At 39.1% G+C, this 88,358-nt stretch carries 87 protein-coding genes and 1 other annotated feature; of the genes, 27 read left to right on the top strand and 60 right to left on the bottom strand.

Annotation, left to right across the window (positions count from 1 at the left end; all coding sequences use genetic code 11):
• Positions 1 to 311 precede the first annotated feature (311 nt).
• The 5 genes from FAR12_RS16005 to FAR12_RS15985 all read right to left on the bottom strand — a co-directional run bounded on the left by FAR12_RS16005 (position 312) and on the right by FAR12_RS15985 (position 4,889).
• A complete protein-coding gene (locus FAR12_RS16005; RefSeq protein ID WP_126409814.1) occupies positions 312 to 1,286 on the bottom strand; it encodes a DMT family transporter in 975 nt (324 codons plus the stop codon).
• A gap of 172 nt (positions 1,287 to 1,458) precedes the next feature.
• Positions 1,459 to 1,968 carry an acyl-CoA thioesterase gene (locus tag FAR12_RS16000; RefSeq protein WP_126409813.1) on the bottom strand — a complete coding sequence of 170 codons (510 nt, stop codon included), beginning with the start codon at positions 1,966 to 1,968 and terminating at the stop codon, positions 1,459 to 1,461.
• Positions 1,969 to 2,024: 56 nt separating this feature from the next.
• Positions 2,025 to 2,540, bottom strand: a complete 516-nt coding sequence (locus FAR12_RS15995; protein ID WP_126409812.1) for an RNA polymerase sigma factor — start codon at positions 2,538 to 2,540, stop codon at positions 2,025 to 2,027.
• Positions 2,541 to 2,787: 247 nt separating this feature from the next.
• Positions 2,788 to 3,300 carry a DoxX family protein gene (locus tag FAR12_RS15990; protein ID WP_126409811.1) on the bottom strand — a complete coding sequence of 171 codons (513 nt, stop codon included), beginning with the start codon at positions 3,298 to 3,300 and terminating at the stop codon, positions 2,788 to 2,790.
• Between the two features lie 257 nt (positions 3,301 to 3,557).
• Positions 3,558 to 4,889 (bottom strand): polysaccharide biosynthesis protein, encoded by a 1,332-nt coding sequence (locus tag FAR12_RS15985; RefSeq protein WP_126409810.1) that lies wholly within the window; start codon positions 4,887 to 4,889, stop codon positions 3,558 to 3,560.
• Between the two features lie 165 nt (positions 4,890 to 5,054).
• On the opposite strand from FAR12_RS15985, the gene FAR12_RS15980 reads away from it, so the two are divergent.
• A complete protein-coding gene (locus tag FAR12_RS15980) occupies positions 5,055 to 5,330 on the top strand; it encodes a hypothetical protein (protein WP_126409809.1) in 276 nt (91 codons plus the stop codon).
• Between the two features lie 45 nt (positions 5,331 to 5,375).
• Here FAR12_RS15980 and FAR12_RS15975 read toward each other — a convergent pair whose 3' ends face one another.
• The 7 genes from FAR12_RS15975 to rraA all read right to left on the bottom strand — a co-directional run bounded on the left by FAR12_RS15975 (position 5,376) and on the right by rraA (position 10,349).
• Complete coding sequence (locus FAR12_RS15975) at positions 5,376 to 6,008, bottom strand: response regulator transcription factor (protein WP_126409808.1); 633 nt, start codon at positions 6,006 to 6,008, stop codon at positions 5,376 to 5,378.
• Entirely contained in the window at positions 6,001 to 7,047 is a 1,047-nt protein-coding gene (locus tag FAR12_RS15970; RefSeq protein WP_126409807.1) for a sensor histidine kinase, read from the bottom strand. The genes FAR12_RS15975 and FAR12_RS15970 overlap by 8 nt, the downstream gene beginning before the upstream one ends.
• Complete coding sequence (liaF, locus tag FAR12_RS15965) at positions 7,044 to 7,772, bottom strand: cell wall-active antibiotics response protein LiaF (protein ID WP_126409806.1); 729 nt, start codon at positions 7,770 to 7,772, stop codon at positions 7,044 to 7,046. The genes FAR12_RS15970 and liaF overlap by 4 nt, the downstream gene beginning before the upstream one ends.
• A gap of 109 nt (positions 7,773 to 7,881) precedes the next feature.
• The gene (locus FAR12_RS15960) at positions 7,882 to 8,529 is read right to left on the bottom strand and encodes a PspA/IM30 family protein (RefSeq protein ID WP_126409805.1); all 648 of its coding nucleotides are present in this window, start codon (positions 8,527 to 8,529) and stop codon (positions 7,882 to 7,884) included.
• A 67-nt stretch (positions 8,530 to 8,596) separates the two neighbouring features.
• Complete coding sequence (locus FAR12_RS15955; RefSeq protein WP_126409804.1) at positions 8,597 to 8,938, bottom strand: lmo0954 family membrane protein; 342 nt, start codon at positions 8,936 to 8,938, stop codon at positions 8,597 to 8,599.
• Between the two features lie 211 nt (positions 8,939 to 9,149).
• A complete protein-coding gene (gene safA / locus FAR12_RS15950; RefSeq protein WP_126409803.1) occupies positions 9,150 to 9,764 on the bottom strand; it encodes a SafA/ExsA family spore coat assembly protein in 615 nt (204 codons plus the stop codon).
• Between the two features lie 102 nt (positions 9,765 to 9,866).
• Entirely contained in the window at positions 9,867 to 10,349 is a 483-nt protein-coding gene (gene rraA / locus FAR12_RS15945) for a ribonuclease E activity regulator RraA (RefSeq protein WP_126409802.1), read from the bottom strand.
• A gap of 108 nt (positions 10,350 to 10,457) precedes the next feature.
• Here rraA and FAR12_RS23505 point away from each other — a divergent pair, with 108 nt between their 5' ends.
• Both FAR12_RS23505 and FAR12_RS15940 read left to right on the top strand, forming a co-directional pair.
• Positions 10,458 to 10,598, top strand: coding sequence for a hypothetical protein (locus FAR12_RS23505; protein ID WP_170209277.1), 141 nt, complete (start codon positions 10,458 to 10,460; stop codon positions 10,596 to 10,598).
• A gap of 90 nt (positions 10,599 to 10,688) precedes the next feature.
• A complete protein-coding gene (locus tag FAR12_RS15940) occupies positions 10,689 to 12,218 on the top strand; it encodes an FAD-dependent oxidoreductase (RefSeq protein ID WP_126409817.1) in 1,530 nt (509 codons plus the stop codon).
• 39 nt (positions 12,219 to 12,257) lie between these two features.
• Here FAR12_RS15940 and FAR12_RS24000 read toward each other — a convergent pair whose 3' ends face one another.
• From FAR12_RS24000 to FAR12_RS15905, 8 genes are all read right to left on the bottom strand, one after another.
• Positions 12,258 to 12,386, bottom strand: coding sequence for a hypothetical protein (locus tag FAR12_RS24000; RefSeq protein ID WP_281275679.1), 129 nt, complete (start codon positions 12,384 to 12,386; stop codon positions 12,258 to 12,260).
• A gap of 59 nt (positions 12,387 to 12,445) precedes the next feature.
• On the bottom strand, positions 12,446 to 13,588 hold the full coding sequence (locus FAR12_RS15935; protein WP_126409801.1) for a DEAD/DEAH box helicase: 1,143 nt from the start codon (positions 13,586 to 13,588) through the stop codon (positions 12,446 to 12,448).
• A 154-nt stretch (positions 13,589 to 13,742) separates the two neighbouring features.
• Positions 13,743 to 14,969 carry a Ger(x)C family spore germination protein gene (locus FAR12_RS15930; RefSeq protein WP_126409800.1) on the bottom strand — a complete coding sequence of 409 codons (1,227 nt, stop codon included), beginning with the start codon at positions 14,967 to 14,969 and terminating at the stop codon, positions 13,743 to 13,745.
• A complete protein-coding gene (locus FAR12_RS15925) occupies positions 14,966 to 16,552 on the bottom strand; it encodes a spore germination protein (protein ID WP_126409799.1) in 1,587 nt (528 codons plus the stop codon). Before FAR12_RS15925 ends, FAR12_RS15930 begins: the two co-directional genes overlap by 4 nt.
• Entirely contained in the window at positions 16,539 to 17,666 is a 1,128-nt protein-coding gene (locus FAR12_RS15920) for a GerAB/ArcD/ProY family transporter (RefSeq protein ID WP_126409798.1), read from the bottom strand. Before FAR12_RS15920 ends, FAR12_RS15925 begins: the two co-directional genes overlap by 14 nt.
• Positions 17,663 to 17,890: a hypothetical protein gene (locus tag FAR12_RS15915; protein WP_126409797.1), complete on the bottom strand. Its 228-nt coding sequence runs from the start codon at positions 17,888 to 17,890 to the stop codon at positions 17,663 to 17,665. The genes FAR12_RS15920 and FAR12_RS15915 overlap by 4 nt, the downstream gene beginning before the upstream one ends.
• 158 nt (positions 17,891 to 18,048) lie before the next feature.
• On the bottom strand, positions 18,049 to 18,507 hold the full coding sequence (locus tag FAR12_RS15910; protein ID WP_126409796.1) for a threonine/serine exporter family protein: 459 nt from the start codon (positions 18,505 to 18,507) through the stop codon (positions 18,049 to 18,051).
• Positions 18,508 to 18,520: 13 nt separating this feature from the next.
• Entirely contained in the window at positions 18,521 to 19,282 is a 762-nt protein-coding gene (locus tag FAR12_RS15905) for a threonine/serine exporter family protein (protein WP_126409795.1), read from the bottom strand.
• A gap of 180 nt (positions 19,283 to 19,462) precedes the next feature.
• On the opposite strand from FAR12_RS15905, the gene FAR12_RS15900 reads away from it, so the two are divergent.
• Complete coding sequence (locus FAR12_RS15900) at positions 19,463 to 20,308, top strand: HAD family hydrolase (protein ID WP_126409794.1); 846 nt, start codon at positions 19,463 to 19,465, stop codon at positions 20,306 to 20,308.
• 31 nt (positions 20,309 to 20,339) lie between these two features.
• On the opposite strand, the gene recQ is transcribed toward FAR12_RS15900, so the two are convergent.
• The gene (gene recQ / locus FAR12_RS15895; protein WP_126409793.1) at positions 20,340 to 22,448 is read right to left on the bottom strand and encodes a DNA helicase RecQ; all 2,109 of its coding nucleotides are present in this window, start codon (positions 22,446 to 22,448) and stop codon (positions 20,340 to 20,342) included.
• A 126-nt stretch (positions 22,449 to 22,574) separates the two neighbouring features.
• Positions 22,575 to 23,375, bottom strand: a complete 801-nt coding sequence (locus FAR12_RS15890; protein ID WP_126409792.1) for an HAD family hydrolase — start codon at positions 23,373 to 23,375, stop codon at positions 22,575 to 22,577.
• 319 nt (positions 23,376 to 23,694) lie between these two features.
• Between FAR12_RS15890 and FAR12_RS15885 the strand changes: the two genes are divergently transcribed.
• The gene (locus FAR12_RS15885) at positions 23,695 to 24,909 is read left to right on the top strand and encodes an MFS transporter (RefSeq protein ID WP_126409791.1); all 1,215 of its coding nucleotides are present in this window, start codon (positions 23,695 to 23,697) and stop codon (positions 24,907 to 24,909) included.
• A 166-nt stretch (positions 24,910 to 25,075) separates the two neighbouring features.
• Here the strand turns inward: FAR12_RS15885 and FAR12_RS15880 are convergent, their stop codons facing one another.
• The 6 genes from FAR12_RS15880 to FAR12_RS15855 all read right to left on the bottom strand — a co-directional run bounded on the left by FAR12_RS15880 (position 25,076) and on the right by FAR12_RS15855 (position 29,822).
• On the bottom strand, positions 25,076 to 25,501 hold the full coding sequence (locus tag FAR12_RS15880; RefSeq protein WP_126409790.1) for a hypothetical protein: 426 nt from the start codon (positions 25,499 to 25,501) through the stop codon (positions 25,076 to 25,078).
• Between the two features lie 124 nt (positions 25,502 to 25,625).
• Entirely contained in the window at positions 25,626 to 26,348 is a 723-nt protein-coding gene (locus FAR12_RS15875) for an amino acid ABC transporter ATP-binding protein (RefSeq protein WP_126409788.1), read from the bottom strand.
• Entirely contained in the window at positions 26,345 to 27,001 is a 657-nt protein-coding gene (locus FAR12_RS15870; RefSeq protein WP_126409786.1) for an amino acid ABC transporter permease, read from the bottom strand. The genes FAR12_RS15875 and FAR12_RS15870 overlap by 4 nt, the downstream gene beginning before the upstream one ends.
• Positions 27,002 to 27,077: 76 nt before the next feature.
• Entirely contained in the window at positions 27,078 to 27,911 is an 834-nt protein-coding gene (locus FAR12_RS15865) for a basic amino acid ABC transporter substrate-binding protein (RefSeq protein ID WP_126409784.1), read from the bottom strand.
• Positions 27,912 to 28,073: 162 nt separating this feature from the next.
• Positions 28,074 to 28,883: a formate/nitrite transporter family protein gene (locus FAR12_RS15860; protein ID WP_126409782.1), complete on the bottom strand. Its 810-nt coding sequence runs from the start codon at positions 28,881 to 28,883 to the stop codon at positions 28,074 to 28,076.
• A 135-nt stretch (positions 28,884 to 29,018) separates the two neighbouring features.
• Complete coding sequence (locus tag FAR12_RS15855; RefSeq protein ID WP_126409780.1) at positions 29,019 to 29,822, bottom strand: basic amino acid ABC transporter substrate-binding protein; 804 nt, start codon at positions 29,820 to 29,822, stop codon at positions 29,019 to 29,021.
• 339 nt (positions 29,823 to 30,161) lie between these two features.
• Between FAR12_RS15855 and FAR12_RS15850 the strand changes: the two genes are divergently transcribed.
• Complete coding sequence (locus FAR12_RS15850; protein WP_126409816.1) at positions 30,162 to 30,398, top strand: helix-turn-helix transcriptional regulator; 237 nt, start codon at positions 30,162 to 30,164, stop codon at positions 30,396 to 30,398.
• The gene (locus FAR12_RS15845; RefSeq protein ID WP_126409778.1) at positions 30,391 to 30,723 is read left to right on the top strand and encodes a 6-aminohexanoate hydrolase; all 333 of its coding nucleotides are present in this window, start codon (positions 30,391 to 30,393) and stop codon (positions 30,721 to 30,723) included. The genes FAR12_RS15850 and FAR12_RS15845 overlap by 8 nt, the downstream gene beginning before the upstream one ends.
• Positions 30,724 to 30,863: 140 nt before the next feature.
• Here the strand turns inward: FAR12_RS15845 and menC are convergent, their stop codons facing one another.
• The 3 genes from menC to FAR12_RS15830 all read right to left on the bottom strand — a co-directional run bounded on the left by menC (position 30,864) and on the right by FAR12_RS15830 (position 33,506).
• On the bottom strand, positions 30,864 to 31,985 hold the full coding sequence (gene menC / locus FAR12_RS15840; RefSeq protein ID WP_126409776.1) for an o-succinylbenzoate synthase: 1,122 nt from the start codon (positions 31,983 to 31,985) through the stop codon (positions 30,864 to 30,866).
• Positions 31,986 to 32,013: 28 nt separating this feature from the next.
• Positions 32,014 to 32,244 carry an excisionase family DNA-binding protein gene (locus FAR12_RS15835; protein WP_126409774.1) on the bottom strand — a complete coding sequence of 77 codons (231 nt, stop codon included), beginning with the start codon at positions 32,242 to 32,244 and terminating at the stop codon, positions 32,014 to 32,016.
• A gap of 92 nt (positions 32,245 to 32,336) precedes the next feature.
• Positions 32,337 to 33,506 (bottom strand): pyridoxal-phosphate-dependent aminotransferase family protein, encoded by a 1,170-nt coding sequence (locus tag FAR12_RS15830; protein ID WP_126409773.1) that lies wholly within the window; start codon positions 33,504 to 33,506, stop codon positions 32,337 to 32,339.
• Between the two features lie 248 nt (positions 33,507 to 33,754).
• Here FAR12_RS15830 and FAR12_RS15825 point away from each other — a divergent pair, with 248 nt between their 5' ends.
• Positions 33,755 to 34,267: a M50 family metallopeptidase gene (locus tag FAR12_RS15825; RefSeq protein WP_126409771.1), complete on the top strand. Its 513-nt coding sequence runs from the start codon at positions 33,755 to 33,757 to the stop codon at positions 34,265 to 34,267.
• A gap of 65 nt (positions 34,268 to 34,332) precedes the next feature.
• On the opposite strand, the gene FAR12_RS15820 is transcribed toward FAR12_RS15825, so the two are convergent.
• From FAR12_RS15820 to FAR12_RS15785, 8 genes are all read right to left on the bottom strand, one after another.
• On the bottom strand, positions 34,333 to 35,292 hold the full coding sequence (locus FAR12_RS15820; RefSeq protein ID WP_126409769.1) for a VanW family protein: 960 nt from the start codon (positions 35,290 to 35,292) through the stop codon (positions 34,333 to 34,335).
• Between the two features lie 251 nt (positions 35,293 to 35,543).
• Positions 35,544 to 36,710, bottom strand: a complete 1,167-nt coding sequence (locus FAR12_RS15815; protein ID WP_212734396.1) for a TraB/GumN family protein — start codon at positions 36,708 to 36,710, stop codon at positions 35,544 to 35,546.
• Positions 36,711 to 36,846: 136 nt separating this feature from the next.
• Positions 36,847 to 37,647, bottom strand: coding sequence for an HAD family hydrolase (locus FAR12_RS15810; protein WP_126409766.1), 801 nt, complete (start codon positions 37,645 to 37,647; stop codon positions 36,847 to 36,849).
• A 50-nt stretch (positions 37,648 to 37,697) separates the two neighbouring features.
• On the bottom strand, positions 37,698 to 38,078 hold the full coding sequence (locus tag FAR12_RS15805) for a VOC family protein (protein WP_126409764.1): 381 nt from the start codon (positions 38,076 to 38,078) through the stop codon (positions 37,698 to 37,700).
• A 41-nt stretch (positions 38,079 to 38,119) separates the two neighbouring features.
• On the bottom strand, positions 38,120 to 39,340 hold the full coding sequence (locus FAR12_RS15800; RefSeq protein ID WP_126409762.1) for an MFS transporter: 1,221 nt from the start codon (positions 39,338 to 39,340) through the stop codon (positions 38,120 to 38,122).
• 24 nt (positions 39,341 to 39,364) lie between these two features.
• A complete protein-coding gene (locus FAR12_RS15795; RefSeq protein WP_170972229.1) occupies positions 39,365 to 40,363 on the bottom strand; it encodes an ROK family transcriptional regulator in 999 nt (332 codons plus the stop codon).
• Positions 40,364 to 40,566: 203 nt separating this feature from the next.
• Complete coding sequence (locus tag FAR12_RS15790) at positions 40,567 to 41,535, bottom strand: cation diffusion facilitator family transporter (RefSeq protein WP_126409758.1); 969 nt, start codon at positions 41,533 to 41,535, stop codon at positions 40,567 to 40,569.
• A 41-nt stretch (positions 41,536 to 41,576) separates the two neighbouring features.
• Positions 41,577 to 41,948, bottom strand: a complete 372-nt coding sequence (locus FAR12_RS15785; RefSeq protein ID WP_126409756.1) for a hypothetical protein — start codon at positions 41,946 to 41,948, stop codon at positions 41,577 to 41,579.
• A gap of 136 nt (positions 41,949 to 42,084) precedes the next feature.
• Here FAR12_RS15785 and FAR12_RS15780 point away from each other — a divergent pair, with 136 nt between their 5' ends.
• Together FAR12_RS15780 and FAR12_RS15775 are read left to right on the top strand one after the other, a co-directional pair.
• The gene (locus tag FAR12_RS15780; protein ID WP_126409755.1) at positions 42,085 to 42,579 is read left to right on the top strand and encodes a L,D-transpeptidase family protein; all 495 of its coding nucleotides are present in this window, start codon (positions 42,085 to 42,087) and stop codon (positions 42,577 to 42,579) included.
• 52 nt (positions 42,580 to 42,631) lie between these two features.
• Complete coding sequence (locus FAR12_RS15775; protein WP_126409753.1) at positions 42,632 to 43,462, top strand: DegV family protein; 831 nt, start codon at positions 42,632 to 42,634, stop codon at positions 43,460 to 43,462.
• Between the two features lie 58 nt (positions 43,463 to 43,520).
• On the opposite strand, the gene FAR12_RS15770 is transcribed toward FAR12_RS15775, so the two are convergent.
• The 4 genes from FAR12_RS15770 to FAR12_RS15755 form a co-directional block, all read right to left on the bottom strand.
• Entirely contained in the window at positions 43,521 to 44,354 is an 834-nt protein-coding gene (locus tag FAR12_RS15770) for an undecaprenyl-diphosphate phosphatase (RefSeq protein ID WP_126409751.1), read from the bottom strand.
• A 208-nt stretch (positions 44,355 to 44,562) separates the two neighbouring features.
• Positions 44,563 to 45,174 carry a pyroglutamyl-peptidase I gene (gene pcp / locus FAR12_RS15765; protein ID WP_126409750.1) on the bottom strand — a complete coding sequence of 204 codons (612 nt, stop codon included), beginning with the start codon at positions 45,172 to 45,174 and terminating at the stop codon, positions 44,563 to 44,565.
• 90 nt (positions 45,175 to 45,264) lie between these two features.
• Positions 45,265 to 45,645 (bottom strand): LysM peptidoglycan-binding domain-containing protein, encoded by a 381-nt coding sequence (locus FAR12_RS15760; RefSeq protein WP_126409748.1) that lies wholly within the window; start codon positions 45,643 to 45,645, stop codon positions 45,265 to 45,267.
• Between the two features lie 529 nt (positions 45,646 to 46,174).
• Positions 46,175 to 46,714, bottom strand: a complete 540-nt coding sequence (locus FAR12_RS15755; protein ID WP_126409746.1) for a TetR/AcrR family transcriptional regulator — start codon at positions 46,712 to 46,714, stop codon at positions 46,175 to 46,177.
• Positions 46,715 to 46,911: 197 nt separating this feature from the next.
• Here FAR12_RS15755 and FAR12_RS15750 point away from each other — a divergent pair, with 197 nt between their 5' ends.
• The gene (locus FAR12_RS15750; protein ID WP_126409744.1) at positions 46,912 to 48,387 is read left to right on the top strand and encodes a DHA2 family efflux MFS transporter permease subunit; all 1,476 of its coding nucleotides are present in this window, start codon (positions 46,912 to 46,914) and stop codon (positions 48,385 to 48,387) included.
• 46 nt (positions 48,388 to 48,433) lie between these two features.
• Here FAR12_RS15750 and nhaC read toward each other — a convergent pair whose 3' ends face one another.
• From nhaC to FAR12_RS15725, 5 genes are all read right to left on the bottom strand, one after another.
• Positions 48,434 to 49,849 (bottom strand): Na+/H+ antiporter NhaC, encoded by a 1,416-nt coding sequence (gene nhaC, locus FAR12_RS15745; protein WP_126409742.1) that lies wholly within the window; start codon positions 49,847 to 49,849, stop codon positions 48,434 to 48,436.
• Between the two features lie 343 nt (positions 49,850 to 50,192).
• Complete coding sequence (locus tag FAR12_RS15740) at positions 50,193 to 51,377, bottom strand: DUF4185 domain-containing protein (RefSeq protein WP_212734395.1); 1,185 nt, start codon at positions 51,375 to 51,377, stop codon at positions 50,193 to 50,195.
• A 37-nt stretch (positions 51,378 to 51,414) separates the two neighbouring features.
• Positions 51,415 to 52,221 (bottom strand): carbohydrate ABC transporter permease, encoded by an 807-nt coding sequence (locus FAR12_RS15735; protein ID WP_126409738.1) that lies wholly within the window; start codon positions 52,219 to 52,221, stop codon positions 51,415 to 51,417.
• A 15-nt stretch (positions 52,222 to 52,236) separates the two neighbouring features.
• Complete coding sequence (locus tag FAR12_RS15730) at positions 52,237 to 53,121, bottom strand: carbohydrate ABC transporter permease (protein WP_126409736.1); 885 nt, start codon at positions 53,119 to 53,121, stop codon at positions 52,237 to 52,239.
• Positions 53,122 to 53,232: 111 nt separating this feature from the next.
• Positions 53,233 to 54,504, bottom strand: coding sequence for an ABC transporter substrate-binding protein (locus tag FAR12_RS15725; protein ID WP_126409734.1), 1,272 nt, complete (start codon positions 54,502 to 54,504; stop codon positions 53,233 to 53,235).
• Positions 54,505 to 54,958: 454 nt separating this feature from the next.
• Here FAR12_RS15725 and FAR12_RS15720 point away from each other — a divergent pair, with 454 nt between their 5' ends.
• The 7 genes from FAR12_RS15720 to FAR12_RS15690 all read left to right on the top strand — a co-directional run bounded on the left by FAR12_RS15720 (position 54,959) and on the right by FAR12_RS15690 (position 64,587).
• Complete coding sequence (locus tag FAR12_RS15720) at positions 54,959 to 56,542, top strand: PucR family transcriptional regulator (protein WP_246010414.1); 1,584 nt, start codon at positions 54,959 to 54,961, stop codon at positions 56,540 to 56,542.
• A gap of 205 nt (positions 56,543 to 56,747) precedes the next feature.
• Positions 56,748 to 59,162 (top strand): FAD-dependent oxidoreductase, encoded by a 2,415-nt coding sequence (locus FAR12_RS15715; protein WP_126409730.1) that lies wholly within the window; start codon positions 56,748 to 56,750, stop codon positions 59,160 to 59,162.
• Entirely contained in the window at positions 59,159 to 60,307 is a 1,149-nt protein-coding gene (solA, locus tag FAR12_RS15710; RefSeq protein ID WP_126409729.1) for an N-methyl-L-tryptophan oxidase, read from the top strand. The genes FAR12_RS15715 and solA overlap by 4 nt, the downstream gene beginning before the upstream one ends.
• 17 nt (positions 60,308 to 60,324) lie before the next feature.
• On the top strand, positions 60,325 to 61,473 hold the full coding sequence (locus FAR12_RS15705; protein WP_126409727.1) for an aromatic ring-hydroxylating oxygenase subunit alpha: 1,149 nt from the start codon (positions 60,325 to 60,327) through the stop codon (positions 61,471 to 61,473).
• A gap of 73 nt (positions 61,474 to 61,546) precedes the next feature.
• Positions 61,547 to 62,797 carry a quaternary amine ABC transporter ATP-binding protein gene (locus tag FAR12_RS15700; RefSeq protein ID WP_246010412.1) on the top strand — a complete coding sequence of 417 codons (1,251 nt, stop codon included), beginning with the start codon at positions 61,547 to 61,549 and terminating at the stop codon, positions 62,795 to 62,797.
• A complete protein-coding gene (locus FAR12_RS15695; protein WP_126409723.1) occupies positions 62,794 to 63,648 on the top strand; it encodes an ABC transporter permease in 855 nt (284 codons plus the stop codon). The genes FAR12_RS15700 and FAR12_RS15695 overlap by 4 nt, the downstream gene beginning before the upstream one ends.
• Before the next feature lie 60 nt (positions 63,649 to 63,708).
• Positions 63,709 to 64,587, top strand: coding sequence for a glycine betaine ABC transporter substrate-binding protein (locus FAR12_RS15690; RefSeq protein ID WP_246010411.1), 879 nt, complete (start codon positions 63,709 to 63,711; stop codon positions 64,585 to 64,587).
• A 490-nt stretch (positions 64,588 to 65,077) separates the two neighbouring features.
• Here FAR12_RS15690 and FAR12_RS15680 read toward each other — a convergent pair whose 3' ends face one another.
• The 3 genes from FAR12_RS15680 to FAR12_RS23995 form a co-directional block, all read right to left on the bottom strand.
• Complete coding sequence (locus FAR12_RS15680; protein WP_126409718.1) at positions 65,078 to 65,665, bottom strand: GNAT family N-acetyltransferase; 588 nt, start codon at positions 65,663 to 65,665, stop codon at positions 65,078 to 65,080.
• A gap of 198 nt (positions 65,666 to 65,863) precedes the next feature.
• Positions 65,864 to 66,409, bottom strand: coding sequence for a GNAT family N-acetyltransferase (locus FAR12_RS15675; RefSeq protein WP_126409717.1), 546 nt, complete (start codon positions 66,407 to 66,409; stop codon positions 65,864 to 65,866).
• 36 nt (positions 66,410 to 66,445) lie between these two features.
• Positions 66,446 to 67,147 (bottom strand): GntR family transcriptional regulator, encoded by a 702-nt coding sequence (locus FAR12_RS23995; protein ID WP_126409716.1) that lies wholly within the window; start codon positions 67,145 to 67,147, stop codon positions 66,446 to 66,448.
• A 251-nt stretch (positions 67,148 to 67,398) separates the two neighbouring features.
• Here FAR12_RS23995 and FAR12_RS15665 point away from each other — a divergent pair, with 251 nt between their 5' ends.
• From FAR12_RS15665 to argH, 3 genes are all read left to right on the top strand, one after another.
• A complete protein-coding gene (locus FAR12_RS15665; RefSeq protein WP_126409715.1) occupies positions 67,399 to 68,508 on the top strand; it encodes a mandelate racemase/muconate lactonizing enzyme family protein in 1,110 nt (369 codons plus the stop codon).
• 43 nt (positions 68,509 to 68,551) lie between these two features.
• Complete coding sequence (locus FAR12_RS15660) at positions 68,552 to 69,979, top strand: sodium:solute symporter family protein (RefSeq protein ID WP_170972225.1); 1,428 nt, start codon at positions 68,552 to 68,554, stop codon at positions 69,977 to 69,979.
• A 109-nt stretch (positions 69,980 to 70,088) separates the two neighbouring features.
• Positions 70,089 to 71,552, top strand: a complete 1,464-nt coding sequence (argH, locus tag FAR12_RS15655) for an argininosuccinate lyase (protein WP_126409713.1) — start codon at positions 70,089 to 70,091, stop codon at positions 71,550 to 71,552.
• A gap of 68 nt (positions 71,553 to 71,620) precedes the next feature.
• On the opposite strand, the gene FAR12_RS15650 is transcribed toward argH, so the two are convergent.
• The gene (locus FAR12_RS15650) at positions 71,621 to 72,436 is read right to left on the bottom strand and encodes a class I SAM-dependent methyltransferase (protein ID WP_126409712.1); all 816 of its coding nucleotides are present in this window, start codon (positions 72,434 to 72,436) and stop codon (positions 71,621 to 71,623) included.
• Positions 72,437 to 72,634: 198 nt separating this feature from the next.
• Here FAR12_RS15650 and FAR12_RS15645 point away from each other — a divergent pair, with 198 nt between their 5' ends.
• Together FAR12_RS15645 and FAR12_RS15640 are read left to right on the top strand one after the other, a co-directional pair.
• Complete coding sequence (locus FAR12_RS15645; RefSeq protein ID WP_126409711.1) at positions 72,635 to 73,027, top strand: GntR family transcriptional regulator; 393 nt, start codon at positions 72,635 to 72,637, stop codon at positions 73,025 to 73,027.
• Positions 73,024 to 74,112, top strand: a complete 1,089-nt coding sequence (locus FAR12_RS15640; protein WP_126409710.1) for a DUF1648 domain-containing protein — start codon at positions 73,024 to 73,026, stop codon at positions 74,110 to 74,112. The genes FAR12_RS15645 and FAR12_RS15640 overlap by 4 nt, the downstream gene beginning before the upstream one ends.
• A 36-nt stretch (positions 74,113 to 74,148) precedes the next feature.
• On the opposite strand, the gene FAR12_RS15635 is transcribed toward FAR12_RS15640, so the two are convergent.
• Positions 74,149 to 74,619 carry a CBO0543 family protein gene (locus tag FAR12_RS15635; RefSeq protein ID WP_126409709.1) on the bottom strand — a complete coding sequence of 157 codons (471 nt, stop codon included), beginning with the start codon at positions 74,617 to 74,619 and terminating at the stop codon, positions 74,149 to 74,151.
• Between the two features lie 468 nt (positions 74,620 to 75,087).
• Between FAR12_RS15635 and FAR12_RS15630 the strand changes: the two genes are divergently transcribed.
• Both FAR12_RS15630 and adhE read left to right on the top strand, forming a co-directional pair.
• Entirely contained in the window at positions 75,088 to 75,315 is a 228-nt protein-coding gene (locus tag FAR12_RS15630) for a hypothetical protein (protein ID WP_126409708.1), read from the top strand.
• A 61-nt stretch (positions 75,316 to 75,376) separates the two neighbouring features.
• Positions 75,377 to 77,971: a bifunctional acetaldehyde-CoA/alcohol dehydrogenase gene (gene adhE / locus FAR12_RS15625; RefSeq protein ID WP_126409707.1), complete on the top strand. Its 2,595-nt coding sequence runs from the start codon at positions 75,377 to 75,379 to the stop codon at positions 77,969 to 77,971.
• A gap of 100 nt (positions 77,972 to 78,071) precedes the next feature.
• On the opposite strand, the gene FAR12_RS15620 is transcribed toward adhE, so the two are convergent.
• Positions 78,072 to 78,710, bottom strand: coding sequence for a YcnI family copper-binding membrane protein (locus FAR12_RS15620; protein WP_126409706.1), 639 nt, complete (start codon positions 78,708 to 78,710; stop codon positions 78,072 to 78,074).
• Positions 78,711 to 78,914: 204 nt separating this feature from the next.
• Between FAR12_RS15620 and FAR12_RS15615 the strand changes: the two genes are divergently transcribed.
• Both FAR12_RS15615 and FAR12_RS15610 read left to right on the top strand, forming a co-directional pair.
• Positions 78,915 to 79,724 carry a sensor histidine kinase gene (locus FAR12_RS15615; protein ID WP_126409705.1) on the top strand — a complete coding sequence of 270 codons (810 nt, stop codon included), beginning with the start codon at positions 78,915 to 78,917 and terminating at the stop codon, positions 79,722 to 79,724.
• Positions 79,708 to 80,352, top strand: coding sequence for a response regulator (locus FAR12_RS15610; RefSeq protein ID WP_126409704.1), 645 nt, complete (start codon positions 79,708 to 79,710; stop codon positions 80,350 to 80,352). Before FAR12_RS15615 ends, FAR12_RS15610 begins: the two co-directional genes overlap by 17 nt.
• A gap of 75 nt (positions 80,353 to 80,427) precedes the next feature.
• On the opposite strand, the gene FAR12_RS15605 is transcribed toward FAR12_RS15610, so the two are convergent.
• From FAR12_RS15605 to FAR12_RS15580, 6 genes are all read right to left on the bottom strand, one after another.
• Complete coding sequence (locus tag FAR12_RS15605) at positions 80,428 to 81,444, bottom strand: oxidoreductase (RefSeq protein ID WP_126409703.1); 1,017 nt, start codon at positions 81,442 to 81,444, stop codon at positions 80,428 to 80,430.
• A 197-nt stretch (positions 81,445 to 81,641) separates the two neighbouring features.
• Positions 81,642 to 82,520, bottom strand: a complete 879-nt coding sequence (locus FAR12_RS15600; RefSeq protein WP_126409702.1) for a MerR family transcriptional regulator — start codon at positions 82,518 to 82,520, stop codon at positions 81,642 to 81,644.
• 177 nt (positions 82,521 to 82,697) lie between these two features.
• Positions 82,698 to 83,144 carry a GyrI-like domain-containing protein gene (locus tag FAR12_RS15595; protein ID WP_126409701.1) on the bottom strand — a complete coding sequence of 149 codons (447 nt, stop codon included), beginning with the start codon at positions 83,142 to 83,144 and terminating at the stop codon, positions 82,698 to 82,700.
• Between the two features lie 331 nt (positions 83,145 to 83,475).
• Positions 83,476 to 83,934, bottom strand: coding sequence for a hypothetical protein (locus FAR12_RS15590; protein ID WP_126409700.1), 459 nt, complete (start codon positions 83,932 to 83,934; stop codon positions 83,476 to 83,478).
• Positions 83,935 to 84,131: 197 nt separating this feature from the next.
• Positions 84,132 to 87,191: an isoleucine--tRNA ligase gene (ileS, locus tag FAR12_RS15585; protein WP_126409699.1), complete on the bottom strand. Its 3,060-nt coding sequence runs from the start codon at positions 87,189 to 87,191 to the stop codon at positions 84,132 to 84,134.
• A 43-nt stretch (positions 87,192 to 87,234) separates the two neighbouring features.
• Positions 87,235 to 87,475 (bottom strand) — a binding site (T-box leader).
• Positions 87,476 to 87,574: 99 nt separating this feature from the next.
• Entirely contained in the window at positions 87,575 to 88,195 is a 621-nt protein-coding gene (locus FAR12_RS15580; RefSeq protein ID WP_126409698.1) for a class I SAM-dependent methyltransferase, read from the bottom strand.
• Positions 88,196 to 88,358 lie beyond the last annotated feature (163 nt).

Here is an 88,358-nt window from a genome sequence, read left to right as displayed (position 1 = left end):
GACAACCTTCATTTCGAAGAAATGGTTCAAACGCTTCTTGAGGGATACTTTCAACTAAATGATGGACATGGAAGGCAATATCATTATTTTGTAATTTTACTTCTAAATCCAAAGGCAAAACGATTTGATTCATGATATAATTTTTAAACATAAGGACCCTTCTTTCGGATGAAATTTGGTGTGGTAACTTTATTTTATCAGATGTGGTCCTTATTTCTATTCTAAAAATAATCAAAGCCGGTGAAATTTTACTTGTCGTAAAATTTCACCGGCTTTTTCATCTTAAAGATGGGGTTTTGTCCCAGCCTCTTTTACATTTGTGTCACCTTTTCTTTACTTATAAGCTTTATGTCTCCATGACTAGCATAGCTGTGCAATACCATCCCCACAATCACGAGCAAAATTCCAGTCCACGAAAGCAATGAAGGAAATGCAATCGATAGGAATATGATTTCTCCCGCCAATGCAAAGAGTACCTCCAACGATTGTGTTGCCTCAACCGACGCTAATTTTTGCATATTGTCCTTCACCATATCCGTTGCCATAAAAAAGAGTGCCGTCGCAATTACACCAGAGCTGATCGCTACAATGATGGATTGTACTGTTTGGTTCATACTTGGAGGTCCCACCGTCATTAATCCATAAATAGATAAAAGGATCCATAAAGGCATACTCGCTAGCGTCATCCCGAGCACACGTTGAAATACATCAAGCCTGCCATTCACAATGCTCATCATTTTCCGATTTCCAAGCGGATAGGCAAACGCTGCAACTACCACAGGGAGGATTCCAAGCCAAAGCTCCCTCAATGACAACTGGTCTGCTTGCTCCCATTGCATAAGCCCGATTCCCACCAATATAATGAGTGAAAACAACAAACCTTTAATTGGGATTTTCCCTCTTATTTGAATCGGTCCCTTTGCTGATTGAACCGTTTCAATAAACAAAGGTGCTAGCAATGAACCTGCGATAATCGTAAACTGCCACGTTCCAGCGACGAGCCAACCTGGAGAATAAACCGTGGCGAAACAAATTGGGGCATAAAATAATCCGAACCCAACAGCACTCCACAAAGCCCACTCTCCTGGATTTTCTTTCATCACTTTGATCAGAGACTTGAGTTTTTTTCTTCTCATCACAATGACCAGCAAAAACGGCATCATAAAAATAAATCGAAGTGAAGCGCTCCAAATCCAGCTGCCCCCTGACATCTCCATTCCTCTATTCAGTACAAAGGTTGTAGCAAAAAAGAATGCTGCACATAACCCAAGTATGATCGGTCGCATATCCTCACCCCTTTATTTAAAATCACGTAAAACCATTATAACAATATATTTAATATTCTAACTACTATTTCGTTCGTTTCGTCAAACTTCACTCAAAATCCCAAATTTCCGAGGAAATAATTGTTCTATTCGACAAAAAAACTGCCCCAAAAGGACAGCTTTCAATTTATTTCTACCATGGAAGACCGGTTCCAAACTTCTTGGACAAATTCTCGGTCTCTTTTCTTCGCTTCTTTCTAACTTCTGCACGTTCTTTCGCAGATTGATAAAGTTCCCTTTCGATTTCTGATTGTGGCACAACCTTTGGAACTTCTGTCGGTTTTCCATTCTCGTCAATCGCCACCATCGTTAAAAAGGATAACGCACAAATATTTCGTTCACCTGTTAACAAATCCTCGGCAATGACACGAACAAAGACTTCCATAGAAGTTCTTCCCGTATACGTCACAAAGGACTCTAAACAGACAGAATTTCCTTCATGTATTGGATGCAAAAAATCAACGGAATCTGTTGAGGCCGTCACGATATTTTTTCGAGAATGTCGCATCGCAGAAATCGCGGCTACATCATCTATGTATTCCATTAGCTTCCCACCAAATAATGTCCCGTAGTTATTTGTATCTGGTGGCAAAACAATGCTTGTCTTCACGACAAATGATTCCTTGCAAAATTTTTCACTCATTGTCTTTCTCCTTTTTCGAATTCATCCTTTCTATATTATATGTATTTAAGTGATTTTTAAAGAGCAACAAGCGCGTCCACTTTCTCTTTTAACTGAAACCGTGCTCTTCTCATTCTAGTTTTTACTGTTGAAATCGGCACATTTTTCGATGAACTTATTTCGATTAATGATTGATCGTAAAAATAATACATTAGCATCGGCTCTCGGTACATGGCTGGTAGCTCGTTGATTGTATCGATCATCTCTTCTTTTGTGCATTTATTAATAACACTTTCCTCAGGAAGTGGAATGGCCGAATCCACATCATAATGATAGACTTTTTCTTCCCAAAACTTTCTAACCGTTTGTTCCTTGCGCCAATAATCTCTACATTTATTGATTGCTATTTTAAAAATCCAGCTTTTTAGCTGTGAGCGTTCTTCAAAAGTCGGGAACGCTAAGTATGCGGAGATTAATACTTCTTGATAGAGATCTTCCGAAAGCTCTTTATTTCGCACCTGTTTATAAATAAATTTTAATAGTATATGTCCGTTTTCACGTATCCAATTTTCAAATAGTTCCTGCTGATTCATGGAATTTCCTCCTAAAAGCTCTTCATTAATAATAGACGCTTTTGGATTCCTAAACCCCTACACTTTACAAAAGTTCTTTTCTCAAACTTTGTTGCATCTGACATTAAAATATGACGAATCAAGCATTTTTTTAATCCACCCACTTAAAATAGCGAGAAAAAACAATCTTTATAAGAAACACCTACATACGCAAAAAAACAAGCAGCAGGATTTTTTACTCCTACTACTTGTTTTTGATTTATATTAGTTAGACTTGAACAGAACTTGCTTCACGATTTTTACCTTTGTTAACAAGTTTGCGAAGGTAAGGTAATACGTAACGGTCTAAACCATATTTACCAGCGTTGTAACCAGCTGCTGCGATGAATACTCCCATGATAATGTCAGTTGGGTTATGAGATACTGTACCAGATAACATGAATGAGAAGTTCATTACCATTGCAAAGAATGCTGCTGCAGTTGTTAAACATCCAAGAATAAGTCCTAAACCGACTAAGAATTCACCAAGTGGAATCATAAAGTTAAATATTCCTGCATTTGGAATAGCGAAGCTTTCTAAGAATGATACCCAACCTGCGTAAACTGGGTGACCATCATGCACTACTGGGTTTGCTACTGCACCTTTTAAGAATCCAGCTGCATCAAATCCACCTGTTAATTTTCCCCAACCAGCAGTCATCCAAGCCCATCCTAGGTAGATACGAACTACTGTTAAAATACCAGCAACGATGTTGTTTTCTCTTAATAATTTTCCAATCATTTTAATCTCTCCCTTTTTATTAGGTATGTTATGATTTCTTATTACACTTAAAGATTAACACGATTAACAGCAAAAAAAAGGTATTTGTGAATCAATTCACAAATCTGCAATAAAGTTATGACGAACTATTGAACGAGACGCTTTTTAGTCACCTTTCACTCTTCATGACATCAAAAAAACCCTTATCACTAAGGGTTTTCATCATTGACAGGATGGTTTGTATAAAGCTTGAACAAAGGTGAGGATTCTCACCCTTTTTAAAAATGATGACTTGCTTCGTTCCTCAACGAGAAATAAGAGACACCAATTTTTTTACAAATCGTCATATAGTGCATCAAAGTTAGGAGTACCGCTCCTGTATTCATACCAATAATCACACCATCCATACGTAAGTCATCCATCGAACCTAGAATATACATTAGCGAGAATGAAATAATTGTTGACCAGATATTGTGTAAAAAGGCATCCTTCAGTAATCCAAGGCCAATTAAATAGGCCTGTAATGGAATGACAAAGAAATGAAGGAGAAAATATGGAATTAAGATTTGTAAATAACCTGTTGCGGTTGGTGAATGCAGAAAGAGATTTGTTAAAGGTTCTGCAAAAAAATAAAAAACTAGCACTATAGGAATGCCATACAAGAACGTAAAGCCCATTACTTGTCTCAAAAGTTCCTGGAGTCGATGCATATCCCGCTCTGCGTAAGCCTTGGACACAGTTGGAATCAATACAATAAGCAAAGAATGCGCGATAAAGGCTGGAAAGAATCCAATTGACATAGCGACACCTGCGATGAGACCAAACTGTTCTGTTGCCACAGTTGCTGACACACCTGAATGAAGGAGAGCCGCTTTTATCAAAAATGGTTGTATCGCATGCGTTAAGGAGTGGAACACTCTGATACTTGTTGTCGGAATCGATACGGAAATAAGATTTTTTCGGACAACTTTTCCACTAATATATTCAGATGGTCGTCTCTTTAATTGTTGGAATTGAATATAGAACATGTGAATCAAGTATAGAAAAATCACAACCTCGCTGCCCACAAAAGTAAAGAAGGCAATCATAATAGACGTCTGTGTATCAAATTCGAAAAGCTGAAACAAGAAAACGAGTAAGCCGAGCTGCACAAACTTCCGCAAAAAATTGGCCAATGCGATTTTCCCCATTTGATTTTTCCCCATAAAAAAACCTCTTGTAATGGAGGAAAAAGAAATAAGCGGAATTAACAACATAACCAGCCACTTAAATAACGGATGATACTCCTGAAACATTGTTAAAAAAGGCATGAGCAATAAAAATAACACCATAAAACCTGCGGTTGTCACAATCGTTAAATGGATTGCCGTTTTTAGCATATGTCTATGATATTTCGAATCTCTTTCAGCAATGAATTTTGAAATTGAGATAGGCAATTCAAAGCTCGCTAGGAGGACAATGAGGAAGACAGTCGGAAGAATTGACATATACAGCCCGAGACCTTGTTCCCCTAACTCTTTTGCGAGAACCATGTTCATGATAAACTCAACACACTCCCCTAAAAAGGAAGCAACTATCAATAATAGTGACCCTTTGACAAAAGTACTCACGCTGCACCTCCTAACCTTCTTACTTACTTCATAAATATATGAGACAAGTTAGGAGAATATTTAAAGTTTTTAGTTTTGCGAACTAGAAATTAGTTTAAGGAACGAGAATAACCATTAATAATAGGAAATTTATGTTAAAATATAAGGTAGAGGAGGAGAGCGTTTATGGAGTTTAGTTTTTGGATGTACATCGTGATTTTTGTATCGCAGTTCATTGGGGGCTCACTAGCACTTGCTACTTTCTCTTCTATTTATATAAAAAATAAAACTAAAGGATATTGGCGCCTCTCCATTATAATATTGGGGATGATTTATACATTAATACTAGGATTTAACGCTTCGCTCATAATCGGAAGTGGTATGATCATAGTTGATTTCATTTTAGCTCTATTAGCCTACTTCATTCTTCAACATAAAGTCCATGAAGCAACATCAAACTAAAGTCAAAGCTCAGATCTTTTGATCTGAGCTTTTTTGTATAGTCTGTCATTCCACCAAAGAATGCTTGAATGCATAAATCACCGCTTGAGTCCTGTCCTGGACATTGAGCTTGCTCAAAATATTGCTGACATGTGTTTTCACGGTTTTTAAAGCAATAAATAATTCGTCAGCAATCTCCTGATTGGTTTTTCCTTCGGCCATTAATAAAAGAATTTCCATCTCACGAGCTGTGAGTTCTTCATGAGGAAGGGCATTATTTCTTTGCCTCATTTTTGTCATCATTTTGCCTGTCACTTCTGGCTCCAGCACTGATTGCCCTTCATATGTAGCTCTTACTGCATTGGCAATTTCACTTGCTTTTGATGTTTTCAGCATATAGCTTGTGGCTCCAGCTTCAAGTGCTGGATACACCTTTTCGTCGTCTAGAAAGCTTGTGACAATGATGATTTTTGCTTCAGGCCATTGCTCGATGATTCTTCTTGTCGCTTCAATTCCGTCCATTTGCTTCATCACTAAATCCATTAAAATAATATCTGGACGCAATTCAAGCGCCATCTCTATTGCGGTTTCTCCATTATCTGCTTCCCCGACTACATCTATGTCAGGTTGAGCCGATAGATAAGAAGAAACTCCAATCCTCACCATTTCATGATCATCTACAAACAATACTCTAATCATTGGCCTCATCCTTTACCTTCAAAATTGGCACTTTCACTTCTAGACGCGTTCCTTTATTTTTAACACTGACAATCTTAAGGGTTCCCCCTATTTCCACAGCCCGTTCATACATATTCTGCATGCCGTATGAACCAGCTTTTGACTCTTCCACATCAAATCCAATCCCATCATCAACGACACGTAAGATAACAAATCCATCTCGATTGATTAACAGTACCTCTAGCTCATTCGCTTTCGAATGCCTTAATGTATTCGAGAGGGATTCCTGAAGGATTCTAAATAGATGGTCCTCCACCCCTTTATCCAACGGAAAGTCTTCCACCTTCCAATTGATCTCCATTGTTACTTTTTGGGACAATTCGATTATTAACTCTTCAATACCTTCTTGTAACGTCTTCCCTTTTAAAGCAACAGGACGTAAATGTAAAAGGAGTGCTCTCATTTCCAGCTGAGATTGGTGAATCATGCTCTCAACCATTTTTAATTGCTTCGTTTCTCGTTCATCTGCAGGAGCCTTTGTTTCATTAATCGCAGACATCAACATGGAGGCGGCAAATAACTGCTGACTCACCGAATCATGGAGCTCTCTTGCAAGTCGGTTCCGTTCCTGCGAAATAATTTCCTGAATTCGATTTTCTTGATCCTCAGCTTTTTCGTTAGCTAATTTTTGTGAAAGCATGGCCTGTTCCGTGATTTGCTTTTGAATTTTTTTAATCCGATCGAAAGCGGACTTAATCTCATCAAATGAGCCTGTTTCATTTATTTGAAAAGTTCTTCCCTCTTCCACATCATGAAGAACCTGATCGATCGATTGGAATTGTTTTTTCCAGTAAAAGCCTGAGAAGACCCCAAATACTAGTCCAACTGCAAGGCTTACACTTGGAACAAACAAAATAAACGGAATATCCATCAAATTTCGTTCCCAAAGGTCTGTTAGTCTAACGGATGGGAATGACATCGTAAAGGATACTACGATTAAAACAAACACAAATAAGGCAACGAGCATTCCCCAGCCGATTTGTCTTTGGATGATATTCATACCCGCTTCACCTCTAAATCGCCTACAAGAAACGAGGTGAAGATTTTGACCTTTTGCTCAGCCTTGTCATAGCCTTCTGTTTCATATTGCACGGATTGATTAAAAATCTTATCTCCACCGTATTGAAACACATTGGCCTTTCCAGCAATCGAAGAGTGATGAACACTTACTTCAATATCATACGGAATTAATACTTGAAGATTTCCGACAAATTTTCGGATAAAGATAACCGTTTCTCCCTTTGGAAGCACTGTATAGCTTAAATCAATAGTAGTATCTCCGATTCCTGACTGAATGTTAATATCCTTCCATTCATATACATGATCAGGCGTTTTTCGGTCCCCAAACAAAGTATTTTCAAAGTTTGGCTTTGTTTCTATGATTTTTTCTTCTAAAATCTCTTCTTTATGAATCGTCGGTTGAATAACTTGTGGTGTTTTTTTCGATTGATAATATTGAATAATAAAGTGTATAAGGATTGCTAATAGCAAAAACTTGAAGGTCATCATTCCAAAAATACATATGACAAAAAAGATAATTCCCAGCCAGAATAGGAGCTTCCCACTTTGTCGAGGCATCTTTTTTCGACCAAAATAAATCATCCCTATAGCCACGAGAAGAGAAAAGATAACACCGTGATTAAAGAACAACACCTCAAGTAGTAGGACAACAATCCCAAATAACACGGCCTTTTTTGTATAATCGCTATTCATTTTAAATTGCATGCTCTTCTCCCCTTCAAGCTTTTCGAGCTATGGATTTATCGCGAAAAAGGCGTAGATTCTACGCCTCTTTATAGGTCAAGTATGCACATACTTGTCTAGCTTTTCAAGACTATTCGTTTAAAAGCTTTTCTTCTTTTTTCATTGATTTTTCAAGTTCAGCAATACGTACATCAATCGTATTTTGATTGTAGGACTGAGTTACCTCTTTTTCTAAACGCTCTAAGTATGAATCGATTTCGACAAACTTAGAGTAGGATTTATCCGAAAAATCATCATTGTTTATTACGCGATTGATACGCTGGTTCGCTCTTGATACATTTTCACGACCCATTAATTCCATTCTACGAAGGTGCATATCTTTTAATTTGTGCTTCATTTCTTCATATCTATTTTCAAGGTTTTGTAGCTCAGCTGTTGCTTCACTTAACATGTTCTTTAAACGAGTTGCACGCTCTTCATAATGACTTGCTTCTTGGAACGCGAACTGGTGTAGTTCCTGCTCTCCAGCTTTTGCAGCGATGTCTGCTTGCGATTTACGTTTTTCCGCTAGGTCTGCTGCTTGCTGATACTCACGTGCAAATTCATCCTTTAAGCGATATTGACGCTCAATCAACTTACGAACCTTTTCTGTTTCCTGTTCACATTCACGTAGATATTGATTAAGTAGCGCAATCGGATTTTTCTTTTCTTTATGATCCAATGCCTCATTTAAGTCTGCTAATACTGTGTTTTTAATACGAGTTAATAGGTTTGTCATGTTCTATCTCTCCTTATTTTTTATTGATGCTGTTTTCCTATTGATTGTTTATTTTCTTGTAAAAATATTATTTATTTAACTCTGACCATTGTTTTTCGAAGTTTTGGAATGGGTCGTTATCATCTCTGATGACTTTTTTTGTTCCGTTCCATTTTTTATAGACGATATACAGGACATACGCAGCTGCAACTCCGATAATGGCAGGTGCATTTGATGCTGCTGTGAGTAATAAGAAGACACCCAAAATACCAAGAGCAATTTTCCCCCCTACAGATTCTGTTTTTAAGAATTGTTTAAAGACAAAGTACAGGATTGTAAGACTTACGATTAACCCCACAATCGGACCAACATTTGCAATTAAAATTGATGCTGCGATAACTCCTAATAAAAGCAACCCGAATTTTTTCATTTTGTTGTTGCCTCCTTTCTTGATTACATCTTACCTAGAATTGAGGCTTTTCATAACGAGCCTGAGCTTTATTTTTAGATCGGTCTTGAGGCTTAGTTGGAGGTCGGACTTGGATTTGTGGGAGAGCAAATGGATAGTAGTTCGGTTTGGTTCACTCAAGCAAAATCTATCCTCAAAAACAGAAAAAATGCCGGAATCATCCGGCATTTCATCATTTTGAAATAAACATTTGTGTCCAATAGTACCGTTTTGAGCCACCTTCTGCATAGCCAACGCCAATTTCGGTGTAGCCAGAGTTTAGAATATTTGCGCGGTGCCCTTCACTATTCATCCAAGCCTGCACCACTTGTGCTGGCGTTGTTTGACCGGCAGCAATATTCTCTCCTGCACTTCGATAGGATAGCCCAAAGCTTTTAATCATCGTAAAAGGAGAGCCATACGTTGGACTCGTATGGGAGAAATAATTCTTATCCCGCATATCTGCTGACTTATAACGTGCGACCCGGGACAGTTCCCAGTTGGCCTTCAAAGGCTTTAAGCCATACTTCGCCCGCTCTTGGTTCGTCAATTGAATTACCTGATTCTCGATTGATTTTGTCGCATCATAATTCGGAATGGTAATCTTTTGACCTGGATAAATTAATGCAGGATTTTTAATTTGCGGGTTCGCTGAGATGATTTCCGATAGGCCAACCTGGTACCACACGGAGATCTTCCACATCGAATCTCCTGAACTAACAGTATGTACCTGTTGAGCATGAGAAATTGTCGGAACTGTCACCAAAGCGAATAGCAATGAAATGCTTAATACAATTTTTTTCAGCATTTATCATTCCTCCTCTGATGATAGAATTCATCAAATAAGGAAAAACATACACTGTTACATAAAAAAAGAGCCAACTCCTGATTGAGCGGCCCTCATCACATTCTATTCGGTTAACTTTTTCGCCGAAATAACCACGCCATCTTCATCCGCATACACGTAATCGCCAGGATTCCATGTCACATCCAGGAAACTTAAAGAGATATTCTTCTCTCCCTTCCCTTCCTTATTGCTTTTCAATGGATTCGTACCTAATGCATAAATGCCTACATCCAATTGGGCTAGTTCAGCTGAATCACGTACACACCCATAAATAATAACACCCGCTAATCCTCGCTCTTGCGCAATCTCTCCTAACCGATCTCCCATTAGTGCACAGCGTTTTGAACCACCGCCATCGACTACTAATACACTGCCTGCTGGGACGGTTTCCAATGCCTTTTTAACCAAGACATTGTCTTCAAATACTTTTACCGTCTCAATCGGTCCAGAAAAACATTTCTTTTTCCCATAGGATTGAAAAGCCGAGCTAACGATCTGTAGCTCATTTGAAAAATCATCACATAAATCTGCCGTTTTCACACTCATCTTCATCCCCCTAACATTCTTTTTCCTACTATTTCTTGAAGACACGCAAGAAATCCTCTTCTTTATCGACAATTCCTTGCATATATGTGTAATGGAAGGAGGGGTTTTATGTTATTATGGGCACTCACCACGATTGGATTTCTCATTAGTCTTTTCATTGTTGGTTGGATTTTTATCCATTTTTTAAGAAAAGCTCTTCCGACAGAAGATTCCACAACCGTGGACAAACTACCGAAGAATCAAGACTAAGACTGCTTTTACAAAGAGCAGTCTTTTTTCATGAATAATTCTCTCCTAATTGGAAAAATTATCTATAATATTATTTTTTCATGGAGGGTTATGATGGCTGGAAATTTCGAAATGCCCACTTTTCCTGAGTCCTATTGGAGAGATTATCAATTACCAATATTTAATAAGCTTACCGAAGATCAAACGTATGACGTCGCCATTGTTGGAGGAGGGATTACGGGAATTACAACCGGCTATCTTTTAGCAAAAGAGGGAGTAAAGGTAGCAATCGTTGAAGCAGGTCGAATTTTAACGGGTACGACCGGTCATACAACTGCGAAAATCACGGCTCAACATAACATCATTTATGATGAGCTCATCAATCATTTTGGCGAGGAAAAGGCTCGACTTTATTATGATGCAAATCATGCCGCTCTTAATTTCATTCGAAAAACCATTCAAACACATAATATTGACTGTGATTATAGTGATCAGGATGCAATTATTTACGCAACGACCGATCAAGGCAAAGATAAGCTTGAAAAGGAAGCAAAAGCGTATCAAAAGCTTGGCATTACAAGCACTACGGTAAACAGCCTCCTTCTTGATATTGATATTCAAAATGGGCTCGTGATGCATAATCAAGGACAGTTTCATCCTTTAAAATACCTACATAAGCTTGTCCAACTATTTGTCGAGGCCGGTGGAACAATTTACGAAAATACAGCAGCCATGGATATTGATGACGGAGAGCATCCACAGGTCATGCTGCGAAATGGGAAAAAGATCAACTGTGACTATATAATCGCTGCCTCTCATTTTCCTTTTTGCGATAAAAAAGGGCTGTACTTTGCTCGTATGTATGTTGAAAGAGCCTATATTCTTGCTGTAAAAACAAAAAAACTATTCCCAGGTGGCATGTATATTAGCGCCGACACACCAACTCGCTCTCTTCGCTTCACCCCTATGAACGGAGAGGAATTGGTGTTAATTAGTGGAGAAGGTCATAAAACTGGTCAAGGAATCGATACACTTAAGCACTACCAAGCGCTCGAGCAGTTTGGTGACCAAGTTCTAGGCATTGAAAAATACTTGTATCGTTGGTCCGCTCAAGATATGTACACATTAGATAAAGTTCCTTATGTCGGCTCCATTCTCGAAAATCAGCCTCGCGTTCTTATTGCGACTGGCTATCGAAAATGGGGAATTACGAATGGCACAGCTGCTGCAATGCTACTGAAGGATACGATTTTAGACAAAGTGAATCCGTATAAAGATCTTTATTCCCCTCATCGATTCCATGCGGATCCAGATATAAAAAAGTTCATCAGTACCAATCTTGATGTTGCGAAAAATTTAATTAAAGGAAAGCTCGAATTTATTCCAAATCATCCTGAGGACTTAGAGGCAGATGAAGGTTCTCCAGTTGTCGTCAATGGCCAGCGTGCTGGAGCTTATCGTGACCAGGACGGAAAGCTTCATATCGTCGATACGACCTGCACTCATTTAGGCTGTGAGGTTGAATGGAATCATGGAGAAAGAACATGGGATTGCCCATGCCACGGTTCACGGTATTCAATTGACGGAGAGGTTATAGATGGTCCTGCGGTTAAACCACTGGCCAAAATTGAATTGGATTGAAAAAACTGACTCAGGCACTTTTGTCCTGAGTCAGTCTTTTTAATCTTCGATTCTTTTTTGATTTCTTTCATCTTTCGGAGTGAATTCCACAAGCTCAGAACTCACCTTTTGTTTTTTCGCATTTTTATTACGTTCTGCATTGGCATTGCCCATTTTCTGACGTCCCAACTACCTCAACTCCTTCTATCGATTTCATTGGTAGTATGAGTTTTCTTTTCGAAAAATATTTATCTTCTCTCCTCAGGACTGACAATATCCCCTTTGAAAAATACTCTACGCTCGACAGGAATATTCAATTCACGGCAGAACTTCTTTAATTCTCGTTCTTCTCGTTCAGTCACAAGAGAAATCACTGTTCCATCTGCTCCAAAACGACCTGTACGACCTGAACGATGTACATATTGCTCAATGTCCTTCGGGAAATCTAAATGGACGACGTGAGTAACTCCTTTAATATCTAAGCCTCTTGCTGCTACATCAGTTGCCAACAGCATATTCACTTTTCCAGTACGGAAATCCTTCAAGGCATTTTTGCGCTTATCTTTGTTTAAATCACTGTGAAGAAGGGCTGTCTCAATCCCATTAAAGGCTAGCTTCTCACCCGCAACCGTTAAATTACCGATATCCTTGATAAAAACAAGAACCTTCGCTTCAGATAATCGGGACACTTTTTCCAACAGCTTGAGCTTTTCTCTTTGCTCAGCAATAAAGTAAATATGCTCGACTTTCCCTGCTTGAATCGTTTCATCCTTCTCAATACGAATGACTTCTGGATCCTTCATCAAGTCCTTCGCTTCTTTTTCAACATACTTGGACAAAGTTGCCGAGAACAGCACAACTTGACGATCAGCTAAAGCCGAACGAATAATATTTTGAACGGTTGGCAGATGCTCATGGGTTAATAGCTGATCCCCTTCATCTAACACGATCGTTTTAACTTCGTGCATTTTAACCTTTTTTTGTTTGATTAATTCAAACAATCTTCCAGGTGTACCAGCGATAATATGAGGGCTCTTCTTTAGCTTCTCGAGCTGTCTTTTCACATTCGCCCCGCCGATAAAAGATGCTGAACGAATGCCACTTCCCTCACTCCATTTTTGTACTTCCTGTAAAATTTGCATGACAAGCTCTTGTGAAGAGGCTAAAATAACCACTTGGATCGCTTTTTTATCAGGATCAATTTTATTCAAAACTGGCAATAAATAAGCAAGTGTTTTCCCCGTTCCTGTAGGTGATTCAGCAAGGACATCCTTCCCATCTAAAATTAATGGAATGGCAGAGGCTTGAACCTGAGTCGGCTGGCCAAATTGTTCTTTTTCCCATACCCCTTGGATAAAGGGCTTCATTTCTGTTTGTACTAATTCACTCATCTTGTACTCCTTTTGCTTTCTATTCTTAAGGCTATATCATAGACTTTTGCACATCTCAATAGTAATTGCTCGTTTCTAAAATCAATCAGAAAGATTAAGAATTGAGCCACTCTTAAAGATACAGAAAAAAGGCGGAAAAAGCTAGGTAATCCTTTTAATCCTCCGCATCCTTTTTTGGAAGATCTGAAATAAAGCTTTTACTCCTCGTTCCAGATCTACGGAGAGCGATCCTTACATCCACTTCAACATCTGCTCGAGCGAATTCCTCATTCCAATAAGGAAGAACCTTTTTTGCCTTTTTATAATGTTGACGATTGAGAGCCTCTCCAAAGCCAAATATATCGACCCCATAATCCTTTTGAACTTTTTCTATCGTTTCCGTAATCATATTCTTGATCTGTTTATCGCTTTTCTTCTCCAATTCCGTAAAAGTTGCTATTTTCGATAAGTCCTTTTGACACTGCATACTATTAATACTTGCTTCGGAAAAAATATTAACTTTTAACTGTGGTTGATTCCCTTTGTACTCCGTTCTCATTTCTGATTTATTGTTGGTAATAACAATGTCAAAATACAAAGGATTCTCATCATCTTGGTCCTCTTCACAAGGAATGCTAATCATTGTCGATTCTAATTTTTGTGTCCATAAATAATTCCGAGTATCATCTAATGATAAATAGCCAATTAATTTATCTTTCTTAAACACGGCTAATCCATCAAGCATAATTTTAGCTGGTGCCTTCACTTCCATATTGCTTTCGGCATTTTGTCCTTTTTTGGGATCTCCCTCAATGACAACCGTACTTGCGACAGGACTACGGCCTTCCGCAATAATAGCATCAATAAAATCCGTCAGACGAACCCTTGGGTCACCACCCCAGCTTTTTAAGAGGGTCTTAATAGACTTTTGAACTTTCAATGATGGTACTCGTTCAACAGGATCATTAATCATTGCAAAGTCGCGAGCCGTATGATTTTTCGTAATTAAGATATTGAAATCATTTCTAAATTGAGGACTCCGTTCCAGAGAATCTAAAAAATGGCTCACCCCATTATCTTTAGCAACTGTTTCATTAATATATAGCGCTCTAGTATGAGAGAATATAAGTCGCCTACTCACGCCCACATTCATTTTTGCAGAGATTTCTGGAAGAGAGTTTCCTTCCAATGTCATAATTGAAACAGGCGCACCTTGGGCAGGATTTTGCTTAGAATATTGGGCAGGATTCACATATCCAACTGTTAATTGATACTTTTTATCCTTCCCTGGATCAATCGCCATTCCAGTTACGATGGCGATATCATTTAGTTCGATACTATCCCAACAGCCAGTAAGAATTACAGTGGCGGCACACAAGAGCAAAAGTAGCCTTTTTTTCACTTTCCTCCCCCCTTAGCTGGTGGTGGAGACGGGATATGTTTTCCTTTCTTTTTCATTGGTGATTCTGGGTATAAATAAGATGGTCGCTTTCGATTCGCCCAAATCGGAAATCTAACAAAAATATCATCCTGTTCTTTAATGTCAAATGGAGCAACTGCCGCCAAATATGGGATACCAATGGAACGTAAGCTCACAAGATGGATCACCATCACTATGAGAAATAATAGAACTCCGTATAGTCCGAAAATAGCTGAAAAAAGAATCAGAATAAACCGAAGCAATCTGGTCGAAATGGAAAAATTATAAATTGGGGACACGAAGCTTGCTATTGCCGTGAACGCGACAATAATGACTAAAACGTTTGAAACTAGCCCGGCCTCAACCGCTGCCTGCCCGATTACTAATGCCCCAACAATAGAAACTGTTTGACCAACGGCTCTCGGCATCCGAACTCCCGCCTCACGCATTATTTCAAATGTTAGCTCCATCACGAAAATCTCAATTACAGCCGGAAAAGGAACCCCTTCTCTCTGCGCTTGAATACTCAGTAATAATTGAGTGGGCATGAGCTCCTGATGGAAAGTAGACAAAGCTACATAAAGGGACGGAAGAACTAATGCGATCATAAAAGAGATATAACGGATTAACCGGATAAAGCTCGACATTAAAAAAGGTTGATAATAATCCTCTGAGGACTCAAAAAAGTCCGTTAGTACACTCGGTACCGTCAGTACAAAAGGGCTTCCATCCAGAATCAAGGCCACTTTTCCTTCCATAATGTGCCCACATATACTATCCGGTCTTTCTGTATTAAAGATAAGTGGAAAAGGTGTAAAAGATTTATCAGAAATAAGCTCTTCAATATTCCCTGAATCAAGTACCCCTCCTATATCGATTTTCTCAATTCTTTTTTTAACTTCTTCCAAAATATCTGCATTCGTAATCGAAGACATATATCCAATCACAAGCTGTGTTTTTGTATCCCTTCCAACATAAAAGCTTTCAAATTTCAAATGAGGATTTCTGATTCTTTTTCGAATTAAGCTAATATTCGTGTTGATATCTTCTGTAAAAGCTTCCTTTGGACCGCGAATAATCGTTTGCGTACTTGGCTCTGTAATGGCCCGCTTCTCAACATTGCCAATTTCTAAAGAAAGTGCCTTCCCCTGACCATCCACCATGATGACCGCATACCCGTTTAAAACATTCCACACCACTTTATGAAAGGTATCCGCATATTCATAGGAAACGGTTGGAAAATAATTATCTCGAATTGAACTAATATCCTTATGTCTTGGATGATCATTATGCGGGTGTAGGCTGTTTAGCACCTTGTTTGTAAGGGTATCCTTGCTTAACATCGTTCCCAAATAGCATACACATGCATCTGTATCACCTAGCTTAATCGGATCGATCGTAAAATCAAAGGAGTGCTGAAAAAGCTCTTGAATTTGCTTCTTGTTCTTCTCTAAGCTTTTGTAATATTTTTTTGAGATATTTTCTTGCTGAAACAACTCTTCCGCAGTAATTTTATTATTGTTTTTATGCTTTCTTCGATTAAATAAAAAATCAGCGAGACCCATTTGCGTCCGATCTCCTTTTTTGTTTTTTTACCTTCCAGATAAGAAGAGGGGCCATGAGAATCGGAAAGATAATCTGAAATGGAATATGCATATACAGAGGGATAAAACGAATTCCTTCTTCAATATGTTCAGCATTATTGGCACTGATTTGAATGGCGATGTAGCCAATAATCATGGAAATCGGGAACACCATATATCGATATGGAACATTCATGATGTGCTCAAGACCTTTTAAACCTCCATATAAAAACACACTCACTTTCGTGATAATCCCAAACATAACGACGAATACAATAATTAAATCAACCCGCTCAATAAATTCAAGTAAGGAAATTTCTCGTGCAGCTGAAAGCAATGGAAAAACAGTTCTTTCCATTTGTCTCGCCCCTAAAGAAGCAATTTCAATCAACGTTCCATAAATGATAATGAACCCACTTACGAGAACCGTGAATACACTCACCTTTGCCGCCTTTGCAAAATGAGAAACATACGGAATAATCACCATGAATGTGACTAACTCGCCGAATGGAAAAGTGAGGAGTCTTGGAAAGACATGTTTCAGAATAGGGCCAAATCCATCTCCCAATATTGGGAGCAAATTCTTCAGTTCAAATTCCCCTGAAAACAAAATAGCTAGGCCAATTAGAATAATGAATGTGAAAACATAAGGAATAAATACTTCTCCTGTTCGTCCAAATACTTCAAGACCTAAATAGAGCATGTATGCACATATTCCCACCATCGTAATCGAAATAACCTCAATAGGTGTGCTTTCGAAAATAACCGATGTGATGAGTTCACAGAAGTCTCTTAAAACCCTGGCTGATATATACAAAAAATAATAAACATATAATAACCCAATGATTTTTCCCAACCATTTTCCAAAGCAAAATGTAATCATTTCAAATAAATTTCTGCCTGGTAGCTGCTGTAGTAAGTACACATAGAACCAAACGAGTCCCGCCCCCAAAACGGTCGCGACACCTACTGCTATCCAAGCATCCTGTTTGGTATCTGTTCCGACGCCTACTACTGCTACGCTGCCAATTTCAAAAGTAAACATTAATACTGCGAGCTGCCATAATGAAATATTTTCTACGAGTTTCTTACTCATGATTGTTGTGACCTTTTATTCTTTCTGATGCGATAATCCATTGCGATGCTATAAATAAAACCGGCAGCTGCTGTTGCGATTACGTATCCTTCGTTCGCCCCTTGATCTAAGGCGAACAGTTTGGAGATGCATTGATAAAAGGATTGTTGCCATATAAACATATCGATAAGTGCTATCATCAGAAGAAGTCCAGCAAATATCACGGAAAATGTAAAAGTAACCACTCTGATCATCCTAATTTTCAGCATTATTGTTCTTACTATTTATTGCTTCTTGTTCCATATTCTTCTCAGAAAATTGGTTATTTATGTAAAGCTCTTCTCATACTTTGTTGTGCATAAAAAAGAGACTTCCCTCCGTCATGGAGAAAAGCCTCTGAAAATCAAAGTCTTGATCTTTTATATACTTTTGGAGGTAGCTTAGCCTTACGAATCAATTGATTAATAACCTCGGAGAAGACAAGACCCAGTGCAATTGCCCCTGAGATTAAACCTGCTTTTACAGCTAAGCTGATGGCAAGGTTATAATCATTCTCAACGAAGTTTCTCATGGCGTCATAAGCTAATCCCCCTGGAACGAGCGGGATGATTCCAGCAACATTGAAAATGATAATGGGCGTTTTGTACAATCTTGCAAAAGTCTGGCTAATTAATGCCACAACAAATGAGCCTGCTAGAGAGGCTGGAACTGCATCAACTCCGAAGTTGGTCATCACGACATAGATGAACCAGCCCGACATGCCGACAATTCCACATTTGATTAGGGAATCCTTTTGCGCATTAAAGATGATACCAAAGGCTGCGGTGGAAATAAAGCTCGTAATGAGCTGTTCTATAATCATATTCATTACTCTCCTACAAAAAAGTTAAGACGACTGCGACACCTGAGCCGATCGCAAAGGCCGTTAATAAGGCTTCTGCTCCCTTTGATAGCCCTGATACAAGATGCCCCGCCATTAAATCACGAACTGCATTCGTCAAGACCAATCCTGGTACGAGCGGCATCACAGAACCAATGATAATTTTATCTAACTCAAAGCCCCAGCCAACTGTTACAAAAAATAGTGAAAGAAGAGCAATAATCAATGAGGCCACAAACTCAGCAAAAAACTTGATCGGAACTAGGCTCTGAGCCAGGATAAAGGCAACCAATCCTGTACCACCAGCTATCACCGCTGGTAAGAAGTCGACCCATGTTCCCTGAAACATAATTAAGAAACAACCACTAGCAATCGCTGCAGCCAGTACCTGTAACTTCACAGAATACTCTACGCCAGATTTCTCAATTTCCTTTAAGGCATGGTAGGCTTCAACCATCGTTAGTTCATTGCTCGTGATTTTTCTCGATATGCTATTCACTAATGTGACCTTATGTAAATCAGTGGTACGATTCGTGATACGAAACAGCTTTGTTTTCGTCGGTTGTTCACTTTCAATGGAAAAAATGATACCTGTCGGCGTGACATAACTATGAGATTCTTTTGCCCCAAACGCTTGGGCCATTCTCATCATCGTGTCCTCGACACGATATGTCTCCGCTCCGCTCTCAAGCATAATCTTCCCCGCCAGTAGACAGACTTCCATCACGTCATACGTGTATTCCTGTTGAATCGTCATTTCTTGTCCCCTTGAAAAAATAATTTTGTATCAATTTCAAAAAAAGTTTCCGAGAAATCGATCTCTAAATATGTATTATCATAATATCAAATTAGACGAATGACAATTTTACAGAAATTTTCCACACTCTATTGTCTTTCACTGCCAAACTTCTTTACACTAGGAGAGAGGTGAACGCAGATGGATTTTACAAAAATTAAAGTAATCGTGTTCGATTTAGACGGAACTCTATACGAAGACACGCATCATTTCGAATTTCAAGCAGCTCGTTTAAAGGAAAAACTTCCGTTAGAAAAGCAGCCATTGTTTGAAAAGGACTTTCTAGCAGTAAAAGAAAATAAGCACCCACTACGTATCGGGCGAATTTATGATGCCCTGCGAGACCTTATCTTAGTTTATTTAGAGAATCATGTACAAGAAGCGTATGATTGGGATGGCAACAAACTCCCTGATGAGAAGGTCAAGGAGCTGTATCCTGAACCGATTGAATTTAATCTGGAGACGATGGTAAATGTCGGGGACCCATGGTGGACTTCTACCTCCATTGCGGTCCACTACGGACTCAATAGCAAACTGAGTTATCAAGCCTTTTTAGAAACAAGAGCTTATATGATGGGACCTGACTTTGAAATGGAACCGATAGAAGGCTTTAAAGAAGCGTTGGAAGGCATACATAGCAAAGTAAAGCTTGTTTTATTAACAAATAGTCCACAGCCAGATAGTGAAGCGATTTTAACAAAAATCGGGCTTGATCAATTACTCGATTTGAAAATTTTTGATGGTGAAAAACCAACTCGTACAATCGCACGCTTTGAATTTGTCAAAAATCATTACAACGTTCAGTATGATGAAATCCTTAGCGTTGGGGACAATTGGATCAACGAAATCCGTCCTGTACAGTCACTTGGCTGTAAGACGATCTTTATCGATCCTCATGGCTTAGGAAACGAGACTTCTGCTGACCTTGTCGTAAAACGAATGGGTGAAGTCATCCCGTTGTTGCGAGCAGAGCAATTTATCGGATAATGAAAACTGCCCCAAATTTTGGGGCAGTTATTTACTTATTCAAAAATACCTTAATCATCAGGTAACTAACTTCTTTCGGCAATTGTTCTTTGATCGGCTTCAGCTTTTCCCGACCAACGGCTTCGACCGCTTGCTCAAGAAGTGGCACGTATTCACTCGGGATAATGTCTGTCCAATCGATATCCATCCCTTGATCCATACATTGCATGATATGATTCTCGATTGTGCTGGTCACCATTTCTCTCTTTTTCGCAATCTCTGAAACAGATAATCCCTCTTTAAAAAGCTCATAGGTCTCGAGATGAGAGTTTTTCTCCGGCTTCTTTTTCTTTGTCGCTGCGTTCATTATTGGAGCTTCACTCTTACGTTCTGGATTCGCTTCGCAAAACTCGAGAATGGCCTGGATAAAGGCATCCCCATACTTCTTAAGCTTCATTTCCCCTACCCCATTGACCTGCAGAAATTCATCTGGGCTCAGTGGCAATTTCACACACATATCCTTGATGGCCGCATCGGAAAAGATGACAAATGGCGGAACCTTTTCTTGGTCGGCAATTGTTTTTCGAACCTCACGAAGTAATTCAAACAGTGGATCCTTTGTAGATATCTGAACGACTTCAATGATTTCTTTTCGATGAACTAATTGTTTTCCAAGTAAAACATTCTTCCCTGCCGGTGTTACAAAGATGGTTGGATAGGCACCTTGCTCAACGCCAATTAAATCCTGCGAAATGAGAAACTCAATGAATTCACTCGCATCCTTCGTACTCATTTCTTTTAAAATCCCATAAGTCGGTAATTTATCAAATCTTAATTCAATGATTTTCTTATTCTTCGATCCTGTTAAAACTTGAGCAACAGCGGTCTTCCCAAAGCGTTGCCCCATCCGGATGATGCACGATAAAACCATTTGGGCTTCCCTCGTGACATCGACTGTTGAACGAGAATCGGTACAATTCCCACAACGACCACAGTCTTCCCCAGCACTATCACCGAAATATTCGAGAATAGAAGACTGCAAGCAGCTTTCCGTATGGCAATAATCGACCATCGATTGAAGCTTTTCAAGCTCACCAGCAATTCTTCTCTCATCTGCAGATTGGTCAATGAGGAATCTTTGAACCTGCACATCCTGCGAAGAGTATAAAAGGATACATTCACTGTCTAGACCATCACGGCCAGCACGCCCCGCTTCTTGGTAATAGCTCTCCATATTTTTCGGCATTTGATAGTGAAGGCAATATCTTATATTGGATTTATCGATCCCCATTCCAAAGGCTGAGGTCGCAACCATGACAGTCGTTTCATCCTGAAGAAATTTCTCCTGCTCGTGGTGACGATCGCTATCGTTCATGCCAGCATGATAGCGTCCAACAGCAATTCCTTCTTTTTGAAGCTTTTCATACAACTGGTCAACTACTTTTCTTGTGGCAGCGTAAATAATGCCGCCTTCCTGCTCATTCTTTTTTACATAGTTTCGTAAAAAAGCATAGCGGTCCTGTCCTTTGATCACCTGAAACGATAAGTTTTCCCTTGCAAATCCTGTAATAATGGTATTTTGTTCAGCAATTTGGAGGGTTTTACAAATATCAGCGCGAACCTGTGGAGTTGCCGTAGCGGTTAAAGCCATCACGATTGGTTTATGCGGGAGACGATCAATTAACTTTTGAATATGAAGATAGCTCGGACGAAAATCATGTCCCCATTGCGAGATACAGTGAGCTTCATCAACGGCAACAAGCGGAATCTCAAGCCCTTCTAAGCGTTCAATAAAGTCATAGGATTCTAGACGCTCGGGAGCAATATATATGAGCTTGTACTTGCCCTCCCTCGCCTCGTTCATGCGCTCGTTCGCCTCTTGAACTGAAATAGAACTATTAATATAGGTTGCTGGAACCCCAACCTGTAGAAGTGTATCGACCTGATCCTTCATTAAGGAAATCAGAGGTGAGATAACGATGGTCGTACCCGGTAAAACAAGAGCGGGAATCTGGTAGCAAATCGACTTCCCGCCTCCTGTTGGCATGACACAGACTGTATCTCTTTCCGCTAAAACGGAACGGATAGCTTCTTCTTGTCCCTTTCGAAACGAAGAATAGCCAAAATAAGATTGCAAAAGCTGTTCAGCTTGTTCAAACATTGGTAATGACCTCACTTTGTGGAACGATATCGGCGATAATTTGATTTTATCGGCGATTTTTCAATTATATCGGCGGAAAAATTTTTTTATCGGCGATTATCGCAATATATCGGCGAAAAACGATTTTTATCGGCGAACACCCGAATTGAGCGTTTCTATTATTTCAAAAAGCTCCTCAAGATGCTTAATTTCATAATCTGGAATGACTTCATTCCGTTCTTTATCATGGCGATTGATCCAGACAGACTTCATCCCGACCCGCGATGCACCAAGAATATCCGTCATTAGGTTGTCCCCTACCATTATAGCCTCATCTTTGGAGACATTCATAATCTGCAAGGCGTGCTCAAAAATAGATGGGTCTGGCTTTCCTCTACCGAATGCCCCAGAAATGACAATTTCATCAAAATAAGGGGCGATCTCTGGAGTAATTGCTAGTTTCGTATTTTGCAAATCTGGAGACCCGTTGGTTAAGAGAAGAAGCTTGTACTTCCCTTTCAGCTTATCCAATACTGCAAAGGTTTCTTCATAAACGAATGGTTTGTTTCGGCGTTCTTGTGGGAAGCGTTCGGCCAGTTCTGCTCCAAAAACGGGATCGTCAATTCCAAGTGCAAGCAGCCCTTGTGTCCAAGCCTCTTTTCGATAGGTAGGGACAATTTCTTTCATTTTACGAAAATCATCGGTATCGTCGAGAAAGTTTCCCCATAATCCTTCGAATGGATTAATCCCAATCATTTTTGTAAAAGGAAAGGTTTCATAGGATGCATAAATTTCACTGGCTTTTTCTCTTACGGATGCTTCTAGTTCTTCATGAGGAATTCCATATTTCTCTTCTGCCACTTTACATGTTGCCACAAAGGCTTCTTTGACACTTTTCTGATCCCAAAGCAATGTATCATCCAAATCAAAAATAACCGCTTTAATCACTCCGAAAACCTCCCACGCAAAATACTTTTAAACTAAGATTACAAGTAAAATTGGGAATAGTAAATAGAGCGAGAAGGCTTATTTCCCAAATCCACGCACAATTTCAAACGAGAAATAACTTCGGATGGAACACTTCAACTAAATAACAAACTCGAATATTTTTCTAACAAGGTTGTAACCCTTATGAGTAAAGGGTTACGAACGAAGCATCTCAATTGTTCGTTTTCAAAAATAATCTTAGAATATTGTGAAATCTATTCCATTCAGGTAAACTAATATTTAGGGAACCGAAATTTCTTCATAGAAAGAAGTGTTAATCATGGACGGTCAACAAATCGCGAAGCACAACCTGCGCATTATGTGGTTTGCGAATTTTTTTATTTCTGGCAGCATGACGATGGTTCTTCCCTTTATTTCACTTTATATTGAAACCTTCGGAAACTTTTCAGAGAAGTATGTTCAGCATTGGTCTGGTTTGACCTTTGGCGTTACCTTTGTAACCGCCTTTTTATTTTCACCGCTTTGGGGAAGAATCGGTGATAAATACGGACGAAAGAGAATACTTATCTTTTCTGCATTCGGGATGGCCTTTTCCATTATGATGATGGGATTTGTTCAATCGGTTTGGCAATTATTTTTACTAAGAACGTTCATGGGGATATTTGCTGGATTCATCTCCATGTCACAGGCATTCATCTCGACGCAAACGCCGAAAAAGATTGCGGGTCGAGTGTTAGGAACCTTACAAACTGGTAGTATCACTGGACAATTAATCGGACCATTACTTGGAGGTGTATTAGCAGACTCCTTCGGATATGCCGATACTTTTAAATGGACCTCGATTGCCATTTTCATTTCCGCTATTCTTGTCATCACGACAAAGGAATATAGGATTGAGGATGCAAAAGGCACGAAAACCTCTTATACAACAAAAGAGGTCTTCAAGCATATTGGACGAAATCCTTTGCTGCTAAATGTCTTATTAATTTCAACCCTTATTCAAATCGCTCATTTTAGCATTCAACCGATTTTATCCCTGTATGTGAGTGAGTTACACGGTCCTGCTAACTTAGCATTCTTTTCAGGAATTGCATTTTCTGTGGCTGGTCTCGGGAATTTGATGATGGCCCGTCAATGGGGGAAAATCGCGGATCGCTATGGATACATTAAAGTACTGATCGCCCTTTTGCTAGTGGCAGGTGTGGTTTATTTACCTGGCGCCTTTGTCACAAATATATGGCAACTTGTTTTTATACGGTTTTTACTAGGTATGGCTATCGGGGGAATTATCCCAGTACGCGTCGCTTATATTCGTCAGGAAGCACCGATCGCCATGCAAGGCGAGGTGCTCGGCTACAATACAAGTTTACGCTTCCTAGGGAATGTCATTGGACCTGTTATGGGCGGATTTATCGCAGGATACTTCGGAATCTCATCCGTCTTCTTTATCACGAGCGCACTGCTTTTACTGAGTGGAGTCTTGCTCATCGCCGTGATTCAAAGAAATCCTACTTTTGCAAAGCAGCATGGGTGATAGGCGCATGATAGTAAACGTATTTCTCATTTAAGGCATTTTGAAGCTATCTGAGTTACTTAGTTTCAGAAAAATCATCCGGACGGGTACGAAATGTCTATTCATTCTTTACGCAACAAAAAAACAGAGGCTGCTCCAAATATTACTTTGGAGCAGCCTCTTCTTTTTAGTGTATTTCAATACCTGTTAAGATATTTTGTTCGCCTTCTTTATGATACTCAATCGTCACATGAGCCTCTTCTTCAATCGCTTCGAAATCAACATCCTGCACACCTGGATCTAGGATTTGGAGCGCAATCGTATCTGTTTCCGTATTTACTTCAATTGTGTGTGGATCTGCCATCCCCACATATGTTGCTTCTTCTACAATCACATCTTCTGATTCGGTAGCTGTATCTTCCTCTACTGCTTTTTCATCTGTAGCTGTATCTTCCTCTACTGTTTCAGTCTCATCGACTGCGTTTTCTTCTGCTTGATTTGTCTCTACTTTTTGGTCATCGCCGGTCGTTTTATCCTCAGTGTCGGCTGTTCCGCAAGCAGTCATGACTAGTAATGCAAGTGCGGTTAATAAGACCCAAATTAGTTTTTTCATTGCAATCACCTCATCCTCTTAGACGTTTTATTTCTAGTAAAGTTACATCTACCATGATTAGCATAACATAATTATTTCATACGTAAAAACCGAGCCTAAAATAGACTCGGTTTCCTACGACTCCTTATAACACCTTGCTTAAAAAGGCTTGCGTACGTTCATGCTGCGGATTGTCGAACAATTCCTGTGGAACATTCTCTTCGACAATATAGCCGCCATCCATGAAGAGAACTCTATCGCCAACCTCGCGTGCGAAGCCCATTTCATGTGTCACAACAACCATCGTCATGCCTTCTTTTGCGAGTTGCTTCATTACCTCTAGCACTTCTCCTACCATTTCCGGGTCAAGTGCTGATGTTGGTTCATCAAAAAGCATAATCTTCGGTTCCATGGCTAAAGCTCTCGCAATTGCTACACGCTGTTTTTGACCACCAGATAAAGAATCTGGATAGGCATTCGCCTTATCCTCGAGGCCAACTTTTTTCAAAAGCGAAAGCGCCGTTTCTCTCGCTTTCTCCTCAGCAATTTTTTTCACCTTAATAGGTGAAAGCATGATATTTTCCAAAACCGTTTTATGAGGAAAAAGATTGAACTGCTGGAATACCATACCGACTTCAGCTCTGATTTTATTAATATCCGTTTGCTTATCAGTAATATCGACGCCTTCAATAGAAACATGTCCAGCTGTAATTGTTTCAAGTAAATTTAAGCAACGAAGGAAGGTCGATTTCCCTGAACCTGATGGCCCAATAACCACAACTACTTCCTGCTGTTTAATGGTGACATTAATATCTTTTAAAACTTCATTAGCACCAAAAGACTTTTTAAGTTTTTCTACTTTGATCATTCTGTTGCTAACCTCTTTTCTAGACGACTTAATAAGAAGCTTAATGTTAAAGTTAGGACAAAGTAAATAACAGCTGCTGTCAAATACGGTTCCCAAACCTTATAATATTGACCATTGAAAGCTCGTGCCCAATAAATTAATTCTGGAACGGCAATTAGAGATATTAAGGAGGATTCTTTTAAAAGGACAATAAATTCGTTTCCTAACGGAGGAATCATTCGTTTAAAAGCCTGTGGTAAAATAACATATCTCATCGCTTGAATATGATTCATTCCAAGCGATCTAGCAGCTTCCATTTGACCTCTGTCAATGGATTGGATACCAGCACGGAAAATCTCCGCGATATAGGCCGCTGAGTTTAATGATAGAGCAAAGATCCCTGCGGCAAGTCCATTTGTTGTTCCTAAAATTGCTGGGATTAAACCAAAATGGATAAGTAGAAGCTGTACAAAAAACGGGGTACCTCTAAAAAACGCTATATAAAGGTTGAACGGAAATGCAAGTATCTTGTTTTTCAACATTTTTCCTAGACCAAATAATAAACCTAAAATGGTACCTAGCAAAATTCCCGCTAACGATATTCCGATCGTGTATAGTGTACCTCTTAGAAAATAGGGCAAATAGTCAATAATTAAGTCAAACCGAAAATCCATCAATCTTTCACCTCTCCTGAAAAAAAATTGCGTAACACTAGGTGATAGAGTTACGCAATTCATTAGTTTGTTACCTCTATTGCTGTGCTTTTAAATTTTCAACATCTGGTTCAACGCCAAACCACTCTTTATAAATCTCTGCATATTTTCCGCTATCAAAAACTTTATTAATCGCTTCATCAAATTCAACTTTTAAATCGCTTCCTTGAGGGAACATGACACCGTAAAATTCTTGAGCGAAAGAGTCATCTGCAATAACAACTAGATTCTGATCTGGGTTATTTTTTGCATATTCTTCGATAACAGTGTTATCTGCGATAACCGCATCAGCACCACCAGCAAGAAGCTCTTGAATCGCTAGATTATTATTTTCAAATTTTTTCACATCAGGACTGTTAGCACCTAAAATGGATTCCGCTGTTTCTTGACCTGTTGTACCATTTTGAACTGCTACTGTCTTGCCTTTCAAATCAGCGCCACTCTTAATATCGCTATCCTTTGGAATCAGGATTTTGTTTGTAGATAGGAAATATGGGACAGAGAAATCATAGGTTTGCTCTCTATCACTATTAATGGTAATCGCGGAAATCGCTAAATCCGCTTCTTCTGATTCAATTTCAATGAATAGTGGGTCCCAACCAACATGTTCAGGTGCTACCACTTCGTAGCCTGCTTCTTCTAAAACAGCACTAACAAAATCGACATCAAAACCAACAACTTTATCTCCCTCTAGTGATTCAAATGGAGCGTAGGCAGCATCCGTCACAATTCTTAATTTCTTCTTTTCATCAGAGCCAGAATCGCCTGAGTTTCCTGAATCGGTAGAGCCTGTCTCACTTGACCCACATGCAGTTAGTAACATCATAAGACCTAGAACCAAGACTAAGCCTAGTTTTGATAATTTTTTCAAAATTCTTCCCCCTCGTTTATTGTAAGTTTAAAATTTTCTATAAATTCCGATATAAAGCTATTATACTGAGTAAAGGTTTCCTACGCAACCTATAATCTACTAATATAGTCCTATTTTAGAATAAAGATAATTTCTACTTACAATCATTTTTCATGAGGGTTCTTAACTTACCTTTAACGTTTTTTCCTCAGGCTTCGTCTCCAGTTCATCCTTATAGAGAGAGTATTTATAAAGCATCGCTACAAAAATAGCTCCTCCTACTAAGTTTCCTAAGAATACCGGAATGAAATTGTCTAGGTATTCGAGCCAATTGAAATATCCTGCAAAAATGGCGGCTGGTATTATAAACATATTCGCCACGACGTGCTGGAATCCAATCGCCACAAAGGTCATCGTCGGAAACCAAATCCCAAGTATCTTTCCAGACGAACTGTTCGAACCATAGCAAAGCCAAACTGCTAACGCGACAAGCCAGTTACAGCCTATTCCTGATACAAAAGCTTGAAAAAATGAACTATCCAATTTATGCTCTGCAATATCTACCATTTTTTCTAAATAAGGACCTACTTCCGTTAACTGTGCAATATGTCCAAAAAAATAGGCGACAAACACCGCTCCGATAAAATTACTGAATGTAATAATTGCGATATTCTGTATCAATGAGCGCGTGTTGATTTTCCGGGCAAACCTAGCCATCGGGACGGCCATCATATTCCCTGTTAGAAGTTCTCCTCCCGCCATCAATGTCAGGATGAGTCCAATTGGAAAAACGGAAGCTCCTAGAATCGTAGAAAATCCTTCAAGTTCTCCTCCGAGCGGAGCTGTTACTCGAATATATAGTAAGTAACCAAGTGCAATAAATGCACCAGCCTGAAAGCCTAAAATGGCTGATTTTAAAAATGGATAATGGGCTTTTTTCATACCATTTTGAATAGTAATGGTTGCAATTTCCTCAGGTTTATAATGAGACATGTAGACTACATTCCTTCCGTATCTCTTGTTTTTGTGAAATAATGCACACACCCAATTTTATAACAAATTGTTCTGGAAACTTGTGAACATTTTGGGTATGTTTTCACAACGAAAGGAATGTATCTTACACTTTTATTATTGTTGAGCTTTTAACCCTTCAACATCTGGCTCAGTACCGAACCATTCTTTATACAGTTCAGTATACTTGCCGTTATCGATAATTGTATTTAGCGCCTTATCGAAATCAGCCTTTAACTCACTGCCCTTAGGGAAAAGAATCGCATAGAATTCTGAATCAAATGCTGTTGCATCTTCAACTACTTGTAACTTTTGATCCGGGTTATTTTTTACATACGTTTCAATAACTGTGTTATCTGCAACGACCGCATCTGCTCCGCCACTTAAAAGCTCTTGAATCGCAATATTGTTGTCCTCGAATTTCTTCAGTTGCTTACTGTTTTCTCCAAGAATAGATTCTGCTGCTTCTTGTCCAGTTGTACCATTCTGAACTGCAACCTTCTTATCCTTCAAATCAGCCGCGCTCTTAATATCGCTGCCTTCTTTTACTAAAATCATATTTGTAGATAAATAGTAAGGTACTGAAAAATCATAGGATTCTTTTCTTTCATCTGTAACCGTAATCGCAGCCACCGCTAAATCGGAAATTTCATCTTCGACTTCGACGAACATTGCGTCCCAACCAGTGTGCTGAATCTCAACTTCATATCCAGCTTCTTTAGCAACGGCATTGATGAAATCTACATCAAATCCTTCAATCTTATCCCCATTCATATATTCCATTGGTGCATAAGCTGCATTTGTTACGACTTTAAGTGTTTTTGAATCACTATCTCCACTTGTTTCACTTTTGCCGCATCCAGTTAAAATAGCAGCAAGTGCAACAATGAATAATAAACTTAACTTCGTTATCTTTTTCATTTTTGTCTACCCCTTTTATATTCTAGTAAATTATTTTATGTCATTTTTAACATGTTTTAATTATACTTACCTATGATTATTTATGCAATATATTTTTATAGAATATTATTTTGGTAGATAATTACTGCATATTAATGAATAAATTTTAGAAAGGAGTGTATAGGTTCATCTCTACATATTAGAAAGGAACCTTTCTTTTGTTTTAAATATGAACGGGACCAATCAACTTTATCTAAGGTACCTTTTTATAAAAAAAATATATCTTTTGTATAAGTTTACTTTACTTTTATAAAACAAAAGTTTATTATGACTGTATAAGCTAAAAGGACGGTGTTGGCATTGAAAGAGGACTTTGGTGATTCAATTCAAAATAAAGTGTATGAACATAGGGTATTAAGGAGAATGTCACAAAAGGAGTTGGCGGATGCTGTTGGAGTTTCTAAGCAAACCATATTTGTAATGGAAAAGAATAATTATTCTCCATCTCTTGTATTGGCGTTTAGAATAGCAAATTATTTTGAAGTAGATATAAATGAAATATTTTCATACGTGAGAAAGGATGATAATAATGATTGATGTACTAAATAATTGGATGTTAGAAAGCTCTCAAAACTTCAATATTGTTGTTGGATTAACAATGGTTTTGTATGTAGGATCGCTACTCGTGCTTTTTTATATAGGAAAAAAATTTGGAAAACCTGATGAAAGAACAAATGGCATTTATCTAAAAATCTCTTCTTGTATGTTTACTACGCAACTCATTGTGTCAGCCATTTTTATTTCATTAGTTGATCGTAATATCGAATACTTCCGTCAATTCTTTATTCTGTTCCAAGCGATTGTATTTATAGTCGGTGCAATCTATGCTTTTAGACTATATCGAAAGGATTTTAAATATTAGATTGTTACTGTTAATAACTAACCCATAAACCCGATGGTTGTTTCCTTGACATATAAAAAACAGGGCTCACAAATAAGTAGCGAGTCCTGTTTTCTTATAACGTTTCTTCACAAGTTTTTTACTCTTTTGACAGCACTTTCTTAGAATATGCTTTTGTATATTTTTTTCTCTACTCGATATTCTTCTAGTGCACCCCAGTTAATGTCGTAACCAATACCCGGTTTATTAAGAACATTGATTACACCATTATCCATTGTCACTTCTGGTTCAATAATGTCCTTTTTCCAGTAACGATTGGAAGCTGACGTGTCACCTGGGAGTACAAACTGATCTAAGGTCGTAATGGCAATATTATGCGCTCTTCCAATCCCTGCATCCAGCATACCGCCACACCAAACAGGAATGTTATGCAGTTTACAGTAATCGTTGATATTCTTGGATTCTGTTAAGCCGCCGACACGACCAACCTTCACGTTAATGACTTTACAGCTTCCTAGCTCGATGGCCATTTTTGCATCGTTCAGAGAATAAATGCTTTCATCCAAGCAAATTGGCGTTTGTAGATGCTGTTGAAGCTTCGCATGCTCGATAATGTCATCCTGCCCTAGGGGCTGCTCAATCATCATTAGGTCGAACTCGTCTAACTTTTTTAAGTGCTCGATGTCCTGCAAGGAATAGGCAGAGTTTGCATCAGCCATAAGCGGAATATGAGGAAACTGCGTTCTGACCGCTTTGATAACATCAATATCCCAGCCTGGCTTGATTTTCATTTTTATGCGTTTATAGCCTTCTGTTGCATATTTTTCGATCGTTGTCAGCAAATCCTTCACTGTTGGTTGAATACCAATACTCACGCCGACATCGATTTGTGTTTTCGTTCCTCCGAGACTTTCGGCTAGAGTTTGATTGTTCCGTTTCGCATGTAAATCCCATACAGCCCCTTCAAGGGCAGCCTTGGCCATTGTATTTCTTTTAATAGAAGAAAATCGTCTTGAAACCTCATCTGGATGTTCGATTGGGGCTTCGAACAACATCGGAATTAAGAAATCCTCCATCATATGCTCGACCGTTTTGACCGTTTCTTCTGTATACCACGGGCTCGTAAAAGCAACAGACTCTCCGAACCCCTGATGCCCGTCTTGATCGATCATTTCAATGACGAAGAATTCTTTTTCCTGCATCGTTCCAAAGCTTGTGGAAAACGGCTCATTCAACGTCATCCGCAGACGGTGGAGAATAATTTCCTTAATGTATATAGTCATAAATTAAGACTCCTTCAATGTCTAAGGATTAATCTTCATCTTTTATATCAATGTCTTCAGGAATGGGCTCATTTAGAATTTCTTCGATAAGTTCTTTATACTTCTCGACTTGCTTTAGATGTGTTGTAAACTGTTCTTTGTTCACTAAGTATTGCTCGCCATCGTGTAAGGCACGGATTTTTTTCGATAAAATAAGTTCATTTACAGCTGATTCAGTAATTGATAAATATTCAGCTGTTTCTTTAACGGTTAAGTACATAAGGTTGGCTCCATTCTAATATCTATTCCACATTCATTAAAACAAAAAAGGAGCGTCATTACCAGCAAAGTAACGACACTCCTGAGGATTCCTTAATTTTTCACAGCTAAAGCATATTCTTGAAATTTCTCTACGGCTTTATTCGTATTTACTGAAAAACCTTGCTCATTTAAGGTTTCTCCGATTAGAACAAGCGCTCGCTCAAGCATTTCTACTGTCGTATTTCCCATATGCCCAATGCGGAATGCCTTTCCTGATAAATGAGCTAATGCTCCAGCGACAATCAGTCCTTTTTCCGCAAGTGCACTTCGGAATGCTGCATCGTTAATACCTTCTGGATAGAGAATGCAACTCAGAGTTGCAGCTGCTACTTCCTCATTTGCGATGGCCTTCATTCCATATTCAGCAAGCCCCGCTCGTACTGCTCTACCATATGCAAAATGACGCTTGTAGCGATTCTCCATTCCTTCTTCTAAAACAAGTCTCATGCCTTCTTCAAAAGCATAGATAAGATTCACTGGTGGTGTCGCAAAGTATTTTGATGGATCATTCATGATTGGAATCCAATTATATATATCACAATAGTAAGCTGGTACTCTTTCGATTTTTTCTCTTGCCTCTAGGGCCGATTGGTTAAATGCAACGATTGCTAGGCCAGGTGGAACGCCGATTGCTTTTTGAGAACCAGTCAGCACAACATCAATTTTCGCATCTACATCTCCGTAGGTTTTGTTCATATCCTCTTCCATTGCTGCTGTTGCACAGACTCCATCAAGGATGACAAGGGCTCCAGCTTCTTTAATAATAGGAACGAGAACATCTAGATTTGTGGCAACGCCTGTAGAAGTATCGGCATGGGTAATCGTAACGGCTTTAAAATTGCCTTCACTAAGCTTTTTCTCAACCTCTACTGGATTGACCTGTTTTCCCCATTCGGCTTGAAGGACATCTACTTCAATTCCAAAAGCTTGCCCAAGGTTAATGAATCGGTCTCCAAAATAGCCGTGGCTAATGACGAGTAGCTTTTCCCCAGCAGCTACTGTATTGACAAGGGCCATTTCCATCGCAATCGTACCGGAACCAGAAATCACGAAAACTTCTCCGTCTGTTTTCAGCATTTGTCTCACTTTTTCTATGGCACTCTTGTAGATGGCAACGAATCTTGGGTCCGTATGACTTCTTGTTTCACTTGCTAATGCATCATAAATAGAATCGACAACTGGTGTAGGTCCTGGTATTAAAAGCATTTCTTCATTACGCATAATCCCATCCTCCTCTAGCATTCTCTCATTTATGTATACAAGCTCATTATACTACTTCCAATCTCTTCCTAACATGCGTTTTTGACTATCTTTTGAGAAAATTCTATTTTGTCTGGCTGTAGAATGTTGATTTGCATGCTATCCGAGGGGCAGGTCGTGAGCTACACAGTATAAATCTATTTATGCAGGATTCTCGTTAATTATGTTGAAAGATACTATGAGGATTATTTTTCAAACTGGAGGAACTCATGGATAGCGTCGAACAAATTGCACTCACACTTTTAATATTGGTTTCTATTATATTCCCACTTACTACTTTCGTGCATGAGCTTGGTCATGCATTACTATCATTATTTCTATTCAAAGAGCCCGTTGAAATCAGATTAGGTAAACCAACCACGAAATCTGGTTTTAAAATTGGAAAATTGACTATTAAAGTTCAACCCATTAGCGGATGGGTTGGGTATACTGATTTTAAAATACCGAAAGATATGAATAATAGTATTCAGCATGCGAGCGTTTTGCTTTCTGGCCCCATTTTTTCGTTTATGCTGAGTTTAGTTTGTTATATTTTAGTTGCATATTTAAATCTCGGATCCATCCCTACCTTTTTAATAAAATTGATTACGCAAGCGGCTTTTGTTCAATTCATAATCACCCTACTCCCAATTAAATATCCTTCCTTTTTTGGAGGTTATAAAGGTATGGCTAGTGATGGATACCAACTTATGCAATTGATAATGAGGAGAGCAAACTCATAAGTTCTCTTACATAGAAAAAAGGCCTAAGCCTCGCTTAAGCCTTCTTTTAATATCTATTAAACTCTTTATAACTGACTTGCATTCGCCTGCGAAGTCCTCACTTCGACGGTAATGGAACCGCCGTTGACATAGGCTTTGATTAGCATCGGTACAGACTTTTTATTCTGGAAACGGAAATCTGGGCCTCCCCATGAGACGGTTGCATCTCTTCCGACTGGGACATAGCCAATGTTAATGGAGTGATGGTGCCATTCAACATATTCAACTCCGACTTGGTCGACAGCGTTAAATAGCGTGGAAGAAGTTTGACAGATGCCTCCACCAATTCCTTCTACTAGTTCCTTATTGACGATTTCCATCGCCTTCTGATACCCTCTCTCCACAGTACGAGGACCTACTACTTCATTGTAGGAAAAAATGTCTCCTACTCCTAAAATGATGTTGTTGATCGCAGCCGCAGAGAGTTCAATATTCTTTGCCCTTCCTATTACACTACTATCAAAATACGTCGTATAAGAAGCAAGAACGACTTCACCTAAACTCTGTACTTCTTCAGGGTTGTATTGACTTTCCTGCACCTCTAAAGGAAGCTCAACTGTACCTCCTTTTTCCACGGCAGCCAGTACTCGTTCCACTAGTTCTGCTTCCTTCAGGATCACCCTTGGCTTCCCTTTAATGATTTGACCATCTGCGCCAATACGGTCCAAAACCATCCGCTGGTCATAACCCTTTGCTTCATCGGTACCAGTCGCTAAATCTTTCGCCCACGCTTCAAGTTCTTCTCGAAACGCTTCCTCATTCACGTCATATTGCATTTCTCTTGGAACAAAGGAGCGAATGATTTCCTTTGTAAAAGGATCGATCACATCGATGCTAACGGGCAGTTCTTTTTCTATTGCCCTTGTTTCTAGGGCTTGAGCCGCCAACACCTTATGTGTCGCCACCACCTTTACTTCTTTCTGACATCCAACAAGTATGACTAAAATCGCCGCAACAGCAAATGACCCCTGAAAAATTTTCCCCATTTTTTCTCCCCATCTTTTTAATTTATATATATGCTCGTTTCTATAAAAGGAATCTATTTCCATTTATCATTTTATTCTTGGATTCGGTCACATATTCCTTGAGACATCCTCCTTAATTCTGAGGAAAAAATGGAAAGTGAATCATGTAGAAAAATAGGGGATTATACGATATATAGGTACAAAGTTTTATTTTTAACGAACAAATAATTAATAAAAAGAGCCTACCTCCACTAGGAAATAGACTCATACACTTATATATGTTTGAAAAATAATCGAATGACATCAGCACCAGCAATGAAAGTACCCACAGAGCTTCCGATGTTCGAAAGAACGACCACCAGTAGGACGCGAGTTACTTTATTATTCCAGAATCCTTTTACGCTAAAAACGTCCTCTGTTAAACGTTCGAAATCTCCTACATTTGGCCTGCTGAAATATGCTTGTACGATTCCAGCGAACCAACCTGATGCCAGCACTGGATTTAGCGTCGTCATCGGCGCGGCGACAAATGACGTCAATATCGCCAACGGATGTCCAAAGGCTACGGCTGTTGCAATGGCGGAAAGAGAACCTGTCCAAAGGATCCAACTTAGAGTCTGATGCAGACCCGCAGATGGGTCGGAGAAGAATGTAAAGGCAATAATCGCCACAATCAGAATCGGAATCGACCAGCCGATAATTTGCGGAACCTTCGATTTTGGAGGCAACTCTATTAATTTCTTCAGATCATGCTCCTTCTTTATTTCTTCTTTTATCCCAGGAACATGAGCTGCACCTAATACGGCAACGACCTTTTTCCCTGGAGCTTTTTTAATTTTTTGTGCTAAATACTGATCGCGCTCATCAATTAATGGCTTCTTAAGACGAGGAAAGGTTTCGGTAAACTCATTCAGTACCGAATTGATCATATCCTGACTCTTCATCTTTTCAAGCTCTTCCTCGGTAATGCTTTCTTTGCTAAAAATACTTGCAATCACTTGACTTAGAAGCTGCATTTTACCCCAAAATCCGACCTGATGCCAAATACGAGAGAATGTCACTTGGATATTGCGGTCTGCTAAAACGAGCTTCGCGCCCACTTCTTTTGCAGACTCAATACCTTGAATCATCTCTTGACCAGGTTGAATATCTAATTGCTTCGCCATCCTTTTTTGAAAAGAAGAAATTGCTAAATTCATCAAAAGTAGGGAAGCTTTCTTTTCCTTGATCACTTTAAAAATATCGGTATCCTTCCACTTGTTCCCTTCCATGATGGACTGGTAACGTGGCTGGTCCAACTCAACACAAACAGAATCTGGTTGTTCTGCTTCAATAACCTCTTTAACTAGCTCCGCGCTTTGTTTAGATACATGAGCCGTACCGATGAGTATGTATTCTTTTTCATCTAAAACAATTCTCGTAATGTTTTCATTTTCCAAAGACATAGATTACCTTCCTTTTGGCACATTTCTCCTGCTTTTCTACATTATACACTAATCTTTTTTGAATCGATATGAGTAGATAAAAAAGCACTCGGAGCCATAACAGCCGAATGCTTCAATTTGAAAAGGAATATTATTTTTGTAGGGCTAATATTTGTAAAATTGTTTTCATCACAGCATCTTCTTCATTTGAACGACTAATAAAATTCGCTGCTTCTTTTAGTTCTTGCACTGCATTTCGGACTGCAAAGCTATAGGTAGCACGAGACATAAGCTCCAAATCATTATATCCATCTCCGAAAGCCATTGTTTCTTCAGGTGTCACATTCAATAATTGCTGCAGGTGTTCCACTGTAGTCCCTTTATGAACATTGGCATTCGCGATATCGATCCACGCAGCTTCTGAAGCAACAATATAGGCTGACTCAAAGAACTGAGATAGTTTTTCCCTAGTCTCAAAACATCTTAACGCCGGATCATGAATCGTATTTTTAACAAAATCATCGGTGATTTCATGAAAATCAGAGACTTGGATAACTTGGGCATAGGACCTTCTGACGATCGCTGCTTCTTCTTGAGGAATGTTCTCCTTTATGACTGCGCCTTTCCTTGTACACGCAATAATAGTATGTTCTAAGCTGATTTCTTCGAGTAAACGGATAATCTCCAGACCTAATTTATTGCTTAATAAAGATTCATAAACAAATTCACCGTTATGTTTGATACGCGTAGCACTATCTCCTAAAATCCATAAACCCTCTGCATCCTCACCAAATAACTCTTCTACACGTTCACATTGCTTACCGGTAACAGGAGCAAAAACAACGCCTTTTTCTTTCATCATCTGTTTTACATCCTTATACAACGCTCTGTTAAAATCACCACTATTATTTAAAAAGGTTCCGTCCATATCTGTTAAAACAAGCTTAATCATCTCATGTCCTCCTAAACTTGTATTCTATTTTTTATGCGATACCTGAAATCTTAAACAGTCAATTCTAAGAGATTACCTTCTGGATCTTCCATCACACTCTCATAATAGCCATCCCCAGTAACACGAGGACCATTAACATGCTTATAACCATCATTTTGCAAGCGAGCTGTCATTTGATTAACGGACTCTCTGCTTCCCAGAGAAATGGCAATATGAGCCCAACCAATCCGATCATCCATGTCTGGCTTATCAATACCTGACTTACGCATAATCTCTAAACGTGCTCCACCGTCAAACGTAAGAAAATAGGATTCAAATTCCTTATCTTTATTATGATACTTTGAGCTCGAAGTCCCATTAAAGTACGAAACATAAAACGTTTTCATTTTTTCTAAGTCTTTAACCCAAATTGCTATATGCTCTATCTTCATTCGATTGTCACTCCTATTTTTATAGTTTAAAAAATCCCCGATTACATGACGGTAGAGTTGTCATTTTGTTCACTTATTCTTCCGTTGTTGTACAATTTGGCATTTAATCTTTCAGAGCCCAAGAGCATGATGGCAATAAAGCCTGCAATGACAAATGGGAAAATTCCGATTGTTGAGCGTGCGGCTACGAAACCAAGAAGAGGTGGCAGGAACGTGCTCCCTGTATAAGCAACAGCCATTTGATACCCCATAATGGTCCCCGAATGTTTCTTTCCAAAGCGTATTGGCGTTTCGTGCAACATACACGGAAATATCGGAGCCAAACCTAACCCAACCAAAATAAAACCTACTAGTGAGAAAGTTGCTGGCAATGGTAGAAATAGAAGAGCAGCGCCCACTAATGCGATTATCTGCCCCATCCGTATGAGCGTACGGTTCCCTATTTTTAAAGTAATAAAGCCTGTGATAAATCTTCCAACGGTGATTCCTCCGTAATAGAAGGAAACCCATTTTGCCGCGACGTCAACAGATAAATCTTTAACATTTACTAGGAAACTACTTCCCCAAAGACCCACTGTTGCTTCTGCGCCACAGTAAAACAAGAAAGCAATCAAAGATAGTTTGACACCTCTTATTTGCAAAGGTTTTTGAATGATTGAATCTTCATTATTTATGTACTCTGGCTCAACAGGCGTGTTAACATGACTGTTTCCACTAACCTTTTTCCATAAAGGCAAAGTAAGGAAAAGAATAACAACTAAGGCAAACTGAAGACCAGCAATCGCAAGATACCCACTTCTCCAGGAATGGTTCCCTGAAATAAACTGAGCCATAATGACGGGACCAAGTGTAGCTCCAACTCCCCAAAAACAATGAAGCCAACTCATGTGGTGTGCTTTGTAATGGGAAGCGACATAGTTGTTTAACCCCGAATCAACAGCACCTGCACCTAATCCAAGTGGGATGGCACAAAGAAACAACCAAATAATCGAAGGAGCGAAATGAAATCCAAGCAATGCTCCAGCTGTCATTAAACAACTAAAAAATGTGACCATCCCTGTTCCAAAGCGCTTAAGCACTGCCCCACTGACAAAACTGGAAATAATCGTTCCCCCAGCAATTGTCATAAATAATAATCCAGCTGTCTCAAGTGGCGCCCCAAATTCTGATTGCATCAAGGACCACGAAACTCCCAACAATGAATCAGGTAAACCCAAACTAATAAAAGCCAAATAGATAATTACCAAAAAGAACGTAGCCATAAATAACCTCGCTTTCATTTTATCTTATCTACTAATTTCATTGATCATGAGATCAAGTCCAAGCCTTTGTAATCCAAATAGATAATCTTGTTTCCAATCACTCATTAGCAGCTCTGGAAGATGTTCCGTCGGAATATACTTTGAGCTCTGTTTTACGATTTTTTCTATAATCATTTGGTCCACTTCATCATCGCAAAAAATAATTTTATGAGGATTAATGATTGCAACAAATGAAGCTATTAACCTACTAATAGCATCAATCTCATATTCATGACTAACAAATACTTTCTTGCCCTCGTTTTCTAAAGCCTGACCGAAATTTCGATCGTCATATTGTGGAACGAATGAAATCTCTCCTGAAAAATTAGTGCTGCCTCGAACAACAACACCATTTACCATGATTCCAGCACCGGGACCATTTTGACCAGAATATAAATAAATAAGAGAGTTATTTTTCTTCCTTCCATTACTATCGTGGTAACCAAGCACCGCGGCATTCATATCATTCTCGATTACAACAGGCACAGAGAAACGCTTTTCCATGTATTCTTTCAAATCAAAGTTTTGCAGATGCTCATATCCTGGTATATAAATGATCCGTCCATTATTAACGGAACCAGGTACCCCGATGGATATAGAACTAATTTTAGGATATTTCTCTTTTATCTCTTCAACACACTCAGTTAATGATTTTAAATCATCGTTTTCCAATACACTTGAGGTTTTTCCTGTATTTTTGATTTCACCTAAACAGTTAAAGACAATATAATTTGTCTCTGTTCTCTCTAAAAAAATCGCCAATCCTAACATATACTCAGGATTATATGTATATCTTTTCGCTCTTCTTCCACCACTAGAATCATCAAGGCCGACTGAAATAAGTTCACCGTCTTTTTCCATCTGGGAAAAAAATTTGCTGATGGTAGGAAAACTAATTCCTAATTTTTCGCTAAGTTCAACTTTTGTTGCATTACCAAGTTCTAAAAGAGTTTTACGAATACCACGAAGGATTTCCGCTCTCATCGATTTTGGAGTTGAGTTCACAAGAGTCACCCCCTATTTAAATAAACTTATTTAACATCTTTAATAAGTTCTGAACAAAAAACTTATTAAACTTCTTTAATAAGTATCATAAATAATATAGCACATTCCAAATAAAAATGAAAAGCAGTGTGATTGTGAAATCGCACTGCTTTGTAGATTATCTTTTTTGGTCCAGTAGCTTCTTATTCTGTTAAGGCTTTGAACTCTCCATTCTGAACCCCATCATCTTCGACAAACTCGATGATGACATCTGTGACACCTTTCATTTCATTGATTTTAGCTTCAATCCGATTCTTAATTTTGCCTGCCTCTCTTACCGTTAGAGAAGGATCGATTTCGAGCTTCATTTCAATATGAAAATCTTCTCCTTCTTTTACCGCATAAAGGGTTTGAATATCCTTTATTTCAGGATCAGTATGGATATAAGCAGCTATTTCCTCTTCAAAAGCATCGTCTGCTTCACCAAGGGCACCTTTAGCATTATCTAGGAAAACTCTTCCCACTACAAAAAACATCATAACTCCGATAATAATTGAAGCAATACCTTCTGCCGCGTGAAAACCAGCAAAATAGGATAATAAAATACCAATAATCGCAATGACTCCACCCAGTGTTGCAACGAAATCTTCCATAAACACAAGCTTTGTCGCTGGCTTCGCTCTGTTTAAATGACCGAAGCTTTGTGTGACAATTCCAAATCCTGTAGCCTCGACATGGGTTTCATGAAGAACTTCTTTCATTGCCTTATAAAGAACGAAAGACTCTAAGATTACGGCCAATCCCAATACAGTCAGGTTGATCGCAACCCCAGTTGATTCTGTCGGATGGAAAATATGGTGATACCCTTCTTTAATGGTTTCATAGCTCATGATTCCAACAATGATTACTGCACCGAGTAAAACTAGATTTACAAGTCTTCCAAACCCATTTGGATAACGGTCCGTCGGCATTTTTTTACTTAATGCACTTCCTATGTATACAAAAAATTGATTAGCTGCATCTCCTAAAGAGTGCATTGTTTCTGCAAACATCGCTACATTTCCGGTAAAAAAGTAGGCGACTCCTTTGACGATTGCTATAATCGTATTAACAATAGCAGCAATCAAGGATGATTTATTCCCTTTTTTTAATAAGCTTTCTTTTTTTGACATATTCTCCTCCACGTACTTTTATAAGCATAGTATTCAACCAGTTATGCTTTTAATATACTTTGTGCCTCTTCGAGAGAATTCACAAACTCTCCCTTGAAGTTGACTTCCTTAACACAACACTCCACTTGCTCTTTTGATGTTTCATAAATCGGATTGACAATGATGATTTTCTTAAAATTAGCAGATGAATACAATTGTAACGCAAATTTAAGATCATGCATAACATGACCTTCAATTGCCTCCTGTCCTCTACCGTCAACGATTAACGTATAGTTTGCAGGGTTGATTATATTCACAGCTGTTTGAAACTCGCTCACGTACAATTTGGAGTCTTCCTCTTGAAAAAATCCACTTACTTTTACAAATAAAATCTTTTTTTCTGCGTCTATATTGATGTCATAAAGTTTTGTCATTTGCTCTCCCAACACTTTTACTCGGACTATAGCACTATCATACAGAAAAAATATGTATTCCGATAGGCTTTATTTGATTGTTACAGTCGATTTTTCGAAGCATACAATATAAGGAATATACGCGGAGGTGTCCACATTGATCCACACTGTGAAAGTAGGAGAAACACTGAACCAAATCGCAAGAGATTATCGAACACCGTTATCTGTTATCTTGAGCGCAAATCCTTCGATTAACCCAAATGTCATTTACCCTGGCCAATCCATCATTATTCCAGGCTTTCCACCAATTCAAACGATTCCGTATACAATTGATGTCTCCATTAATAATCGCAGGCTCATTTTGCTAAAAGATGGCGTCCAACAAAAGCAATATCCGATTGCGGTCGGTAGAATATTGCATGACACTCCATCCGGAAATTTCATCGTCATCAATAAGGCACCGAATCCAGGAGGTCCCTTTGGCACGATGTGGATGAGTTTATCCAAAGAGCATTATGGCATCCACGGCACAAATGATCCAAGCTCGATTGGTCATGCTGTGTCTAGAGGCTGCATTCGTATGCAAAATCATGACGTTGAAGAACTAGCAAGTATTATTCCAATCGGAACTCCTGTCTTGATACATCCTTAACCTCTACTGGTATAATGGAAGTAGTTTTTAGCGAATGGGTTGAGGTGAAAAAATGATTAAGATTATTACGGACAGTTCCTCCGATTTACCTGAAGAGCTTGTTACGAAATATGACATTTCTGTTGTTCCTTTGACTGTCACAATTGATGGACAAGACTATCATGAAAAAATAGACCTGAAGCCAAGGGAGTTTTTCGCAAAAATGTTTGCGACGGACCAGTTGCCGAAAACATCGCAACCATCTCCTGCCGCTTTTGCGAAAGCATTCTCGAGCTTCGATTCAGAAACAGAAGTACTTTGCATCACGATTTCTTCTGGATTAAGTGGTACATATCAGTCCGCTTCTATGGGCAAAGAATTGTCTGGTAATGCGAACGTAACCGTTTTTGATTCTTTGGCCGGCTCCTTAGGGCATGGACTCCAGCTCATTCGGGCCGCTGAGCTTGCGGAGGCTGGGCATTCGATGGATGAAATCGTGGCGAATCTGGTTGAGTTTCGCGAAAATATGAATATCCTTGTTCTATTAGACACTTTGGAGAATATCGTCAAAGGTGGACGATTAAGCAAATTCCAAGGCTCTCTGGCGAAAATCCTTAATATTAAGGTGATTTTGGAAAGAGTTGATGGTGGAAAGGTAGAAATCCTTGAGAAAGTTCGTGGGAAGAAAAAGTTCCAGAAACGTGTTCTTGAAATCATCGCGGAACGAGGTAGCGATTTTTCTAGTACGACTTTTGGCATTACCCACACTGGCAATGAAGATGAGGCAGAAGCACTCAAGCAGGAGCTGATTCGCTTGTTCCAACCAAAAGAGGTCATCGTAAACTACATGGGTGCCACAATGGGAACTTACGCTGGTAGGGATGGGATGATTGTTTCTTTTTAAGAATTTTAAAAAAAGCTGTTCACAAAGGTTGGCCACCTTTTGCGAACAGCTTTTTTTATTAAAAGTATAAGAAGTAAATCACAATAACCAAGACGATTCGGTAAATCGCGAATGGAATCAACTTGACTTTGTCGATTAATTTTAAGAAAAAGCGAATGGAAATCAGCGCGAATACAAATGCACTAAGGAAACCAACAATATAGAATGGTAATGCACTTAACTCAATGTATTCCCAGTTGCTTAATAAAGATAAAAAACTTGCCCCTGCCATAATCGGAACTGCCATAATGAAGGTAAAATCAGCTGCAGCACGGTGGCTCAAACCAGTTAACACCCCACCGGAAATCGTCGCGCCTGAGCGAGAAAATCCTGGCCACAGTGATAAACATTGAATTAATCCAACCGTTAATGCTTGCTTGTAAGTAATTTGATCAACTGTCTCTACTTTAGGGTTTTTAGAGCGCAGAAGGTCAGCTACGATCATGAAGATCGCTCCTAAAAATAAACCAATTAATACGGTTTTTGTCGTAAATAAATAGTCATCAATATAGTCATCCAAAAGAACACCCAGTACTCCTGCAGGTAGTAACCCAACAATAACATGAGTTAATTTCAAATGTTTTCCTGAATGAACTTGTCCTTTTTTAAACACACGATTGAGCCCTAACATTTCAATAAAACGATCTTTAAAGACGATCACTACAGCCAAAATCGATCCAAGCTGAATCACGATTTTAAATGTGTTCGCAGGATATTTCCCCAAAAATTCGGCCGACTTTAACCACATATCATCGACTAGAATCATATGACCTGTTGATGAAACTGGTGCAAATTCTGTTAATCCTTCTACCAATCCAAGTATGATTGCTTTTAAAAGTTCAATAAAATCCATTACATACCTCCAACATTAACATGTTTCAAATTTATTTTTTACAACATCATTTACAATTGTCACTATTGCATTGTAGCATATTCGATACTATATTTGCTCGCCTTTCCTGCAAATTTCAGTCTTTCATCCTAACTCTCCTTTCCATTATTAATAGACGAAAAAACAAGATTAAAACCAGTCACTTTTTTGACTGGTTCTAGAAATTTTTTTATAAAGTTTCCGATAACACCTTGATACACGTGACAATAGCCTTTTTCAAATCGTCGTGGGACCAGCTTGGAATCTTTCCATGTTGTATCGCAAGCTCATGGGATGCAGGAATATGGATAAACCCAGACGGTGTATTCTTATTATACTTTTTTGCATAGTGGAGACCTTGGTACATCACATGGTTACACAAATAAGTTCCGGCTGTGTTCGAGACCTCCGCAGGAAGCCCTTCTTTTAATAGTTGATTGACCATCGCTCGAACTGGCAGTGTCGACATATAAGCTTCAGGACCATCGGATTGAATTGTCTCATCGACTCGAACATTCCCATTATTATCAGGTGCCCCATCATTAATATTAATGGCGATCCGTTCAGGCGTGATTTTGTAGCGACCACCTGCAAGTCCTAGTGAAATAACTGCATCAGGCTGAATCTTGTCAATGTGCTCAATGAGCTTTTTTCCCGCCACTTCAAAATCTACCGGTAAAACCTCACTATGAATCTTGTACTCTCCGATTTCCTGATTATGAAGTTCCTCAACGATGCGCATTGTTGGATTAATGGTGAAATTAAGAAATGGTTCAAATCCAGTTAGTAATAGAGTTTTCATGTAAAATAGTCCCTTCATTAGCAACGTATTTTACTTTTTATTATGCCAGTCCTCTATCACAACGACAATTATTTCGTGAAAATTCCGTCATTAATTCAAACAGACTTCACAGTTTGGAATACAAATCCGCTGGCCAACGCGAAGATTATCTGGCTCAACACTTGGATTCGCAGCTAAAATACTTGTGATCGTCACACCAAAGGTTTGGGCGATTCTCCATAACGTGTCTCCTGCTTGAATAATATAGGCGTTATGATTTGGCGGACAAGCAGGGATACAGATGCTTTGTCCGACCTGAAGATTGGATGGATCGAGTCCTGGATTGGCTCGAAGGATACTAGAAACCGTGGTATCTAACCTGTAAGCAATTATAAACAACGTATCCCCTTGCTGAATGGTGTAAGGGTATTGATTTACAGAAAACTGACGAACAATAAGGTTGGTACTAGGTATTTGTCCAAAATGGTACATCACAAACTCCCCTTTACTGCTTTCCGATACCCTTACAATATGCAAAATATTGGGCTTCTGTGCCAATTTAGGAAGGATTGTTTCTCAAGGACTGTTGAGTGGAGCAAATCCTTTCGTGGTGACGTTTTTGTTAAGTTCACTCAGATTATCGTAACAATGGATGCTTCATGATTACCTTTTTCAGTTGTACACCAGCACTATCGGCACCATGAACGCTTTATGATTACCTTTTTCAAATGAACGCCACAATGATCGGCACTATGAACACTTCATGATTACCTTTTTCAATTGAAACCCAGCACTATCGGCACCATGAACGCTTTATGATTCCCTTTTTCGGGTGAATATCACCATTATCGGCACTATGAACGCTTCATGATTACCTTTTTCATATGAACGCCACCATTATCGGCACTATGAACTCTGCATGATTACCTTTTCTCAATACTCCTGCAAAAAAAGAGCACCATAGCTTCAGCCCCCTCAAAGCCAAAACCACAGCACCCTCCATACTAAAACTGCTCCTCTACTATTTAAACCTCTCCACAATAAAGTTCGTTAAATACGTCGGGCTGTAAGGTGTGCCTTCCTCCAACCACCACGATACGATCCCAAGTACGGAGGCTGCAACAATCTCATTAGGCACATTAAATGAACGTCCCTTCATTTTTCGATAATCAGACCAATAGGTGACGATATCCAACAAAATCGCAAACACTCTTTTACGGAATTCCTTGTTTTCTAACATCACCTTATAAAGCCCAGCATTTCGATAAAAATGCTCAAGAAAGGATACAAGACGACTACTTCCTTTTTGGGAATGAGCATCCTCTGATGAACCTTTCATCGTTTCGTGTAGCTCTTCAAGAATTTCATTGATCGTTTGCTCCATTAGATCATCGATATCACGATAATGTAAGTAGAACGTTGCTCGATTTAATTCAGCCCGCTCTGCGATCGTTTGAACAGTCAATTTGCTCTTATCGTAGTTTTCTTGGATCAAGGAAATGAGCGCATCTTTAAATAATCTCTTTGTTCGTTTAATACGGGGATCTATTTTTCTAGACATTTCATCCATCCTTCGTCTATCATTCTTTGCTTTTTCAACACTTATCCACATAAACGTCAATTAATCCACAGTTTCTTCAAATGTGTAAATGGCTATTACTACTATTCACATGTTAATATGTATTTTATTGACACGGTATCAATTAAACAACTTCGTGTAAAATTATTATACAACAAGAAAGGATTGTGTAACAAAATATGAGTGAACAGAAACAACCTATAAATAGAGGGCTACTGATGTTCGTTTTACTTTTAGGTTCATTTTTATCGATCCTAAATCAGACTATACTCAATGTCGCATTGCCCGATTTAATGAACCAATTTGATGTTTCAGCCACTACCATTCAGTGGTTATCCACAGGCTTTATGCTCGTGAACGGGATTTTGATTCCTGTCACTGCATTTTTAATGAAGCGATTCTCCACTAGACAGCTTTTCATCACATCCATGCTTTTATTATTCATTGGTACATTGATAAATGCTACCGCACCTAGCTTTGGATTTTTATTAACAGGTAGACTCATTCAAGCAGCTGGTGCTGGGATTATCATGCCTTTACTCATGACGGTTGTCCTTGTTGTTTTCCCAGCAGAAGGACGCGGAACGGCGATGGGAATGATTGGACTTGCGATGATTTTCGCTCCGGCTATTGGTCCAACACTCGCTGGAGTTGTGATCGAGCATCTATCATGGCGCTGGTTATTTATCGGAATGCTTCCACTTGTTGCGATCGTCATTGGACTTTCACTAAAATTTCTCATCAATGTGTCTGAGCCTTCAAAGGCAAAACTTGATGTCACAAGTGTAATTCTTTCAACCTTAGGATTTGGACTGCTTCTCTATGGATTTAGTACAGCTGGGGATAAAGGGTGGGGCGATCTATTAGTATTAACCTTTGTTGTAGCTGGCGTCATTTTTCTATATACATTCTGTCGCCGTCAACTATCTTCAGGGGATCCTTTGCTCAATTTAAAGGTATTCAAATACAAGACGTTCACGATGACAGCTATTATTAATAGTTTACTTACAATGGTCATGTATGGGGATATGATTTTACTACCAATTTACCTACAAGCAAGCAGAGGATTCTCAGTCCTTGAAACAGGTTTACTCTTACTTCCAGGCGCATTAATAAATGCATTATTGTCACCCCTTTCTGGTCGCTTATTAGATAAAGTGGGGATAAAACCACTTGCGATCTTCGGTCTTATTTTTACAATACCTGCCCTTTGGGGTGTTACTGATTTAAGTGAATCCACTACTTATACCTATTTAATGGTTCGGACAATCATCCTGCGTATTGGTTTAACATTCTTATCGATGCCAATTACAGCAGGTGGATTGAATGCACTACCGAAAGAACTCAATGCACACGGTTCATCCGTAACAAATACCGTTCGTCAAGTAGCTGGTGCCATTGGTACGGCGCTGATTATTACGGTGATGACAACAAGCTCAACAAATTATGCTGAAGAGTTGATGCAATCTGGGAATGCACTTTCAAAAGCTCAACTTGCCTTAGACTCTGCTATTCATGGGACAAATGTAGCTTACACTTTTACGATGATTGCAGCTATTCTAGCATTGATTGTGACTATAATTATGCCGAGTACGAAGAAAGCTTCGAAAGAAAAAGAAGCCACCGATAAGAAAATCGCTACTGAAGAAAGCTAACACTGCATACAAAAAGAGCGCTCCAACTTGAGCGCTCTTTTGCTTTTTATGCCTCTATTTCTTTTCCAATTACTTTTGGCTTTCTAATTTTTTCCGTCATCGAGAATCCTGTGATGCCATAAACGAGGCTGAAAATTGGCGTCGTCATCGCTAGAAAACAAAATGGAATATAGACGAGAGGTGGCACTCCTAATGTTGCAGCTGTAAAAATGCCGCTTGCTGTCCATGGGATGAGTGAACAGCTTTGTGTCGCACAATCCTCCATAATTCTAGATAGATTTTCAGGCTTCAAATTAAATTTTTCAAACAACGGTTTCATCAGCGTTCCAGTCATGACGGCTGAGAAATAGAAAGCACCGCCAATTCCTAAGGTAAAATAAGAAATTAAAATCGTTACAAAAACAAGCATCCCTTTACTTTTAATACGACTCGTGACCGATAGAAGAATCGTCTCAAGGACACCTGATGCATGCAGCAACCCACCTAATCCAAGAGCAAAAAGGAACAGTGCCAATAATGCCAGCATACTTGTCAGACCGCCTCTTTGTAAAAGGGTGTTCACAATTTCAATCCCTGACTCTACATAGTAGCCCTCATATAATATTGTAAATACTTCAGGCACGCTCAATCCTTGATACAGAATAGCCACCACTGCCCCTGCTATCGACCCGATAAAAACGGATGTAACGGCGGGCTGCTTTGAGATGAGTAGACCAAATAAGACGACGACGGGGATAAGAGGAATAACGCCTAAATGAAAATGATCCGATAAATAGCCTGTTAAGGCAGAAACTTCGGCTGAATTGGCTGCATTTTCACCATACCGGAAACCTAACACGGTAAAAATAATTGCTGTAATGATATAAGAAGGGACCGTTGTCCACATCATATGCTTAATATGGGTCATTAAGTCTGTACCAACAACGGCTGCCGATAAATTCGTACTGTCTGATAACGGGGATATTTTATCACCAAAATAAGCTCCGCTGATAACGGCCCCAGCTGTCATTCCAACTGGAATTCCCAAGCTATGTCCAACACCCATCATCGCGATACCAGCAGTTCCTAACGTTGCCCACGATGATCCAGTAGCAATTGATACAACCGAACAAAAGAGAAGCGTTGTAACTAAAAAGAATTGTGGAGAAATCGATTGGATTCCGTAATAGATGATTGTCGGGACTGTACCAGAGGCCATCCAAGAGCCTATTAATATCCCAACTCCTAAAAGAATCATTGCAGGCTGTAAAGCTTTTTTCATCGAGGAGAATATTTGCTCCTCTACCTCTTCGTAGCTGTAACCAAGCTTAAGTACAAATGGAATCACCGCGATCAACGCAATAAATAGCATGATCTGTATCTCCGCAGCAAAAACAAGCATCCCAACTGTAATAATGCCAATTACCATAACTAACAAAAGGATGGAATAAGTCAATGTAGGTTTTTTTATGTCATTTTGCATCCAAACACTCCTTTTTAATAAACAAACAACTGGAAAAATATTTGAAAAAAGGGAGAACTCCGCGGTTTTCTAACTAGAGATATAAGAGGAAGGTACCAACCTTAATGAGATTTCGAAATATACTGAAATTATAACAAATAAGAGCTTACTACCCAAATCGCTTCTCCTCTCGTATTCTTGAATATCATTTTATATTTCGCGAGGAGATACCCAATTCACCGTAAATGCTTATATTTTGAATGGGTATCCTTCCATATCCTCCGAATAACTCTCGTTGTGTTAGAATCTGACGACATGAAAAGAGCCCAATCTCATATGAGAATAGGCTCTAAATGTACTCTTGTTATTTTGGTTCAACCTGCAGCTTTCGCAATGAGAAATTGTAATTGTTTGCCCCGCCCATAAATGTATTGGACTGAACATACATCGTCTTCCCATCCCCGCTTATGAATTTCGATGGGATGGTCACCCCGTAACCACCGTTATGCGTGTCAGACCATGGATATTGGCCAAAGTCCTCTGATAAAAATAACTTCCATGGACCCCATGGGGTTGGTGCCTCATAAAACTCAAATGTATATTCCGTCCAAGATGTGTAAATATAGCGGTCAAGAGGCTTATTGTAGACGACGCTACCTTGTGAGATAACCGTTAAATTATTCGGTGCAACTTCAGCATCTTTGTATAATACCCGCTCATCGTGAAGTACTGATACTTTTTCTTTAATATCCTTCGTCCATGTTGGTTCTTTCCCCTTCACCCCAGCAAAAAACTCCCATGCAGAGCGATCTTGAATACTTGTTTTCGGCACTCTTGCAAGGTACAAATCTTTCGGGTCTTCCACACGGTCATTGAAGGAATCGCGCCAGTTATAGTCCAACCCATAGGCATAGACATATTCATCAATCGCGTTCTCATAGTCTTTTCCATAATCCAAAAACATGATGGTCGTAAAAAGATATTCGTCAAACATTGGTGCAGATGTATCCCAAGTCCATGTTTTGCCCTTATCTGTTGATTTCACAATCGTTGCAGCTGGAACATCATTAAAATCTTTGCTTAAATCCTGTACAGCCAGGTAAAGGTCGCCGTCGACACACGCCATACCATTTGGCTTCCGATTATAGCCGACTGGGTTATTCCAAATCTGCCCGATCTGATCGCCCTTCGAAATCGTTTCACCTGTAAGATTTTCAGGCATTCCCGTAATTTTACTAACTGCAATATCATTAAAATACGAGCTTCCTCCATTCGGTGGAACATTCACCACATTCCCTGGCCCGACAGTGAATCCATCGCCATCCCCATTTGCAGCATAAAGCTCATCATCGTCTGCCCAGCAGGAAGGCCATAAATCACCTTGCGTTTGCGTGTTATATGTATCCGATTCTTCAATTGTCGCACTGCTGAAAAAAGTACTTTCTTCAGGTACGGTCGCTACTTGTACTTGTTTTTCATTAAATTTCTGCAAAAAAATCACTCCGATTACAAGAATAATAGCTACGTAGACAACCCATCTAATTTTCATCATCATCCACCCTAGAAGAATTTTTTATAGAAGATCTCTACTTAATCCCCGACATTTTAATGCCGTCGACCAAATATTTCTGCATCGAGAAGAAGACGATGAATGTCGGAATCGCACTCAATAGTGCTGCTGCTAGGACAATGCTCCAGGCAGTTTCGTACCCTCCGCCAACAATATTGGCGAGGGCGACCTGAACAACCATCAGCTCTTCTTTTTGATTAATAATGAGCGGCCATAAGTAGTTGTTCCAGTTTGCCGTGAAAAATCCGATAGTCAACGGAATAATCATTGGCTTCGATAGTGGTAGAACGAGTCTGAAGAAAGTTCCCGCTATCGATAGCCCTTCCACATAAGCAGCCTCCTCCAATTCTTTCGGAAAATCCTGATAGAACTGACGGAATAAGAAAATCCCGTAGGCGTTAAAGATCATTGGGATAATTAACCCGCCATAAGAATTGGCTAGTCCTAAATTTTTTGTGACCATATAAAGCGGAATCATAATGACGGTAAAAGGAACCATCATGGTACTAATCATCCAGCCAAACACGAATTTTTTACCAGGAAAATTCAGGCGTGCCAAAGCATAGCCACTCATGGCATGAAAAAGCATCGCAACAACCGTGACCGTCACCGATACCACTAACGAGTTCCATATCGCCCTTAAAATATTCGTTTCGAGGACAGCCTTGAAATTATCTAAAGTTAAGTTACTTAAATTCAGACTAAGCTTGAAAACATCTTCCGGTGTTCTAAAAGAAGAAAATACTAAGAAAAAGATAGGAAGAATAATCAGTAATCCACATGCAAATATAAATATAGTTAGAATCGTTTTATTTTTCCCCATGCTGCATGACACCTCCTAATCCTTTTTCGTATACAATCTAAGCTGAGCAAGTGATAAGACAAAAATAATCAAGAATAAGACAACTGCGAGTGCAGATGCATATCCCATGTTAAGGAATTCAAAACCTTGTTTATATATATAAAGGACACTAACCATCGTCGAGTTAGCTGGTCCTCCCTTTGTCATAACCATGATTTGGTCAAACACCTGGAATGAGCCAATAGTTGTCACGACCAAAATAAAAATACTTGTTGGACGAAGCAATGGGAACGTAATATGCCAAAACGCTTTCCAGCCCGTTGCTCCATCTATCTTAGCTGCTTCATAATAATCGATTGGAATTTCTTTTATCGAAGCCAAGAAAATCATCATATTATAGCCAAGATTAATCCAGAAAATCACGATAATGATCGAGAGCAATGCCTGATCAGTTGAACCTAGAAACTGTTGATTAGGAAGTCCTACCAAATCAAAGAATTGATTGATGAAACCATTACGTGGATCATATAAAAACATCCAAATCACGGCAGAAATAACAGATGTAATTGCAAAAGGCAACAAAAACATCGTTCTCGCCACCCCTACGAATCTTTGCCTCATAGTGTTCAGCATAACAGCAAAGAATAGGGAGCCTGCAAACAAAAGTGGGACATAAATAACAGTGAAAATCAATGTTCGATAAACAGAATTCCACCATTCTTTATCTGAAGCCATCTCTTTGTAATTATCAAAGCCTATAAAAACCTTCGGAGATAAGGCATTCCATTCGTGAAGACTAACGTAAAATGCATATACCATCGGAACAAACACGAATAACGTCAAACCGAGCAAGTTCGGTAACAGAAAGCCGTATGCCGTCAATGTCTCATTTAATTTTCTTTTCATTCCCTTACGCTTCATCTTATATTGTCCTCCTCGTCGATATCGAGGTATCAGATAGATAACCATATTCATAGTGATAGGAAAGTCCGGGAGCCTTTCTTAAAGCCACCGAACTTTCCGAAAAAAAGATTATTTGTTTAATGCTTCTTCAATTTTCTTATGAGCTTCTTCAGCCGCGTCCTCACCAGAAACATCGCCGAACATAACCTGCTGCATCGCTTCTCCTACCGCGTCTACAATTTCTGGACCAAAACGTGGTTCTGGAATAGCAGAATCATAGATTTCTTCCGTGAAGACTTTACGCAATCCTTTATCGTAGATTGCTTGCCCTTCTTCAACAACAGAGATTCTTGGAGAGTAAGCAAATTTAACTTCAGTTGCCCACTTCAATGGACGAGATTTATCTTCAGCAAAGCACCACATAATGAATTTCGCTGCTTCATCTACATGTTCACTATTGGCGTTAACAGCCATTTTCCAACCACCAGCATCTGTTGCTGGCTTTCCACCTTCTGGGACTGGAATTGGTGCAAGACCAAATTCAGTATCCGCATAATCCTTTTCTAAAACTGGAACTAACCATGTACCAACAATGGACATTGCCGCACTACCTGTACCTAAATTGCCAGCGTCCCAAGGACCGTACTGTAATTTGGAAGGTGCTTGCCCGTCTTGGAAAAAGGAACCCCAATAATCCAATGCTTTTGCCACTTCAGGCGAATTAAATGTAGACTTTGTGCCATCCTCATTTAACACATTTCCACCTTGCTGCCATAAGAACGGATACCAAATAAAGTTCAGATAAGCTGCTTTATCTGTTGGTAAAACAAGTCCCGCTACATCTGAAGTTGTTAATTTTTCTGCCGCTGATTTTAATTCATCCCAAGTTTTTGGAACTTCAACTCCTGCATCAGCAAGCATTTTTTTGTTGTAGTATAAACCAAGTAATTCTAATTCATATGGAAGGGCAAGTACTTTATCATCGTAAGTGACAGCTTCAATCGATGCTGGAAGAAAGTCTTCTTTTGCTCCTTCTGGAAAATAGGAATTCAAGTCAGCTAAAATATTGGACTCAGCATATTTTGTGAAATCCCCAGGGCTAACCATGAACACATCTGGTCCTTCATCATTTGCAAAAGCGACTGGTAATTTTGTGTTGGAGTAGTCACTTTGATTAAATGCGGTATATTCGATTTTCACTTTTCCTTCATTTGCCGCATTATACTCCTTCACTAAATCCTCAAAAAATGCCTTTTCTGCATCAGTGTGCATATCCCAAAACTTCAATGTGACAACACCATCTTTTTCTCCTGAAGATGATGACGATGAGTCACTACAGCCTGCTTGAAACAATAGGATTAAAGCAATACTTAAAATCGAAAATAATTTCCAAATCTTCATTTCATTTCCCCCTAGATAAATGTTTTACAAGCGATTTCAAAAGATACCTCTCCAAAAATTCCCCCTTTTTCAGAAAAAGAATTTATAAAATTATGATGATGTAATTCATCTAGATGTTGCTGTTAAGGGACGCTCAATTACATGTGTAAACGTTTACATAATTGCTAATGGTTTGTATTCAAGACAATAAAATAGGAATGTTCGTACCCTAGGTTATCTTGTAGCACTTAATCAGCAATGAAAATGTGTAATCGTTTACATTGATTTTATATAATTCTCCCATTAATTTCAATACCTATTTGTGAATTTTGGAAATAATCGCAATAATAATTCCTTGTCAATATATCTGACAAGAAATCTTCTTCATATAAAAAGATTAAAGTATTATGTATATAAAATATTTTGAAGTAGGACGGCTACATTTCAAAATGAGGGGGGATTTTACTTGATTACGATGAACGAGATTCTCAATTTACCAGAGCTGCAGAGTGCCATCGTGCATACGGGAAGGAATGGCTTAGGTCGTAATGTTCGTTGGGTACATGTGATTGATCATGACGATGTCGGTTATTTTTTAGAAGGCGGCGAGCTCCTTTTAACTTGTGGACAAATCTGGCCCGAGGATTTGAACGAGCAAAGCAGAATCCTGAACATGTTTCTCTCCCATCAAATCGCAGGTATCATTTTTGCAACTGGTCGTTATCTCAATGAATGTCCCCATACCGTTCTTCAATTCGGAGAAAAATATGCCATTCCGATTTTGGAGGTTCCTTTTGAGGTACCTTTTGTAAAGGTTACGCGAAAAATTCACCAAGAAATCTTGAAACGACAATTTCAAAAAGAAGAATCGGTAAGTCAAATTCCATCAGAGTTTCAACAGCTATTTAAAACAGCACCCTCCCTCAAAGAAATAGCCGATGCCCTATCACAAAATTATCGATGTCCGATTCTCATAACAGATTCGGCGAATCAGATCATCATCCAATCCATTTCAGCTAATAGCAAGAGTATTAATCTAGCAAAAATGACGACAACTCTATCATCGAACATTCACCATTTGCTTCCACAGAACAATGCCCCAATCATCCGAATTCCTAATGAACAACAGGAGTTCATAGGTCTTCCCATCCAAGATGAAAGTGAATATCACGGAACAATATGGCTCTATTGTGAAACACAGAAGATCACTCAAAGTAAGATTCGGACAGTTCAACATACGCTTCCTTTGCTAAAAGAACTTATTTTACTAGAAAAAGATAAAGTAGCGAAAACCAGACAATTTCAGGCCGAGCTATTGGAGCTCATCCTTGATAATCCCAAAATTGCCTCGGTACTCATTCATGAAAAAATCAATCAGCTTGGCATTCATGCACAAAGCAATTGGTTCAGCGGATATATTACTTCTGCTAATGAACTCGACTCAACAAAATGCGAAATCCTCTACACCCAATGTAAGAACTGGGTAATCACTAGCACATACATATCTGGTTTTTTTGAAAGATTTGAAGGGAAAATCCTGTTTGTTTTAACGTTTGATGGAGACTTTGCTCTTATAAAAGAAGGACTCATGAAATTACAAAAAGAATTATATGACCATTTCCATGCGTTTTTACTCATTGGAGGTGTCAAAACAAATCCTTTTTTACTAAAGGATAGTTATCAAGAAGCTGTTCAGCTTCATACACTTGTCCATCTTTCCGATCCGAATGAAGAGCTCTTTTACGCGGATCGATACCGTCGCGAAATTATGCTCTATGGCTCCTTCGACCCGCTAAAGGCAAGCACATTACGGAATTTGATATTGCCAAAAGAGTTTTTTACAGAGCAAGGGAAGACTTTTTATGAAACATTGCGGTGTCTCAATCGAAATCAGTATAATCGAGAGCTTTCAGCAAAGCAGCTTCATATTCACCGGAATACGCTACGCTATCGAATTGATCGGATTGAGCAGTTGCTGGGGGCAAGCCTTCATTCAGTGAAGTTGCAATTTTGGATTCAAATTGCCTTTGATCTAGAGGTTGTTTCCTCTACACCCTAATACAACAAAGACATGTTTCCGTCCACAATTGTGCACAGCATCCAATTTTCACATAGTGGAAACATCAAAAATTAGGCATAGACGAACGATTGTGGAAGAAAGATTGATGAATTATCATACATGTAAAGTTAGTTAACGTCACCAAAAGAGATTTCGTCAGAAAATGTGACAACATACCCAGCCAATAGAAAGGGTGAATAAATCGATGGAGCAAAAAAAGATTATCATTATTGGAGCTGGTGTAGTCGGCAGCAGTCTCGCCTATTTCTTAAGCAAATTGGGGCAAAACAATATTACCGTCATTGAACAGGGACCATTGTTTGAAACAGGCGGTTCTACCTCCCATGCACCAGGTCTTGTGTTCCAGCTTAATTTTTCAAAGCTAATGACCGTTTTTGCGAATCAAACGGTGGAAGTGTTCCAAGAGCTGAACAGCCCTGAGTTTCCTACTTATCATCCAGTTGGAAGCATTGAATTGGCCAACACGCCTGAGAGATTAGAAGATTTAAAGCGTAAAGCGGGTGTCGCCAAATCCTGGGGTGTCGAAGCTGTGATTTTGTCCCCTGATGAATGTGCGAAAAAAAATCCCTTGCTCGATCCAACGCAAATTCTAGGTGGTCTCTATGTTGCTACCGACGGCATTGCTAAGCCGCTAAGAGCAGTCGATAAAATGGCGGAATTCTCAAAGTCTTGTGGTGTTCAATTTTACGGCCGGACAGAAGTGACGGATGTTGAAATTATTAATAATCAAGTAAAAGCTGTGGAGACGACGGCGGGACGATTTGAAGCAGACATTGTCATTTGCTGTGCTGGATTCTGGGGTCCACGAATCGGAGAAATGGTGGGCGTAACCATCCCCCTTCAGCCAATGGCCCATCAATATGTGGTCACAGAGGATTTACCAGAATTAGCGAATGAAACAGATGAAATTAGTTTACCAATGCTCCGCCATCAAGACAGTGCCTTGTATTACCGCCAATTATTCAACGGCATTGGAATTGGCTCCTATCAGCACCGTCCACTGCCAGTTGAAGTAAGTAATATTACAAAATACGGTGAAACGAAAGACATGCCTTCAGTTAAACCTTTTACACAAGAGGATTTTGAAAAGCCATGGCAGGATGCCCAAAAGCTCCTTCCAACCTTGAAAGATACAGGTCTCAAGAAAGGCATCAATGGGATCTTCTCCTTTACTCCTGACGGCATGCCTCTATTAGGGGAATCAAAGGTACAAGGTTTTTGGGTCGCAGAAGCCATCTGGGTCACCCATTCTGCCGGTATCGCCAAATCCGTCGCTGAATGGATTGTAAATGGTGCTCCAACACTTGACTTGGAATTATGCGATATCAATCGTTTTGATACGTACGCTCAAAGCCCTTTTTATTATAAATCGCGTTCGATTGAAAACTATGCAACAGTTTATGATATTCACCATCCTTACGAGGCTTCATCTTCTTCCCGAGATATGCGCCTGACACCGTATTTTGGGCGTCAGAAAGAATTGGGTGGCGTTTTCAATGAAAAGTCAGGCTGGGAGCAACCACAATGGTACATGATCAATCAAACCCTTTTATCCTCATATAAAAAAACACTTCATCATCGCACAGGCTGGGCTGCCAAGCATTGGTCCCCAATTGTCGAAGCAGAACAATTACACGCCAAAGCACATACTGCCCTCTTTGATGTAACAGCTGAGAAAAAGAGATTGGAAATAAGCGGAAAAGGCGTTATTCCATTTTTTCAGCAACTCACGACCAGCAATATTGACATCCCAATCGGCCAAGTCACGAAAACATTAATGCTCCATGAATTAGGTGGAATTAAGGATGAGTTAACGGTGATTCGCCTAGATCTAGCAAAATTCACAGTACTATGCTCGGGTGCAACGGAAGCAAGCTGGATTGAAAAAAAGGCCCGAAGCTTTACAGATATTCAAATCGTCGACTTGAGTTCAGGTACATGCGAACTGCAGCTCATTGGTCCGAAAGCTAAATTTGTCGTCGATGCTTTTGATCAGGTGTTTGACGAACCAAATCAAGTGAAGGCATTTTATATCGGTACGGCAAACGTACTCTCCTATTTTACAAAGCTAGGAGACTTGGAACTTTATTCTTTCACGACCACATCAGATCAAGGACTCACACTATGGGATGAACTCATGAATGCTGGTGATTCTTATCATATCGTTCCTGCTGGTAAGCGTGCCCTTGAACATTTACGAATCGAAGCTTTTTCCGTTAAATGCGGCAAGGATTATTGGAGCGAGCATGACCCATTTGAAATCGGACTTGAATCAATGGTCGATGTAAGCAAAACCGATTTTATCGGAAAGCCAGCTTTAATTACCCGTCAGGAACAAGGTCCAAATTTCGTTTCTACGAAGTACATTTTTGATGATCCCTCCATCGTCGTAATGGGATATGAGCCCGTGTTCGTTGAGGACCAAGTAGTCGGATTTGTCACAAGTGCGGGATATTCGTATGAGCTTGGAAGATGTGTAGTGATTGCACTCGTGAATCCTGCAGTGGTAAATAAGCCTGTTCAAATTGAATATTTTGGTCAATGCTATGACGCTGATAGTGAACCATCCATTATAAAAGTCGAAGGAGTGACAAGATGAATAATTTTGATGTGATTGTCATTGGACTTGGGGCAATGGGTAGTACCGCCGCTTATCAATTGGCAAAACGAGGACAGAAAGTACTTGGGATTGATCAATTCGGTCCCGCTCATGACCAAGGATCGAGTCACGGTGGTTCACGCATTATCCGTCAAGCATACTTTGAAGACCCTTCTTACGTTCCACTATTGCTACGTTCCTACGAGCTATGGGAGGAAATTGAAAAAGAAAGTGGCGAGGATATCCTCATCGTGACAGGTGGATTGATGTTTGGTCCGCCAGATAGTCTAACCGTTTCTGGCAGTATCGGTAGCGCGAAACAATGGGGTCTCTCGTATGAGGTGTTGGACTCAAGTGACATTCGTAGCAGATTCCCTGCTTTTACTCCAGAACCTCATCATATCGCGCTTTATGAGAAAAAAGCTGGTTTTGTCAGACCTGAACTTAGTGTCTATACCCACCTCCAGCAAGCTGAAATACAAGGTGCCGAGCTCCACTTCTTTGAACCTGTTGTTTCATGGGAAGCGAACCCTTCAGGTGATGGTGTAAAAGTGGTCACTACACACGGAACCTATGAAGCTGGTAAGCTGATCATTTCTGCAGGTGCGTGGGCCCCACAGCTTTTACAAAATCTTGGTGTGAGCCTTGAAGTTGAGCGTCATATTCAAATGTTCTTTGAACCGATTGGAGGCATAGAGCCCTATCGCGTTGGCAAGCATCCAATCTATATTTGGGAAGGCGATGACGGTGTTCAATTATACGGCTTCCCTTCATTCGGCATAGGCGCTGAAGGAGCGAAGGTCGCCTTTTTTCGAAAAGGCAAGCCTTGTACCCCTCAAACCATTGATCGAAACGTTTACACAAATGAAGTGGAATTGATTCGGGAGTATCTAGCTCAATTCATCCCATCGTTGAACGGACGATTTTTACAAGGAAAAACATGCATGTATACCAATACTGCAGATGAACATTTTGTTATTTCCACTCATCCAAATCATCCGCAAGTATCAGTGGCAGCAGGATTCTCTGGACACGGATTTAAGTTTGCGAGTGTCGTAGGCGAAATTTTAGCCGACTTAGCCATCCATGGAAAAACGAACCACCCGATTGATTTATTCAGTCCAAAACGCTTCGCGTATCAATAATTTTGGAGGGATCCGAAATGGTGTTAGAAAACAGTGCTGTTAACGAATTGAGTAATATGAAGCCAACCTTAAAAGGTCCCCTATACACATCTTCTGAAATTTTCGCTTTAGAAAAGGAACATATTTATTCGAAGGAATGGATTTTTGTTGGCTATGAATGCGATGTGGCTGAAGCTGGCCAATACATCACGCTGAATGTGGAAGGTGAAAATATTGTCATCGTCCGAGGAAAGGATTACGTTCTTCGTGCTTTCTTAAATGTATGCCGCCATCGCGGAGCTAAGCTTTGCACGGATCCATGTGGAAAAAGGGCAGTCCTTCAATGTCCTTATCACTCCTGGAGCTATGGACTGGATGGGAATTTGTTAAGCGTCCCAAACACAACAGAATTCAAAGAAGAATTAGTGAACAAACCTGCGTATGCCTTAGAATCCATCCATGTACGAACATGGCATGGCCTGATTTGGCTCAGTTTTTCCGAGAATCCTAGACCAATTGAACAGCAATTGGATACACAAATTCTTCTTCGATTTGGTGAACTAGATACCTTTGCTCGCTACAACCTTGCTAGCTTGAAGGTAGCTCACAGCAAAGAATATGAAGTGAAAGCCAATTGGAAGCTAATCGTAGAAAACTTCCAGGAATGCTATCACTGTTCTGCCATTCATCCAGAATTAACGGCTGCCTTCCCATCTTTTAAAAGTGGCGTCGGCACTCAAAACGGGATTGGCACTGGTGCAGAATTACGTGACGACTTGCACTCTTTTTCGATCAGCGGAAAAAAGGAACGTCCAAAATTAAAAGGCTTGTTACCTGAGGATGACCGTCTCTATTTCGGAATGACAATTCTTCCTCATGTGTTCATAAATTTAACGCCTGATCATATCATCATCCATCGAATCATTCCTATATCTGCGGACCATTCTAAAGTCATTTGTGACTGGTTGTTTGACCCAGACGAAATCGCGAAGCCTGATTTTGATCCATCTGATGCGGTTGAACTATTCCACCGCACCAATGAACAGGACTTTGTCGCTTGTGAATGGTGTCAGGAAAATATGGGTTCTAAAGCCTACAAAAATGGAGGCGTCTTAGTCCCTGTTGAACAGCATGTATCTGTTTTTTATAACTATGTCCTTGAAGCAATCGGATTAGCCGGTAAATAGTGAAGTTCTGGTTGGCGAGGCTTGAACTTGTCAACCAGTCCTCCACTCCATTTCTTAGAAGGGAGTGATGCGGATGAGTAAATCGAAAGATGCTCTCATACGTGTTGAAAATGTTTCAAAAACCTTTGGAAAGGAAAAAGATAAGGCTCTTGAATTGCGAAGGTCTGGAAAAAATAAAGACGAAGTCGAGGTTGAAACAAAAACAACCGTGGCGATACTCGATGCTTCTTTTGAAGTAAAACAAGGAGAAACCTTCGTCTTAATTGGATTGTCTGGTAGTGGTAAGTCCACACTCCTTCGATGTTTGAATGGTCTCATCCCCCCTACCGAAGGAATGGTGTATTTGGAGAACGACGACATTGCTCACCTGGGAAAAAAGCAACTGCAGCACATTCGTCGAAATAAGATGGGGATGGTTTTTCAAAATGTTGGCCTACTCCCTAATCGCACGGTTCTTGAGAATATTACATTTGGATTAGAGATTAATGGCATCCCAGCCCATATGCGCGATAAAAAAGGGCGAGATGCCATGGAGTTAGTTGGGCTTAATGGTCAAGCCTACAAAAGAATCCATGAATTATCAGGTGGAATGCAACAACGGGTAGGATTAGCACGGGCACTGGCATCTAACCAAGAAATTTTATTAATGGATGAACCCTTTTCTGCATTAGACCCCCTTATTCGGCGTGAAATGCAAAAATTATTCCTTGATATACAAGATGAAATTCATAAGACTGTTATCTTTGTAACCCATGATTTAGATGAGGCATTAACCCTTGGACAACGAGCTGCCGTTATGAAGGATGGAGAGATTGTCCAAATTGGAACTGCTGAGTATATTCTAAGCCAACCGGCTACCGAATATGTGAAAAAACTAGTGCAGGATGTGGATTATAGTAAAATCCGTCAGGCGAAAAGTGCGATGAGCACTGTAGATGTGTTCGCCCTTGAGCATGAATCTCCTCAGGTTGTTTTACGGAGAATGAAAGCGAAAAAACGATCATCGATCCTTGTTGTAAACGAGATGCAAACGTTAATAGGTGCACTGCCGATTGAAAGAGTCGTAGAACTCGTTGAGTTTCACAAGCAGGATTTAACGAACGTGAAGCTTGAGCGGCCGATGTGTGTTCATCCTGCTGTTGCGTTACGTGAAGTCATTCCCCTATTAGTGAATCGTCAGTTACCAGTAGCTGTCGTTAATGAACAAAACCGTTTAATTGGGCAGATTGATAAAGATTCGTTGATTGCTAGTTTAACCGAACAGATCGATGTGGATTCTGGAAATGTTAATGAAGTTCTTCAAAAGGAGGTGTCCCAAAGATGACAATGGCGATCACTGGCATTCCCCGTATTCCTTTAGATGATTGGTCAAATGATTTTATTGATTATTTGACCGAGAGCTTTTCCGTTGTTTTTGATGTGATTAATACAATGATTTCAAGTGTCATCGATAGTTTAGAATGGCTTTTGATGCTACCGCCTCCCCTCGTCATGCTGTTTTTGATTGTCGGACTCTCTTGGTGGCTGACCAATTGGAAGATTGCTGCATTTACCGCTTTTGGCTTGTTTCTGATTATGAACTTAGGACTATGGCAAGCATCTATGTTAACGTTATCGCTTGTCCTTGCCTCGACGATTATATCTCTACTATTTGGGATCCCCCTTGGAATCCTTGCCCACCGTTTTGATCGGATAAAAGCCATTGTCATCCCACTTCTGGATATTATGCAGACAATGCCTGCCTTCGTCTATTTGATTCCTGCTGTCATCCTTTTTGGATTGGGAAATGTAACTGCACTAATTGCCACTTTCATTTTCGCCATGCCTCCAGCTGTCCGCCTAACATTATTAGGTTTGCAGCAAGTTCCGCATACCACTTTAGAAGCAGCAGAAGCTTTTGGAGCTACTGAATGGCAAAAGCTCTTTAAGGTTCAATTACCCCTTGCTTTTCCAATGATTATGTCAGGAGTGAATCAAGTAATCATGCTGTCTCTGTCGATGGTCGTTATCTCATCGATGGTTGGAGCGGGTGGATTAGGTGCAGAAGTGCTAAGAAGCATTAGTTTACTTGATGTTGGCTTAGGCTTCATCGGAGGAATATCCGTTGTTATCATCGCTATTATTTTGGACAGAATGACAAATTTTTCAGCGCAGAAAAAAGCAAATATATCGTAGAAAATTAAGTAAAGATTGGAGTTGGAAGGGTTGAAAAAAACGAGCTTTTTGATTGTGCTCATGTTAATGCTAGTATTGACTGCCTGTGGTAACAATGAGTCGAGTGGGACATCCAGCAGTGAAGGAGAGAAACCAGAGGAAGCTTCAGAAACAGTGGATAAATCAAAAGAAATTAAGATTGGTTATATTCCCTGGGATGAAGACGTGGCTGTCACCTATTTATGGAAGTATCTTTTAGAGGAAAAAGGCTACAAAGTCAATGCAACGTTAGCGGATGTTGCCCCTGTTTTCACTGGTGTTGCGCAAGGAAGCATTGATTTATTTTTAGACGTATGGATGCCGTCAACCCACTCTACTTATATGGAGGATTACGGTAAGGATTTAGAGGTGCTTGGTACCTGGTACGACGAGGCTGACAATGGACTGGCTGTACCAGATTACATGGATATACAGTCAATTGAGGAAGTGAAGGATTTGGCTAGCGACTTAGACAGTAAGATTGTTGGAATTGAACCTGGTGCAGGATTGATGAGACTTTCAAGAGAGGCTATGCCAAAGTACGGATTGGATGATTGGACTTTAGTAGAAAGCAGTACACCCGCTATGTTAGCTGAGCTTGAAAAAGCTGTCGCTGATCAAAAACCGATTGTTGTCACATTGTGGCGCCCTCACTGGGCATTCGAAGCGTATAACCTACGTTATTTAGAAGACCCACAAAACATGATGAACCCGAATGGAATCGAGGAACTTCAATCAATCAGCCGCAAAGGCTTTGCAGATGATTACCCCGAGGTCGCAAAGTGGATTTCTAATTTCAAAATTTCATTGTCAGACCTCGCGACTTTAGAGTCCGCGATTAAGGATGCAAGCGATGAAATGGCCGGAGTCGAGAAATGGGTTTCTGAGCATCAGGATGTGGCTGATGGTTGGGTGAAGTAGCAAGAGAATTGTAGATTTGAAGAAAGGTCGCCATACTGGGTTAGTGTATGGTGACCTTTTGTTTTGGAGGTATTCATTAATTGCTCTTTATAAGAATGTTGTTTGCTGAAATATCCTATACGGTTTATTATGGGAAATAAAGGTATGAAAGGGTGTATGTTTAATTGAAGCCTATTATTCAATCATTAATTTTTTCCTTTGTAATTCATTTAATCTACATATTCGGAGTCTTGGTTGTAGGCTATATAAAAACAAGGAACTATAAACCTGATATTTCAGATAGATGGGTAGAAGTAGAAACACTTCAAAGTGAAGTGGCTTTTGGGGTCAGCAGCTCTCCACTTTACTTCATATTTACTTTCATCGGATTAGCATTGATCTGCCTTCTAACAATCATTTTTTATAGAAAAATAGTTGAACGAAATTAAAGTCGGTCTGATTACTCCAAAAAGGCACACTCGCAAAGCAAGTGCACCTTAAGGAGAAATCCTTATTCCAACTTTTTCTCATAACAAATACATTCATGTACCCGTTTAAATCGTTTTCTAATAGTGTCTTTTTCTTCGCCGACATAATGAGCAAAAGCATGCACTGGATACAACCCAGGGATTTCTGATTTTAATACATCCTTCATTTCATCCCTGCCTTCAAGATATACATGCAAATAGGATTCTACATTCTGAAAACCATTCTTTTGATACCATTGATTCACCCAATTATCATCCCGAGTCCAAGCCTCTAAACGATTCAAACTCTTCTCTTTTGCTATCTTTTCAGCTTCATATAATAATTGACCAGCTATTCCCCTTCTACGATAATCAGGATGGACCGCAATATGCCAAATCATCCCGCCTAATCCTTCGCCTCCGGAACAGACCGTTCTTTCCTCAAGCTCATATTCAACATCTAATAACCCAACCATTTGCTCATCTTCGATTGCCACAAGTTCAATTGCAGGATTGTTGTATTTTTCTTTTTCTTTAAGGACATTATCAAAATACGCAGTGTCCAAAAATGATAAGACTCTACAACGTACCCAACTGATTTCATCATTTTCTTGATATGCTCTAATTTCCATGTTTTCCTCCTCATTGTTACCCCAAAAATAAAAGACCTCCGTAAATTTACGAAGGCCTTTCATACCAATACATTCATTTGTTAAGGGGGATTTCACCATCGTAATTCATACAAGCTATACAGTTTAAAATTATCATGGGAATCCCCTCCTTTATCCGTTCATTTATTTACATGTTTATTATAACGAAAATTCAAATAATTATCTATCTATTTTTACGTACTCTATTAACCAGCAATCACGATACTTTCCCTCATGCAGTTCTCTTTTTGGTAAAAGTTTCACCCTTGTAAAACCGCATTTCTCGTAACATTTTATCGCCCGTTCATTCCAAGTTTGCGGATCCATCACCACTCTGTCTGCTTGCTTCTGCTCCAACAGATACTCCACCATAGATGAAACAAGCGCTGTACCAATTCCTCGATTCCAGTATTCAGGCTCCCCTATAAACTGGTCCATTCCATATATCCTATCCGGAACTTCATCATAACCATATAGCTCTCGTTCTTCATCATCTACTGGATAGAACTGAATATAGCCAATCTCAACATTTTCAAATTCAACCATGCATCTGACCACACCATTCTCTCGCTGATAAAACGTCTGATTCACTTTTTCTAAATCAAATGGGTTATCTCTTCCCTCATAAAACTCAAGAACTCTAGGGTCAGAAAGCCATTTCGCTAACAAATGATTATCCCTGTTTTCTAACTCTCGGACTACTAGTTTACCGTTTTGAAAAAGCATTTTATCTCTCCTAATGATACCTTGTTCATTCTCTACTTAATTGTTCTGAAAATCAAAGTGAAGTAAACTCTGAGACCCCTTATTCGTTAGGAGATGCTCAATAAGTGCCACTGGATTCTCATTTTGGTCAAATGCTATCCTCCATAGTAATAGTACGGGTGAGCCTTTATCTAACTTTAATATAGATAAATCTTCATCCACTACTCGAGGTTCAAGCATCAAGCGAGTCTTAGATATGCTTATTCCGGCGTGTTCCAAAGCAGGAATGACCAATTCATAATTCGAAATGGTTTCAAAGAGATTTCCATTATCTAATCGTTCAGGTATCCAAATCTTCTCAAAATCAACAGGTTCCCCTTTATGGAAAGCAAGTCGTTCCATGTAAATCATCTTATCCTCTGAATTAAGTTTTAACATTTCTTTAATAAATAAAGTGGGTTTCTTATCACGAGAGACCTGTAATAATTTGTGCTCGATATGTTTTTTATCAAACAGACGATCTCTTAATACAGATCCTAATAACTTATAGTCGTTCTTCCCTACAAACATTCCAAGTCCATGTCTTTTTTCAATGAGACCTTCTTCACATAGATCCTGTACAGCTCGACGTACTGTAATCCTACTTACTCCAAACTGGTTACACAAATCATTTTCAGTAGGAATTTTATCTGTCCAAACATTATTTTGAATATGCTCTCTAATTTGATCAGCTACTTGCTGATATAAAGGTTGACTCATAAAAGTTCCCCCTCTTTTTAAATTTTCTAAAAATTTGTATAAATTTTAAAGGGATTTAATATAGTAATACAGAATAAGTTGTTATAGTCATCATAGACGTTATAGATGTTATAACCTTCATAATTTAACATACCATTTTTTACCTAAATTTTCAAATAGAAAGGAAGATTTGAATGTGAAATATTGATAGATTACCAGAGGCAGTAATAAAGATGATTCATAATAGCAAAAAATGATTAGGAGTGGGAATCTTGAAAATTATCGATATTAAGGCAACACCTATACGAATGCCACTTAAAGAAGCTTTTGATGGTTCAACTTATGGCATGACCGAAAGATGTACAATCATAACAGAAATTGTCACTGATGAAGGAATTAATGGAAGAACATTTCTTGGAGATATTCGTGATCATCAGGCGGAAGTTGTAGCTTTGATCAATAACAATATGAGAACAATCTTGTTAAGTGAAGACCCAACTTGTATAGAAAGATGTTGGCAAAAGATGTTTAAATTAACGCTTCGACTAGGGAATCGTCCTCAAATTTGCTCTGCTATAGCAGCAGTTGACGCAGCGTTGTGGGATCTATTAGGAAAAGCCAGCAATCAACCTATTTATAAGCTAGTTGGTGGTTACAGCGATACAGTAAAACCAATAATCATTGGTGGTTATTACGGAAAAAACAGGGATATCCAAAATCTTTGTGAGGAAATGCTAGATTTTAAGGAACAGGGATTTGCAGGAGCAAAAATTAAAGTAGGTGGGCTCTCCCCCCAAGAAGATGCACATCGTATTGAAGCAGTCAGAGGTGCTATAGGTGAAGATTTCATTATTGCCTGTGATGCTAATCAAGGGTGGACACGTTTTGAAGCAGTCGAGTTTGGTTTAAGAGTCAGAGATTTAAATATTGAATGGTTTGAAGAACCTGTTCAGTGGCATGACTACATTCCAGGAATGAGATATGTTCGTGAACAGACAGGTTTGGCTATAAACGCTGGACAAAGTGATTTCTATCATGATGGTTGTAGACGTATGATTGAAGCTAGATCTGTAGATATCATCAACTACGATGTGTCAGGTGGAAGTGGAATTAGCGATTGGTTAAAAGTTGCACGAATGGCTGAGCTATATCAAGTCAAAATGGCACATCATGAAGATCCACTAATTGCTATGCACTTGCTAGCAGGTATTTCTATAGGGCTATACCCAGAGTATTTTTCAGAAATTCGAGATCCACTTACTCCAAACATCGTCGTAAACCAACCAAAAATTCGAGATGGAAAGATAAAGGTATGTGAAAAACCTGGATTTGGTTTAGAATTTGATGAAGATTTTATTAAGAAATATAGAGTAGACCGATAGCTTTTTCTCAAATTAAAAATCTCAATTTATGGAGGAAACAAGTATGATTATTGCCATGATGATTTTCTTTATTATAGCAAATCTAGCTCTCGGCTTTTGGTCTGCCAGACGGACAAAGAATAGTGAAGATTATATGCTTGGAGATCGAAAAATGGGAACAGGAGTATTGATCTTCACAACATTCGCCACTTCACTTGGAGCAGGTGATATGTTAGGTTATCCAGCTTTAGGTTATATACAGGGCTGGTCCTCCTTACACTTTATTCTGGCGATGCCAGTGGTTATCATTATTATGGCTCTGACAGTAGGAAAAAGGTATTATGATTTAAAAGTAACTACAATAAGTGACCTCGTTTGTAGAATTTATGGAGAGAACAAATATCTCCGTATTATTCCGAGTATCTGTATTTCTTTAGGGATGCTCTCCTGGTTAGCTGCACAATATTCTGCGTTTGGTAAAACACTGAATTTGTTGACTGGAGCAGATCCGCTCATTGGACTATTAATAGGTGCGGCTCTTTTTATCTCATATACAGTTGTAGGTGGTTTGGTTAGTGTTATTTACACCGACGTACTTCAGGGGGTATTCTTAGCAATCGGTGTTATTGCAGTTTTTATTGCAGTTACTATGCACGGTGGAGGTTTCGTTGAAGTACAACAAGGATTACCTGCGGACTATTCTACTTTTATCGGTCCTGTTGGGACGATCACCATTTTGATGTTCTGGTTAAATAAAGGACTTTCTAGATTCACAAACTTTCCATATTGGCAACGGATTGGAAGTGCTAAAGACTCCAAGACAGGAATACGTGGAATCATCCTCGGAATGGTTGTTACCGGTATATTAGGAGTTGCACTTGCCCTTACTGGTATGGCCGCATATAAAATCAACCCTGGTGGGATGAGTGACCCCGAAATGATATTTGCGGAATACTCCGTATCTCTTTTCCCAAAATGGTTAGCTGGGTTTTTCCTTGGTGCATTGTGGGCAGCAATTCTAAGTTCTGCTGCAGGATTCTTGAATTCTTCAACAACACTCCTAGGTCACGACCTCTGGTTTAAAGTAATTAAGAAAGGACAACGTTCTGAAGGTGCACTTCTTAAAGATCTACGAATTATTACGTTAGTTATTGGTGTCGGTACTTTGCTCATTGCTTGGCTAGTGCCAAGTGTACTTAGCCTATTTATTTGGGCTGGTGTTTGGCTTACTCCTCCCCTTATCCCTGTTCTTTGTGCCGCTATATTTGATAAAAAGGGAGATAAAATACCAAAAAATTATCTTATTCTCAGCATGATCCTTTCTGGCATAGTCGGAGTAGTATTTGAAATGGTTCCGTCACTAAAAGCACTACTGAGTGGTGGTACAATTCCTGCATTTGTAACATCATTGGTTATCATTCTAATTGGTGCAATAGTGGGCTATTTTAACAAAAATCACCGCAACAATATGAACACACCACGCGTTTTATAGACTGACCAACGAATTGAAAACGTTATCATTAAATTTAAATTCTTATTCAGAAAGTGGATAGCTATCGTCCACTTTCTGATTACAATCAATATATTCCGGGGGGATAGAAATGGCTGGTCGATTAGGCGGAGAGCCGAGTAAAGAATTCCGTAAAATTGTTTTGGGTCACGAGCTTAGCGAAATTGGAGAAGCTGCTTTAACACCACTACTATATGTAAATATCGCACATGTCAAAATGCTCAAGAAACAAGGACTAATCCAAAAAAATACAGCAGATAAGCTACTAGCTGGATTAAAACAAATAGATGAGCAAGGGCTATCCGAGTTGAACACAGACGAAGCAGAGGATTTATATTTTGCAGTTGAACAAAAACTTATCGAAATACTTGGTATCAAAGAAGCTGGAAATATTCATATGGGAAGAAGCCGAAATGATATTTATTCCACCATCTATAGAATGATTCTGAGAGAAAGACTATTAGAAATCTCCAACAATGTATTGAAACTTTCTATGGAAGTTTTGAATGTTGCAGAATCACAAAAAGATACTGTCATGCCCGGTTATACACATACTCAACATGCTCAGCCAATTACTGTAGGCTATTATTTTCTAGGCGTATTCGAGGTATTGATTCGTAATCACAAGCGCATAAAAAACGCATGGGAATTTGTTAATAAGAGTCCTTTAGGTTCTGCTGCTTTAACAACTACGAGTTTTAAACTGGACAGATACTATACAAGTGATATTCTCGGTTTTGATTCTATTGTCTACAGTGCTTATGACGCAATTTCCGGTAGAGACTATGTCAACGATGTAGCATTAGCGATAAATACAATAGCTTCAGACATTAGCAGAGTAGTCTCCGATTTAATGACCTGGAACATGTTCGAGTTTTCTTTTATTGAAATTCCAGACGAATACGCTGCTATTAGCAGTATCATGCCTCAAAAAAAGAATCCAGCTGCATTTGAGTTTCTACGTTCTGCCGCGAGTTGGGTACTAGGTGACACCATCGGAGTTATTAGCTCACCTAAAGGTATATCTTATAGTGATATTCGCGATGCTACGAAATATCTTTATAGTCCCCTTTGGCATGCACTTGAAGTGACAAATAATGTTGTCACACTTTTTACTGAAATACTTCCAAAAATAAAATGGAACGATGAAAGAATGCTACTGGCTACCAATGAAGGTTACTCCACAATGACTGACCTTGCAGACTATCTGGTTCAAAAATACAAAATCACTTTTAGAGAATCCCATCATATTATTGCGAGTTTTGTACGAACAGCTATTTCTCAGTCCAAAAACGCAAATGAATTAAGTGCTAAGGACCTTAATCAGGTGGCTAGCCAACAAGGTTTTATTTTAGATATTAAACAAGATGAGCTTGATGAAGTATTAAATCCGTATACTTGTATCAATAGAAAAAATATCGCAGGTGGAACATCTAATGAACAAATACAGATTATGCTGAGCAGCGGATATGAACAGCTCAATTTTGAGCGTAGATGGTACGAGGAGAAGTACAGCAAATTAAAGCAGATTGAAGATACAATCTATAATTTCTAAAGAATTTTGTATAGGATTCATCACATATTAAAATCCCCTGATAATCTCAGGGGATCTCTCTCTACTATTTATTTAATCCCAATCCTCATACGATAGCTGAATAAAATCTCCTTTGTTTCTCCAGCAAAAACCTCTTCTACGTGATTCTTAAATTCCGTGAATGCAATTTCCAGCTCTTTTACTCCTAACTTCAGAGCCGTTTGCAATCCACCCTGACTAAGAGCAATATTCGCATACCGTTCCGCTTTGCACTCTTCCCAATGGTGAAACACAATTTCTTTAGCAAAAGAAAATAGCCCTGATTGTTGGATTTGTTGCAGGTGCTCCCCTTTGGGCCATCTATGTATTTTCTCTTCACTTGAAAGCAACTGAGAAAGATGCTCTTCTGTAAGACTATACAATCTATTATAATGCTCCTCCAATTGCCAATCACAAGTTGGTGGCCAATCACAATCGTAAGCGGCAAAAATTCCGTTTGGGCGAAGGATACGGGCAAATTCTTTTAAAGTAGACTGTGGCTCCATCCAGTGAAAAGCTTGCGAGCAAGTAATTATATCTGCCGATTCATCGGGCAATCCAAGCTGATGGGATAATGCCTTCTGGAATGAAAGATAAGTAGGTGTTCCCACTTCTTCCAAACGGGATTCTGCCACCTGTCGCATATCATCATTCGGCTCTGCCCCAATAATTTCTCCAGCGGCGTCAAGCCAAATAAAAGAAGAAAGTCCAGTACCGCAGCCTACATCGACCACTAGCTTAGGCTTATCATTCAAGTAATTTGTTAATATTTTCACTACTTCCTCTGGTGCACTTGGACGATTACGATTATATAGTGCTCCAAACCCAGTAAAGCGCTCGATATTATTACGATTTGCTTCAGCCATTGTTCCAGCCCCTCTTTTTCCTAAAATGTATGAAATAATTTTAGCACAAAAAGGAAAAATCCTGAAAACACTCATTTTAACTTTGAGCGCAGGTCTTGTTAATGACTTAACACCTTCCATCACCCATTTTCACTTTTGATCTAGATCTTATAGAACAGTTTTGTTATAATAAAGATAGAACAGATTGGAGGTGTGCGCATGATTATTCGAATTGAGCCTGAATCAGAAGTTCCTTTATACTTACAGATTTCCAATCAAATTATCGAGGGAATCGCAAGAGAACACATTCAACCAGGACAGTCTCTTCCTTCTGTGAGGACCTTTGCTGCAGACCTAGGTATCAACATGCACACGGTTAATAAAAGCTATCATCATTTAGAGCAAAAGGGCATCATTCGAATTGTTCCAAAGTCTGGGGCGATAATTTCTTCACCACAGGATTTTAACGAAGCTTCTCTCGAACGACTTAAAAATGACTATAGACCGCTGATTGCCGAATCTCTTGTCGTAGGGATGTCCAATCAACAAATTCAAGAACTTGTCACCTCTATGATTGAGGAGTTTAAAAGCTCAAAGGAGGAAACACAATGACTTTAACTATCTTTTTCTTCATTTCACTTATTATCGCTGGAATCCAAACCGCTATTCCTTTCTTAGTCAATCGGTCCGTTATTTTTGGCGTGACGATTCCGGAAAAACATTTACAAAATGAAACACTTTTAGCTTATAAAAAAAACTATGCCAAATTAGTTGGATTGCTTTCGATTATTCTTTTGGCAGGTTATGCTCTCTGGTCCCTTATTCAGACTGCTACTGAAGAGCAAATCGTAATTGGCGGAATCCTTCTCGAGTTCGTGATTATCTTGTTCAGCTTTTCCTTATATTTTTACTATCACGGAAAAACACTTAAGCTAAAAGCAGATAAGCAATGGACAGGAAATTTGAAGCAAATACGCGTGGCTGATTTATCGGCACGTTCTCGTGATGAAATGTTACCTTGGCAAGTATTCTTGCTACCGATCATTATAACAGTGGGAGTTATTGGCTATACCCTACTCAAATATGACCTATTACCACAGCAAATCCCAACACATTGGGGTCCGAACGGGCAACCAGATGCTTTTACAGAAAAAACACTGATGTCATCCATTCTTATGCCCCTTACTTTGTTCGTGATGCAGCTCATGTTTTTGGGGATTCACTTGGGGACAAAAAAATCGGGCATTAAATTAAGCGGAGAAAGTACAGAAGCTTCTAGACAAAGACAACTTGCTTTACGAAAATATTCAAGTTGGCTCATGTTTTTCGTTAGCTTCCTAATCACTGTGTTGCTAAGTTTCTTTCAATTACAAATCATTCATCCTGATATCATTTCAGCAACAGCAATGTTTGCGATTCCGCTAGGTTTTCTCGTTATTATTTTAGTAAGTACGATTGTGTTTGCAGTACGAGTAGGACGATCAGATAAATTCACAATCGAAACGACAGAGGAGAAACTGACAGATTCAGATGATACCCATTGGAAAGGCGGTCTTTTTTACTTTAATAAAAATGACCCTTCTATCTTTGTGGAAAAACGTTTTGGCGTCGGTTGGACAATTAATTTCGCTAACCCGATTGGCTATCTCATCATATTTGTACCACTTATCGCGATCCTTGTGTTTTCGTTCTTATAAGAAGATGTTCTCCGATTGGAGAGCATCTTTTTTCTGTTAGTCTGACACCTTCTTGTCCAGCCGTTTGACCAATCTATAATACTTGACCAAGATAAAAAACAAAATAGGGTCAAGCAAAGCAGAATACCATATATTCCACCAACCATAATGAAGGAAGCCCCATGGCTCAGGTAACAATGTGATTAATTCATAAATCACGATACCTACCGTCCAGATTGCAATATAGAGGACCCGTTTAATCCGTGGTTTATTAAACGGGTATTTATTCAAAAAAATAATATTAACGGCTGGAACTAGGAAAAGATGAGGAAGAATCGCTGCAAATTCGATCGCGTCTCTTTCAAAATACCAATAGCCTTTGTATTTCATTATCATATAGACGTCAAATCCCGTTTGAAGCGCGGCTGAAAAAGTCCAAATTTGTAAAACATGGTTCATCGGCAACCTTTTATTTGTCTTTAAGGCAATAAAGATAAACACCACAATTCCTGTAACAAGTCCGATCATCGTAATCCCTTTCTTTACTGAAACTCATTTTAAAAGGTAGATCCTTGTGTTTTAAATCTCCTTACTAATACTATTTATCTTTTATGAGCCTAATTGCCCTTCTTATTTCATACACGATCCAAAATGTTTGAAGATTTGCTAAGAGCCATCCAGATATGTGAGAAATGAAAAATCCTATTGTCCATCTTTTGCTGATGAATAACCTGGGAACTTTCTTAAACATTTGAATCCCACCTTTGACTTTTTGTGTCTGATACTTTATTTTTCACAGAAATGGTCAACTTATCCATGAAGCTAGTTATGGCGAATGAATATTATATCGAAATAAGTATTCACTCCTAACAAACTTAACACCAAAAATGAATACGCTATCATTTTAATAGTTCAAAGTTTGTTCAATATTTCACAAATTATTATTGAGAATATATGGTATTCTAATTTCAAGAAATACAAAAGGAGTGATACAGAATGATTATTTTTGAGTGGAAACCTTTTTCCACTGATGCTGAAACCTATTCACAAAATGTTTTCGAAGAATTAATTGGAGATGAATTCGAAGCAATGATGTTTCATGAGAATGACCCGCTTCCCTCCTATATTTGGACAACAAACTATCTCATTATTGTAAAGAAATGCTCAAAAATCCTATCAGATATCACGTTCGAGAAACTCCCTAGAAATCCAGTAAGTGCATAAACGCTCAATTTTTTTTGAAAATACTTGTGAAATATTTCACAAACTTTTGGAGGTATGAGAAATGGCTATTAAAGAAAAAGCGTTAACCACTGACAACTCTGTAACCGAAATGATTAACCGTCTTGTAGAAAATGGTCGACAAGCTCTAAAAGAATTTAATGATTTTGACCAAGAAATGGTAGATGACATTGTGAAGCAAATGGCGCTTGCTGGCTTAGATAAGCATATGCCACTCGCAAAGCTTGCCGTGGAAGAAACAGGTCGTGGCGTCTATGAGGATAAAATCATTAAAAACATGTTTGCAACTGAATACGTTTATCACAATATTAAATACAATAAAACCGTCGGCATCATCAATGAAAATGAGCACGAAGGAATCATAGAAATTGCTGAACCGGTTGGTGTTATTGCTGGCGTCACTCCGGTAACAAACCCAACTTCCACTACGATGTTTAAAACTCTAATCTCAATCAAAACACGCAATCCAATCATTTTTGCTTTTCACCCTTCTGCTCAAAAATGCAGTAGTGAAGCAGCTCGCACATTACGAGATGCAGCCATTTTGGCTGGTGCCCCCGAGCACTGCATTCAATGGATTGAAAAGCCATCACTTGAAGCCACTCGTTTGCTTATGAATCATCCAGATATCTCATTAATTCTCGCAACAGGTGGCTCAGGCATGGTCAAATCTGCTTACAGCTCAGGAAAGCCTGCTCTTGGTGTTGGTCCTGGGAACGTGCCATGCTATATTGAAAAGTCCGCCAACATTCAGCGTTCTGTCAATGATTTGGTCTTATCGAAAACCTTTGATAATGGAATGATTTGCGCTTCAGAACAGGCCGTTATTATTGACAAGGACATCTATGACGCAGTTAAAAGGGAAATGAGGGCGCATCGCTGCTACTTCCTTAATGAAGAAGAGAATAGGAAAGTCGAAAAGCTCGTTATTAATGAACATTCCTGTGCTGTCAATGCGGATATTGTCGGGATGCCAGCTGCCAAAATTGCTGCAATGGCTGGTGTAAAAGTCCCTGAGGATACAAAAATTTTAGTGGCCGAATTAACTGGTGTTGGACCTGAATATCCCCTTTCTCGCGAAAAACTAAGCCCAGTTTTAGCATGCTACAAAGTAAAAAGCCTTGAAGAAGGCTTAAAGAGAGCAGAGGAAATGTTGGAATTTGGTGGGCTCGGTCATTCTGCTGTCCTTCACTCCACCAATGATGAGGTCATTCGTAAATTTGGTGCACGGATGAAAGCAGGACGCATCATTGTTAATGCCCCTTCTTCTCAAGGTGCCATCGGAGATATTTATAATGCCTACCTCCCTTCCCTTACACTTGGATGTGGAACATTCGGAGGAAACTCAGTATCGACAAATGTAGGAGCGATTCATTTGGTCAATATTAAAAAGCTCGCAAAAAGAAGTGTCAATATGCAATGGTTCAAGGTTCCACCAAAAATCTATTTCGAGAAAAACTCGACTCAATATTTAGCGAAAATGCCGAATATATCAAGAGCCCTCATTGTAACGGATCCTGGAATGGTGAAGCTGGGATATGTGGATAAGGTTCTCTATTATTTAAGAAAACGTCCTGACTATGTACACTGTGAAATTTTTTCAGACGTTGAACCAGATCCATCCATTGAAACAGTAATGAAAGGTGCAGAAATGATGGCTAGTTTCCAACCAGATGTCATTATCGCACTCGGTGGTGGTTCAGCCATGGATGCTGCTAAAGGAATGTGGTTATTTTATGAGCATCCAGATGTTGATTTCTTTGGACTAAAACAAAAATTTCTCGATATCCGTAAACGTCTAGTGAAGTATCCTAGACTCGGAGAAAAAGCTCAGTTTGTCGCCATCCCAACAACTTCTGGTACAGGATCTGAGGTAACCTCCTTCTCTGTTATTACCGATAAGAAGGCGAATATTAAATATCCACTGGCTGACTACGAGCTTACACCTGATGTGGCCATTGTTGACCCTCAGTTTGTCATGACCGTGCCAAAGCATGTGACTGCTGATACGGGAATGGACGTCTTAACACACGCCATCGAGGCATACGTATCCGTGATGGCCAATGATTACACTGACGGTTTAGCGATGAAGGCTATCCAGCTCGTATTTGAATATTTACCGAGGGCTTATCGGAACGGAAATGATGAAATCGCTCGAGAAAAAATGCATAATGCGTCTACCATTGCTGGTATGGCCTTCGCAAATGCCTTCTTGGGCATCAATCATAGCTTAGCTCATAAGCTTGGAGGAGAATTCCATATTGCCCATGGTCGTGCCAATACGATCTTAATGCCGCATGTCATTCGTTATAATGCAACAAAGCCGAGCAAATTAGCAGCTTTTCCGAAGTATGAAAAATTTGTTGCGGACAAACGCTATGCGGAAATTGCCCGAGCTTTAGGCTTACCTGCACGGACGACTGAAGAAGGTGTGGAAAGTCTCGTTCAGGCAGTGATCAAACTAGCAGAAGAGCTGTACATTCCAATGTCCATTAAGGCGAACGGCGTAAACAAAGTCGAATTCGAAAGCAAAATCGATTTTCTAGCAGAAAGAGCATTTGAGGACCAATGTACAACAGCAAATCCTAAGCTGCCACTTGTTTCTGAGTTAGCTGAGATCTATCGTAAGGCTTGGTAAAAGAATGATCGCAAATTAGGATTCCCTCTCATTTGTTATAAAAATAGCCCGTATCAAGGTGCTCAAGCACATTTGATACGGGCTGTTTATTCTAAAGATATTAATTTCTTCTCTTTTTCAAAGATAAAACGACGGCTACTAATGCTGCGATTAGAGCTACGATTGAAAGATAGAATGGTGTATTACTAGTAGTCGTTTCTTCTGCTTCTTCGTTATCACTAGCTACGTTAGACGCACCCTCATGTGAAACACCATGTCCATCACTTGAACCATCTCCTGGTTGTACAGTAGTGACTGAAGCAGGCGTATCTGCACCTTCTGCTCCAACCCATTCGACTACACTTCCATCTGTGTATGTTTGATAAGCTTTCCAAACGATTTCAGTTGCATCGTCAGCCACTTTCCCTGACATATTAAACATTCCGAATTCAATTGGAGATAAACCGTCTCCTTCTGCTGTCCATATTATTTTCGTGATTTTTTCAGTCGCATCCTTTTCCACTTCATAAGTCCAGCCTGCTTTTGGTTCTAATCGAGAAATGTTCACTTCGTCTGGAACTGTCACTTCTACTTTTTTAGTTGAAACCTCTTCTTTTTCGGAAGGAACTTTAACGGTAAACACTTCATATTTACCTTGTGTCGTTTCTGCTGGTGCAACCGTTACATGGGCACTAGCGGCACTCGCAAATAAGAAAAATGCGCCAACTACTGAGGCTGTATATGTTAATACCTTTTTCATTTTTGAAACTCTCCTATCAATTCTATAATTATTTTCGTAACGAATTCTTCTAAAAGTCTACCTATATAAAAGTACGTTTTTCTCTTAAACTTTAATATGACTCAAAGGGGCTATTTTTTTATCAATCCATTTATAAATGTTCATAAAACATTCACATTGATGTATCGTTAAAGCTAGCAATGCTTTTTAAAGGAGAATGACAGGATGTCCTACCGTTATTTGAAGCTGTTCACAATATTAATTCCTACACTCATAATCGGAGGTTTTGAGTTTTTCCGACATAGTATCTTTCTTCATCATCTTTCGATGGAGACTGGGAACTATGTTATTACCATCTTAACTTTCTTGATATCATACATTTTCGCCACATGGATGTTTAAAACCATTGAGATAAAAAATCAAAGAATCACAAAAGAAAGAGAAATGAGAGTCATCTACGAAGAAAGAGAGAGATTAGCAAAAGAATTGCATGACAGCATTGCGCAAACTCTTTTCTTACTTCGAGTTCATATGAAAAAAGGAAAACATAAAGAAGCTGATTCTCTTGTAAATTCCATTGATACACAGTTACGACAAGCCATTTTTAACTTGCGTATGAATCCGGACGAGCAGATTCATTTTACAAATAGAATTGATAATTGGTTCGAAGAATGGACAGCAGTTTCTGGAATTGACATCGAAACGGATATCCATTTTATCGATAAATATTTCACCCCAGCTGATGAAATCCAGCTTTTTGGCATCATTCAAGAGGCCTTTATGAATATAAGAAAACACTCGAGTGCTGATTCTGTCTGCTTCAAGTTAGATGTTCGCAATGATGAATGGGAAATGAGCATTGAAGATAATGGTTGTGGATTTGACTATGCTAAAATTGGTTCCAAACAATATGGACTTTCTATGGTAAAGGAACGAGCAGAAAAATTGGGTGCTCAAATTGAGTTTGATACAGCACTCAATCGAGGAACAAAAATTAAATTGAGAGGGAATAAGAAACATGACGAATCCTTTTAGAGTAATGATTGCCGATGATCCTCCCCATGCACGTGAGGCAATCTCAGTCATGCTTGAGGACCATCCTAAATTTAGTATTGTGGCTCAAGCGAAAAATGGGATAGAAGCAATTGAACTTAGTCAACTACATTCTCCAGATATTATTCTGATGGATATTGAAATGCCGAAGATGAATGGATTAGAAGCAACAAAAATCATTAAGGAGAAATCTCCTTATATGAAAGTCATCATGTTAAGTGTTTCAGATGATGTAGCTGACCTTTTTACTGCAGTTCAATATGGTGCCCAGGGGTATTTATTGAAAAATATGGACCCAGATGATTGGCTTGAATATCTGCTCTCCGTCGTAGAAGGGTCTAGTGAAAAAACGCGTGGAATTGCGAACAAACTGCTTTATCAATTTCGCGAAAACGACTTACAGAATTCCGCTCTCGAAAAATCCTTAACACCAAGAGAACGAGAAATTCTTTTATTAATTGCAAAAGGAATTACAAACAAACAAATCGCCGAACAACTTTTCATTTCCGAAAACACGGTGAAAAACCATATTAAAAACCTACTAGAAAAATTAGAGGTCGAAAACCGAGTGCAGCTTGCAGCATATGCTTTTAAACATTATAAAGCTTGATTAGACGGGTTCGGTTTTACAAAAAAATGCTCAGTTCAATTGCTGAGCATTTTTTGCGGATTATTTCGTATTCAATTATTTTAGATTCCTAACCCCAGTTTCCAATATTTCCATTTGTAGTACTGTCTGTTCGTCCGTAATCGTTTTAGCTTTCCCATTTATGATACTTTCATATAAATCATCATACACTCTTCCATAATCACCTGTAACGGATTTCACTTTTTCTTCGTGGACTGTTCCTTCTTCATCAATAAAAGTTATCATTCCATAATGCTGCAATGTATCTACTCCAAAATCTTTGTTATCTGGCATATAAAATAACTTCAAATGCTCTTCCTGGCGGTCCTTTGTTTCCTTCACAAAGCATCCCTTTTTGCCGTATACAACGAAGCTTGGTCTTTCTTTCAATCTAAAGTAACTGGATTTCACGGATACTTTTAACTCACCATAATACAAATCCAAATCAAAATAATCATTCATTCTTCCTTGTCCCAATAATTGTCTTACATCATAATGGATACGATCCGGCTCGCCAAAATAGCTTATGACCTGATCCAATGTATGACAGCCATGTCCATACAAATAGGACGACGCAGGATCAAAATGATGAACAGATTCGGGAACTTCAGGACGGTAATAATCATAATGCATTTCCACTTCTAGTAAGTCTCCTAGTTTTCCATCCTCAATGACCTTTTGAACCGTTAAAAAGTCACTGTCAAAACGTCTGTTTTGATAGGCCTGAACAATCAATCCTTTCTCTCTGGCTAGTGCAAATATTTCTTTTGCTTGCTCAGACGTTTCCATAAAAGGTTTTTCAACCAAACAGTGTTTATTATGTTCTAAAACTAGTTTTGCATAATCATAATGACTGTCGTGTCTTGTACAAACGACAATAAGCCCTATCTCCTCATCATTCAATAATTCTTCTAGATTGGAAGTATAATTGACTCCAGCAATTCTCTTCCAGCTTTCATTTTCAGGATTTCTTTGATAAATCGTTTTTACATTTATATTTTCTCGTTGAAGGACGAAAGGCAGATGATATCTGTTCGTACTTTTCCCATTTCCAATATAACCAATTGTAAGCATAGCAGCCTCCTAAAAATATATTAATATGTTATTGGAAATACTATATAACCTTAGTCAATTGTAATCGTTTATACCGCACAAATAATCTATCGGTACTCCAACAATTATGTTATGCATCTCCCTCAAATCATTATATCCCATATTTTACCTCAGAGGCTTTTCCCTTACCCGAAAAGCTGAAATAATATAAACAAGCTTTACTCCTTATTGAAGTTATTTATTTCTGGGTAATGTAATGATAATTTTTCGTTTGCTACTTCTATCTGCTTAAAATACTCCGAATAAGAAACACTTAATTTTTTCATGGCAGGAATAAATACATCATAATAACCATTTGTATTATTAAACTCTTTAAGAATGGTTTGGATTTTATAGATTGGTGAATTTTTGTATTCTTCGGACTGCTTATATGCCAAGTATCGCTCTATAACTTCCTTGTTTTCTGACAAGAATTCATCGGCATTTTCAATTGATTCCCTATAATTCTCTATAAGGTCTCGAATATTTTCTGTGTTCATATGCTCTGTGCTTTCCATTAAGAATCTTTGCAAGTCTTCAGTAAACTGCAATGATGGTACATTATCCAGAAATGCTATTATTTCTTCATAGGCGGATTGCTGCTCTGAGGTCGTAATAGGCTCATCCAAAAATCGCGCAAAGTGCAGACAAATAAATCGACCGAAGTATCCTGGAAACGCATCTAGTAGTTTTTCAGTTACAGTCGAACTCTGTTCAATAGCTCTCAGTTCCATACTTAGTTCAGAATAATTTTTGCCAGAACTAAGTTTCTCAAGAATAGCTTTTTTTGCCTGTTCCCTCTGAATAGATAATTCTTTAAGTACCGATATTTTTTGCAATGTGTTGTTTGTCTCATCGGCAAGAACTGCCTTAATCTCCTCTATACTGAGTCCAAGCTTACGGAAAACATAAATCTTTTTTAAACATTCAACGTCATTTTCACTGAAATCTCGGTACCCGTTTTCTAAAACATTAGGAAATACTAATTCTTGTTCTATGTAATATTCAATAGCCTTTTTAGTCAAATTTGTTAACTTACTCGCTTCGTTAATTAGCATATTTATCACCTCTCAAAAGAAGCATAAACTAGCACCCAAGGTGGTAGTCAATAATTATTTATCCTTGTTTCAGGTCTACTAATATGTAGCTTCGAGCATATTTTTTATTCAAAACATTTGTATGCCATTAAGTATTTATGTATTTGTCCAATTTTCCTTTATTGTATATGTAACTCTTTAAGATTTAATAGGTAAGTAAATCTGTACCTCTTCTTCTCCGTCCCCAATGGGGTGATATGTCTCTACAATATAAGAATCAAGATCTCTTTGATAACCTTGTTCTTCTGACCAATTCAATAATTGAACATGAAGTTCCCCCAAATTTGATATATTTCCCCTTGTAGTTACATAACTTTTATTTGTTTCCATATAATCCATTCCTATGGGAACTTTACTTAATCGTTCATTTACAATTAATCCTACATAATATTGACCTATCCTATGTTCTTCATCCCGCTTAGGTTCAAATAATGCGATTTCGGTTTCTGTTGGATCTAGTATTTCGTTTGCACGACTTAATACTTGCTTTGCAAGCAAAGGAACTTCATTACCGAAGTTAATAAACTCCCCACTTCCTTTTAAACCAACAACCTTGAATTCTTTTCTAACTTTCATAAAGGCCATACTAAATATTCCTCCCGACGCAATTAATTTTCATAATATTATAATTCTAGTGTTCAACAAAAAATCCTCACTTCCTCCTAGAAGTTAAGATTTAAGGTACAAGTTATTCAACTAGATCATAATGTTCATTAGTACATTCCCCTTAGCGAACCTTAATCCTTTTTCTTCGGTGAATGCACCCGTTACCTCAATTTCCTCACATCGGTTAGGTTAATTACTCAAAAAAAAAGAGGATACCTAATTTTAAAAGTATCGCACTTGTCAGTTTAGATGATTGTGTATCTCTGGTTCTGCATTCCAACTTATATGGAATTTCTTCAATCTCCATTTGTTAAAAGCAAGAAAACGACTGAATTTGTCGTAGACTTATACCAAAATAGACCCATCTAAATCCATTCCAACGCCATCCGGCAATAGAGTTTCGACCGACAAAGATTGGATAAAACCAAAATTGCTGAAAGCCTCTAAGCCAGACGTAAGTAAACCTAAATAGACATCTTCTAATACCACCCGGGTCAACAGCAAAAGCTTCTACTTGTTGTGCTTGCGTGGGAACAAAAGATGGCGGTGGCGTTGTTGGTGGGCCTCCCCCTTGACCTTGACTAGGTGGCCCAAACGGAGGTTGAAATCCAGGCTGCTGTCCTGGTGGAAACCCTATTGGAGGAAAAAATTGGCCAAATAGTCTTTCGTCAACGTCTGAGTTGTAAATGATGTCCTCTTGGAATGGATTAGCTGATAAATAGGCTTCCTGAGTATAAGGAAATTGATAATACGGATTTAGTGGATACATAAAATGCACTCCTAACATTATTGAGTTCACGTCATCCTATTCTTTAGTCATTGACCTAGTAACTTGTTCTCCTTGAAATGGGTTTTTACCTAATATAGCTACAGCTTAATAAAACGAAGCAGTGCAATTCCTTTTCAGAATTGCACTGCAAATGGTAACCGAATCTCTTAGACGATAATCCTACAAAAAACACATTTTTATCCAATCCCAATAAAAACGTCTTCCTCCCCTAATGCGATTCGTTCCATTTGGTTAGTCTTTGAAAAATAAAGTCCACTTAAGATTAGACTTCTATCTATTAAAGACTTATGCTCCTCGATTAATTCCTGAAGTTCTTTTGAGCAACTGAGAAAGAGCTCCACCCTCTTTTCCACTGGTAAATCCAATTTCTTGCGCAGGTCTTGTACGCCTCGGATGAATTCACGAGCCACTCCTTCCCTTCTCAAATTCTCACTGATATGGACGTCAACAATCACAGTGAAATTCCCATTAGAAGCTTCAGAAAAACCTTCTAGTACAGCCGTTTTTTGTACGAGTACATCATCTGTTTCTAGCCTTATCACCTGTTCGTCTAAGTTCACTACCATAGACTCTTCTTTTAAAAATTGTTCAATTTTCTCTACAGTTGCCTGACTTAAAGCTTGATTCACCTGATTAACAACCTTCCCTAATTTCGGACCCGCCGTTCTAAAATTGAGCTTTAACTTAAATTCAACATACTCATTAGAAGAATCTGCCCACTCAACTGTTTTCAAATTGAGTTCGTCTCTAATAATTTCCTCAAAAGATTTTAATGACACATCGCTATTGTTCGAAACGACCACCATTTTTGCTAGGGGCTGTTTTGTTTTGACCTGATGCTTATTACGGATACTTCTACCTAACTCAACGATTTCTAAAACAGCCTGCATTTGCTGTTCCAATTGGTGGTCAACTAGTTCCAACTGAACCTTTGGATACTCAGCTAAATGAACACTTTCTCCAGTTAAAGAATAATGGACTTCTTCTGAAATAAATGGAACAAACGGTGCCAGAAGCTTGGAAATATCAAGCAATACCGTTCGCAATGTGTGGAAGGCGGCTAATTTATCGAAAGACATTCCTTTACTCCAATACCGTTCCCTGTTTCTCCGAACATACCAATTGCTCACTTCCTCTACTAGCTGACCGACCAATCGCGCAGTGTTCGTTACCTGGAAGTTCTCCATTTCTTTTTTCACAAGTGTTGTCGTGGTCATTAACCTGGAAAGAACCCAGCGATCCATCAGAGTGACTGTGCCCTTTTCATGGACTTCAGGATTAAATGAATCAATTTCAGCATAAAGCTTGTAAAAATGATGCAAACTCGACAACGTATCAATAAGCTTTGACTTTGCCTCCTGAACATTCCGTTCCGAGAAACGTTTTGCATTCCAAGGTGCACTATCTTCAATGAGCGACCACCTTAAAGTATCTGCCCCAAAGGTTTTTATGAGTTCCACAGGGTCTAGGGCATTCCCCTTACTCTTAGACATTTTTTGTCCATGTTCATCTAACACATGACCGGTCGCCAGGACATTTTTATAAGGAGCCTTACCTGTATACAAAATTGAAACTGCCAACAGCGAATAAAACCATCCTCGTGTTTGGTCAATCCCTTCGGCGACAACATCAGCCGGAAACTGTTGCTGAAAAAGCTCTTCGTTTTCAAATGGAGCATGGTATTGAGCAAATGGCATCGAGCCACTGTCAAACCATACATCGATGACTTCTGGCGTCCTTCGCATTTCAGCCTGACAATTTGGACAAGTAAAGGTTATAACGTCTACATATGGTTTGTGAAGTTCCACATCTGTCACGGGTAATTCTTTTATACTCTTTGGGGCAAATTGAGTTTCACACGACGAACAAACCCATACATTTAGAGGTGTGCCCCAGTACCGATTTCGACTGATATTCCAATCGACTAATCCTTCTAAGAAATTCCCAAATCGGCCATTTTTGATATGGTCAGGATACCAATTGACCTTTTGATTTTCGTTGATGAATGTTTCCTTTAATGCAGTCGTTTTGATAAACCAGCTTTCGGTCGCATAGTACAACAAGGGTGTATCACAACGCCAACAATGCGGATAAGAGTGTTCATACTTTTCTTTGTGAAAAAGCAACTCTTTGTCATGGAGCAACTTCACAATATCGACATCACACTCTTTTACAAAGCGACCAGCAAGAGGCATGACTACATCCATATATTTTCCACGTTCGTCAACTACATTGATAAAAGATAAACCATTCTCTTTGACAACACGGTAGTCATCCTCACCATAGGCTGGGGCTATATGAACAATTCCCGTACCACTTTCTTCGGTGACAAAATCACCTTCAATCACCCGATGACCATTTTTCACTTCAACATAATCAAATGGTGCCTGATATGTAAGGCCGACCAACTCTTTTCCTTTCATCCTTTGTACGACAGTATAAGGGGCCTTGATAACCTCCTCTACCCTAGTAGCAGAAACAACATAGGTCTCCTCGTCCTTTTGTACTTTCACGTACTCAAGCTCACCATTCACCGCCAAAGCAACATTGGCAGGGAGCGTCCAAGGTGTCGTCGTCCAACCAAGTACATATTCATTCTCGGCAATTTTGAACTTCACGGTTGCGCTTAAATCTTTGACGGTCTTATACCCCTGTGCAACTTCATGAGAACTCAACGATGTTTGGCAACTAGGACAATATGGAGAAACACGATGCCCTTTATACAGCAAGCCTTTTTCATGAATCGCGCCCAGGATATTCCAGACCGATTCAATGTAGTGATTGTCCATCGTCATATATGGATCGTCCATATCGACCCAATAGCCCAACTCCCTCGTAAATTCTCGCCATTGCTTCTCATAGGAGAAGACACTTTCTTTACACTTGTTGATAAAGGCTTCCACTCCGTATTTTTCGATCTCATGCTTCCCTGAAATTCCTAGCGCTTTCTCAACTCCTAATTCAACAGGTAATCCATGTGTATCCCAACCAGCTTTTCGAACGACATGCTTTCCATTCATGGTGTGATATCTAGCAACGATATCTTTAAGTGTCCTTCCTAATGCATGACCGACATGGGGAAGGCCATTGGCTGTTGGTGGACCTTCATAGAAAACAAAGGATTCTTCGTTTTTCCGATTTTCCATCGACTTCTGAAAAATTTCGTTCTTTTCCCAGTAGTTCAAAATTCTGTTTTCGCGCTTCACTCTACTTTCCTTCTGATTGCTAAAATCCATGATAAAACCTCCTATTTTAAAAATAAAAAACACCCGTCCCTGTAATAGGGACGAGTGTAATACCCGCGTTACCACCCAAATTCTGTTGCCAACCGCAACAGCACTTTGTCAACGTACTATCATACGCGTTCCTTTTAACGGTGGACTCCCGTCAAGACTTACTCAAACTTCAGCCTTGCATCTCAGAGATGATTTTTCCGATAAGGCTTTCCTCACTGGCTCCCACCATACCCAGCTCGCTTTGGAGTCTTTCCTCACGTACTTGTTCTCTTCATAGATTTTATAATTTTGTTTATATTATCACCTTTTGTTAGCAATTACAATATTTTTCCAAATTTTTTTAAGAACTCACTAGCTTCTTCCCTCACCAATGGACTTCTATATTAGACAGAATCAATCTTCGAAGGTTTCGCCAATATTAAATAGACGATTTCCGACCAATAACGCTCGATATGTTCAATCTTAAGACTAGACTCCTCCAACATCTTATTGATATTTCTATTACAATGACATCCGGATATTTTAGTATGAAGTGGATCAATCACTTTTTGGGTAAATGAAAGAAATGGATTAGAGCTCAGACCATGTTCCAATAACAACACACTCCCATCTTTACGGCACCACTTATTAAACTTATTTAATATTTTGATTGGGTCAGGATAACTGCAAAGTGAAAGGGTTGATACAATGCAATCAAATGTATTTTCTTCTAGGATCAACTCATCTATATCTTCTTGTATAAATTCTGCGGTTACTTGATAGATTGATGCTGATCTTTTGGCACTCTTAATCATCTCTGAGCTGAAATCAACCCCCATTATCTCCACACTATTCCTATCATAGTAGGGAAAGTTCGCTCCAGCTCCGACTCCAACCTCTAGAACTTTTCCATAAGCGTTTTTGATTATTCTATTTCTCAGACCATTAAGCCTTTGATTTTTAGAATTACTTTCATACATTTTTACCTGTTTATCATATTTTTTAATTAATTTTTCTTTTTTCATCAACTCACCCTCCAAAACTACAACTTTTTTCCACGCATAGATCAATCACATATAGAATTGTTAAATTGTTATGCACCCAAACAGCACCTTTAATACAGTTAATTCAACAAATTAGGCATTAATCCTGTCATTAAGGCGAAAAAGAATCGCATGATACTAAGAT

Source organism: Bacillus yapensis, assembly GCF_005280205.1.
GTDB classification, from domain to species: Bacteria; Bacillota; Bacilli; order Bacillales; family Cytobacillaceae; genus Robertmurraya; species Robertmurraya yapensis.
Note: the sequence above shows the minus strand (reverse complement) of the source record. Positions and strands in the feature narration are given on the sequence as shown.

Excerpts from the sequence above, each read along its gene's own strand:
- FAR12_RS16005 (WP_126409814.1), bottom strand. The coding sequence starts at position 1,286 with ATGCGACCGATCATACTTGGGTTATGTGCAGCATTCTTTTTTGCTACA.
- FAR12_RS16000 (WP_126409813.1), bottom strand. The coding sequence starts at position 1,968 with ATGAGTGAAAAATTTTGCAAGGAATCATTTGTCGTGAAGACAAGCATT.
- FAR12_RS15995 (WP_126409812.1), bottom strand. The coding sequence starts at position 2,540 with ATGAATCAGCAGGAACTATTTGAAAATTGGATACGTGAAAACGGACAT.
- FAR12_RS15990 (WP_126409811.1), bottom strand. The coding sequence starts at position 3,300 with ATGATTGGAAAATTATTAAGAGAAAACAACATCGTTGCTGGTATTTTA.
- FAR12_RS15980 (WP_126409809.1), top strand. The coding sequence starts at position 5,055 with ATGGAGTTTAGTTTTTGGATGTACATCGTGATTTTTGTATCGCAGTTC.
- FAR12_RS15975 (WP_126409808.1), bottom strand. The coding sequence starts at position 6,008 with ATGATTAGAGTATTGTTTGTAGATGATCATGAAATGGTGAGGATTGGA.
- FAR12_RS15970 (WP_126409807.1), bottom strand. The coding sequence starts at position 7,047 with ATGAATATCATCCAAAGACAAATCGGCTGGGGAATGCTCGTTGCCTTA.
- liaF (WP_126409806.1), bottom strand. The coding sequence starts at position 7,772 with ATGCAATTTAAAATGAATAGCGATTATACAAAAAAGGCCGTGTTATTT.
- FAR12_RS15960 (WP_126409805.1), bottom strand. The coding sequence starts at position 8,529 with ATGACAAACCTATTAACTCGTATTAAAAACACAGTATTAGCAGACTTA.
- FAR12_RS15955 (WP_126409804.1), bottom strand. The coding sequence starts at position 8,938 with ATGAAAAAATTCGGGTTGCTTTTATTAGGAGTTATCGCAGCATCAATT.
- safA (WP_126409803.1), bottom strand. The coding sequence starts at position 9,764 with ATGCTGAAAAAAATTGTATTAAGCATTTCATTGCTATTCGCTTTGGTG.
- rraA (WP_126409802.1), bottom strand. The coding sequence starts at position 10,349 with ATGAGTGTGAAAACGGCAGATTTATGTGATGATTTTTCAAATGAGCTA.
- FAR12_RS23505 (WP_170209277.1), top strand. The coding sequence starts at position 10,458 with ATGTTATTATGGGCACTCACCACGATTGGATTTCTCATTAGTCTTTTC.
- FAR12_RS15940 (WP_126409817.1), top strand. The coding sequence starts at position 10,689 with ATGATGGCTGGAAATTTCGAAATGCCCACTTTTCCTGAGTCCTATTGG.
- FAR12_RS15935 (WP_126409801.1), bottom strand. The coding sequence starts at position 13,588 with ATGAGTGAATTAGTACAAACAGAAATGAAGCCCTTTATCCAAGGGGTA.
- FAR12_RS15925 (WP_126409799.1), bottom strand. The coding sequence starts at position 16,552 with ATGGGTCTCGCTGATTTTTTATTTAATCGAAGAAAGCATAAAAACAAT.
- FAR12_RS15920 (WP_126409798.1), bottom strand. The coding sequence starts at position 17,666 with ATGAGTAAGAAACTCGTAGAAAATATTTCATTATGGCAGCTCGCAGTA.
- FAR12_RS15910 (WP_126409796.1), bottom strand. The coding sequence starts at position 18,507 with ATGATTATAGAACAGCTCATTACGAGCTTTATTTCCACCGCAGCCTTT.
- FAR12_RS15905 (WP_126409795.1), bottom strand. The coding sequence starts at position 19,282 with ATGACGATTCAACAGGAATACACGTATGACGTGATGGAAGTCTGTCTA.
- FAR12_RS15900 (WP_126409794.1), top strand. The coding sequence starts at position 19,463 with ATGGATTTTACAAAAATTAAAGTAATCGTGTTCGATTTAGACGGAACT.
- recQ (WP_126409793.1), bottom strand. The coding sequence starts at position 22,448 with ATGTTTGAACAAGCTGAACAGCTTTTGCAATCTTATTTTGGCTATTCT.
- FAR12_RS15885 (WP_126409791.1), top strand. The coding sequence starts at position 23,695 with ATGGACGGTCAACAAATCGCGAAGCACAACCTGCGCATTATGTGGTTT.
- FAR12_RS15880 (WP_126409790.1), bottom strand. The coding sequence starts at position 25,501 with ATGAAAAAACTAATTTGGGTCTTATTAACCGCACTTGCATTACTAGTC.
- FAR12_RS15875 (WP_126409788.1), bottom strand. The coding sequence starts at position 26,348 with ATGATCAAAGTAGAAAAACTTAAAAAGTCTTTTGGTGCTAATGAAGTT.
- FAR12_RS15870 (WP_126409786.1), bottom strand. The coding sequence starts at position 27,001 with ATGGATTTTCGGTTTGACTTAATTATTGACTATTTGCCCTATTTTCTA.
- FAR12_RS15860 (WP_126409782.1), bottom strand. The coding sequence starts at position 28,883 with ATGTCTCATTATAAACCTGAGGAAATTGCAACCATTACTATTCAAAAT.
- FAR12_RS15855 (WP_126409780.1), bottom strand. The coding sequence starts at position 29,822 with ATGAAAAAGATAACGAAGTTAAGTTTATTATTCATTGTTGCACTTGCT.
- FAR12_RS15845 (WP_126409778.1), top strand. The coding sequence starts at position 30,391 with ATGATTGATGTACTAAATAATTGGATGTTAGAAAGCTCTCAAAACTTC.
- menC (WP_126409776.1), bottom strand. The coding sequence starts at position 31,985 with ATGACTATATACATTAAGGAAATTATTCTCCACCGTCTGCGGATGACG.
- FAR12_RS15835 (WP_126409774.1), bottom strand. The coding sequence starts at position 32,244 with ATGTACTTAACCGTTAAAGAAACAGCTGAATATTTATCAATTACTGAA.
- FAR12_RS15830 (WP_126409773.1), bottom strand. The coding sequence starts at position 33,506 with ATGCGTAATGAAGAAATGCTTTTAATACCAGGACCTACACCAGTTGTC.
- FAR12_RS15825 (WP_126409771.1), top strand. The coding sequence starts at position 33,755 with ATGGATAGCGTCGAACAAATTGCACTCACACTTTTAATATTGGTTTCT.
- FAR12_RS15820 (WP_126409769.1), bottom strand. The coding sequence starts at position 35,292 with ATGGGGAAAATTTTTCAGGGGTCATTTGCTGTTGCGGCGATTTTAGTC.
- FAR12_RS15810 (WP_126409766.1), bottom strand. The coding sequence starts at position 37,647 with ATGATTAAGCTTGTTTTAACAGATATGGACGGAACCTTTTTAAATAAT.
- FAR12_RS15805 (WP_126409764.1), bottom strand. The coding sequence starts at position 38,078 with ATGAAGATAGAGCATATAGCAATTTGGGTTAAAGACTTAGAAAAAATG.
- FAR12_RS15800 (WP_126409762.1), bottom strand. The coding sequence starts at position 39,340 with ATGGCTACGTTCTTTTTGGTAATTATCTATTTGGCTTTTATTAGTTTG.
- FAR12_RS15795 (WP_170972229.1), bottom strand. The coding sequence starts at position 40,363 with ATGAGAGCGGAAATCCTTCGTGGTATTCGTAAAACTCTTTTAGAACTT.
- FAR12_RS15790 (WP_126409758.1), bottom strand. The coding sequence starts at position 41,535 with ATGTCAAAAAAAGAAAGCTTATTAAAAAAAGGGAATAAATCATCCTTG.
- FAR12_RS15785 (WP_126409756.1), bottom strand. The coding sequence starts at position 41,948 with ATGACAAAACTTTATGACATCAATATAGACGCAGAAAAAAAGATTTTA.
- FAR12_RS15775 (WP_126409753.1), top strand. The coding sequence starts at position 42,632 with ATGATTAAGATTATTACGGACAGTTCCTCCGATTTACCTGAAGAGCTT.
- FAR12_RS15770 (WP_126409751.1), bottom strand. The coding sequence starts at position 44,354 with ATGGATTTTATTGAACTTTTAAAAGCAATCATACTTGGATTGGTAGAA.
- pcp (WP_126409750.1), bottom strand. The coding sequence starts at position 45,174 with ATGAAAACTCTATTACTAACTGGATTTGAACCATTTCTTAATTTCACC.
- FAR12_RS15760 (WP_126409748.1), bottom strand. The coding sequence starts at position 45,645 with ATGTACCATTTTGGACAAATACCTAGTACCAACCTTATTGTTCGTCAG.
- FAR12_RS15755 (WP_126409746.1), bottom strand. The coding sequence starts at position 46,714 with ATGTCTAGAAAAATAGATCCCCGTATTAAACGAACAAAGAGATTATTT.
- FAR12_RS15750 (WP_126409744.1), top strand. The coding sequence starts at position 46,912 with ATGAGTGAACAGAAACAACCTATAAATAGAGGGCTACTGATGTTCGTT.
- nhaC (WP_126409742.1), bottom strand. The coding sequence starts at position 49,849 with ATGCAAAATGACATAAAAAAACCTACATTGACTTATTCCATCCTTTTG.
- FAR12_RS15740 (WP_212734395.1), bottom strand. The coding sequence starts at position 51,377 with ATGAAAATTAGATGGGTTGTCTACGTAGCTATTATTCTTGTAATCGGA.
- FAR12_RS15735 (WP_126409738.1), bottom strand. The coding sequence starts at position 52,221 with ATGGGGAAAAATAAAACGATTCTAACTATATTTATATTTGCATGTGGA.
- FAR12_RS15730 (WP_126409736.1), bottom strand. The coding sequence starts at position 53,121 with ATGAAGCGTAAGGGAATGAAAAGAAAATTAAATGAGACATTGACGGCA.
- FAR12_RS15725 (WP_126409734.1), bottom strand. The coding sequence starts at position 54,504 with ATGAAGATTTGGAAATTATTTTCGATTTTAAGTATTGCTTTAATCCTA.
- FAR12_RS15720 (WP_246010414.1), top strand. The coding sequence starts at position 54,959 with ATGAACGAGATTCTCAATTTACCAGAGCTGCAGAGTGCCATCGTGCAT.
- FAR12_RS15715 (WP_126409730.1), top strand. The coding sequence starts at position 56,748 with ATGGAGCAAAAAAAGATTATCATTATTGGAGCTGGTGTAGTCGGCAGC.
- solA (WP_126409729.1), top strand. The coding sequence starts at position 59,159 with ATGAATAATTTTGATGTGATTGTCATTGGACTTGGGGCAATGGGTAGT.
- FAR12_RS15705 (WP_126409727.1), top strand. The coding sequence starts at position 60,325 with ATGGTGTTAGAAAACAGTGCTGTTAACGAATTGAGTAATATGAAGCCA.
- FAR12_RS15700 (WP_246010412.1), top strand. The coding sequence starts at position 61,547 with ATGAGTAAATCGAAAGATGCTCTCATACGTGTTGAAAATGTTTCAAAA.
- FAR12_RS15695 (WP_126409723.1), top strand. The coding sequence starts at position 62,794 with ATGACAATGGCGATCACTGGCATTCCCCGTATTCCTTTAGATGATTGG.
- FAR12_RS15690 (WP_246010411.1), top strand. The coding sequence starts at position 63,709 with ATGTTAATGCTAGTATTGACTGCCTGTGGTAACAATGAGTCGAGTGGG.
- FAR12_RS15680 (WP_126409718.1), bottom strand. The coding sequence starts at position 65,665 with ATGGAAATTAGAGCATATCAAGAAAATGATGAAATCAGTTGGGTACGT.
- FAR12_RS15675 (WP_126409717.1), bottom strand. The coding sequence starts at position 66,409 with ATGCTTTTTCAAAACGGTAAACTAGTAGTCCGAGAGTTAGAAAACAGG.
- FAR12_RS23995 (WP_126409716.1), bottom strand. The coding sequence starts at position 67,147 with ATGAGTCAACCTTTATATCAGCAAGTAGCTGATCAAATTAGAGAGCAT.
- FAR12_RS15660 (WP_170972225.1), top strand. The coding sequence starts at position 68,552 with ATGATTATTGCCATGATGATTTTCTTTATTATAGCAAATCTAGCTCTC.
- argH (WP_126409713.1), top strand. The coding sequence starts at position 70,089 with ATGGCTGGTCGATTAGGCGGAGAGCCGAGTAAAGAATTCCGTAAAATT.
- FAR12_RS15650 (WP_126409712.1), bottom strand. The coding sequence starts at position 72,436 with ATGGCTGAAGCAAATCGTAATAATATCGAGCGCTTTACTGGGTTTGGA.
- FAR12_RS15645 (WP_126409711.1), top strand. The coding sequence starts at position 72,635 with ATGATTATTCGAATTGAGCCTGAATCAGAAGTTCCTTTATACTTACAG.
- FAR12_RS15640 (WP_126409710.1), top strand. The coding sequence starts at position 73,024 with ATGACTTTAACTATCTTTTTCTTCATTTCACTTATTATCGCTGGAATC.
- FAR12_RS15635 (WP_126409709.1), bottom strand. The coding sequence starts at position 74,619 with ATGATCGGACTTGTTACAGGAATTGTGGTGTTTATCTTTATTGCCTTA.
- FAR12_RS15630 (WP_126409708.1), top strand. The coding sequence starts at position 75,088 with ATGATTATTTTTGAGTGGAAACCTTTTTCCACTGATGCTGAAACCTAT.
- adhE (WP_126409707.1), top strand. The coding sequence starts at position 75,377 with ATGGCTATTAAAGAAAAAGCGTTAACCACTGACAACTCTGTAACCGAA.
- FAR12_RS15620 (WP_126409706.1), bottom strand. The coding sequence starts at position 78,710 with ATGAAAAAGGTATTAACATATACAGCCTCAGTAGTTGGCGCATTTTTC.
- FAR12_RS15615 (WP_126409705.1), top strand. The coding sequence starts at position 78,915 with ATGTCCTACCGTTATTTGAAGCTGTTCACAATATTAATTCCTACACTC.
- FAR12_RS15610 (WP_126409704.1), top strand. The coding sequence starts at position 79,708 with ATGACGAATCCTTTTAGAGTAATGATTGCCGATGATCCTCCCCATGCA.
- FAR12_RS15605 (WP_126409703.1), bottom strand. The coding sequence starts at position 81,444 with ATGCTTACAATTGGTTATATTGGAAATGGGAAAAGTACGAACAGATAT.
- FAR12_RS15600 (WP_126409702.1), bottom strand. The coding sequence starts at position 82,520 with ATGCTAATTAACGAAGCGAGTAAGTTAACAAATTTGACTAAAAAGGCT.
- FAR12_RS15595 (WP_126409701.1), bottom strand. The coding sequence starts at position 83,144 with ATGGCCTTTATGAAAGTTAGAAAAGAATTCAAGGTTGTTGGTTTAAAA.
- FAR12_RS15590 (WP_126409700.1), bottom strand. The coding sequence starts at position 83,934 with ATGTATCCACTAAATCCGTATTATCAATTTCCTTATACTCAGGAAGCC.
- ileS (WP_126409699.1), bottom strand. The coding sequence starts at position 87,191 with ATGGATTTTAGCAATCAGAAGGAAAGTAGAGTGAAGCGCGAAAACAGA.
- FAR12_RS15580 (WP_126409698.1), bottom strand. The coding sequence starts at position 88,195 with ATGAAAAAAGAAAAATTAATTAAAAAATATGATAAACAGGTAAAAATG.